Annotated in this window: 94 protein-coding genes (2 of these 94 only partly in view); 53 read left to right on the forward strand and 41 right to left on the reverse strand. The window is 72.2% G+C overall.

The genetic code is table 11. From position 1 onward, the window contains the following. Positions 1-610, forward strand: partial view of a helix-turn-helix domain-containing protein gene (locus CFP65_RS23810; RefSeq protein WP_104818106.1) — the 3' portion only. The gene continues 1,736 nt to the left of window position 1, outside the view; 610 of the gene's 2,346 nt are visible here — the last part of the coding sequence; the start codon falls outside the window, past its left edge; the stop codon is at positions 608-610. Positions 611-667: 57 nt separating this feature from the next. Here CFP65_RS23810 and CFP65_RS23815 read toward each other — a convergent pair whose 3' ends face one another. Further along, the gene (locus tag CFP65_RS23815; protein ID WP_104818107.1) at positions 668-2,278 is read right to left on the reverse strand and encodes a chitinase; all 1,611 of its coding nucleotides are present in this window, start codon (positions 2,276-2,278) and stop codon (positions 668-670) included. 387 nt (positions 2,279-2,665) lie between these two features. On the opposite strand from CFP65_RS23815, the gene CFP65_RS23820 reads away from it, so the two are divergent. The 5 genes from CFP65_RS23820 to CFP65_RS41180 all read left to right on the forward strand — a co-directional run bounded on the left by CFP65_RS23820 (position 2,666) and on the right by CFP65_RS41180 (position 12,412). Continuing rightward, the gene (locus tag CFP65_RS23820) at positions 2,666-3,460 is read left to right on the forward strand and encodes an isoprenyl transferase (protein ID WP_104818108.1); all 795 of its coding nucleotides are present in this window, start codon (positions 2,666-2,668) and stop codon (positions 3,458-3,460) included. Between the two features lie 231 nt (positions 3,461-3,691). Next, complete coding sequence (locus CFP65_RS23825) at positions 3,692-5,026, forward strand: PhoH family protein (RefSeq protein WP_104818109.1); 1,335 nt, start codon at positions 3,692-3,694, stop codon at positions 5,024-5,026. 475 nt (positions 5,027-5,501) lie between these two features. Next, on the forward strand, positions 5,502-6,212 hold the full coding sequence (locus tag CFP65_RS23830; protein ID WP_174805567.1) for a transglycosylase SLT domain-containing protein: 711 nt from the start codon (positions 5,502-5,504) through the stop codon (positions 6,210-6,212). 392 nt (positions 6,213-6,604) lie between these two features. After that, positions 6,605-7,939 (forward strand): AI-2E family transporter, encoded by a 1,335-nt coding sequence (locus CFP65_RS23835; protein ID WP_104818111.1) that lies wholly within the window; start codon positions 6,605-6,607, stop codon positions 7,937-7,939. A gap of 192 nt (positions 7,940-8,131) precedes the next feature. Then, positions 8,132-12,412, forward strand: coding sequence for a hypothetical protein (locus CFP65_RS41180; RefSeq protein WP_104818112.1), 4,281 nt, complete (start codon positions 8,132-8,134; stop codon positions 12,410-12,412). Between the two features lie 82 nt (positions 12,413-12,494). Here the strand turns inward: CFP65_RS41180 and CFP65_RS23845 are convergent, their stop codons facing one another. Together CFP65_RS23845 and CFP65_RS23850 are read right to left on the reverse strand one after the other, a co-directional pair. Further along, entirely contained in the window at positions 12,495-13,025 is a 531-nt protein-coding gene (locus CFP65_RS23845; protein WP_104818113.1) for an alkyl hydroperoxide reductase, read from the reverse strand. Between the two features lie 3 nt (positions 13,026-13,028). Beyond that, on the reverse strand, positions 13,029-13,580 hold the full coding sequence (locus tag CFP65_RS23850) for a peroxiredoxin (RefSeq protein ID WP_104821070.1): 552 nt from the start codon (positions 13,578-13,580) through the stop codon (positions 13,029-13,031). 223 nt (positions 13,581-13,803) lie between these two features. Between CFP65_RS23850 and CFP65_RS23855 the strand changes: the two genes are divergently transcribed. The 3 genes from CFP65_RS23855 to CFP65_RS23865 are packed head-to-tail and all read left to right on the forward strand — an operon-like array spanning position 13,804 to position 16,389. Beyond that, on the forward strand, positions 13,804-14,688 hold the full coding sequence (locus CFP65_RS23855) for a hydrogen peroxide-inducible genes activator (protein WP_254552535.1): 885 nt from the start codon (positions 13,804-13,806) through the stop codon (positions 14,686-14,688). Positions 14,689-14,740: 52 nt separating this feature from the next. After that, the gene (locus CFP65_RS23860; RefSeq protein WP_104818115.1) at positions 14,741-15,685 is read left to right on the forward strand and encodes an AAA family ATPase; all 945 of its coding nucleotides are present in this window, start codon (positions 14,741-14,743) and stop codon (positions 15,683-15,685) included. Positions 15,686-15,717: 32 nt separating this feature from the next. Next, entirely contained in the window at positions 15,718-16,389 is a 672-nt protein-coding gene (locus tag CFP65_RS23865; RefSeq protein WP_217368183.1) for a hypothetical protein, read from the forward strand. A 105-nt stretch (positions 16,390-16,494) separates the two neighbouring features. Here CFP65_RS23865 and CFP65_RS23870 read toward each other — a convergent pair whose 3' ends face one another. The 3 genes from CFP65_RS23870 to CFP65_RS23880 form a co-directional block, all read right to left on the reverse strand. Beyond that, the gene (locus CFP65_RS23870; RefSeq protein ID WP_104821073.1) at positions 16,495-18,369 is read right to left on the reverse strand and encodes an ATP-binding SpoIIE family protein phosphatase; all 1,875 of its coding nucleotides are present in this window, start codon (positions 18,367-18,369) and stop codon (positions 16,495-16,497) included. 47 nt (positions 18,370-18,416) lie between these two features. Then, positions 18,417-19,166: a class I SAM-dependent methyltransferase gene (locus tag CFP65_RS23875; RefSeq protein ID WP_371682449.1), complete on the reverse strand. Its 750-nt coding sequence runs from the start codon at positions 19,164-19,166 to the stop codon at positions 18,417-18,419. Between the two features lie 461 nt (positions 19,167-19,627). After that, the gene (locus tag CFP65_RS23880) at positions 19,628-22,603 is read right to left on the reverse strand and encodes an AfsR/SARP family transcriptional regulator (RefSeq protein ID WP_158702334.1); all 2,976 of its coding nucleotides are present in this window, start codon (positions 22,601-22,603) and stop codon (positions 19,628-19,630) included. A gap of 219 nt (positions 22,604-22,822) precedes the next feature. Here CFP65_RS23880 and CFP65_RS23885 point away from each other — a divergent pair, with 219 nt between their 5' ends. After that, the gene (locus CFP65_RS23885) at positions 22,823-23,062 is read left to right on the forward strand and encodes a hypothetical protein (RefSeq protein ID WP_104818117.1); all 240 of its coding nucleotides are present in this window, start codon (positions 22,823-22,825) and stop codon (positions 23,060-23,062) included. Positions 23,063-23,150: 88 nt separating this feature from the next. Here CFP65_RS23885 and CFP65_RS23890 read toward each other — a convergent pair whose 3' ends face one another. Continuing rightward, complete coding sequence (locus tag CFP65_RS23890; RefSeq protein WP_104818118.1) at positions 23,151-24,821, reverse strand: fumarate hydratase; 1,671 nt, start codon at positions 24,819-24,821, stop codon at positions 23,151-23,153. Between the two features lie 218 nt (positions 24,822-25,039). On the opposite strand from CFP65_RS23890, the gene CFP65_RS23895 reads away from it, so the two are divergent. Both CFP65_RS23895 and CFP65_RS23900 read left to right on the forward strand, forming a co-directional pair. After that, complete coding sequence (locus CFP65_RS23895; RefSeq protein WP_174805568.1) at positions 25,040-25,738, forward strand: DUF1707 domain-containing protein; 699 nt, start codon at positions 25,040-25,042, stop codon at positions 25,736-25,738. A 293-nt stretch (positions 25,739-26,031) separates the two neighbouring features. Next, entirely contained in the window at positions 26,032-26,424 is a 393-nt protein-coding gene (locus CFP65_RS23900; RefSeq protein WP_104818119.1) for a WhiB family transcriptional regulator, read from the forward strand. 101 nt (positions 26,425-26,525) lie between these two features. Here CFP65_RS23900 and glpX read toward each other — a convergent pair whose 3' ends face one another. Continuing rightward, on the reverse strand, positions 26,526-27,566 hold the full coding sequence (glpX, locus tag CFP65_RS23905; protein ID WP_104818120.1) for a class II fructose-bisphosphatase: 1,041 nt from the start codon (positions 27,564-27,566) through the stop codon (positions 26,526-26,528). A gap of 237 nt (positions 27,567-27,803) precedes the next feature. Between glpX and CFP65_RS23910 the strand changes: the two genes are divergently transcribed. Next, positions 27,804-28,310 carry a DUF4245 domain-containing protein gene (locus CFP65_RS23910; protein WP_104818121.1) on the forward strand — a complete coding sequence of 169 codons (507 nt, stop codon included), beginning with the start codon at positions 27,804-27,806 and terminating at the stop codon, positions 28,308-28,310. Between the two features lie 92 nt (positions 28,311-28,402). Here the strand turns inward: CFP65_RS23910 and CFP65_RS23915 are convergent, their stop codons facing one another. Both CFP65_RS23915 and CFP65_RS23920 read right to left on the reverse strand, forming a co-directional pair. Further along, entirely contained in the window at positions 28,403-29,002 is a 600-nt protein-coding gene (locus tag CFP65_RS23915; RefSeq protein WP_104818122.1) for a malonic semialdehyde reductase, read from the reverse strand. Between the two features lie 198 nt (positions 29,003-29,200). Beyond that, positions 29,201-29,458 carry an exodeoxyribonuclease VII small subunit gene (locus CFP65_RS23920; protein WP_104818123.1) on the reverse strand — a complete coding sequence of 86 codons (258 nt, stop codon included), beginning with the start codon at positions 29,456-29,458 and terminating at the stop codon, positions 29,201-29,203. A 108-nt stretch (positions 29,459-29,566) separates the two neighbouring features. On the opposite strand from CFP65_RS23920, the gene CFP65_RS23925 reads away from it, so the two are divergent. Next, positions 29,567-30,064: a GNAT family N-acetyltransferase gene (locus CFP65_RS23925; RefSeq protein ID WP_104818124.1), complete on the forward strand. Its 498-nt coding sequence runs from the start codon at positions 29,567-29,569 to the stop codon at positions 30,062-30,064. Positions 30,065-30,078: 14 nt separating this feature from the next. On the opposite strand, the gene xseA is transcribed toward CFP65_RS23925, so the two are convergent. Both xseA and CFP65_RS23935 read right to left on the reverse strand, forming a co-directional pair. Further along, positions 30,079-31,287 (reverse strand): exodeoxyribonuclease VII large subunit, encoded by a 1,209-nt coding sequence (gene xseA / locus CFP65_RS23930; protein WP_104818125.1) that lies wholly within the window; start codon positions 31,285-31,287, stop codon positions 30,079-30,081. 9 nt (positions 31,288-31,296) lie between these two features. Continuing rightward, entirely contained in the window at positions 31,297-32,709 is a 1,413-nt protein-coding gene (locus CFP65_RS23935) for an APC family permease (protein ID WP_104818126.1), read from the reverse strand. Between the two features lie 131 nt (positions 32,710-32,840). On the opposite strand from CFP65_RS23935, the gene CFP65_RS23940 reads away from it, so the two are divergent. Together CFP65_RS23940 and ppgK are read left to right on the forward strand one after the other, a co-directional pair. Then, positions 32,841-33,824, forward strand: coding sequence for a 4-hydroxy-3-methylbut-2-enyl diphosphate reductase (locus CFP65_RS23940; protein ID WP_104818127.1), 984 nt, complete (start codon positions 32,841-32,843; stop codon positions 33,822-33,824). 149 nt (positions 33,825-33,973) lie between these two features. Beyond that, complete coding sequence (gene ppgK / locus CFP65_RS23945) at positions 33,974-34,759, forward strand: polyphosphate--glucose phosphotransferase (protein WP_104818128.1); 786 nt, start codon at positions 33,974-33,976, stop codon at positions 34,757-34,759. A 133-nt stretch (positions 34,760-34,892) separates the two neighbouring features. On the opposite strand, the gene CFP65_RS23950 is transcribed toward ppgK, so the two are convergent. Further along, entirely contained in the window at positions 34,893-35,564 is a 672-nt protein-coding gene (locus CFP65_RS23950; protein WP_158702335.1) for a DUF6542 domain-containing protein, read from the reverse strand. A gap of 315 nt (positions 35,565-35,879) precedes the next feature. Here CFP65_RS23950 and ychF point away from each other — a divergent pair, with 315 nt between their 5' ends. From ychF to CFP65_RS23965, 4 genes are all read left to right on the forward strand, one after another. Continuing rightward, on the forward strand, positions 35,880-36,953 hold the full coding sequence (gene ychF, locus CFP65_RS23955) for a redox-regulated ATPase YchF (RefSeq protein WP_104818130.1): 1,074 nt from the start codon (positions 35,880-35,882) through the stop codon (positions 36,951-36,953). A gap of 275 nt (positions 36,954-37,228) precedes the next feature. Next, entirely contained in the window at positions 37,229-37,357 is a 129-nt protein-coding gene (locus tag CFP65_RS41850; protein ID WP_256387280.1) for a DUF6408 family protein, read from the forward strand. 164 nt (positions 37,358-37,521) lie between these two features. Next, the gene (locus tag CFP65_RS23960; protein WP_104818131.1) at positions 37,522-39,579 is read left to right on the forward strand and encodes a DUF2075 domain-containing protein; all 2,058 of its coding nucleotides are present in this window, start codon (positions 37,522-37,524) and stop codon (positions 39,577-39,579) included. A gap of 111 nt (positions 39,580-39,690) precedes the next feature. After that, entirely contained in the window at positions 39,691-41,595 is a 1,905-nt protein-coding gene (locus CFP65_RS23965; RefSeq protein WP_104821075.1) for a DUF2075 domain-containing protein, read from the forward strand. A gap of 9 nt (positions 41,596-41,604) precedes the next feature. Here the strand turns inward: CFP65_RS23965 and CFP65_RS39175 are convergent, their stop codons facing one another. After that, positions 41,605-42,330 carry an alpha/beta fold hydrolase gene (locus CFP65_RS39175; protein ID WP_158702336.1) on the reverse strand — a complete coding sequence of 242 codons (726 nt, stop codon included), beginning with the start codon at positions 42,328-42,330 and terminating at the stop codon, positions 41,605-41,607. A 111-nt stretch (positions 42,331-42,441) separates the two neighbouring features. Continuing rightward, a complete protein-coding gene (locus CFP65_RS23970; RefSeq protein ID WP_104818132.1) occupies positions 42,442-43,956 on the reverse strand; it encodes an MFS transporter in 1,515 nt (504 codons plus the stop codon). A gap of 203 nt (positions 43,957-44,159) precedes the next feature. Between CFP65_RS23970 and CFP65_RS23975 the strand changes: the two genes are divergently transcribed. Then, positions 44,160-44,879 carry a TetR/AcrR family transcriptional regulator C-terminal domain-containing protein gene (locus CFP65_RS23975; protein WP_104818133.1) on the forward strand — a complete coding sequence of 240 codons (720 nt, stop codon included), beginning with the start codon at positions 44,160-44,162 and terminating at the stop codon, positions 44,877-44,879. A 118-nt stretch (positions 44,880-44,997) separates the two neighbouring features. Here CFP65_RS23975 and CFP65_RS23980 read toward each other — a convergent pair whose 3' ends face one another. The 4 genes from CFP65_RS23980 to CFP65_RS23995 all read right to left on the reverse strand — a co-directional run bounded on the left by CFP65_RS23980 (position 44,998) and on the right by CFP65_RS23995 (position 47,572). After that, positions 44,998-45,654, reverse strand: a complete 657-nt coding sequence (locus CFP65_RS23980; RefSeq protein WP_104818134.1) for an HAD-IA family hydrolase — start codon at positions 45,652-45,654, stop codon at positions 44,998-45,000. Positions 45,655-45,753: 99 nt separating this feature from the next. Continuing rightward, positions 45,754-46,215, reverse strand: coding sequence for a deaminase (locus tag CFP65_RS42560; RefSeq protein WP_104818135.1), 462 nt, complete (start codon positions 46,213-46,215; stop codon positions 45,754-45,756). Next, entirely contained in the window at positions 46,212-46,898 is a 687-nt protein-coding gene (locus tag CFP65_RS42565; RefSeq protein WP_371682450.1) for a RibD family protein, read from the reverse strand. The genes CFP65_RS42560 and CFP65_RS42565 overlap by 4 nt, the downstream gene beginning before the upstream one ends. A gap of 95 nt (positions 46,899-46,993) precedes the next feature. Then, positions 46,994-47,572 carry a pyridoxamine 5'-phosphate oxidase family protein gene (locus CFP65_RS23995; RefSeq protein WP_104818136.1) on the reverse strand — a complete coding sequence of 193 codons (579 nt, stop codon included), beginning with the start codon at positions 47,570-47,572 and terminating at the stop codon, positions 46,994-46,996. Positions 47,573-47,728: 156 nt separating this feature from the next. Here CFP65_RS23995 and CFP65_RS24000 point away from each other — a divergent pair, with 156 nt between their 5' ends. Further along, positions 47,729-48,565, forward strand: coding sequence for a methyltransferase domain-containing protein (locus CFP65_RS24000; protein ID WP_104818137.1), 837 nt, complete (start codon positions 47,729-47,731; stop codon positions 48,563-48,565). Positions 48,566-48,600: 35 nt separating this feature from the next. Here the strand turns inward: CFP65_RS24000 and CFP65_RS24005 are convergent, their stop codons facing one another. Next, positions 48,601-49,449, reverse strand: a complete 849-nt coding sequence (locus CFP65_RS24005; RefSeq protein WP_254552537.1) for a thioredoxin domain-containing protein — start codon at positions 49,447-49,449, stop codon at positions 48,601-48,603. 263 nt (positions 49,450-49,712) lie between these two features. On the opposite strand from CFP65_RS24005, the gene CFP65_RS42570 reads away from it, so the two are divergent. From CFP65_RS42570 to CFP65_RS24020, 3 genes are all read left to right on the forward strand, one after another. Beyond that, positions 49,713-49,961 carry a hypothetical protein gene (locus CFP65_RS42570; RefSeq protein WP_104818138.1) on the forward strand — a complete coding sequence of 83 codons (249 nt, stop codon included), beginning with the start codon at positions 49,713-49,715 and terminating at the stop codon, positions 49,959-49,961. Continuing rightward, a complete protein-coding gene (locus CFP65_RS24015; protein WP_371682451.1) occupies positions 49,910-50,380 on the forward strand; it encodes a (deoxy)nucleoside triphosphate pyrophosphohydrolase in 471 nt (156 codons plus the stop codon). Before CFP65_RS42570 ends, CFP65_RS24015 begins: the two co-directional genes overlap by 52 nt. A gap of 199 nt (positions 50,381-50,579) precedes the next feature. Further along, a complete protein-coding gene (locus tag CFP65_RS24020) occupies positions 50,580-53,357 on the forward strand; it encodes a SpoIIE family protein phosphatase (RefSeq protein WP_254552538.1) in 2,778 nt (925 codons plus the stop codon). Here the strand turns inward: CFP65_RS24020 and CFP65_RS24025 are convergent. The 3 genes from CFP65_RS24025 to CFP65_RS24035 form a co-directional block, all read right to left on the reverse strand. Further along, positions 53,345-56,071 carry a PKD domain-containing protein gene (locus CFP65_RS24025; protein ID WP_104818139.1) on the reverse strand — a complete coding sequence of 909 codons (2,727 nt, stop codon included), beginning with the start codon at positions 56,069-56,071 and terminating at the stop codon, positions 53,345-53,347. The two genes, CFP65_RS24020 and CFP65_RS24025, sit on opposite strands and share 13 nt — an antisense overlap. A 114-nt stretch (positions 56,072-56,185) precedes the next feature. After that, a complete protein-coding gene (locus CFP65_RS42190; RefSeq protein ID WP_158702337.1) occupies positions 56,186-58,921 on the reverse strand; it encodes a PKD domain-containing protein in 2,736 nt (911 codons plus the stop codon). A gap of 155 nt (positions 58,922-59,076) precedes the next feature. Further along, the gene (locus CFP65_RS24035; protein ID WP_158702338.1) at positions 59,077-61,830 is read right to left on the reverse strand and encodes a PKD domain-containing protein; all 2,754 of its coding nucleotides are present in this window, start codon (positions 61,828-61,830) and stop codon (positions 59,077-59,079) included. A gap of 250 nt (positions 61,831-62,080) precedes the next feature. Here CFP65_RS24035 and CFP65_RS24040 point away from each other — a divergent pair, with 250 nt between their 5' ends. From CFP65_RS24040 to CFP65_RS24100, 13 genes are all read left to right on the forward strand, one after another. Further along, positions 62,081-64,657, forward strand: coding sequence for a SpoIIE family protein phosphatase (locus tag CFP65_RS24040; protein ID WP_371682452.1), 2,577 nt, complete (start codon positions 62,081-62,083; stop codon positions 64,655-64,657). 268 nt (positions 64,658-64,925) lie between these two features. Further along, positions 64,926-66,638, forward strand: coding sequence for an ABC transporter family substrate-binding protein (locus CFP65_RS24045; protein WP_104818143.1), 1,713 nt, complete (start codon positions 64,926-64,928; stop codon positions 66,636-66,638). 230 nt (positions 66,639-66,868) lie between these two features. Further along, on the forward strand, positions 66,869-68,737 hold the full coding sequence (typA, locus tag CFP65_RS24050; RefSeq protein ID WP_104818144.1) for a translational GTPase TypA: 1,869 nt from the start codon (positions 66,869-66,871) through the stop codon (positions 68,735-68,737). A 393-nt stretch (positions 68,738-69,130) separates the two neighbouring features. Then, entirely contained in the window at positions 69,131-70,765 is a 1,635-nt protein-coding gene (locus CFP65_RS24055) for an ABC transporter substrate-binding protein (protein ID WP_104818145.1), read from the forward strand. A gap of 133 nt (positions 70,766-70,898) precedes the next feature. Continuing rightward, a complete protein-coding gene (locus CFP65_RS24060; RefSeq protein WP_104818146.1) occupies positions 70,899-71,825 on the forward strand; it encodes an ABC transporter permease in 927 nt (308 codons plus the stop codon). Then, positions 71,818-72,747, forward strand: a complete 930-nt coding sequence (locus tag CFP65_RS24065; RefSeq protein ID WP_104818147.1) for an ABC transporter permease — start codon at positions 71,818-71,820, stop codon at positions 72,745-72,747. The genes CFP65_RS24060 and CFP65_RS24065 overlap by 8 nt, the downstream gene beginning before the upstream one ends. A gap of 14 nt (positions 72,748-72,761) precedes the next feature. After that, complete coding sequence (locus tag CFP65_RS24070) at positions 72,762-73,811, forward strand: ABC transporter ATP-binding protein (RefSeq protein ID WP_104818148.1); 1,050 nt, start codon at positions 72,762-72,764, stop codon at positions 73,809-73,811. Further along, the gene (locus CFP65_RS24075; RefSeq protein ID WP_104818149.1) at positions 73,804-74,820 is read left to right on the forward strand and encodes an ABC transporter ATP-binding protein; all 1,017 of its coding nucleotides are present in this window, start codon (positions 73,804-73,806) and stop codon (positions 74,818-74,820) included. The genes CFP65_RS24070 and CFP65_RS24075 overlap by 8 nt, the downstream gene beginning before the upstream one ends. Before the next feature lie 198 nt (positions 74,821-75,018). Beyond that, positions 75,019-76,638, forward strand: coding sequence for an ABC transporter substrate-binding protein (locus CFP65_RS24080; RefSeq protein WP_104818150.1), 1,620 nt, complete (start codon positions 75,019-75,021; stop codon positions 76,636-76,638). A gap of 95 nt (positions 76,639-76,733) precedes the next feature. Continuing rightward, positions 76,734-77,660 (forward strand): ABC transporter permease, encoded by a 927-nt coding sequence (locus CFP65_RS24085; protein WP_104818151.1) that lies wholly within the window; start codon positions 76,734-76,736, stop codon positions 77,658-77,660. After that, positions 77,653-78,648, forward strand: a complete 996-nt coding sequence (locus CFP65_RS24090) for an ABC transporter permease (RefSeq protein ID WP_104818152.1) — start codon at positions 77,653-77,655, stop codon at positions 78,646-78,648. Before CFP65_RS24085 ends, CFP65_RS24090 begins: the two co-directional genes overlap by 8 nt. 16 nt (positions 78,649-78,664) lie before the next feature. Beyond that, a complete protein-coding gene (locus CFP65_RS24095) occupies positions 78,665-79,717 on the forward strand; it encodes an ABC transporter ATP-binding protein (RefSeq protein ID WP_104818153.1) in 1,053 nt (350 codons plus the stop codon). After that, positions 79,707-80,783, forward strand: a complete 1,077-nt coding sequence (locus CFP65_RS24100; RefSeq protein WP_104818154.1) for an ABC transporter ATP-binding protein — start codon at positions 79,707-79,709, stop codon at positions 80,781-80,783. The genes CFP65_RS24095 and CFP65_RS24100 overlap by 11 nt, the downstream gene beginning before the upstream one ends. A 105-nt stretch (positions 80,784-80,888) precedes the next feature. On the opposite strand, the gene CFP65_RS24105 is transcribed toward CFP65_RS24100, so the two are convergent. The 10 genes from CFP65_RS24105 to CFP65_RS24155 form a co-directional block, all read right to left on the reverse strand. Further along, positions 80,889-81,953: an ABC transporter ATP-binding protein gene (locus tag CFP65_RS24105; protein ID WP_104818155.1), complete on the reverse strand. Its 1,065-nt coding sequence runs from the start codon at positions 81,951-81,953 to the stop codon at positions 80,889-80,891. A 19-nt stretch (positions 81,954-81,972) separates the two neighbouring features. Continuing rightward, a complete protein-coding gene (locus CFP65_RS24110) occupies positions 81,973-83,040 on the reverse strand; it encodes an ABC transporter ATP-binding protein (RefSeq protein WP_104818156.1) in 1,068 nt (355 codons plus the stop codon). 73 nt (positions 83,041-83,113) lie between these two features. Then, positions 83,114-84,091 (reverse strand): ABC transporter permease, encoded by a 978-nt coding sequence (locus tag CFP65_RS24115; protein WP_104818157.1) that lies wholly within the window; start codon positions 84,089-84,091, stop codon positions 83,114-83,116. 149 nt (positions 84,092-84,240) lie between these two features. Further along, entirely contained in the window at positions 84,241-86,007 is a 1,767-nt protein-coding gene (locus CFP65_RS24120; RefSeq protein WP_104818158.1) for an ABC transporter substrate-binding protein, read from the reverse strand. 112 nt (positions 86,008-86,119) lie between these two features. Next, positions 86,120-87,145 (reverse strand): ABC transporter permease, encoded by a 1,026-nt coding sequence (locus tag CFP65_RS24125; protein ID WP_104818159.1) that lies wholly within the window; start codon positions 87,143-87,145, stop codon positions 86,120-86,122. A 525-nt stretch (positions 87,146-87,670) separates the two neighbouring features. Further along, positions 87,671-89,398 carry an ABC transporter family substrate-binding protein gene (locus CFP65_RS24130; protein WP_158702339.1) on the reverse strand — a complete coding sequence of 576 codons (1,728 nt, stop codon included), beginning with the start codon at positions 89,396-89,398 and terminating at the stop codon, positions 87,671-87,673. Between the two features lie 281 nt (positions 89,399-89,679). Further along, positions 89,680-92,364: a peptidoglycan binding domain-containing protein gene (locus CFP65_RS24135; RefSeq protein WP_174805569.1), complete on the reverse strand. Its 2,685-nt coding sequence runs from the start codon at positions 92,362-92,364 to the stop codon at positions 89,680-89,682. 341 nt (positions 92,365-92,705) lie between these two features. Then, a complete protein-coding gene (locus CFP65_RS24145) occupies positions 92,706-93,134 on the reverse strand; it encodes a DUF6113 family protein (protein ID WP_104818163.1) in 429 nt (142 codons plus the stop codon). Further along, positions 93,131-94,012: an N-acetyl-1-D-myo-inositol-2-amino-2-deoxy-alpha-D-glucopyranoside deacetylase gene (mshB, locus tag CFP65_RS24150; RefSeq protein WP_104818164.1), complete on the reverse strand. Its 882-nt coding sequence runs from the start codon at positions 94,010-94,012 to the stop codon at positions 93,131-93,133. Before mshB ends, CFP65_RS24145 begins: the two co-directional genes overlap by 4 nt. A gap of 39 nt (positions 94,013-94,051) precedes the next feature. Beyond that, on the reverse strand, positions 94,052-94,246 hold the full coding sequence (locus CFP65_RS24155) for a DUF2304 family protein (RefSeq protein WP_104818165.1): 195 nt from the start codon (positions 94,244-94,246) through the stop codon (positions 94,052-94,054). A gap of 235 nt (positions 94,247-94,481) precedes the next feature. On the opposite strand from CFP65_RS24155, the gene CFP65_RS24160 reads away from it, so the two are divergent. From CFP65_RS24160 to CFP65_RS24180, 5 genes are all read left to right on the forward strand, one after another. After that, positions 94,482-96,599, forward strand: a complete 2,118-nt coding sequence (locus tag CFP65_RS24160; protein ID WP_104818166.1) for an alpha/beta fold hydrolase — start codon at positions 94,482-94,484, stop codon at positions 96,597-96,599. Between the two features lie 130 nt (positions 96,600-96,729). Beyond that, entirely contained in the window at positions 96,730-97,677 is a 948-nt protein-coding gene (locus tag CFP65_RS24165) for an ABC transporter ATP-binding protein (protein WP_104818167.1), read from the forward strand. Continuing rightward, a complete protein-coding gene (locus CFP65_RS24170; protein ID WP_104818168.1) occupies positions 97,674-98,396 on the forward strand; it encodes an ABC transporter permease in 723 nt (240 codons plus the stop codon). Before CFP65_RS24165 ends, CFP65_RS24170 begins: the two co-directional genes overlap by 4 nt. Next, positions 98,393-99,637 carry a sensor histidine kinase gene (locus tag CFP65_RS24175; protein ID WP_254552539.1) on the forward strand — a complete coding sequence of 415 codons (1,245 nt, stop codon included), beginning with the start codon at positions 98,393-98,395 and terminating at the stop codon, positions 99,635-99,637. The genes CFP65_RS24170 and CFP65_RS24175 overlap by 4 nt, the downstream gene beginning before the upstream one ends. A gap of 42 nt (positions 99,638-99,679) precedes the next feature. Continuing rightward, positions 99,680-100,285: a response regulator transcription factor gene (locus CFP65_RS24180; protein WP_174805653.1), complete on the forward strand. Its 606-nt coding sequence runs from the start codon at positions 99,680-99,682 to the stop codon at positions 100,283-100,285. A 9-nt stretch (positions 100,286-100,294) separates the two neighbouring features. On the opposite strand, the gene CFP65_RS24185 is transcribed toward CFP65_RS24180, so the two are convergent. Continuing rightward, a complete protein-coding gene (locus tag CFP65_RS24185) occupies positions 100,295-101,158 on the reverse strand; it encodes a transglutaminase-like domain-containing protein (protein WP_254552540.1) in 864 nt (287 codons plus the stop codon). Between the two features lie 46 nt (positions 101,159-101,204). Further along, on the reverse strand, positions 101,205-102,149 hold the full coding sequence (locus CFP65_RS24190; protein ID WP_371682453.1) for a GNAT family N-acetyltransferase: 945 nt from the start codon (positions 102,147-102,149) through the stop codon (positions 101,205-101,207). Positions 102,150-102,346: 197 nt separating this feature from the next. On the opposite strand from CFP65_RS24190, the gene fdxA reads away from it, so the two are divergent. Continuing rightward, on the forward strand, positions 102,347-102,667 hold the full coding sequence (gene fdxA / locus CFP65_RS24195) for a ferredoxin (RefSeq protein ID WP_104818172.1): 321 nt from the start codon (positions 102,347-102,349) through the stop codon (positions 102,665-102,667). A 16-nt stretch (positions 102,668-102,683) separates the two neighbouring features. Continuing rightward, on the forward strand, positions 102,684-103,832 hold the full coding sequence (gene dapC, locus CFP65_RS24200) for a succinyldiaminopimelate transaminase (RefSeq protein WP_104818173.1): 1,149 nt from the start codon (positions 102,684-102,686) through the stop codon (positions 103,830-103,832). A gap of 166 nt (positions 103,833-103,998) precedes the next feature. Here the strand turns inward: dapC and CFP65_RS42575 are convergent, their stop codons facing one another. Both CFP65_RS42575 and CFP65_RS24210 read right to left on the reverse strand, forming a co-directional pair. Beyond that, entirely contained in the window at positions 103,999-104,724 is a 726-nt protein-coding gene (locus tag CFP65_RS42575; protein ID WP_371682454.1) for a hypothetical protein, read from the reverse strand. Positions 104,725-105,092: 368 nt separating this feature from the next. After that, positions 105,093-106,061 (reverse strand): hypothetical protein, encoded by a 969-nt coding sequence (locus CFP65_RS24210; protein ID WP_104818174.1) that lies wholly within the window; start codon positions 106,059-106,061, stop codon positions 105,093-105,095. 143 nt (positions 106,062-106,204) lie between these two features. Here CFP65_RS24210 and dapE point away from each other — a divergent pair, with 143 nt between their 5' ends. Continuing rightward, a complete protein-coding gene (gene dapE, locus CFP65_RS24215; protein WP_104818175.1) occupies positions 106,205-107,278 on the forward strand; it encodes a succinyl-diaminopimelate desuccinylase in 1,074 nt (357 codons plus the stop codon). A gap of 77 nt (positions 107,279-107,355) precedes the next feature. After that, a complete protein-coding gene (locus CFP65_RS24220) occupies positions 107,356-108,237 on the forward strand; it encodes a TIGR00730 family Rossman fold protein (RefSeq protein ID WP_104818176.1) in 882 nt (293 codons plus the stop codon). A 31-nt stretch (positions 108,238-108,268) separates the two neighbouring features. Here CFP65_RS24220 and folP read toward each other — a convergent pair whose 3' ends face one another. After that, positions 108,269-109,081, reverse strand: coding sequence for a dihydropteroate synthase (folP, locus tag CFP65_RS24225; protein WP_104821081.1), 813 nt, complete (start codon positions 109,079-109,081; stop codon positions 108,269-108,271). Between the two features lie 179 nt (positions 109,082-109,260). Here folP and CFP65_RS24230 point away from each other — a divergent pair, with 179 nt between their 5' ends. Further along, entirely contained in the window at positions 109,261-109,707 is a 447-nt protein-coding gene (locus tag CFP65_RS24230) for a DivIVA domain-containing protein (protein ID WP_168219623.1), read from the forward strand. Continuing rightward, entirely contained in the window at positions 109,704-110,273 is a 570-nt protein-coding gene (locus tag CFP65_RS24235; protein WP_104818177.1) for a DNA-3-methyladenine glycosylase I, read from the forward strand. The genes CFP65_RS24230 and CFP65_RS24235 overlap by 4 nt, the downstream gene beginning before the upstream one ends. A 46-nt stretch (positions 110,274-110,319) precedes the next feature. Here the strand turns inward: CFP65_RS24235 and CFP65_RS24240 are convergent, their stop codons facing one another. After that, complete coding sequence (locus tag CFP65_RS24240) at positions 110,320-110,739, reverse strand: VOC family protein (protein ID WP_104818178.1); 420 nt, start codon at positions 110,737-110,739, stop codon at positions 110,320-110,322. 38 nt (positions 110,740-110,777) lie between these two features. Further along, positions 110,778-111,578 (reverse strand): enoyl-CoA hydratase/isomerase family protein, encoded by an 801-nt coding sequence (locus CFP65_RS24245; protein ID WP_104818179.1) that lies wholly within the window; start codon positions 111,576-111,578, stop codon positions 110,778-110,780. A gap of 330 nt (positions 111,579-111,908) precedes the next feature. Between CFP65_RS24245 and CFP65_RS24250 the strand changes: the two genes are divergently transcribed. Next, on the forward strand, positions 111,909-112,076 hold the full coding sequence (locus CFP65_RS24250; protein WP_014137929.1) for a DUF3117 domain-containing protein: 168 nt from the start codon (positions 111,909-111,911) through the stop codon (positions 112,074-112,076). A gap of 98 nt (positions 112,077-112,174) precedes the next feature. Here the strand turns inward: CFP65_RS24250 and CFP65_RS24255 are convergent, their stop codons facing one another. Continuing rightward, entirely contained in the window at positions 112,175-112,834 is a 660-nt protein-coding gene (locus tag CFP65_RS24255; RefSeq protein WP_104821083.1) for an O-methyltransferase, read from the reverse strand. Positions 112,835-113,135: 301 nt separating this feature from the next. Between CFP65_RS24255 and sigE the strand changes: the two genes are divergently transcribed. From sigE to CFP65_RS24270, 3 genes are all read left to right on the forward strand, one after another. Next, positions 113,136-113,822 carry an RNA polymerase sigma factor SigE gene (gene sigE, locus CFP65_RS24260; RefSeq protein WP_371682547.1) on the forward strand — a complete coding sequence of 229 codons (687 nt, stop codon included), beginning with the start codon at positions 113,136-113,138 and terminating at the stop codon, positions 113,820-113,822. Continuing rightward, positions 113,819-115,018 (forward strand): zf-HC2 domain-containing protein, encoded by a 1,200-nt coding sequence (locus tag CFP65_RS42195; protein WP_305778260.1) that lies wholly within the window; start codon positions 113,819-113,821, stop codon positions 115,016-115,018. The genes sigE and CFP65_RS42195 overlap by 4 nt, the downstream gene beginning before the upstream one ends. Before the next feature lie 181 nt (positions 115,019-115,199). Then, positions 115,200-115,343, forward strand: partial view of a sec-independent translocase gene (locus tag CFP65_RS24270; RefSeq protein ID WP_104818182.1) — the start only. It continues 276 nt past the right edge of the window; 144 of the gene's 420 nt are visible here — the first part of the coding sequence; the start codon lies at positions 115,200-115,202; the stop codon falls past the right edge of the window.

Genomic DNA, 115,343 nt, shown 5'->3' on the forward strand with positions numbered 1-115,343 from the left:
GCTCAGTGTGGAGCAGGCCGTGTACGGGTTCGTGAGCCTCACCGACCCGGTGGTGCTGTGGGCCACGCTGATCAACATGCTGCTCTTCGGCCTGATGTTCGGCCTTGTCGCCGGGTTGGGTCTCGGGTGCACCTCCGTGCTCGAGGTGCCGTTGGACGTCACCTCGGCGGCCACTCCGGCCGACCTCCTGGCGGTCAACCGGGCCACCGTCATCCGTCAGTTCCTGGTCCTGGCACCGGCGTCGAGCCTGGGGATCGCCCTGAGTGGCAAGCTGGTGGTCTGGCTGGGCTCCGGACTGCTCGGCCCGCTGTCCTGGCCCCTGGATCAGGGACTGATCACCGGCTCCATCGGCGGGATCGGCGGCTCGCTCGCCTACGCGTTCGCCTTCACCGCCTGGGGCCGCTGGGTGGTGCTGGCCCGGTGCTGGCTCCCGCTGACCCGGCGGCTGCCCTGGCGGACCGTCGAGTTCCTGGACGACGCCTACCGGCGGGGCGTGCTGCGCCGCGCGGGCGCCGTCTACCAGTTCCGCCATCTGCGGCTCCAGCACCACCTCGGAGCCGCGTACCGAGCGGGCCGGTCCCGGTTCAGCTCGGTGCACCTGGACGGATGAGCGAAGAAGGGGGGTGCGGCCCGCGGGCCGCACCCCCCTTCTGCTGAGCGGCTGCCGTTACGGCATCGCGTGGACGTGGGCGCCGACGTTGGTGGAGAAGTCGTTGGCGTTGGCCGCGTCCCAGTTGGTGGACCAGGTCATCGCGCCGCGGATGGTGGGCCACTTGGCCGGCGGGACGAAGGTGCCGCAGTGGGTGCCGGTGGCCAGGCAGTCGAGGGCGTTGTTCACCACGGTCGAGGAGACGTAGCCGCTGCCCGCGCCCTTGGCCGAGGCGGGGACGCCGATGCCGACCTGGTCGGGGCGCAGGCCCCCCTGGATGTGGGTGCAGACCTGGCTGGTGATGAAGTCGACGGTGCCCTGGGAGTAGACGTTGCCGTCGCAGCCGTTCATCGAACCCGAGTTGTAGAACTGGGTGTTGACGACGGTCAGGATGTCCTTGGTGTTGAGCGCCAGCTGGAAGTACGCACCGGAGGTGTTGTACATCCCGATGGTCTCGGGAGCCATGGTCAGGACGAAGCCGGAGCCCACCTTGCCCGCCAGGGTGTGCAGCGACTGCGCCATGTAGGTCGGGTCGACGCCGTTCTCCAGGTCGATGTCGACGCCGTCGAAACCGTACTGCTGGATCAGCGAGTAGGCGGAGTTGGCGAAGTTCGCGGCGGCGGTGGCGTTGCCGACGCTGATCGCGCCGTTCTGCCCGCCGACCGAGAGCACGACCTTCTTGCCCGCCGCGTGCTTGGCCGCGATGTCGGCCTTGAAGTCGGCCGCGGTGTAACCGCCCAGCTCGGAGGCGAGCTTCGGGTCCAGCGTGAAGGTGATGCCGCCCGGGTTGCTGGCGTCGGCGTCGGCGAAGGAGACCGCGATGATGTCGTACGCGCTCTGGACGTCCTTGAGTCGCTGGATCGTCGCGCCGTTGTCGAAGTTCTGCCAGTAGCCGGTCAGCGCGTGCTTGGGCAGGCCGGTGTTCGGGGGCGGCGTGGTCGGCGAGCTGGTGGGGGAGCTCGACGGCGAGGAGGAGGGGGAGGAAGAGGGGGAGGAGGACGGCGAGCTGCTGGGGGAGCTCGACGGCGACGGGGAGGGAGAGGAGGACGGGGAAGACGAGGGAGAGGAGGACGGCGAGGGCGAGGAGGGGGTGCCGCCCGGGCCGGTCAGGGTGATGTCGTCCGCGTTGTAGGTGCTCTGGCCGTACCAGCCGTGCACGTAGAGGGTGACGCTGGTGGTGTTGGCGCCGGTGGTGAAGGTGGAGCCGAGCTGGTTCCAGGCGGTCTGGCTGGACCAGGAGCTCGGGTCGGTGCCGCCCGTCCCGGTGGCACCGAGGTAGACGTACGGGCCGTGGACCCAGCCGCTCAGCGTGTAGCTGGAGTTCGGCAGGACCGAGACGGTCTGGGTGCACTGGGCGGTGTCGGAGCTGCTCGGCGTCGCGCTCAGCGCGGCGGTGCCGGAGTGCGCCGGGGAGCCGGCGCTCGCGGTGCCGGTGCAGACCCAGCCGGAGAGGCCGGACTCGAAGCCGCCGTTGGTCACCAGGTTGCCGACGGCGGCGCTGGCGCCGCCCGCGAAGAGGGCGAGGCCGGTGCCGGCCAGGGCGAGGGCGGTGGTGCCGGCCGCGAGGGCGGCGGGGACACGACGGGTGCGGCGCCGGTGGGACGGCGGCTGCTGCGTGGGACGGGCCATGGTGCGCTCCGAAGGGGTGGAGGAACCGCCGCAGTGGGGGTTGCGGCGGCCCCGCGTGGGGGGAGGGAGAGGACCGCAGAGCAGTGCAGGAGGGAGGGGACCCGGCCGGTGGGGGCGGCCGGTGTGCCCTCGGTCACAAGCTGGACTAGACCAATGGCAACCGTCAAGCATTCAACGGGCTGCTTACGGGATTTTTAAGGAACCGGAGACCGTTCCGTGTCCGGAGCCGAGCCTTGGCCGGACGCACCGGCGGACGCCCCCTCAGGGCCCTTCCCCGAGACCGTGACCCTGTCGAGACCTGCGGCTTTACCCAGCCAGGGCGGGCCGGAGTAGGCTGCGCGGGGGCATTGGGCACGCGGGGGCTGAGCACGGAGGGGCCGTTACGTCATGGGTCTGCGCGATGTTGTGGAGCGCACGCCGGGTCTGCGGACCCTGCTGGAGAACGCGTACCGGGTGTACGGCCGTCGGGTCGAGGTGCACCTGGCCCAGACCCCGCACCACATCGGCGTGATCCTGGACGGCAACCGCCGCTGGGCCAAGGCAGTGGGCGGCACCACCGCGCACGGCCACCAGCGCGGGGCCGACAAGATCAGCGAGTTCCTGGGCTGGTGCGAGGAGACGCACGTCCAGGTGGTCACCCTCTGGATGCTCTCCACTGACAACCTCTCCCGCCCGGCCGAGGAGCTGGTGCCGCTGCTCGGCATCATCGAGGACACCGTCCGGCGCCTCGCCGCCGACGGCCGGTGGAAGGTGCACCCGGTCGGCGCGCTCGATCTGCTGCCGCAGCACACTGCGGACGTGCTCAAGGAGGCCGCCCAGGCGACGGCCGACAACACCGGCGTCACCGTCAACGTGGCGGTCGGCTACGGCGGGCGGCACGAGATCGCCGACGCCGTTCGCTCGCTGCTCCAGGAGCACGCCGGCAAGGGCACCTCGATCGAGGAGCTGGCCGAGGTGCTGGACGTGGAGCACATCGCCGAGCACCTCTACACCAAGGGCCAGCCCGACCCGGACCTGGTGATCCGCACCTCCGGCGAGCAGCGCCTCTCCGGCTTCCTGCTCTGGCAGAGCGCCCACAGCGAGTTCTACTTCTGCGAGGCCTACTGGCCGGCCTTCCGCAAGGTCGACTTCCTCCGGGCCCTGCGCGACTTCCAGGAGCGCAACCGCCGCATGGGCCTCTAGCCCCGGCCGGGCCGCCGAGCGGTCCCGGGCCGGTCCCGAGGAGTCCCGGGCCACACCGGGGCTCCCGTCCCGAGTCCGTGGCGATCAGGTAAACGTTCATCAACAACGGCCACCGGCATGAATGCGAGCCGAACTCCGGGGAATACCCATGGCAGACCGGTACCCCGGCCACCGGGGTCGCGGGGACCGGCATGCCGCGGGTGACGCAGGGTCATCCGCTCTGGAGGCCTAGTGGTCAGTACCAAGAGCCGCCGGACACCAGACCGGCGCACGTACGTTCTCGACACCAGCGTGCTCCTGGCAGACCCGCTCGCGCTGACGCGCTTCGAGGAGCACGAGGTCGTCCTTCCGGTGGTGGTGGTCACCGAGCTGGAGGCCAAGCGCCACCACCCCGAGCTGGGGTACTTCGCCCGCCAGGCGCTCCGCCTGCTGGACGACTACCGCGTCCGCTTCGGGCGCCTCGACGAGCCGATCCCGGTGGGGGAGGTGGGCGGCAGCATCCGGGTGGAGCTCAACCACTCCGACACCTCGGTGCTGCCCGCCGGTTACCGTCTCGGCGGAGGAGAGGCGGACACCCGCATTCTGGCGGTGGCCAGGAACCTCCAGGCCGAGGGGTACGACGTCACGGTCGTCTCCAAGGACCTGCCGATGCGGATCAAGGCCAGTTCGGTGGGCCTGCTCGCGGAGGAGTACCGGGCCGAGCTGGCGATCACCTCGGGCTGGACGGGCATGTCCGAGCTCCACGTGGGCGGCGACCAGGTGGACGCCCTCTTCGGGGGCGGCCACGACGCCGCGGTGGAGATCGACGGCGTCGACGAGCTGCCGGTGCACACCGGTCTGGTGCTCACCTCGGAGCGCGGCCGGGCCCTCGGCCGGGTGACCAGCGACGGGCGGGTGCGGCTGGTGCGCGGCGACCGCGAGGCGTTCGGGCTGCGCGGGCGCAGCGCCGAGCAGCGGGTCGCGCTCGACCTGCTGCTCGATCCGGAGGTCGGCATCGTCTCGATGGGCGGCCGGGCCGGCACCGGCAAGTCCGCCCTGGCGCTCTGCGCGGGGCTGGAGGCGGTGCTGGAGCGTCAGCAGCACCGCAAGGTGATGGTCTTCCGTCCGCTCTACGCGGTCGGCGGGCAGGAGCTCGGCTACCTGCCGGGGTCCGAGTCGGAGAAGATGAGCCCCTGGGCCCAAGCCGTCTTCGACACCCTCTCCGCCGTCACCACGCCGGACGTGATCGAGGAGGTGATCTCCAGGGGGATGCTGGAGGTGCTCCCGCTCACCCACATCCGGGGCCGCTCCCTGCACGACGCCTTCGTGATCGTGGACGAGGCCCAGTCGCTGGAACGGAACGTGCTGCTCACCGTGCTCTCCCGGATCGGCCAGGGCTCCCGGGTGGTGCTGACCCACGACGTCGCGCAGCGTGACAACCTGCGGGTCGGTCGGTACGACGGAGTGGTGGCGGTGGTGGAGAAGTTGAAGGGTCATCCACTCTTCGCACACATCACCCTCACCCGCTCCGAGCGTTCGCCGATCGCCGCCCTGGTCACCGAGATGCTGGAGGACATCCAGCCCTGACCTGGGTGGACGCCGTCGGCTGACGGCACGGCACATGCGGACGAAATGGGGCGAAACACCCGGCCGGAGCGCGCTGTTGGGCAGCGCGCTCCGGCTTTCGCATCACATCGGACTGTCGTTTGTCAGGAGAATCACGAAATTCCCCGGACGCCACCCTTGTGAGATGCGCCACGCAACCGGGAATTGCGTCCGGCCGTCCCCGTGCGGCATGGTGAGGTTTCTGTCAGGCCCCGCGTACGGCGTGACTGGGCCGCCGAGAGGCGGCCGGCCCCACCGAAAGGTGACGGTGTGTACGAAACGCCCGGCAACTCCGGCTGGCGGGCGGACAACTGAAGACCGCTGAGCCGTACGCCGCCCGATCCAACCGCCGAGCCGACGCGAGTCACCCGGCGCCGGGCCAGTGCCTCCCGTGACCAGCGCGGTGTGGAGGCCAGTGCCAAGGGGCATGTTGCGCCCCTACGGTCACGCGTGGGCGATGCTGGAAGGAAACCATGTGACTCGGATCTCGGTCCGGGGAGTTGCTGTGGCCTCCGCCACCGCCGTCACCGCTGTCGGTGCCGTCGTGGGTGTGGCCTCGGGCAGCGAGGGCTCTCAGGCTCAGACGGTGGACGTCGCGGGTGCGACGCTGCTCGCCGACGTGCCGATGGGCGCCCACGCGCAGACCGTCAGCGACAACTTCAGCGCTCAGGCCAACGCTCAGCAGGTCTCGGCAGACGCTGCCGCCAAGAAGGCCGCGGAGGAGGCAGCCCGTCAGAAGGCCGCCGCCGACGCCCAGGCCAAGGCGGACGCGGAGAAGGCGGCCAAGGCCGCCGACGAGAAGCGCAAGGCCGACGAGGAGGCCGCCAACCGCGCCAAGGCGCGTTCGGCCCTGGTCGCCGACACGACCTCGTACAGCCCTGGCTCCGTCCAGGCGCTGGCCGCGGGGATCATCGGCGACGACAGCCAGTTCCAGTGCTTCAGCCAGATCGTGAAGCGCGAGAGCGGCTGGGACTACACCGCGACGAACTCCGGCTCCGGCGCGTACGGCCTGGTCCAGGCCCTGCCCGGCTCCAAGATGAGCTCGGTGGGCTCCGACTGGCGCACCAACCCGGCCACCCAGATCAAGTGGGGGCTCGGGTACATGAACGACCGCTACGGCTCGCCCTGTGGCGCGTGGTCCTTCTGGCAGTCGCACCACTGGTACTAGAGACTGCTCGCACGAGAGGCCCCCGACCGATGGTCGGGGGCCTCTCGGCGTTCGACTGCCGGGGCGGGCCACGCCGCCCGGGCGGGCGCTGACCTGGGCCCGGCGCGGGCGGTGCGGCCCTGGGATGCGGACGCGGGGAGCCGGAGAGGGTCCTGGGTGCTCCGGCCCCGGCCGGTCCGCCGACAGGTGGCCTGCGGGTGTCCTCCCCGCTCCAGCGCGTCCGAAACCACCTGGTGCATACCGATTCGTGCCGATTTCGGCCTGCGACCGGCTCGGGGCCGGTCCGGGGCCGGTCTGGGGTGGCGGGCCGCCCGGCGGGTAGCGTCATCCCCGGACGGCCGTGGTGGGACCCACGGCATCGGTGAGCCGGACGGGGAACGGTGGGTGTCGGGATGCGAGCTCGAGGGGTGGTGTCCTGGGCCGCCGCGTTGGCGAACCGGACGCTGACCGCGGTGGAGCAGCGGCGCCGGGCCGCCGGGCAACGGGAGGACGGACCGGTGGGCGAAGGCGGCAAGACCTCGGCGGCGACGGAGCCGGAGGCACCGCCACCGGTGCCGCCTGAGCCCGGGGCTCGGGAGTCGGTCATGCGGGAGCCGGTGGAGCGGTACGGCCACCGGCCGGGGCGCCCGGCGCACCCGGCCGACGCGGTGCCGTGGAGCCTGCGGGTGGCCGCCGAGTCCACCTGGCGGCTGCTGCTGCTCGCGGCGGCGCTGTACCTGCTCTTCGAAGTGGTCGACATGCTCCGGCTGGTCGCCTTCGCGGTGCTGGCCGGCCTGCTGATCTCGGCCCTGCTGGAGCCGACCGTCTCCTGGCTCAAGCGGCACGGCTGGCCGCGCTGGCTGGCCGCCGCCGGCACCTTCCTGAGCGGGCTCGCGGGCATCGTCGGGGTGGGCTGGTTCGTGGTCTGGCAGGTGACCAGCAACCTCAAGTCGGTCTCCGACCAGGCCCAGGCCGGTGTCAACAAGCTGCGCGAGTGGCTGGTCAGCGGCCCGTTCCACCTGACCCAGCAGCAGATCAACGACTTCGCCAAGCAGATCTCCACCGCGATCGGCACCAACACCCAGCAGATCACCTCGCTGGGCTTCACCGGGGTGACGATCGCGATCGAGGTGCTGACCGGCATCCTGCTGGCCGCCTTCACCACGTACTTCCTGCTCTACGACGGGGCCAGGATCTGGAGCTGGGTGCTGCGGGCGCTGCCCCGGCACTCGCGGTACGCGATGGCGGGGGCCGGGCCCAAGGCCTGGGCCACCCTGACCGCGTACGTCCGGGGCACGGTCTGCGTGGCCTTCATCGACGCGCTCTGCATCGGGATCGGCATCCAGCTGCTCGGGGTCAAGCTGGCCCTGCCGCTGGCCGTGATCATCTTCCTGGGGGCCTTCGTGCCGCTGGTCGGCGCGCTGGTGACCGGCACCATCGCGGTGCTGATCGCGGTGGTCACCCAGGGGCCGTTCACCGCGCTGATGGTGCTGGTGATCCTGATCGCGGTGCAGCAGTTGGAGGGGCACCTGCTCCAGCCGCTGATCCTCGGCCGGGCCGTCCGGGTCCACCCGCTCGGCGTGGTGCTCGGGGTGGCCGCCGGCTCGATCGTCGGCGGCATCGGCGGCGCGATCGTCGCCGTCCCGCTGATCGCCGTCACCAACACCGTGGTCGGCCACCTGCGCCGCCGCAACGCGGCCGGCCAGGAAGTCTTCGACGCCCTGGAGGCCGCCCGCCAAGGCGCCTGACAGCCCGACACCTTCTCCTGATACCCTGCCGCCCCTTCAGGCTTTTTTCACATCAGCCCGGTCGTGAGCGACCGAACTCCCGGGCGGGCAGGCATCATTGGGGGATGGATGCTGAGAAGACCCAGTCGTCGGCGGCCGGCGGGGCGCCCCGCCGGCGGGCCACGGCGGCTGATCGGTAGCGCACTCTGTACCTTGGCCGTCCTCGCGACGGCCCTGGTCCCGGCAGCCGTCCCGGCCGCCGCCGCTGCGGCCACGCCGACCCCGTCGGCCGTGAAGACGCAGCAAGCACCGAAAACGCAGCAAGCGCCGAACACCCGGCAAGCGCCGCAGGCTCCGCGGCCGACGCCCACGCCGACGCCGACGCCGAAGGCGAGCCCGAAGCAGGCTCCCGCCGACGCCGCGCCCTGCACCGGGCCGCTGACCTTCGGCACGCCCTTCGACTGCGCCGGCATCAAGGCGCACCAGAGCCAGACCTACACGGTGACCACCACGGGCGCCGACCGCCTGCTGGTGCGGCTGAGCGGTGAGCTCGCGGTCATCGCCATGGTGGCCACCACCGGCGGCGACCCGGCGGCCGACCCGCTCTGCTCCTTCTCCAGCATGGACGGCCTGGTCTCCTGCGCCGTGCCGGCCGCCGGCAGCTACGACCTGACGGTGGCCAGCCAGTGGTACGACGGCACCTACACGGTCGCGGTCGACTCGACGGCCACCGGTGCCTGCCAGGCGCTCACCGACGCCGACTTCGCCACCACCCGGGCCGAGCTGACCGGCACGCTGGCCGCCGGCTCCACCGGGGACTGCTACCGCTTCACCCAGCCGACGGGCAGCCGGCTGCTGATCTCCACCCGGAACACCAGCTCCGGCGCCCAGGTGCTGGGCTCGCTGGTGGACGCCACGGGCAAGCCCGGCTGCGAGGAAGGCACCGCCACCGGCCCCTGCCGGCTCACCGGTACCGCGCCCTACACCTGGCGCGGGCACGACCAGAGCGCCGCCGCCGGGACGTACGCCTTCCGCCTGACCCGGCTCTCCGACCCGGTCGGCTGCACGCCGCTGGCGGTCGCGCCGTTCGGCGACCCCGGCACGGCCGTGACCAGCGGCACCCTCGCGTGGACCGACCTCACCTGCCGGATCGTGCACACCCAGCCCGGCCTGCACGACATCCGGCTGCGGGGCGGCAACGACCTCTACTGGACGGTCTACGCCCAGGACGGCAGCAAGGTCTGCGACAAGCCCTACCCGGACGGCCCGTGCGCCGTCCCCGCCGCCGGTGACTACACCGTCCTGGTGCACGGCGGCGGCTGGTCCGACGAGTCCTTCGACCTCTCGGTGGTCGATCTCGCCGGTACGGCCGGGTGCGCCCCGGCCGTCGGCACCGGCTTCGCCTCGCCGACGCTCACGGGCGCCTTCGTGAGCCGGCTCGAAGTCGACTGCCACCCCATCGATGCCGTGTCCGGCGAGCGGATCATCACCCCCGCCCTGGGAGCCAGTTCGACCATCGTCGACGCCACGGGTGCGGCGGGCTGTCCGGTCGACTACAGCCAGGACGGCTGCGTGCTGTCCGGCAGCGGCCCTTACCGGGTGCTCTCGACGGCCGGTTACGACTGGGGAGTGCCGACCACCTACCCCTCCGACTGGCGGCTGCAGATCCGCCGGCTCTCCCACCCCGCGGACTGCCCGGCGCTGGCTGCCCAGACCTTCGGCACGGCGGCGGACACCGCCGGCACGCGGTGCCGGACGATGACGGTGGCCACGGCGGGGCCGCTGAAGGTGACGGCCTTCGGCAAGGGTGACCAGGTGCCGGTGGTGTCGCTGCCCGTCGAGCTCTACGACGCGGACGGCAAGCGGGTCTGCGACCAGAACCAGTGCAACCCGGTGCCGGCCGGCAGCTACACGATGCTGCTGGGCACCTACCGGCAGCTGGTCGAAGGGGTTACGCACGCGCAGTACCTGTCCCCGACCGAGACCCGTGGCTGCGTCGCCACCGGCGACACCGGCTTCGCCGACGGTCCGGTGACCGGCGCCATCACCGGGCTCGGCCAGGTCGACTGCCTGGCCCTGCCGACGCCCTCGGGCGCGGCGCTGGGGATCTACCCCTCGCCCGGCGGCGAGCCGCTGCCCTCCGGCACCGTGGTGGACACCACCGGTGCCTACCAGTGCGGCGACCCGTGGTCCGGCATCATGACCGACTGCCTGCTGACCGGGCAGGCGCCCTTCCGGCTGCTGCTCGACCGGGGCATCGCCACCGGCGGGTACGCCGTGACGATCGGGCGGGTCGACACCCCGGCCGGCTGCCAGGCCTTCCCTCAGACGCCGTACTCGGACGCCGCCGGCACCGCGGTCGCGCTGACCAAGGGGCACCCGGTGCGCTGCCTGGCCGTCCCGACCGGACAGCACGCGGCGGCCGAGCAGTTCGACTACGACCTCGCCCCGGCGCCCGCCGGCCCGCTGAAGAGCCTCCCGGCGACCATCAGGGTGTTCGGGCCGGACGGCCGGCTCGCCTGCCAGGGCGGGCCCTTCCTGTCGACGGCGGTCTGCCAGCTCGACCGGGCCAAGTCGTACACCGCGCTGTTGATCGGCGACGGGACGGACCAGGGCTACCGGATCGTCCGCCGCGACCTCACGGCGACCGCGCAGTGCGGCAGCCCCGCCTCCACCACGGTGGGCGGCACGCCCGTCCGGGGGCAGCTGGCCTCGGCGCTGAGCGTGGCCTGCACCCGGGTGGCGACCCAGCCCACCGACCGGATCCGGTTCACTTCGAAGAACAGCGACGGCGCCGTCCTGATGGTGGTGACCGATGCCGACGGCAAGACGCTCTGCTCCTCGGGCCAGTACACCGACTACTGCGACGTGACCGGCTCCACCAGCTACCAGGCGATCGTCTCGCCGCTCAGCTACCAGGGCACCGCGATCACCTACCAGCTCGACAGCTGGAAGACCGGTGGCGCGGGCGGCGTCCCGCCGGAGTGCGGCGTGGTCGCCGCCGACAAGAACGGCTTCGGCCCGCTCACCGGCACGCTCACCCGCGACCACCCCGCCACCTGCGTCACCGTCCCGGTGAAGCAGCCGTACGGCACGATCCGGATCACCGGGGCGTACGCGGGCCAGGGCAACAACGGCGTGCCCCGGGCGCAGCTGATCGGCAACGACGGTACGAACTACTGCTACGACTACGCGGGGACGGACGGCTACGGCACCGAGTGCACCCTGCCGGCCAACCCCGACAAGGCCGATCTCCTGCTGCTCTCGCTGCGCCCGGGCGCGACCAAGACCGACTACGCGGTCTCGGTGGGCTGCCGGCCGGACCGCTCCTGCGGCCTGCCGGACCCGGAGGCGGACCCGGGGACGGCTTTCTCCCCGCTCACCCCGGCCCGGCTGCTCGACACCCGGATCGGCCTGGGCCGGCCCGGTACGGCGCCGGTGCCGGCCGGTGGCACGGTCACCCTCCAGGTGACCGGCCGCGGCGGGGTGCCGGCCACCGGGGTCGGCTCGGTGGTGCTCAACGTGACGGTGGCCGACCCGAAGGCGGCCGGGTACCTGACCGCCTGGCCTTCCGGCACGGCGCGGCCGACGGCCTCCTCGCTCAACTGGACGGCCGGTCAGGTCGTGCCGAACCTGGTCACCGTGCCGGTCGGTGCGGACGGCAAGGTCACGCTCTTCAACGGCAGCCAGGGCACCTCGCAGTTCGTCGCCGACGTGCTCGGCTACTACGGGCAGCTGCTGCCGGGTACCGCTTTCAACCCGCTCACCCCGTCCCGGGTGCTCGACACCCGGATCGGCCTGGGCCGTCCCGGCAACGGGCCGGTCGGGGCCGGGCAGACCGTGGTGCTCAAGGTGGCCGGCCAGGGCGGGGTGCCGGCCACCGGCGCCTCGGCGGTGGCGCTCAACGTCACCGTCACCGACACCAAGGGGCCCGGCTACCTGACGGTCTGGCCCTCCGGCGCCGCCCGACCGGTGGCCTCCAACCTCAACTGGGTGGCGGGGCAGACCGTGCCGAACCTGGTGGTCGTCCCGGTCGGCCCCGACGGCACCGTCAGCCTGTACAACGGTTCGCCGGGCAGCAGCCAGCTGGTCGCCGACGTGGCCGGGTACTACGCGGGCGGCTCGAACGGTTCGCTCTACCGCAGCGCCGGCCCGGTCCGGCTGATGGACACCCGGATCGGCCAGGGCGCCCCGACCGGGGCCGTCCCCTCGCACGGGACGGTGCTGCTGGACGTGTACGGCACGGCCGGCGGCGCCAAGCCCAAGGCTGTGGTGCTCAACGTCACGGTGACCGGGCCGACGGACTGGGGCTACCTGACGGCCTGGCCCTCCGGCGGCGCCCGCCCGACCGCCTCCAACCTCAACTGGGTCAAGGGCCAGACCGTGGCCAACCAGGTGATCGTGCCGGTCGGCGCGGACGGCAAGGTCGCCTTCTACAACGGCGGACCCGGCTCGGTGCAGGTGGTGATCGACCGGACCGGCCTGATCGGCTGAGCCGGCTGAGCCCGTCCGCAAGCACGACGTAGGGCCCGCTCCCCGAGGGGGAGCGGGCCCTACGCTTGCTTCAGCTGCGGCTTCAGCCGATGGCGGCTTCGGCGTCCAGGACGGACGCGACGGCGGCGATCACGGCGGCGATCTTGACCGAGGCCTGGATCACCTCGCGCTCGACCCCACCCTTGCGCAGCACGGCCTCGTGCGAGTCCAGGCACTGGCCGCAGCCGTTGATCGCGGAGACCGCGAAGCACCACAGCTCGAAGTCGAGCTTCTCGACGCCCGGGGTGCCGATGATGTTCATCCGCAGACCGGCCCGCATCGTGCTGTACTCCTTGTCGGAGAGCAGGTGCGTGGTCCGGTAGTAGACGTTGTTCATCCCCATGATCGCGGCGGCGCCCTTGGCGGCGTTGTACGCCTCCGGCTTGAGGTTCGCCTTCGCCTCGGGCTCCAGCTCGCGCAGCACCGAGGGCGACTTGGTCGCCATGGCGCAGGCGAGGACGGTGCCCCAGAGCTGCTGTGCGGGGAGCTCGGAGTTGCCGATGATCGCGCTCAGGTTGAGCTTGAGGTCCTTGGCGTACTCCGGCAGCGCGGCCTTCAGTTCGTCGAGGGCCATGGGTCAGCCGGCCAGCAGGGCCTGGGCGTCGAGGGTGTCCTCGCCCTTGGTCCAGTTGCACGGGCACAGCTCGTCGGTCTGCAGGGCGTCCAGCACCCGCAGGACCTCCTTGGGGTTACGGCCGACGGAGCCGGCGGTCACCATGACGAACTGGATCTCGTTGTTCGGGTCCACGATGAAGACGGCGCGCTGGGCGAGGCCGTCGGCACCCTGGACGCCGCAGGCCTGCATCAGCTCGTGCTTGACGTCGGCCAGCATCGGGAAGGGCAGGTCGCGGAGGTCCTTGTGGTCCTTGCGCCAGGCGTGGTGCACGTACTCGGAGTCGCCGGAGACGCCGAGGATCTGGGCGTCGCGGTCCGCGAACTCCTCGTTCAGCTTGCCGAACGCGGCGATCTCCGTCGGGCAGACGAAGGTGAAGTCCATCGGCCAGAAGAAGACGATCTTCCACTTGCCCTCGTAGGACTTGTGGTTGATCTCGGCGAACGCGCTCGCGGCGTCGAGGTCGACACAGGCGTTGAGTTCGAACTCGGGGAACTTGTCACCGATCGTGAGCACGTTCACGTCTCCTGGGTTGGGAAGATGAGGGAGTATGTCCGTATTGCCTATGGTTCGGCAGGCTTTGGACGTCCTCCACAGTGGCACAGGTCGGACTGATCAGGGAAATAGCTAGACTCGATACATCTGATCGGAGACAGCTATCAGTACCACCGGCACCACCCCCGCAAGGCCCCGCGCCACCCGCACGCCCACCGTCGCCCAGCTGCGCGCCTTCACCGCCGTGGCCGAGACCCGGCACTTCCGCGACGCCGCCGCCGTGATCGGCACCAGCCAGCCCGCGCTCTCCGGGGCGGTCGCCGCCCTGGAGGAGACGCTCGGCGCCCAGCTGGTCGAGCGCACCACCCGCAGGGTCATCATCACCCCGCTGGGCGAGCGTGTCGCCGCCCACGCGCGCCGGGTGCTCAGCTCGCTGCACGAGCTCACCGAGGAGGTCGAGGCGGCCCGCCGGCCGTTCACCGGCCCGCTGCACCTGGGCGTCATCCCGACCGTCGCGCCCTACCTGCTGCCCGCCGTGCTCCGGCTGGTGCGGGCCGGCTACCCCGAGCTCGAACTGCACGTCCACGAGGAGCGCACCCCCTCGCTGCTCGAGGGCCTGGCCGCCGGGCGGCTCGACGTGCTGCTGCTCGCCCTCCCGGCCGGCGGCAGCTCGCCCACCCGGGACATCCCGCTCTTCGACGAGGACTTCGTGCTGGTCACCCCGCCCGAGCACGAGCTGGCCGGGGCCGAGGACCTGCCCCGGGACTCCCTGCTCGACCTCGACGTGCTGCTGCTCGAAGAGGGCCACTGCCTCCGCGACCAGACCCTGGACCTCTGCCGCGAGGTCGGCGCCGACCAGAGCGGCGGCACCACCCGGGCCGCCGGGCTCTCCACCCTGGTGCAGCTGGTGGCCGGCGGCCTCGGCGTCACGCTGCTCCCGGCCACCGCCCTGGAGGTGGAGGCCGGCCGCACCGACCGGTTGGCCGTGGCCCGGTTCGCCGAGCCCACCCCCGGCCGCCGGATCGGCCTGGCCACCCGCCCCGGCTCGGCCCGTGCCGCCGAGTACGACCGCTTCGCCGCCTCGCTCCGGGAGGTGCTGGCCGAACTCCCGGTCCGGATCGTGGAGTGAGCCCCCGCCGGGCGGGCACACTCCAGGCATCCGGCGGCGCAGGGGGTGGGGCGTGTACGTCTCCAGGATCAGGATCGACCGGCACGAGTACTTCCACGGCGGGCGCGCGGTCGACCTCGACCTGACCCGCCCCGACGGCACCCACTCCGGCTGGACGGTGCTCGCCGGGCCGGGCGGCTCCGGCAAGACCACCCTGCTCCAGGCCCTGGCAGGCCGGGCCGGGGCCGAGCTGAGCGACCAGGACGGCCGGCCGCTGCAGCCCGGCGACCACTTCTGCGCCCTCCTCCCGGCCGAGTCCGAGGGCCCGCTGCCCGAGGGCGCGCTCGCCCTGATGGCCGACGGGCTGCTGCCCGCCGGCCGGCGGCTGACCGAGCGGCTCACGGTCGAGGCCGACGGGGTCGAGCTGCCGCTCGAATCGCTCGGCGGCGGCGCCCGGGCCCTGGTCTCGCTGGTGGCCGAGCTGCTCCGGCAGGCCCATCGGTACGAGCCGGAGGAGGAGCTGGTGGTGCCCGGCACCCCGCCCACCGCACCGATCGCCGGGCTGGCCCTGATCGACGACGCCGAGGCCCACCTGCACCCGGCCTGGCAGCAGCGCCTGGGCGAGTGGCTGGTCGCGCACTTCCCCAACCTCCAGTTCGTGGTCGCCACCCACAGCCCGTACCTCTGCCAGGCGGCCGACCCGGGCGGCCTGATCCACCTGCCCGGCCCCGAGCAGCCGCCCGCCCCGCCCCGGGTGCTGGACGAGGACGAGCAGCAGCGGGTGGTCTACGGCAGCGGGGACGACGCCGTGGTCTCCCCCCTGTTCGGGCTGCCCAGCGCGTACTCGCCGCAGGCCGAGGCCGAGCGGGGGCTGCTGGTGGCGCTCGAACGCAAGCTCTACGCGGGCGAGGCCACCGACGCCGAGATCGCCGCCTACCAGGAGCTCGGCGCCAAGCTCAACAGCTCGCTCGCCGCCCAGGCCCTGGACCTGCGGGGGCGTGCCGGCGGCCGGCCGTGATCCCGGTCCAACGGCCGCCACTGCAACCGCAGTTGGCCGCCGAACTGGCCCGCCGCACCGAGGCGATCCGCAACGCCGGGCCCAACACCGCCGCCGGGCGGGCGGCTTGGCGCAGCGCCCGCGAACCCAAGGCCAGGATCCGGCAGTTGCTCGGCCGGATGGCACCGGGCCTGGCCCGCTGCATGTACTGCGGGGACAACCTGGGCACCGACATCGACCACTTCGAGCCGATCGCCCGGGCCCCGCTGCGCACCTTCGACTGGCACAACCACCTGCTGGCCTGCGCCTTCTGCAACAGCAACCGCAAGCGCGACCGCTTCCCCTGCGACGCCGACGGCTCGCCCCTCCTGATCGACCCCGCCCGCGAGGACCCGGCCGACCACCTGCGCCTGCTGCTCGCCTCCGGCGCCTACTCGCCCTTGACCCCCAAGGGCGAGGCCACCATCGAGGTCTTCGGTCTCAACACCCGCCCCGAACTCGTCCGCGCCCGCCGTCTCGCCTTCACGGTGGTCCGCGCCCTGCTCGCCGAATGGCAGACCCGGCAGGAGGCGGGGGATGCCGTGGCCGCCGCCGAGATAGCCGCCGCCCTGACCGATCTCTGGCAGGCCGATGTCCTGCGGGCAGTAAGGAAGTTGGCCGATGCTCCCCAGTTGGCGCCGGTCGTCCTCGGCGACCGTGCCTGGTCAGCCCTGCAACGTTTTTAGGGGCGCGGGGAACTGCGCGGGCATCCCTTGGGGCGTGTACTCGTTAAGGAGAACACGCCCCCTCGCATGCCCTCGCAGTTCCCCGAGCCCCCGGCATAGTGCACGTCACCATTGAGGGAGTCGTTGCTCGAACCAGACCACCTTGCCTGCCCCCAGCCGCGTCGCTCCCCAGCGTTCTGCGCAGCGGGCCACTATCTGCAAGCCCCGCCCCCGCTCGTCCTCCGGCCCGGCCCGCCGTGCGCGTGGCAGCAGGGCGCTGTCGTCGCCGACCTCGCAGCGCAGGACGGAGGTGCGGACCAGCCGCAGCGTCACCGGCCGGGTGGCGTGCTGGATCGCGTTGGTGACCAGCTCGCTCACCATCAACTCGGTGTTCTCGGCCAGTGGTTCGAGCCCCCAGCGGCGCAGCGCGTGCCCGGCCAGCCGGCGGGCCCGGCCGGGGGTCTCGTGCCGGGGCTGGAGGTACCAGTAGGCCACGTCCTCGGCCGGGATGCCGTCGAAGGCGGCGGCCAACAGGGCGATGTCGTCGGCCCGTTCGCCCGGGGGCAGGATCCGCAGGGCCTCCTGGCAGAGGTGTTCGGGGGAGTGCCGGTGCGCGGCGGCGATCCGGCTGCGCAGCAGCTCCAGGCCGGTGGTCAGCGAGCGGCGGCGCGATTCGACCAGGCCGTCGGTGAAGAGCAGCAGGGCCGAGCCGGGCGGGGCGGCCAGCTCCACCGAGTGGAAGTCCACCCCGCCGACCCCGATCGGGGCGCCGGCCGGCAGCTCCAGCAGGTCGGTGCGGCCGTCGGGTTGGATCAGCAGCGGCGGTACGTGGCCCGCGTTGGCGAGCACCACCCGGTTGGCGATCGGGTCGTAGACCGCGTACAGGCAGGTGGCCAAGTGCTGTTCCCGACCCAGGCGTTGGGCCTGCTCGTCGAGGTGGTAGAGCACCTCGTGCGGTGGCAGGTCGAGCGCGGCCAGGGTCTGCGCGCTGGTGCGCAGCTGGCCCATGATCGCGGCCGAGGTGAGCGAGTGGCCCATCACGTCCCCGACGATCAGCGCGACGCGGTTGCCGGGCAGCGGCACCGAGTCGTACCAGTCGCCGCCGACCTGGGCGCCGCTCTCGCTGGGCAGGTAGCGGTGGGCCAGCCGTACGCCGTGGCGCTGCGGCAGGTGGGTGGGCAGCATGCTGCGCTGGAGCTCGTCGGCGATCTCCCACTCGCGGGAGTAGCGCAGCGCGGTGTCCACGGCCAGCCCGGCCTGGGTGGCCAGGTGGGCGGCGGTGGCGCTGTCGGTGGCGTCGAAGGCGCTGGCCGCGTCGAAGGCCGAGGTGAGGTCGAAGGCGGAGGGCCGCTTGGGGGCGGTGGCCCGCCCGAAGGGGCTCGGGCCGCCGATCGGGCCGCCGGTCGCCTGGCCGGTCGCCTCGCCGGCCGTCTTGCCGGGGCGGCGGATCAGCAGCAGCAGGCCGAGCACGGCCTTGCGGCCGCGCAGCGGCAGGGCCAGCAGGGCGGTGCCGGCCGCCAGGCGGCTGAGCGCGCGCGGGCCGTAGAGCTCCTCGAGGAGTGGCCGCAGGCGGGCGGCGGAGGGGGTGTCGAGCACCACCGGGCCGGCCGGCAGCTGGTGGTCCAGGGCCTGGGCCAGCGGGCCGCCGGGGCGGATGGCCCGGGTCTTCAGGCGCTGGCCGAGCCGGGTGCCGTGGGCGTGGTGCAGGCGCAGCGCGGTGGGCCGGCCGGGGTCGCGCTCGATGTTGGGCAGCGGGTCGCGCAGGTGCACCACGGCGGCGTCGGCCAGTGCGGGCACCAGCACCTTGCCTAGGTTGCGCAGGGTGGCGGCGAGGTCGAGCGAGCTGTTGATCCGCCGGGTGGCGCTGTCCAGGTACGCCAGCCGTTCGGCCGTCCGGGGCAGGACGGCGGGGCGCGGCGGCGCGCCCGGCGGTGCGGGCGGTCGGCGCTGGGCCGGTACGACGGGCGGCTGGCCCGCCTGGGGCTTGAGGGGGTCGCGCACGGGCTTCCCGTTCTGGGAGGTCGGGGGTCGGTGGGCCGGGAGGGCGGTCAGCCCGTCCGCCGACAGCACAGGAACAGTTGTTCCTCCGGGGGCAGGGTGGTGCTGGCGGGGGCGTAGGGGTGGCCGGTCTGGGCCTCGACGGTGAACCCGGCTCTGGAGAGCATCTGGTGGAGTTCCTCCCGTAGGTAGCCGCTGATCCTTATCTCGTGGCCGAGGAAGGGCAGCGGCGCGTGGTCGAGGTCGGCCTCGACCACGCCGAGGGCGAGCAGGCCGCCGGGCCGCAGCAGGGTGCGGATCCGACCGAGCACGGTGGGGATCTCCCGCTGGGGCAGCAGGATCAGCGAGAAGAAGGCGGTGGCCGCGTCGAAGCGGCCGGCCGCGGCCGGGCCGAGCTCCGGCAGGCCCCAGGCCCGGTCGGCGCGTGGGGTGGCCAGGTCGTACATGTCGATCCGGTGGTAGGCGGCGGCCTCGGGCGCGGTGCGCCGGGCCAGGCCGAGCATGCCGTCGGAGAGGTCGACCCCGGTCACCCGCAGCCCGCCCGCGGCCAGCTGGCGCACCGTCGGATCACCCGTTCCGCAGCCCACGTCCAGCACCCGGGAACCGGCCGGCAGCGCGCCGAGCAGCCAGCGCCCGCAGGCCAGTTGGCCGGTCTTGTCGGGGAAGGCGGCGCCGTAGGCCGCACCGATGGCGTCGAAGGCGACGGCCTGCAGAGCACGCCCGGCGCGGCGGCCGGCCCGGGGGTCGGAGGCACCGGGCCCGTGGCCCTGAGCGGGATCGGCTATCTGTCCGGTCGTCACGATTGAGAGGCACCTTCCACCCTGGCCGCAGGTTGTCTGCCGCTGTTCTCCCTGCCGTCGCCCCCGCTGTCCCGCCTCCGCTGCGTATCTGCTGCCCAGCCTCCGAGAATAGGCGTGATCACCGGGCGGTGGGGACCCTTTCCGGTCAACTCGTCTCCACCCGGAGGAATGTGGCCGAGAACGCGGGAGCTCGTGCCGGGGGCGCAGGTGGCGCGCCCGGGAGCCCGTGGCCCGCCCGCACGCCGGGGTGGCGCCGAGCCACTCCGGGGTCAACGCCGCTGACCTGCGAAAACCCCGGATCGGTGGACGTTTATCGAACGTCAATCGGCCCCTGTCACAGTTGGTTCAGCGCCGGGGAAGCGTCAAGGACGTTCCCGCAGCCGGGGGGCTGCGGGGGCGTCGACGCCACCCACTGGGGGGACCTGTCGGGGGACGGGTTCAGAGTCTGTCGGGGGACGGACTCACGGCGCGGGGGGTATGAGGGACTCGGTGTGCAGTCGGTCGATGAGGTCCTTCACGGGGGAGGCCTCGGGCACACCGAGTCGGGTGAAGATCGCGTGAGCCTCCTGGAGGCAAGCCAGCCCACGGGCCGGTTGGCCCAACTCCAGGAGGGCCTCACCGAGCGCGGCGTTCGCGAGCCCTTCGCAGTGCGCCGCGTCCAGCTCACGCGCGATCACCAACGCTTCGTCGGCCGCCTCGGCGGCCTCCGCCGACTGGCCGTCACTCATCAGGCAGGCCGCCAGCCGGGCCAGCGTGTACGCCTCCCGGAAGCGGTTCTGCTGCTCCTGGTAGAGGTCGCGGGCCTCCCGCAGATGGGTGGCCGCCTCGGCCGGCGAACCGGTCGAGGAGAGCACGATGCCCAACTGGTAGACGGTGTCCGCCAGGCAGGGGGCGTTGTCCGAGGCACGGGCCGTGGCCACCGCCTGGTGCACGGCCTCCACGGCGGCCTCGGGGTTGCCGAGGATGAGGTGGACCCGGGCGATGTTGCCGAGGATCCGGGCCTCGCCGCTCCGGGAGTTGATCACGATGCAGCTCGCCAGCGCCTCCTCGAAGAAGGGCAGGGCCTCGCTGACCCGGTTCCCGAGGTAGAGCATCATGCCGAGCAGGTTGGTCACCATGCAGCGCAGCAGCCGGTCGGCGTCCGGGTCCTGGTGGTCCAGGCTCTCCCGCAGCGCCACTTCGGCCTGCTGGAAGTCGCTCGCCACGTACCGCAGGAAGCCCAGCGCGTAGTGGACCCGGGCGAGGACCGCGCGATCCTCCCGGGCGCGGGCCTGCGCCTCGGCGAACTGGAGGGTCTGCCGGATGCGTGCGGCGTGAGTCGGGTCCTCGACCATGGCGTTGAGCACGATCAGCAGGTCCACTGCCGGTCGGGCGAGCTCGGTGGGCCCGGCGACGGTGGACTCGACGCTGCTCAGCAGCAGTGCCGTCTCCTGCCGCAGCCAGTCCTGCCCGTTCCGGCTGGAGCCGAATGAGAGCCCGGCCGATCGGAGCGGGTTCAACGGCGCCGGCAGCATCTCCTCGGGCTCGATGGCCTGCGCCGCGTTCGTGGTGCTGGCGAGCAGGAGCTCCAGCAGGCGCAGCCGGGCGGCGTCCTGGGCCGCGGTGTCCTTGAGCTTCTCGTTCCGGTGCTGGGCGTACAGGCGCAGCAGGTCGTGGTACCGGTACCGGCCGGGGGTGAAGCACTCCAGCATGTTGGCCTCGACCAGCGCCTCGGCCAGCTCCTCCGCCCGGTCCTCGCCCACGCCGAGCAGCGCCGTGACGGCGCTGAGCGGGAGGTCGGGGGAGTCGACCAGGGAGAGCAGCCGGAAGGCCCGGGCCTCGTCGGTGCTGAGCTGGCCGTAGCCGAGCCCGATGGTGGTCTCGACGGCGAGGTTGCCCAGCTGCAGCTCGGCCAGCCGGCGCCGCTGGTCCGCTAACCGACGGGCCAGGTCGGAGACGCTCCAGCGCGGCCGGCTGGCCAGCCGGGCGGCGGCGATCCGGACGGCCAGCGGCAGGAAACCACAGGCCGTCACCACGGCCAGCGCGGCCTCCGGTTCGGCGGCCACCCGCTGCTCGCCGACGATCGCGGAGAAGAGCGCGAGCGCCTCCTCGGGGGTCAGCTCCTCCACGTCCACCAGGTGCGCGCCGGGGATGCCGGCCAGCCGGGACCGGCTGGTCACCAGCACCGCGCAGCCCGCGACCCCGGGGATGAGCGGGGTCAGCTGGTTCACGTCCTGGGCGTTGTCCAGCAGGATCAGCATCCGCCGGTTGGCCAGCAGCGATCGGTAGAGCGCGGCGCGCTGGTCGAGCGACTCCGGGGTCTCGGCGGCGCCGAGCGCGTGCAGGAAGTCACCGAGCACCACGGCCGGGTCGGCGGGCGAGGCGCCGGCGCCGCGGAGATCGACGTAGAGCTGCCCGTCGGGGAATTCCGAACGGACGCTGTGCGCGACGTGGACCGCGAGGGTGGTCTTTCCGACCCCCCCGATCCCGGCGAGCGAGGTGACCACCACGGCTTGGCCGGACGCATTCTGCAGCACGCCCTGGAGTTCGCCGACAAGTGCCGCGCGTCCACTGAAATCGGACACGTCGGCGGGGAGCTGTGCGGGTGGGGTGAAGACCGGCCCGCTGTCCCGTTCGGAATTGTCCGCAGCCGCCGTCGGAGCGAGGGTCAGGCTCGGATCGGCGGCCAGAATCCGCGAATGCATGGTGGCCAGCCCGGCCCCGGGCTCCACGCCCAGCTCGTCGATCAGCAGCTTGCGGGTGTCGGCGTACACGCCCAGCGACTCGGCCTGCCGGCCGCAGCGGTAGAGGGCGAGCATCAGCAGCTCGCGCAGGCGCTCGCGCAGCGGGTGCTCGGCGGCCAGGGTGCTGAGCTCGGCGACCACCTCGGCGTGCAGGCCGATGTCGAGGGCGGTGGCGCAGCGCTCCTCCCAGGCGGTGATCTGACGCTCGGCCAGCCGCAGGCGCTGGGCGTCCGCGTAGCCGCCGGGCACGCCGGCCAGCGGGCGGCCGCTCCAGAGCGCGAGCGCCTCGACGAGGAGCCGGTGCGCCTCCGGCGCGTCCCCCGCGCTCCGGGCGGCGGAGGCCTCGGCGACCAGTCCGTCGAAGACGGTGAGATCCACCGCCTCCGGGGCCACCCGCAGCGCGTAGCCGTCGCTGACCGAGACCAGCAGCTCGGCCCGGGCCCGCACTTCGCGGTTTGGCTCGATGACGGCGCGCAGCCGGGAGACGTAGGTGCGCAGGGCCGCAACGGCCTGCGGCGGCGGATTCTCGCCCCAGAGGCCGTCCACCAGGTCCTGCGTGGTCACCGGGCGGCCCTGGTGCAGCAGCAGCGCGGTGAGCACGGCCTGCTGCTGCGGGGAGCCGAGGGCGAGCTGCTGCTCGCCGCGCCAGGCCTGGACGGGACCGAGCACCTGGAAGCGCAGCGCTGTGGAGTGCGGCGTTTCCCGAAGCTCCATGTGATCCCCCGATGGCCTGTGATCTTGTTTGCCGAAGCGCGACATGTACGCGGTCAGCTGCGAGGCGACAGCTTAAAGGGAGGCGCGCAAACGTTGGAGAACAGGGCGAGCGGCCAGGTGTTTATAAGACATTTAACGGCCTCTACGATACTGTCCGGGCGCCCCGACCGGCTCGGTCGGGTTCGAAGATATCTGATGACTCGAAAGGCGGCCCAATCCATGGCCGAGAACCAGATACCGGACGCTTCGGCCGGTCAGCAGCTGGTCGGTACGGACCAGCCGGTGGTGCAGGACCTCAGCACCGGTGACTCGACCCCGCTGCAGAACGTGCTCACCCACCTGGAGAACGAGGCCCCCGCCGCCACGACCCAGGTCCCGCCCGTGGTCTCTCCGGTCGTCGGCGACCCGAAGCCCGGTGACGAGCGCCAGCCCACCGGCGCGATCACCAGCCTCCCGTAACTCCCGCCGTGCGCCGTTGATCGAACCCGCACGCCGCTGCACGCCCCGCACCACCCGCCGGTGGTACGGGGCGTTCGACGTTCCCGGCCTACTTCTCCGCGGAGCGGACGCGGATGCTGGTGATCAGCGGACCGTCCGTGACCTCGGCGAAGAAGTCGTTGCCCTTGTCGTCCACCACGATGAAGGCCGGGAAGTCCTCGACCTCGATCCGCCAGACCGCCTCCATGCCGAGCTCGGGGTACTCCAGCACCTCGACCTTCTTGATGCAGTCCTGCGCGAGCCGCGCGGCCGGGCCGCCGATCGAGCCGAGGTAGAAGCCGCCGTGCTCGCCGCAGGCCTTGGTGACCTGCTTGGAGCGGTTGCCCTTGGCCAGCATGACCATCGAGCCGCCGGCCGCCTGGAACTGGTCGACGTAGGAGTCCATCCGGCCCGCCGTGGTCGGGCCGAAGGAGCCGGAGGCGTAGCCCTCGGGGGTCTTGGCCGGGCCGGCGTAGTAGACCGGGTGGTCCTTCATGTACTGGGGCATGCCCTCGCCCGCGTCCAGGCGCTCCTTGATCTTGGCGTGCGCGATGTCGCGCGCCACGACCAGGGTGCCGCTGAGCGAAAGGCGGGTCTTGACCGGGTACTTGGAGAGCTCGGCGCGGATCTCGCTCATCGGCTGGTTGAGGTCCACCCGCACGACCTCGTCGTCGAGGTGCTCGTCCGTGGTGTCCGGCAGGTACTTCGCCGGGTCGGTCTCGAGCTGCTCGAGGAAGACGCCCTCGGCGGTGATCTTGCCGAGCGCCTGGCGGTCGGCCGAGCAGGAGACGGCCATCGCGACCGGCAGCGAGGCGCCGTGGCGGGGCAGGCGGATCACGCGGACGTCGTGGCAGAAGTACTTGCCGCCGAACTGCGCGCCGATGCCGATCTTCTGGGTCAGCTCGGTGACCTTGGCCTCCAGCTCGAGGTCGCGGAAGCCGTGGCCGGTGGCGGCGTCGCCGCTGGTCGGCAGGTTGTCCAGGTAGTGCGCGGAGGCGTACTTGGCGGTCTTCAGCGCGAACTCGGCGCTGGTGCCGCCGACCACGATCGCCAGGTGGTACGGCGGGCAGGCCGCGGTGCCGAGCGAGCGGATCTTCTGCTCCAGGAAGCTGAGCATCGACGCCTCGTTGAGGATCGCCTTGGTCTCCTGGTACAGGTACGACTTGTTGGCCGAGCCGCCGCCCTTGGCCATGAAGAGGAACTTGTAGGCGTCGCCGTCGGTCGCGTAGAGCTCGATCTGGGCCGGGAGGTTGTTGCCGGTGTTCTTCTCGTCCCACATGGTCACCGGAGCCATCTGCGAGTACCGCAGGTTGAGCTTGGTGTACGCGTCGTAGACGCCCTCCGCGATGGCGGCCTCGTCGCCGCCCTGGGTGAGCACGTTCTGGCCGCGCTTGCCCATCACGATCGCGGTGCCGGTGTCCTGGCACATCGGGAGGATGCCGCCGGCCGAGATGTTGACGTTCTTCAGCAGGTCCAGCGCGACGAAGCGGTCGTTCGGGCTGGCCTCCGGGTCGTCCAGGATCCGGCGCAGCTGGGCCAGGTGGGCCGGGCGCAGGTAGTGCGAGATGTCGTGCATCGCCTCGGCGGTGAGCAGCCGCAGCGCCTCCGGCTCGACCTTCAGGAAGGTCCGGCCGTCGGCCTCGAAGGTGGAGACGCCCTCGGACGTGATCTTCCGGTACGGGGTCGGGTCGGCCCCCAGGGGGAGGAGGTCGGAGTAGGCGAACTCTGGCGTGGGAGCCATGGGGTGGTGTCCTTAACTGATCCGGCTGCGTCGACGAAGCACCCTCAAGGGTAGGCGGCGCCGGGGGCCCCGACGTGGAGGGGGCCGCCTTCGTGACCGGGCTCACGTCGACCTGGTCGGACCGGGCCCTCGCCGAACTCTCGTTCGGACCTGGCCCCGGTGACTACGCTTGGGCCGTGGAGAACACGCCGTCACAGGATGACCAGAGCCCCGTCCCCATGACCAAGGCCGAACCGGCCACCCGGCTCACCAAGGCCGAACCGGTCGCCCAGCCGGAGGCCCGACCGGTCGCCGAGGCCGACCTGCGCGCCTCGGACGCCGACCGCGAGCGGATCGCCGAGCTGCTGCGCGACGCCTACGCCGAGGGCCGCCTCACCGTCGAGGAGCACTCCGAGCGGATCGAGGCCGCCTACGCGGCCCGCACCCTCGGTGAACTCGTCCCGCTCACCAGGGACCTCCCCTCGCACCAGCCCCTCTCGGCGCCCCGGCCCGCCACCACCCGGGCCGCCGCGCCCGCCCCGCTGCCCCCGGCCCGCACCGAGGCCCCCACGGCCGTGGCCGTCTTCGGCGGCGCCAGCCGGAAGGGCCGCTTCCGGGTCGGCTCCCACCTGCGGGCGGTGGCCGTCTTCGGCGGGGTCGAGCTCGACCTCACCGACGCGGTCTTCGAATCGCCCGAGGTGGTCATCGAGGTGATCGCCGTCTTCGGCGGCGTGGACATCCGGGTGCCGGAGAACGTCACCCTGCTGGGCACCGGTGCCGGGGTCTTCGGCGGCTTCGACGTCAAGGAGCAGACCTCGGCCGACCCGTACGCGCCGGTGGTGCGGATCAAGGGCGCGGCGGTGTTCGGCGGGGTGGACGCCAAGCCGCGGCGCGGCAAGAAGCTCAAGGAGTGGGTGCGCAAGCAGCTGGGCGAGTGAGCGGCCGCGCGGCGCGGGTCCGCTCCGGGCTCGGAGCGGGTGCACTCCGGACATAACGTCAACTTCCGGGTGGGCACCCGCTCCTGGGGCGAGTGCACTCCGTAGTCGGTCCCTTGCGGTGTGCATGAATAGGGGTACGGCGGGGTAGTTCCTGTCGCACATCGTTTCTTGTACGGCTGTGACCCCGGAGACAGCCGACGCCCGGCCGGTCGAGGCCGCCGGGGTCGCGGCGGGGGGCACGCGGGGAGCCGGGCAGAGGCGAGCCTTCCCCCGAGTCTCGTCAGGAGTGAGCCGTGCTGCATTCGATCGAGTCCAGCGCCCCTAGCGCCACCGTGGCGCTCCGGCGCAGTCCCGCCCCCCAGGCGGGCACCGGGACCCAGCAGCTCGACCTGGACGACAACCCCTGGCACACCGGCGCGGCCTGCCGGCGCGACGAGGCGGGCCTGTTCTTCGCCCCCTCCAAGGAGCCGACCGCCGCCCGGCTGGCCCGGGAGGAGCAGGCCAAGCAGGTCTGCGCCCGCTGTCCCGTCCTGCTGGAGTGCCGCGAGCACGCCCTCGCCCAACCTGAGCCCTACGGCGTCTGGGGCGGCCTCACCGCGGCCGAACGCCGCGTGGTCCTGGCCCGCCGCCGGCGCCGCGAGTCCGAGATCCGCGTCCCGGCTGCCGCCCGCCGGATAGCCGGATAGGTGAGGCCGGGGGCGCGGGGAACTGCGCGAAGCGGTAGGCCGCAGGCCGGTTGTCTTCCGCTCTCGCGCAGTTCCCCGCGCCCCTCAATGAGATGCCCTGATCAGTTGGCGCGATCGAAGTCGATGGCGCTGTAGGCCCGCAGCTTCGAGAGCTTGTGGGTGGAGTCGATCTGGCGGATCGTCCCGCTCTTGGACCGCATCACCAGCGAGCTGGTGGTCGCGGTCTCCTGGCGGTAGCGGACCCCGCGGAGGAGCTCGCCGTCGGTGATGCCGGTGGCGACGAAGAACACGTTGTCGCCGCTGACGAGGTCATCGGTGAGGAGCACGCGGTCCAGGTCGTGGCCCGCGTCGAGGGCCTTCTGGCGCTCCGCGTCGTCCTTGGGCCACAGGCGGCCCTGGATCACGCCGCCCATGCACTTCATCGCGCAGGCCGCGATGATGCCCTCGGGCGTGCCGCCGATGCCGAGCAGCAGGTCGATGCCGGTGCCCTCGCGGGCGGCCATGATCGCACCGGCCACGTCGCCGTCGGAGATGAACTTGATCCGGGCGCCGGCCTCGCGGACCTCGCGGGCGAGGGCCTCGTGGCGCGGGCGGTCCAGGATCATCACGGTGACGTCCTCGACGGCGCTGCCCTTGGCCTTGGCCACCCGGCGGATGTTGACGGCCGGGGGAGCGGTGATGTCGACGAACTCGGCGGCCTCGGGGCCGCAGACCAGCTTGTCCATGTAGAACACGGCGCTCGGGTCGAACATGGTGCCCCGGTCGGCCACGGCCAGCACGGCGACGGCGTTGGCCATGCCCTTGGCGGTCAGCGTGGTGCCGTCCACCGGGTCCACCGCGACGTCGCACTCGGCGCCGGTGCCGTCGCCGACCCGCTCGCCGTTGTAGAGCATGGGGGCTTCGTCCTTCTCGCCCTCGCCGATGACGACGATGCCGTTCATCGAGACGGTGGAGACGAGGGTGCGCATGGCCTTGACGGCCGCGCCGTCGGCGCCGTTCTTGTCGCCCCGGCCGACCCAGCGGCCGGCCGCCATCGCGGCGGCCTCGGTGACGCGGACGAGCTCGAGGGCCAGGTTGCGGTCGGGCGCCTCGGGGGCGACCTCAAGGGAGCTCGGAAGGTGGTGCGGGAACTGCGTGGTCATCGTCGTCGATACCTCTCTGTACGCGACGGCCAGTGAGCGCCCGACTACTGCCTGGGTCGAACGCCGTGCTGAGGGTCATGCGATCGTATCTGCCCTTCAGATGACTGTCTGTGGCGCATGTCCCCCTCACCTGCGATTGTGTGCCGTTTTGCGGGGTTTCACCCCTCCAAGGGGACCCCGGGTGTCGGTGGGCCGACCGCGATGGGTCACCATGGGTGGGTGGCAGGCAAAAGCAGCATGAGAGGCCGGCAGACGGTACGGGACATGATCCTGTCGATGCTGGCCGTCGGCGCCGTGGGCGCCGGTGCGTACGTGTTCATTCCGCACGACACCAAGGGCGACCGCATCCTCCCGGTCGACTACACCTCCTCGCTGGCCTCGGCCAGGCGGGCCGCGCCGTACCCGCTGCTGGGCCCGGCCGACCTCCCGGCCGGCTGGAAGGCGACCTCGGTCGAGTACAAGAAGGACCCGGCGGGCCACGCCAACTGGCACCTGGGCTTCGAGACCCCGACCCGGCAGTACGCGGCGATCGAGCAGAGCGACGCGGCCCGGGTCGACGTGCTCAAGAACGCCGTCCCCGGCGGCCAGGCCGACGGCGCGGCCAAGCTGGGTGCCCAGGACTGGCAGCGCCTCCAGGGCGACCGCTACCGGGCGCTGACCGTGCAGACCGGTTCGGCGACCACCGTGGTCACCGGTACCGCCACGTACGAGGAGCTGGCCGTGCTGGCCCAGTCGCTCAAGTAGCGCCTTCCCCGCCTCCCCTCGGGTGCTCAGGCATGCGGAAGGGCCCCCACCGTCCGCACGGTGGGGGCCCTTCCGCATGCCTGGGGTCAGACTCAGACGGTGGTGAAGACCTCGTCGAAGGCGAGGCGCTCGCCACGCGGGAAGAAGGCCTGCTCGCCCGGCTTGCCGATGGCGACCACGGCCAGCACCGAGTGGTTGCCGTCGGTGAAGAACTCCTTGGTGATGCCGTCGCCGTCGAAGCCGGTCATCGGGCCCGCGGCCAGGCCGGCGGCGCGGATGCCGAGGAAGAAGTAGCCGGCCTGCAGGGTGCCGTTCAGGCGGGCCGAGCCCTCGCGGGCCGGGCGCTCGGTGAAGAAGTCCTTGGCGTTCGGGTAGGCCGGGAACAGGCGCGGCAGGTGCTCGTGGAACTCGTTGTCCACGGCCAGGATGGCGGTCAGCGGGGCGCCGGCGACCTTGGCCTTGTTGCCGTCGCTCATCAGGCCGACCAGGCGCTCGCGGGCCTCCTCGCTGCGGACCAGCACGACGCGCAGCGGCTGCTGGTTCAGCGAGGTGGGGGCGTACTTGACCAGGTCGTAGATGGCCTGGATCTGCTCGTCGCTGACCGGCTCGTCGGAGAAGGCGTGCGCGGTGTGGGCCTCGCGGAAGAGCAGGTCCTGAGCGGCGGAGTCGAGCGCGAGAAGGTCGTTCGTCATGACAGCTCTACCTCAGTCTGTGAGTCGCGGACGGCGATCGGCGCGCCGTTCTACGAGTCCAACACTAGGTGAAGCTTCAACTATTCCGCAATTCAAGTGATCCGAAGTGATCCGAATCACGTTTTGCTGCCCGCCCGCGGGCACCGCTCGGCACCAACTCCCTTGCACCCGTGCTTTCTTCCCTGCAGGTCAGAGCCGCTACTCGGCCTCCTCGGCGGCCTCCTCGGCGGCCAGCGCCGCGTCCAGCCGGGCCCGGGCGCCGTCCAGCCAGCGCTGGCAGACCTTGGCCAGCTGCTCGCCGCGCTCCCACAGGGCCAGCGACTCCTCCAGCGGCACGCCGCCCGCCTCCAGTCGGCGGACCACCTCCAGCAGGGCGTCCCGGGCCTGCTCGTAGCCGAGGCTGTCGTCGGACTGCCGGTCCTGCTCGGACTGCTCCGTCTGCTGCTGATCCGTCATGCGGCCAGCGTAGGGGCTGCGCCCGACAGACCCGAGTCACGCGGCGGGCCGGCCGCAGGGTGGCCAAAGCGGGTGCGGGGCCGTCGGGGCGGCCACTAGCCTCCGGGCATGATCACTGTGCGCCCCGCCACCCCCGCAGACGCCCCCGAGCTGGTCCGACTCCGTGCGCTGATGTTCGCCGCGATGGCCGTCGCCGACGGACGGGAGCCCGAGGACGAGAGCGGCGGGCCGGCCGCCTGGCGGTCGGTGGCCGAGCGCGAGCTGCGCAGCCGCCTGGGCGGGGCGGAGACCACCATGCCCGCCTTCGTGGTGGACGACCCGGCCCACCCCGGCCGGCTGGCCTCCTGCGCCGTCGGCACCCTGGAGCGCCGCCTGCCGGCGCCCGGCCACCCCGACGGCCTGTTCGGCTTCGTCTTCAACATCAGCACCGACCCGGCCGCCCGCCACCGCGGCTACGCCCGGGCCTGCACCGAGGCCCTGCTCGCCTGGTTCGACGCCCGGGGCGCCACCCGGATCGACCTCCACGCCACCGAGGACGGCCAGCAGCTCTACCGCAGCCTCGGCTTCCACGAGCACTCGGTGGCCCTCTCCCGCAAGCCGGCCTAGCCGCGGGGAACGGGTCACTCCTCCCGGCGGACCTCGAAGCCGCCCTCGGCGACCCGGGCGTGCAGCCGGTCGCCCGGGGCGACCGTCGCGGGGTCGGTCACCACGTGGCCGTCGGCGTTCTGGAGCACGGCGTACCCGCGCTCCAGGGTGGCCAGCGGGGAGAGCGCGACCACCCGGGCCAGGGTGTGGCCGAGGTCGGATTCGGCGGCGTCCAGGCGGTGGCCCAGGCAGCGGCGGGAGCGTTCGAGCAGGCCGTCGATCTCGTCCGCCGGGCCGTCCACCAGCCGGTGCGGGGCGGCCAGCACCGGGCGGCTGCGGACGCTCGCCAGGCCGGCCAGCTCCCGTTCGACCCGGCCGAAGACCTGCCGCCGGGCCCGGTCGCGCAGCTGGCGGACCCGGGCCAGCTCCTCGCCCACGTCCGGGACGACCCGCTTGGCGGCGTCGGTCGGGGTGGAGGCCCGCAGGTCGGCGACGTAGTCGAGCAGCGGCTGGTCGGGCTCGTGCCCGATCGCGCTGACCACCGGGGTGCGGGCCTCGGCCACGGCCCGGACCAGGCCCTCGTCCGAGAAGGGCAGCAGGTCCTCCACGCTGCCGCCGCCCCGGGCCACGATGATCACGTCCACCTCGGGGTGGGCGTCCAGCTCCCGGAGGGCGGCGGCCACCTCGCGGACGGCCGAGACGCCCTGGACGGCCACGTTCCGCACCTCGAACCGGACGGCCGGCCAGCGTCGCCGGGCGTTCTCCAGCACGTCCCGCTCGGCGGCGCTGCCCCGGCCGGTGACCAGGCCCACGCAGTGCGGCAGGAAGGGCAGCGGGCGCTTGCGGGCCTCGGCGAACAGGCCCTCGGCGGCCAGCTGCCGCTTGAGGTGTTCGAGCCGGGCCAGCAGCTCGCCGAGGCCGACCAGCCGGAGCTCGGCGGCGCGCAGCGACAGCGTGCCGCGCGCCGCGTACCACTCGGGCTTGGCCCGGACGAGCACCCGCGCGCCCTCCTGCACCCCCTCGGCGACCCGGTCGTACACGGCACGGAAGCAGGTGACGCTCAGCGAGACGTCCCGGTCCGGGTCGCGCAGGGTCAGGAAGACCATGCCCGCCCCCGGGCGCCGGTTGAGCTGGGTGATCTGCCCCTCGACCCAGATCTCGCCCAGCCGGTCGATCCAGCCGCCGATCAGCGCGGAGACCTTCGCGACCGGGATCGGGGCTTCGGGAGAGCTGCTGTTCGCCATGGCACGAGGCTAGCCCGCACCGCCGACGTGACCGGGCTTCCCGCCGCGGCCGACGTGACCGGGCTTCCCGCCGCGCCCGCGTTGGAGCGCCAGCACCGCCAGGCCGGCCGCCGCCCAGACCGCGCCGACCACCTGGGCGGTGTGCGCGGCCTCGACGATCACCGCCACGATCACGGCGATGCCGAGCACCGGCACCACCAGGTGTGGCAGCCAGGCCCGGGAGCCCTGCCGCACGGCGTACCAGCCGATCACCGAGGCGTGCAGCAGGGCGAAGGCGGCGAGTGCGCCGATGTCGACCACGGAGGTCAGCTGGTCCAGGCCGTCCTCGCGGCGGGCGGCCCAGAGCGCGGCCGCCAGGGTGACGGCGGCGGCGGTGAGCAGGGCGAGCCGCGGCACGCCCGAGCGCCGGTCGACCGTGCCGAGGCGGCGGGGCAGCCGGCCCTCCCGGCCCATCGCGAACAGCAGCCGACCGGCCGCCGCCTGCCCGGCCAGGGCGGCGAAGGCGGCGCCGATCGCCTTGCCGGCGGCGACCAGGGTGTGCAGCCAGTGCCCGATCCCGGTGTCCACGGCCTGGTAGAAGGCCGAGCCCTGGGCGGCCGGGTCGGCGGCCAGCTGCTGCGGGTCGAGCGGGTCGAGCAGCGCGGCCAGGTAGGTCTGGGCGACGAAGAGCAGCCCGGCCAGCGCCAGGCACCGGAGCACGGCGCGGGCCACCGCGGTCGAGGCGCCGACGGCCTCCTCGACGAAGGAGGCGATCGCGTCGAAGCCCAGGTAGGAGAGCACGGCGACCGAGACGGCCGAGAGCACGGCGCCGGCCGAGAAGGCGCCCACCCCGGTCAGCGGCGTCCACCACCCGCGCACCGCACCGTCCCGGGCCAGCACCACCACGGCGGCCACTACGAAGACCGCGAGCACCGCCAGCTCCATCGCCAACACCGCGAAGCCCACGGCGGCGGCCGTCCGCACCCCGGCCAGGTTGAGCGCGGTGGTCACCAGCACGGCCAGCGCCGTCCAGACCCAGCGCGACACGCCCGGCACCAGGGAGTTCAGCGCGATGCCGGCGAACAGGTACGCCACCGCCGGGATCAGCAGGTAGTCGAGCATCGCCAGCCACCCGGCCAGGAAGCCCGGGCCCTCGCCGAGCCCGGCCCGGGCGTAGGCGAAGACCGAACCGGTGCGCGGTACGGCCCGCACCATCTGGGCGTACGACAGCGCGGTGAACCCCATCGCCACGGTGGCCACCAGGTACACCGTGGCCACCGCGCCGTGGCTCTTGGCGGCCAGCACGCCGTACACCCCGACCGGGGCCATCGGGGCGATGAAGAGCAACCCGTAGACCATGAGGTCGCGCACCCCGAGCGTGCGGCGCAGCCCGCCCTGCTCGCCCGTCGCTCCGGCGGTGGCCCGACCCTGCTCGCTGCTCATGGGCCAAGTCTGGTCACTTCCGCCCGTTCCGGCCGTCCCGCCTCGCGGGGCCCGTCCGTTTCGGTCGTCCTGGCGCGCCCGGCGCGTGCGTTTCGGCCGCCCGGTCCTGGGGGCCCGGGACTGTCCGTACCATGGGAGCCATGTCCACCACCGCTCAGCGCCGCGTCCTGCTCGCCGCCCCCCGGGGCTACTGCGCCGGGGTCGACCGCGCCGTCATCGCCGTGGAGAAGGCCCTGGAGCAGTACGGGGCCCCGATCTACGTCCGCAAGGAGATCGTCCACAACAAGTACGTCGTGCAGACCCTGGAGAAGCAGGGCGCGATCTTCGTCGACGAGACGGAGGAGGTGCCCGAGGGCTCGATCGTGGTCTTCTCGGCGCACGGCGTCGCCCCCGCCGTCCACGACGAGGCGAAGGCCGGCAAGCTCGCCACCATCGACGCGACCTGCCCCCTGGTCACCAAGGTGCACAAGGAAGCGGTCCGCTTCGCCGACGAGGACTTCGACATCCTGCTGGTGGGCCACGAGGGCCACGAGGAGGTCATCGGCACCATGGGCGAGGCGCCGGACCGGATCCACCTGGTGGACGGGCCCGAGGACGTCGCCAACGTGCAGGTCCGCGACGAGAGCAAGGTCGTCTGGCTCTCCCAGACCACCCTCTCGGTGGACGAGACGATGGCCACCGTCGGCGAGCTCAAGAAGCGCTTCCCGCTGCTCACCAGCCCGCCGAGCGACGACATCTGCTACGCGACCCAGAACCGCCAGGTGGTGGTCAAGCAGATCGCCCCGCAGACCGACCTGCTGATCGTGGTCGGCTCCAAGAACTCCTCCAACTCCGTCCGCCTGGTCGAGGTCGGCCTGGAGTACGGCGCCAAGGCGGCCCACCTGGTCGACTTCGCCGACGAGATCGAGGAGAGCTGGCTGGAGGGCGTCACCACGGTCGGGCTGACCAGCGGCGCCTCGGTGCCGGAGATCCTGGTCCAGGGCGTGCTCGCCTTCCTCGCGGAGCGCGGCTTCGCCGACGTGGAGACGGTCAAGACCGCCGAGGAGCACCTGATCTTCTCGCTGCCCAAGGAGCTGCGCCGCGACCTCCGCGCGGAGGCGGCCGGCAAGGTCTGACCCGTCCGCACCCGGGATCCGACGGCGCGAGGGGCCCACCCGGGCCCCTCGCGCTTTCTCGTGTTCGGGGAGCGGCGGCTCCCGTCGGCTCGTACCTTTGTGCACAGGCTGTGGACAGCCGACGGGCCGTCGGACGGCCGGTGCGGTGGATGACGGACGACGGAGGGCGGCAGGGCGTGGGCGAGGCGACGGCAGTCTTCGGCGTGGACATCGGCGGCTCGGGCATCAAGGGCGCGCCGGTCGACGTGGAGCGCGGGGCGCTGGCCGAGGAGCGGTACAAGGTGCTGACCCCGCAGCCGGCCTCCCCGGAGTCGGTGGTGGACGCCGTCCGGGAGGTGGTCCGCCACTTCGACCACCGGGGGCCGGTCGGGCTCACCTTCCCCGGCGTGGTGGTCGGCGGCCACACCCGGACCGCCGCCAACGTGGACAAGGGCTGGATCGGCCAGGACGCGGCCGGGCTCTTCCAGGACGCGCTGGGGCTGCCGGCGGTCGTGCTCAACGACGCGGACGCGGCGGGGATCGCGGAGATGGCGCACGGCGCGGGCAAGGGACGCTCGGGCGTGGTCCTCGTCCTCACCTTCGGCACCGGCATCGGCAGCGCGCTCTTCACCGACGGCGCCCTCGTCCCCAACACCGAGCTGGGCCACCTCGAACTCCGGGGGAAGGACGCCGAACGCCGGGCCTCCTCGGCCGCGCGCGAACGCCACGACCTGACCTGGCCCGAGTGGGCCGTCCGGGTGGACGAGTACCTCGACCTGGTGGACCGGCTGTTCTCGCCGCAGCTGATCGTGATCGGGGGCGGGGTGAGCCGCAAGCACGACAAGTTCCTGCCGCTGCTGAAGGAGCGGGAGGCGGAGGTGGTGCCGGCGATGCTGCGGAACGACGCGGGGATCGTGGGGGCGGCGATGGCCGCGGGGGCCGCCGCCGTCAGGTGACGGATGGCCGACTGGTATCCAGTATCGCGCTGACAGTTTTCGTCATCTGTCATCCGTTAGGTGACGATGGTCAGCGGTCAGCGCGCATCGCTCGTCTGTCGTCGCTCGTCCGTCCTCTGCCGTCCCGCGACTGTCAGCTGATCTGCCGGCCCCGGCGGAAGCGGCGCTGGGCGACGAAACGGGCCGCCACGATCGCGGCGGCCAGCGCCGTGCCCGTGAACAGCCAGCCGGCGCGCAGGGCGAGACCGCTCGCCAGGGCCACCACCTGGGCCGTGATCCCGGAGGCCGAGACCGGCCCGAGCAGCAGCAGGGCCAGTGCGAAGGCGATCGGGCCGCTGATCGGCGCGGCCGGCAGATCGGCCGGCCGGACGCGGACGGCCACCTGGAAGCAGACCACCACGTACCCGAGCCCGAACAGCACCCCGAGCCCGTCGAAGAGCAGCCGGTCCACCGCCGCGACCGCGAGCGTGCCGCCCACCGCGAGCACCCCGGTGCCGACGGCCGTCAGCCGGGCCGGCCGCCCGCTGCCGCCGCGCCGCTGCTCCCGCGCGGCGGGCCCGAACGGCAGCCGCAGCCGCAGCCGCAGCGGCGCCGTCGGCCCGCCGACCCGCTCGCGATCCCGGTCCCGCTCGCCGGCACGTTCACCGGTGCGTTCGTTGGGGCGCACACTCCGGCGTTCCCCGGTGCCCGCCGACGGGCCGCCGGGTTCGGCGGGCGCGGCGGGGCTCGGTACGGCGGCCTCGGCCGCGCCTGCTGGCTTGCGGCGTCTGGGCCCGGGCGGCTGGGTACGGATGCTCTGCTCCACCTGCCCAACGTACGGTCCGATCATCGCCACACTGTGTAATGGCCGCATTCGGCCGCACCCGTGTCTCCGAACGGAGCAACACTCCACCCGTCCGGCGTAGCCCCGGGGTCCCGCACGGCCCGAGCAGACCGAAGAACCGATCATCCGTCGCATCACTCCCACGGGGTCCCCAGGTCCGGTCGGGGTGCACCTGGGCGTGGCTCCGGAGTTCACCGCTTCGGCCTGACGGCTCCCCCGTACGGGCGGGCCGTAGACTGGGGTCTCGGCCCGTACGGGGCCGCTTCGACCCCCTCCAAGCCCACGGGACTGCGCTTCATGTCGCTCACGATCGGAATCGTCGGCCTGCCGAACGTCGGCAAGTCGACCCTTTTCAACGCCCTGACCAAGAACGACGTGCTGGCGGCCAACTACCCGTTCGCCACCATCGAGCCGAACGTCGGCGTGGTCGGCGTGCCGGACGCGCGCCTCGGCAAGCTGGCCGAGATCTTCGGTTCGCAGCGCATCCTCCCGGCCACCGTCGACTTCGTCGACATCGCGGGCATCGTCCGCGGCGCCAGCGTGGGTGAGGGCCTGGGCAACAAGTTCCTCGCCAACATCCGTGAGTCGGACGCGATCTGCCAGGTCATCCGGGCCTTCGTCGACCCGGACGTGGTGCACGTGGACGGCAAGGTCTCGCCCAAGGATGACATCGAGACCATCAACACCGAGCTGATCCTCGCCGACCTCCAGTCGATCGAGAAGGTCCTCCCGCGCCTGCAGAAGGAGGCCCGCCTCAAGAAGGAGTCGGCAGCCACCCTGGCCGCCGCCGAGGCCGCCCAGAAGGTCCTGGAGAGCGGCAAGACCCTCTTCGAGGTCGGCTTCGACGCCGCCTCCGTCCGTGAGCTGCACCTGCTCACCACCAAGCCCTTCCTCTACGTCTTCAACGTGGACGAGGACGAGCTGGTCGACGAGGCCTTCAAGGAGGAGCAGCGCGCCCTGGTCGCCCCGGCCGAGGCCATCTTCCTCAACGCCAAGATCGAGTCTGAGCTGATCGGCATGGAGGAGGACGAGGCCCTCGAACTCCTCCAGTCCATGGGTCAGGAGGAGACCGGCATGGCCACCCTCGGCCGCGTCGGCTACGAGACCCTCGGCCTCCAGAGCTACCTGACCGCCGGCCCCAAGGAGACCCGGGCCTGGACGATCAAGAAGGGCGCCACCGCCCCCGAGGCCGCCGGAGTCATCCACACCGACTTCCAGAAGGGCTTCATCAAGGCCGAGGTCATCTCCTTCGACGACCTCGTCGAGTGCGGCTCCATCGCCGAGGCCCGCTCGAAGGGCAAGGCCCGCATCGAGGGCAAGGAGTACGTCATGCAGGACGGCGACGTGGTGGAGTTCCGCTTCAACGTCTGACCGACTGCCGGAAAAGGCCGCCCGCTCCCGCGAAAGCTCGGAGGCGGACGGCCTTTCCGTTTCCACAGGCCCGGAAGGGTGCTGCGAGCGCTAACTCCATACCTGGCACGGCTGTTCATGAGCTAGCGTTGTCCCGCACCGCGTCTGTCCTCCAGCAGGACATGCGCGACGCGCCTGCGCGGGCTCTTCGGGGTCGGTGACGAAGCCTTGCGGTGTGTTCCCGGTGGGAGCCATCCGGCCTCGCCATCGGTTCAACCCGAAGAGGACGTGCTCAAATGGCTTCCGTCGAGCATAAGACCAAGCGCCACAGTTGGGTTAGCGATGTCCTGGTGGGCATTGCGGCGAGTTTCGGCTCGAACCTGCTGTGGACGCTGGCGCAGATCGTGGTGCACCGTCTCGGCTGAGCCGAGCGGCGGGGCGGGCCTCCAGGGGCCCGCCCTTCACCGTGCCAGGTCCGGGTAATCTACGGGTTGTCATTGCGGTCCGCCGGGCTTCCTCTCTGCATCGACAGAGTCATGAGGGACATGCCCCCACCCGCACGAGTCATTCGTGCCCCGGGGGTCCCCTCTTGCTACTCCAACTGTCCGCAGCCGAACTCGGTCCCCTCGTCACCGCGCGGTCCGGGGCGGTGAATTCCCCGCTCACCGAGCGGCTGGTCAGCGAGCACTCCAGGATCAAGGACAGAGAAGCCCAGGCCAGTGACATCAGAGCCTGGAACAACAGTATTCCGGTGGTGGTCAGGGCCCTGCTGGAGTGCGGCCTTGGCGAGGTCGAGGTCCAGGTCGAGGTCGACCTGCCCCACACCAGCTCCGCAGTCGATCTGGTGCTCTGCGGTCAGCATCCTGGAACGGGCGAGGACTCCTACCTCGCGGTCGAGTTGAAGCAGGTGCGGCACGCGACGGTAGACCCGCGTTGTCCGATCGCTTTCGACCTCGGTTTCGGCGGCCCCAGGAACAGCTTGCACCCGGTACGGCAGATCCAGCGCTACTGCGAGTACATGATGCGCTATCTGCCTCATCTCCGAGAGAGCGAAGACCGGTTGATGGGGGTTGCGCTGCTCCACAACGCGCGGGACGAGGATGTGGCAGAGCTGTTCGACCTACCCGAGACCGACCACGGGTTCCTCTACACACTCGACGACATCGACCGATTCCGGCGTGTCCTCACGTCGAGATTCACCGCTGCCTCCGGTAAGCGGGCCGCGCACGCCTTGGAGAATGCTCGCCGCGAGCCGCTGCGCAAGGTCACCGACGTGGCGCGGCACCGGTCCGTCACCGGCGGTGGGCTCGTTCTGCTCGATGAGCAGTACGTTGCGGCCGATCGGATCATCCGCTACCTGCAGCGGGCCGCACTGCCCGCCAACTTCGACGCCGAGTTGTTCCACGACAACCGTACGGTCCATGATCCTGTCCCCGAGACCGAGGGCAAACGGGTCTTCATCCTGCGCGGCGGTCCCGGCAGCGGGAAGAGTGCCGTGGCATTGGAACTGCAGCGAGTGCTGGGACTCAAAGGCCAGGAGGCTGTGCTGGCCAGTGGATCCCACGCGTACACGGAGACCCTGCGCGACATTATGATCGGTACGGCGCGGCGGGGGCAGGTTGCGGGGAAGACCAGGACGGCAAAGAGGCTGTACCGCTACTTCAACAGCTTCACCAAGACTGCACCGAACAGTGTCGGGGTCCTGATCTGCGACGAGGCACATCGCATGCGGCGCAACTCGACGGACCGGTACACCCCGAAAGAGCTCCGTGACGACGACCGGCCACAGGCGATCGAGTTGATCAGAGCGGCGAAGGTCCCGGTGTTCCTGCTCGACGACCACCAGTCCATCCGGCCCGACGAGGTGGGGACCGCCGACTATCTCAAGGAGCTCGCCGAGGACAACGGTTGCGTAGTCGAAGTGACCGAGCTGGAGGGGACCTTCAGGGCCGGCGGGAGCAGGCGGTACCAGCAGTGGGTCCAGCGGTTGTTGGGTCTGACGGTCTCCGACCCGGTGCCCTGGCGACCGGACGGGCGGATGGAGCTGCTAGTTGCGGACAGCCCGGATCACCTGGAGGAGTTCATTCGGATTCGTCACCACGAGGGGGCATCGGCTCGAATCACCGCAGGGTTCTGCTGGCCGTGGAGCAAGCCGGTCGACGGTCAACTCGTCGACGACGTGGACATCGAGGGCTGGCGTCAGCCGTGGAACGTGAAGCCGACGTACAGCGTGTCGCACGCGCCGAAGTCGGACTTGTGGGCTACCGATGACCGCGGTATCGGACAGATCGGCTGCGTCTACACGGCACAGACCTTCGAGTACGACTGGAACGGCGTCATCATCGGACCGGACCTCCTGTTTCGGGACGGGAAGTTCAAGGTGAACCGCATGGCGTCCTGTGACCCGGCTTTCGGCCCCAAGGTCGACGACGACGTTGTCGACAGATGTATTCGCAACGCCTACCACGTGCTCCTCACCCGGGGTGTCCACGGCACGGTGGTCCACGCCGTGGACCAGGCCACCCAGAACGAGCTGCGCCGGTTGATCCCAGGGACCATCAGTATGCAGAACTCCAAAGGCGGCCCGTCGAAACTCACTGCGGAAGGATCAGCGGTGCCCCCTGCCTACCGACGGCACGGCGGGTAGCCTTGACGGCGTCGTCGCTGCGGCCCGCCGGGCTTCCGCTCCACCCGTCGGAGCACTCACGGACATGCCTCCACCCGCACGAGTACCTTCGTGCTGTCCTGGGGGCATTCCTTGCTGTTCCGCGACTCCGCCGCGGCGGTCGCCGCTGAGTGCCTCTCAGGTGCTCTTTTCTTCCGCCTGACGGAACAGTTCGTCCGGGTCCACGGGCACCGGCCGAGCCCGTCGGAGGTCCGTTCCTGGGAACGGAGCATCCCGGTGCTCGCGGGTGCGTTGAACGATGCGGGGCTCGGGCAAGTGGAGATGCTCCTGGAGTACGGGCTGCCGTTGAACAGCAAGCGCGCCGACGCCGTGCTGGCAGGGGTCCACCCCACGACCGGCCTGCCGTCCTACGTCGTGGTGGAGCTGAAGCAGTGGAGCAGTGCGGAACCGGACGACGACGATCCGTCGCTCTGCCGCATCGACGCCTACGGCCGGGCCGTATTGAACCCCGTGGACCAGGTGCGTGGCTACTGCCAGTACCTCGTCTCCTTCAACGGGGTACTGGCGGAGCACCCGGAGCGGGTCAGTGGCGCCGCGTACCTCCACAACGCCACGGAGTTCGGTGTCAGTGGACTGTTCGGGGCCGAGCAGGACGAGCAAGGGCAGCTCTTCATCGGGGCGAGGCGCGGAGAGTTCCTCGACTTCCTGCGCGGAAGGCTGGGGACCAGTCCTGGTGCGTCGGCCGCAGACGAGCTTGTGGACGGGAAGATCGGGCCGTCAAAGCAGCTGATGGCAGTGGCTGCCCGAGAAGTACGTGAGCGTGAGCAGTTCGTCCTGCTCGACGAGCAGCGGATCGCCTACCGGACGGTCCTCAACGCCGTCCGCCGGGCCAACCGGTCTGACCACAAGGAGGTCGTGATCGTCACGGGTGGGCCCGGCACCGGGAAGAGCGTTATCGCGCTGTCGCTGCTCGGCGAGCTCTATCGGCAAGGCGCGACCGCATTGCATGCTACGGGCTCGAGCTCCTTCACAACGACGATGCGGAAAGTGGCCGGTGCTCGCAAGCGTGAGGTGCAGGACCTCTTCAAGTACTTCAACGGGTTCATGACGGCCGAGCGCAACGGACTCGATGTCCTGATCTGCGACGAGGCCCACCGCATGCGAGAGACCTCTGCCAACCGTTACACGTCAGCGGCGAACCGCACCGGGAAGCCGCAGATCGAAGAACTCATCGACGCCGCGAGGGTGCCGGTCTTCCTGCTCGACGAGCACCAGGTCGTGCGCCCCGGTGAGATGGGCACGGTGGCGGAGATCGAGGCCATGGCCGAGAAGAAGGGCCTCCGCTGTCGGGTGGTACCACTGGACAGCCAGTTCCGCTGCGGGGGCAGTGATGCGTACCTGCGCTGGGTGGTGAGGTTGTTGGGTCTTGAGCCGGGCGGTCCCGAGGTATGGGAGCCCGACGGCAGGATGCAGCTCACCACCGTGGACAGCCCGCTGGAGATGGAAGCCTTCCTAGACGATCGCCGTTCGCAGGAGTACAGCGCACGCATCAGCGCGGGTTACTGCTGGAAATGGACGAAGAAGGTACCTCCCGGTCAGGCGCTTCCGACGGACGTCGCCATCGGAGACTGGCACCGGCCCTGGAATGTCTTCGGCGATCGTGCCGTCGGCGGTGCGCCGCCGGCCGCACTGTGGGCGACGGATCCGGCCGGATTCGGTCAGGTGGGCTGCGTCTACACGGCGCAGGGATTCGAATACGACTGGAGCGGCGTCATCATCGGGCCCGATCTGTTGTGGCGTGGAGACCGGTGGGTCGTCGACCGCACGGCGTCGAAGGACCCGGTCTTCAAGAAGTCGACTTCGGATGCGGACGTGGACCGCCTCATTCGCAACACGTACAAAGTGCTGCTGACGAGGGGAATGGTCGGCACAGTGGTGTATTCGACCGATGCCGAGACTCAGGCGAAGCTTCGCGTGCTGGCTGGTGCGGTAGCGCAGCACCAGCCGGCAAGGGCGGACGCACTCGTGCGCGGTTAGGAAACCAGGTCAGTCGTGGAGGTGGGCGCCGGCGCCGGTGGCGGCCTGGGTGAGGGTGTCGGCGAGGAGGGTGGGGGTGGTGAGCATGGGGAAGTGGCCGGTGGGGAGTTCGAAGTAGGTGGTGGTGGGGTGGGCGAGCTTGGCGAAGCGGGGGGCTCCGGTGGCGTGGAGGGAGCGGGCGGCGGCGATGCTGAGGCCGTTCTCCAGGCAGAAGACGCCGGTGGTGGGGATGGTGGACCAGGCGCCGGTGAGGGGGACGGGATCGGTGGTGGTGTGGGCCGGGTGGGGGCGGGCGTGGCGGTGGTAGTGGGGGAGGAGCTCGGCGGGGACGCCGGTGAGTTCGGTGGGGACGGGGAGCAGGCCCGCCGCTGAGGCCGGCGGGAGGAGGGCGCCGGCGAAGCCGGTGGCCAGGGACTCGCCGTCCTCGGGGGTGCCGGTGTCGACCAGGACGAGGCGTTCGACCTGCTCTGGCTGGAGGTCGGCCGCGCCGATCGCCGGGAAGATCCCGTAGCTGTGGGCCACCAGCACCACCGGCCCCTCGCGGTTGAGGTGGGTGGCCACGGCTGCGGTGTGATCCGCGAGCCGGACCCGGCCGGCCTCGGGGCCGGCCTCGGGCTCCAGGCCGGGCAGGGTGAGCGGGATCGCCCGGTGGCCGCGTGCCGTCAGCTCCTCGGCCACCGCCTCCCAGGCCCAGCCCCCCATCCAGAGCCCGGGCACCAGCAGGAACGTCGTCATGGCAGACCTCTTCTCGGAACTTCGGAAGGCGAGCGCCGTTGCGCCGCTGCCCCGGACGGTAGGACCTCCCGTAGGGGGAGAATCCAGCCGGCCGGGGCGGGAGGGGACGGATCAGGCGGCGAGGTCGTGCTCGGCGGGCTGGGCGGCGGGCTTGCCGCCCCGCATGACCAGGCCGGCGAGCAGGGCCGCGGCCAGGACGCCGATCGCGCTGATGGTGAAGGTGGTGGTCATCGAGGCGGTGAAGGCGGTGCGGGCCGCGTGGACCAGGGCGGGATCGCCGTGGGCGGCGGCGAGGGCGTCGCCGATCGAGCGCCTGGCCTGGGCGGAGGAGCCGGCGGGCAGCTCGTGGGCGAAGCGGCTGGAGAGCAGCGAGCCGAGGATGGCGATGCCGAGTGCGGTGCCGGCCTGCTGGATGGTGTCGTTGAGAGCGGACCCGACGCCTGCCCGCTCGGCCGGGATGGTGCTCATCAGGGCGCCGACGGCGGCCGGCATGGCCAGCCCGGCGCCGAGGCCGAGCAGGCCGAGAGCCACGGCCGGGACGGTGAAGCCGCCCTCGGCGGAGACCGTGGTGAGCAGGCCGAAGGAGGCGGCCATCACGACCAGGCCGGTCAGTACGAGGGTGCGGTGGCCGAGCCGGGCGGCGAGGCCGGCCCCGGCGCTGTTGCCGATCAGGGCGGCGAGGGCCAGCGGGACGAAGGCCAGGCCGGCCTTGACCGGCGAGTAGCCGAGCACCGACTGGAGGTACTGGGTGAGCACCAGCAGCAGGCCGCCGTTGCCGATCTGAACGAGGGTCAGCGAGAGCGAGCCACCGGTGAAGTTGCGGTGGCGGAACAGCGCGAGCGGGACCATCGGCGCGTCGGTGACGTTCTCCCAGACCACGAAGGAGCCGAGGGCGAGCACCGCCACGGCCAGGGTGAGGGCGGCGTGGCCGCCGAAGGCGCCGTGCTGCGGCAGCTCGATGATCCACCAGATCAGCGCCGTCATCCCGGCGGCGGAGAGCAGGGCGCCCAGCGGGTCGGCCTTCTGCTTCGGGCCCTTGGACTCGGGCATCAGGGTGAGGCCGGCCAGCACGGCGAGGGCGACGATCGGCACGTTGACGAAGAAGATCGCGTGCCAGGAGAGGTGGGCGATCAGCGCCCCGCCGAGGACCGGGCTGCCGACCAGGCCGAGCATCGAGACCGCGCCCCAGGCCGCCATCGCCTTGCCGCGCTCGTCCTCCTCGAAGACGGTGATCAGGATCGACAGCGTCGAGGGCATGATCAGCGCCCCACCGACCCCCATCGCGACCCGGGCCGCGATCACCTCGCCGGGTGAGGCCGCGAAGCTCGCGGCGAGCGAGGCCGCGCCGAACAGCAGCAGTCCGACGATCATCACCTTCCGGCGGCCGAACCGGTCGCCGAGGCTGCCCGAGGTGAGCAGCAGCCCGGCGAAGACCAGCACGTAGGAGTCGAGGATCCACTGGGTGTCCTGGCTGGTGGCGCCCAGGTCGGCGGTCATCGACGGCACGGCCACGGTGAGGGCCATGCTGTCGACCACCAGCACCAGGGTGCTGAGGCAGAGCACCAGCAGGATCCACCAGCGGCGGGGGTTCCGGGCGGTGGGGCGGACGTCCGAGCGGGGTTCCATCTGTTTCCCTCCGAGCTGCGTACAGTGTTCGCGGCGATGAGAACACTGTACGCAGCTGCGCACAGTGTTCGCAAGGCTGTAGCGGTGTACGCTCGATGCGAACGCCGTGCGCAGCAGTCGGCGGAGGCGTGGACCAGGACCAGGACCGGGACCAACGCCAGCACCAAGACCAGGACCCACGACCAGGGCTAGGGAGAATGACGATGGCCGGCGAGAACCCCCCGATCCCCTCCGTCTGGGCCCGGCAGCAGCGGGAGGCCGAGCAGCCCGCGCTCAGCCGGGCGGCAATCGTCCGCGAGGCGGTGGCCATGCTGGACGCCGACGGTGTCGAGGCGTTGAGCATGCGCAAGCTCGGCGCCCGGCTCAACGCCGGGGCCACCTCGCTCTACCGGCACATCGCGACCAAGGACGAGCTGATGGAGCTCGCGGTGGACGAGGTGGTCGCGGAGATCACCGTCCCGCCGGTGGCGGAGGGTGACTGGCGGGCGGCCGTGACCGGGGCGGCCGGCTCCTTCCGGGCCGCCGCGCTGCGGCACCCATGGCTCTCGGGTGTGCTCGGGCAGGCCGGGTTGGCCTACCTCGGGCCCAATCTGATGGCCTTCTCCGAGCGGCTGGCGGTGCTGTTCGTCGAGGTGGGCTTCCCCGAGCCGAGCCGGGCGATCGACGCGGTGCTCGCGTACGTGCTCGGGATGAGCGTCACCGAGGCGGCCTGGCTGAGCACGGTCGCCCGGGCGGGCGAGACGGAGGCCGAGTTCGTGGCCCGCCTGATGCCCGCCGCCCGGCAGGCCGTGGCCGGCCACGAGCACCTGGCCGAGGCGTACGCCGCCCAGCAGGCGCCGGACCCGGCCGAGATCCGGGAGGCCAAGTTCGCGTACGGGCTCGAGGTCGTCCTGGACGGGTTGGCGCTGCGCCTCCCCAGGTGACCCGCCGAGCCGCCCGGCCGCCGGACCCGGCCGGGACCGTCAGGCGACGGACCGTCAGGCCACGGAGCGTCAGGCGACGGACCGTCGGGCGGCGGTGACGGTCAGGCTACCGTGATCGTCAGGCGACGGTGACGGTCAGGCGGCCGTCCGGGCCGGGGGTGACGGTCACCTCGGCGAGGGTGGGGGCGTGGGCCTCGCAGGGGTGGGCGGCGGCGCGGGGGCCGATGCCGACCACCGGGATGCCGGCGGCGCGGGCGGCGGCGAGGCCGGCCTCGGAGTCCTCGAAGGCGAGGCAGTCGGCGGGGGCGAAGCCGAGCTCGGCGGCGCCCTTGAGGAAGCCCTCGGGGTCGGGCTTGCTCGCGCTGACGGATTCGGCGGTGACGGCCACCGCGGGGTACGGGAGGCCGGCGGCGGCCATCCGGGTGCGGGCGAGGCGGTCGTCGGCGGAGGTGACCAGGGCGTGCGGCAGGCCGGTGAGGGCGGCCAGGAAGGCGGGGGCGCCCAGGACGGGGACCAGGCCCTCGGTGTCGGCGGTCTCCTCGGCGAGCATCAGCCGGTTCTCGGCGAGGTGCTCGGCCATCGGGCGGTCCGGGAGCAGCTCGGCCATGGTCAGGTGGCCCTGGCGCCCGTGGGCGACCCGGAGCACGGCGGCCGGGTCGAGCCCGTGCCGCTCGGCCCAGCGGCGCCAGCAGCGTTCGACCACCGCGTCGGAGTTCACCAGGGTGCCGTCCATGTCGAGCAGCAGGGCGCGGGGCGTGAAGGTGGTCGCGGGCATGCGGGCTCCCTGGGGTGAGGGCACGGTGGCGCTGGCGTTTGTTCCCCTACCATACAAAAAGCGCGGGCCAAGAGGTGGCGCCGGGACGCGACCGGCTGCTCAGGAGCTCAGCAGGTGCACGTTGACGCTGCGCGCGGCCTCGGCCAGCTCGGGGAGCTCGATCACCTCGACGCCGGCGGCGGCGAGCAGGGCGGTGCCCTGGCAGGCCGTGACGAAGAGATCCGGCTCGCGCCAGGCGACCACCACCCGGGGCAGGCCGGCCGCGATGATCAGTTCGGCGCAGGTGCGGGGGCGGGAGGCCCGTTGGCCGCACGGCTCGAGGGAGCTGTAGACCGTCGCGGTGCGCAGTCGGGGGTCCTCGGCGGGGAGCTTGCCGAGGGCGGCCTCCTCGGCGTGGTTGTGGGCGTCCACCTCGCGGCTGTAGCCCTCGGCGAGCACCGTGCCGTCGGCCCCGACGATCACCGCGCCGACCGAGAACGCCGTCTCGGAGGGCGGGCAGCGCCGGGACAGCTCGACGGCCCGGGTGAGCCAGCGCAGATCGGTGCTCGCGTCGGTGGTCACGGGGTGGACTCCTTGGGGGCGTACCGCAGCAGGACGACGTCACCCACAGTACGTGCCCCGAGCAGCCGCATCCGGCGCCCGGGCCCGCCGGGGAAGTCGGCCGGGCCGAGGAACCGGGGCGCCGCCGGCCGGCCGACCAGCAGGGGGGCGACGGCCAGGTGGAGCTCGTCGGCCAGCCCCTCGGCGAGGAACTGGGTATGCACCCCGCCGCCGCCCTCCACCATCAGCCGCTCGACGCCGCGCCGGCCCAGCTCGTCCAGCACCGCCGGCAGGGCGACCCGCTCGCCGGGGGCCGCGACCTCGGCCAGCCCGGCCAGCCGCTGCCGCAGGCCGGGGGCGGCGGCCGTGGTGGTGAAGACCAGCTTGGCGCCCCCGGTGTGCCAGAACCGCAGCGCCGGGTCGAGCGCGCCGCTCGCGCTCAGGGTGACCTTGAGCGGGTACTCCGGGCGGCCCGCCGCGACCCGGGCGGCCCGCCGCTCGGCGGAGTTGACCAGCAGCCGGGGGTTGTCCACCCGCAGGGTGTTGCCGCCGACCAGCAGCGCGTCGCAGGAGGCCCGCACCTCGTCCACCCGGTCGAAGTCCTCGGGGTTGGAGAGCAGCAGCCGTTCGGGGGAGGCGTCGTCCAGGTAGCCGTCCACCGACACGGCGGCGCTGAGCAGGACGTACGGTCGGCGGATCGCCACGGCGCGGGGTCCGTTCTCTCGACAGGTGGGCCGCTGGCCACCGTACGTGGTCGGCGGCCTCGTCCCGTCACACCCGGCGCACCCGTCGGCCGTGGTCAGCGGGGTGGCAGCGGCAGCGGCAGGGCCGGCAGCCCGTCGATGCTGGTGCCCACGTGGTCCTTGGACGCGCAGTAGGCGGAGAAGTTCTCCTCGCCCTTGCGGTCGAAGAACTCGGCGTGCATCGCGCGGTCCTCGCGGTAGTCCATGAACGGCACGGCGAACCCGCAGGAGTCGCTGACCCGTTCGGCCCGGACCAGGATCACCGCGCGCAGGCCGGTGCCGTCGGCGGCCGGGTCGAAGTGGGCCATCAGCTCGCCGAAGCGCGGGTCGTCGCGGAAGACGGCCTCGCCGGTGCCGTGCACCCGTACGACGGTGGGCGGGCCGGTGAAGGCGCACCACATCAGGGTGATCCGGCCGTTCTCCCGCAGGTGGGCGATGGTCTCGGCGGTGCTGCCGCCGAAGTCCAGGTAGGCGAGGGTGAGTTCGTCGATGACCACCAGGGTGCCGGAGCGGCCCTTGGGGGAGAGGTTGACGTGTCCGTCGCTCGCCAGCGGCGCGGTGGCGGCGAAGAAGACGGGCTGGGCCTCGATGAACTCCCGCAGCCGTCCGTCGATGTACTCGTGAATCTTTCCCATGGCCCAAGTGTCCTGCGGGCGACCGTGTTTCGGGAGGAGAAAGCGAGGGTGTCTTGTGATGTGAGACGAGATTTCTTGGGGAGTGAGACGGCGTTACGCTCCTCGCAGTGGCCGCCGCCGCAGTGGCGGGGCGGATGGAGCTGAGGGGGACGTGTGATGACGGAGCGTCAGCAGTCGCAGGTCGAGCGCGGCGGGATCGTGTACACCCATGGGCACCAGGAGCCGGTGCTGCGATCGCACCGCTCGCGGACGGCGGCCAACTCGGCGGCCTATCTGCTGCCCGAACTGCGCCCGGGGCAGGCCCTGTTGGACGTGGGCTGCGGGCCGGGCACGATCACCGCCGACCTGGCCGAGGCGGTCGGCCCTACCGGGCGGGTGGTCGCGGTGGACACCTCGGCCGAGGTGCTGGCGGCGGCCGCCGAGTACGTGGCCGGGCGGGGGCTGGCGAACGTGGTGTTCGAGGTCGCCGACGTACATGAACTGCCTTACCGGGAGGGCGAGTTCGACGTGGTGCACGCGCACCAGGTGGTGCAGCACGTGGCTGATCCGGACCGGGCGCTGCGCGAGATGTGCCGGGTCGCGGCGCCCGGGGGCGTGGTCGGGGTGCGGGACGCGGACTACGCCGCGATGACCTGGTACCCCGAACTGCCCGAGCTGGACGCCTGGCTGGCGCTGTACCGGCGGATCGCCCGGCACCACGGCGCCGAGCCCGACGCCGGGCGGCGGCTGGCGGCCTGGGCCCGGGCGGCGGGCTGCACCGAGGTGACGGCGATGTCGAGCACCTGGACCTTCGCCACCCCCGAGCAGCGCGACTGGTGGGCCGGCCTGTGGGCCGACCGCACGGTGGGCACGGCGACCGCCCGCACGGCCGTCGCCGAGGGCTTCGCGACCGAGCAGGAGCTGGCCGGCCTGGCCGAGGGCTGGCGGCGCTGGGCCGCCGACCCGGACGGCTGGTTCGCCGTGCTGCACGGCGAGGTGCTGCTGCGCCCCTGAGGCAGCCGACCGGAGCCGGACGGGCCCGGGTGGGCTCAGGCGGCGATCCCGGCCGCCTCCAGCACCTTGGCGAAGGCCGCCCGGTCGTACCGGGAGCCGTCGGTGATCTGCTCGCCGTCCACCAGGACCGTCGGGGTGGAGCGGACGCCGGACTGCTCGAAGGCCTGCTCGGCGGCGGTCACCCAGGCCCGGTGGGTCATGCCCTCCACGGCCTGGTCGAAGGTGTCACTGCGCAGGCCGGGCACGCCGGAGGCGATCCGGAGCAGGAAGGCGTCGGTGAAGGCGTCGGTGGATTCCTCCCCGGGCTGATTGGCGAACAGCGCGGCGTGGAACTCGGGGAAGCGGCCCGCGTCCAGCGCGGCCCGGGCGGCGTTGACCGCCTTGGCCGAGCCGGCGCCGCCGAGCTTGCCGTCGAGGAAGGAGGCCAGCGTGTACTCCAGCTTGACCTCGCCCTTGGCGGCGGCCTCGGCCAGCAGCTCGCCGGTGGCCGTCTCGAACTTCTCGCAGTACGGGCAGCGGAAGTCGGCGTAGATCCGCACGGTGTGCTTGGCGTCGGGGTCGCCGACCACGATCGTGGTGCCGTCGGCCGCGAGCTTGGCGGGCAGCTGGGAGAGGGTGGTCGCCTCGGCGGCGGGCAGCGGCCGCACCTGCTGGGCGGCGTGGCCGGCCTCGCCGCGCTGCTCCGGCTCGGCGGTGGCGGCCCCGCCGCAGCCGGCCAGGGTGACCGCGAGCAGCCCGGCCGCGAACGAGCCCGCCAGCACCTGTCGGCGGCGGGGCACGCGGGCGGCCCGGCGGCCCGGGGCTTTGCCCGTGGCGCGGCTCGCGGCGCGGCTCGCGGCGCGGCTCGTGGTGCGGTCGGCTCGGTCGGTCCGGGTGGCGGGCATGACGGTCTCCTCGGCGCTCGGGCTCCCCGAGGTCCGTCCCGAGGGGGCTCCCGCCTCCGAAGCTAGCCAGCCGCCACCGCGCTGGGCAGGGCCGCAGGGCCCGGGGCCGGCCGGACCTTCGTCACCCCCGGGCCGCCGCGCCCGCGGGCTGACCCCGCGTTAACAACACCTCTACCCATCAGTAACAACCGACCGGTAAGGTCTCACCGCATCGGGCCCGGCCTGCCCCCCACCGGGCCGGGTCCGCCGCCTATCGTCAAGGCATGACCACCACGTACCGGGTGATGCGGCAGGACGACAACGGCAACCGCTTCCTGCTCGCCAAGGGCCTCACCCGGCCCGCCGCCGAGGCGCTCGCCGCCGAGTACGAGGCCCGTGGCCACAAGCAGCTCTACTGGGTCGAGAGCGAGAGCGCCCCGCCGCGTCCTGAGCCACCTCGCCGCGTCCTAGGCTCTCGCGCATGGATGACGGCATGGATGACGGCATGGACGACGGCATGGACGACGGCGTGAACGAGAACGGGACCGCGAGCGAGGGTGCCGGGGCCCGGCTGGTGATCGGGGGTGCCCTGATCCACCGGGGGCGGGTGCTGGCGGCCCGCCGCAGTGCGCCGCCCGCCGTGGCGGGGTTCTGGGAGTTCCCCGGGGGCAAGGCCGAGCCGGGGGAGACGCCCGAGCAGGCCCTGGAGCGCGAGTTGCACGAGGAGCTGGGGGTGCGGGCCCGGGCGCTCGGGCCGCTGCCGGGCCGTTGGGCGGTGCGGCCGGGGTTGGAGCTGCGGATCTGGGCGGCCGAGCTGGTCTCGGGCGAGCCCGAGCCGCTGGAGGACCACTCGGAGCTGCGCTGGCTCGGGCCCGAGCAGCTGGGCGAGGTGGAGTGGCTGGACCACGACCGCGAGGTGCTGCCGCACGTCGCCGCACTGCTGCGCGGCTGACTGCCCGGTCGTTCGCCGACCGACCGTCTACGCGAGGCGGACAGCACCCGCCGACCGACCTTCGAGTAGGGCGGAGAACCGCTTAGCCCAGGTAGGTCAATCGGAAAAGATGACCCGAATTGCCGGGATATCCGGCCATTCCCCGGGGTATGTCACTGTTCGACAGTATTCGTCACCATAGGTGAGGGAGGCCCCGTCGGTGTCGAGTACGGGTAGCAACAAGGGCAGCGCCGCCGCCCGGGCCCGCCTGCGGCGTCGAGGCCCCCAGGCCGCCCCCGAAGCCGCCGGTGCGCGCGCTGCCACCCCGCCGATGCTGCGCCGCCGCCGCGAGGCGGCCCCCGCCGGTGGGGCGCCCGCCGGGCCGTCGGCCGCCGTTCCGGGGCGGGCCCGGCTCGCGTACGAGACCCCCGGCGTCCGGGGCGCCCCCGCCGAGCCCTTCCCGGTCGGCCCGGGCCGACCGGGGCCGGCCTTCGGGCCGCGTCCGACGGAGCGCGGCAGCCTGCTCGACGTGGTGAAGGTGGCCATCGCGATCCTCGACACCGCCGGCCGGGTGGTGCTCTGGAGCCCGGCGGCCGAGCGGCTGCTCGGCTGGCCCAGCGAGCTGCTGGTGGGCCGCCGGATCGAGGAGCTGATGATCGACGAGGAGCTGATCGCGCAGACCCGCGCCGCGATCGAGGAGACGCTGCGACGGGGCGACTGGCTCGGCCTCACCGCGCTGCGCCACCGGGACGGCCCCCGGGTGCCGGTCGAGACCCGGATCTCGCTGCTGGTGGACGGCGACGGCACCCCCTTCCTCCAGGTCGCGCTGGCCGAGGCGGCCGCCCTGCAGGCCGTGGAGCGCGACCTCGCGGTGCGCGACGCGCTGTTCGAGCAGTCCCCGCTCGGCATCGCGATCCTCGACACCGACCTGCGCTACACCGCCGTCAACCAGACCCTGGCCGAGATGAACGGCCTCTCGGCCGAGGACCACGTCGGCCGCACCACCGGGGAGACGCTGCCCGAGCGCTCCGCCGACGAGATCACCGCGATCCAGCGCCAGGTCCTGGCCACCGGCGAGCCGGTCATCGACGTCACGCTGGCCGCCCCCTCCACCGCCCGCTCCGGCTTCCGCTCCATCTCGTACAGCCGGATGACCGACCGGGCCGGCAAGGTGCTCGGCATCTCCGGCACCGTGATGGACGTGACCGACCGGTACCGGGCGGTGGCCAAGGTCGAGCACGCCCGCCGGCGGCTCTCGCTGCTCAACGAGTTCGGCTCCCGGGTCGGCGACCTGCTCGACGCCTCCCGGATCGCCCAGGAGCTGGCCGGGGCCGTGGTGCCCCGGCTGGCCGACTTCGCCGCCGTGATCCTGCTGCAGGCGGTGGCGCACGGCGACGACCTGCCCCGGCACGGGCACGACCGCCGCACCTCCCTGCTCCAGCTCGGCGTGGCCTCGGTGCAGGACGGCGCCGAGGTCGAGGTGATGCTGCGCCGGGGCGCCCGGATCACCTTCGCCGAGGACTCCGCCTTCGGCCGGGTGCTGCGCACCGGCGTGCCCGAGCTGCTCACCTCCCCGGCCGAGCTGAGCGACCTCAGCTACCCCGGCGATCCGAAGGTGCAGGCCGCCCACGACCTCGGGGTGCACTCGCGGCTGGTGGTGCCGCTGCGGGCCCGGGGCATCGTGATCGGCCTGCTGGTGGTCAGCCGCTCCGGCTACCGGGAGGGCTTCGACCGGGACGACCTGGCCTTCACCGTGGAGCTGGCCGACCGGGCCGGCTCCTCGCTGGACAACGCCCGGCTCTACGCCCGCGAGCGCACCGCCGCCCTCACCCTCCAGCGCACCCTGCTGCCGCAGCAGGTGCCGCAGCCCACCGGGGTGGAGGTGGCCTACCGGTACGTGCCGGGCAGCAGCGGCACCGAGGTGGGCGGCGACTGGTTCGACGTGATCCCGCTGCCCGGCGACCGCACCGCGCTGGTGGTCGGCGACGTGATGGGCCACGGCCTGCGGGCCGCCGCCACGATGGGGCGGCTGCGCACCGCGGTGCGCACCCTGGCCGGGCTCGACCTGCCGCCGGACGTGCTGCTGCGGCACGTCCACGAGCTGGCCGACGACCTGGCCCAGGGCCCGGACGAGGCGCTGCTCGCCACCTGCGTGTACGTGGTCTTCGACCCGGCCACCCGGAAGCTGACGGCCACCAAGGCGGGCCACATCCCGCCGGTGCTGATCGTGCCCGCGGAGCCGGCCCAGGAGGCCACCCGGATCGGCTCGGCGCTGACCGGCGGGGTCGGCCGGGTGCTCGACCTCCCCTCGGGCGCGCCGCTGGGCGTGGGCGGGGTGCCGTTCGAGTCGATCGAGCTGGAGATCCCGGAGGGCAGCCTGCTGGCGCTCTGCACGGACGGGCTGGTCGAATCCCGGGACAAGGACCTGGATGTGGGGCTCGGCCGGCTGCTGGCCGTCCTGGAGCAGCCGTACGCCTCGATCCAGCAGGCCTGCGAGGCGGTGCTGGAGACGATGGAGCAGGGGCGCGAGCCGGACGACGTGGCGCTGCTGCTGGCCCGGCTGAGCCGGGGCCAGGCGGGCACGCCGACGGCCGGCTGGACGCTGCCGGCCGAGCCGACGGCCGTCTCCCGGGCCCGCCGCCTGGTGCGCGGCACGCTCACCGAGTGGGGCGTGGAGCGGCTGACCGACACGGCCGAGCTGCTGGTCAGCGAGCTGGTCACCAACTCCGTCCGGTACGCGAGCGCGCCGATCGGGGTGCGGCTCACCCTCGGCGACACCCTGCTGGTGGAGATCTCCGACCCGCTGCCCGACCCCCCGCGCGAGCGCCACGCGGCCGAGGCCGACGAGGGCGGCCGGGGCCTGGAGCTGGTCCGCCGGCTGGCCCTGCGCTGGGGCACCCGCGCGGAGGGGATGGGCAAGGTGGTCTGGTTCGAGCTCGCCGTGGACGGCGGCGAGCCCGAGCCGGACGCGACGCTGGAGCCCGCCTACATCGTGTAGCCCTGCACGTCCACCACCACGTCGGTGTCGCCGGTGAAGTTGTAGAGGTCGAAGGCGTCGTTCAGCAGCCGCACCCAGACCAGGTTGGCCACCGTCTGCCCCTTGGCGAAGTTCAGCGCCGAGGAGGTCCCGGCGATGAGGTCGCCCGCGCCGAGGTAGCCGGCCGCGGTCGGGTTCACGGCCGTCAGGTTGACCAGCACGGCCTTCGCCCCGGCCGGCACGCCCGCCTGGCCGCCGATCCGGTACTGCCGCAACTCCCCGGCGTGGAAGGTGCTGCGGTCGGTGCGGGTGTCCAGGTACCGGGTCGGGGTGGCCGGCACGTACAGGCTCCCCGTCGGGCCGTAGCTGCCCTGGACGTCCGCGACGAGGTTCACCTGGCCGTTGTGGTTGAACAGGGTGACGGTGCCGTCCGGCGCGATCGGCAGGGTCACCTGGTTGGCGACGGTCTGCCCGGCCGCGAAGTTGAGGTTGGACGTGCCCGGCTGGCCGCTCACGTACCCGGGCTCGGTCGCCCCGGTGGCCGTCAGGTTGAGCACCACCGAAGTGGCGTCCTCCGGCACGTAGTCGTGGCCCACCCCGCCGCGCAGCGGGATGGTCACCGTGCCGCCGGGGCCGAGCTTGCCGGTGGGCCAGTTCCCGCGGGTGTCCGCCACCCGCTGGGCGTCGAGCGCCGCGAACCGGGCGCCGGGCTCGGCGGTCGTGTAGTAGCCGTTCAGGTCGGCGATCAGCTGGGTGGTGCCGCTGTGGTTGTAGAGGGTGATGGTGCCGTCGGGGCCGACCGGGACGACGGCGGCGTTGGCCACGGTCTGCCCGGCGGTGAAGTTGAGGCTGGAGACGGTCGGCCGGGGGCTGCCGCTCGGGAAGGCGGTGACGAAGCCGGCAGCCGTCGGCTGGGTGGCCGTCAGGTTGAGCAGTACGGCGCTGGGTGTGGTCTTCACCCCGGCGGCGTGGGCCACGTCGATCTTCACGCTCTGGCCCGGGCCGACCGGGGTGCCCCCGCCGGTGCGGGTGTCGAGCACCCGGGCGGGCGTGAGCCGGACGAAGCCGTCGCCGACGATCGCGTGGGCGGTGGTCGTCCCGACCTGGCCCTTGCCGTCGGTCACGGTGACGGTCACCGGGTAGTCGCCCGGCTTGGCGTAGGCGTGGGTCACCTCGCGGGTGGCGTCCCCGGGCAGCTTCGTGCCGTCGCCGAAGTCGACGGTGTTGTTCACCACCGGCCAGCTGTTCGTCAGGTGCTCGGTGATCCAGACCTGGTGCGGCCCGGTCTGCCCGGTGGGGGCCCACGGGGTGACGTCCACGGTGACCTTCGGCGGGGCCGGCTCCTGCACCTGGAAGGTCTGGGGGAAGGTGACGGTGCCCGCGACGTCGGTCACGGTCAGCTTCACGGCGTACGGGCCGGCCTTGGGGTAGACGTGCTTGAGGTCCGCGCCGGTGAACGGGACCGGGTCGCTGCCGTCCCCGAAGTCCAGCGAGGCGGTGGCGGGCCCCCAGGGCGAGACGAACGGCCCGCTGAAGGTGACCTCGTACGGGTCCGTCCCGGTGAACCGCTGCTCCGGGGTGGCGTGGATCGACATCGGGTCGCCGTACTCGGTCGCGCCCCGGTCGTAGTAGCCGCCCCCGGTACCGGTGTTCGCCACCTGCGGGTCGTCCACCCGGCGGTGGCCCCAGCTGTCGGTGTCCAGCTCGCCGGGGGCGTACTGGTCGGCCGAGTCGATCAGTGCGGGCTGGGTCAGCGTGCTGTCGGTGAGGCCGGCCAGGTCGTGCCCGCCCTGGCCGGTGGCGGCGTGCAGGGCGGCCGCGTCGGCGTAGGGCTGACCGGCCCAGGAGTACATGGCGTGGTCGCCGGTGTGGTGGAAGGCGTTGTAGTCCGCCTTGGTGCCGGCGGCACCGGCCGCGACGGTGAGGTCGGCCCGGTCGGGTGCGCAGGGCTGCGGCGGGTTGGATGTGTCGCCGCGCCCGATCAGCACGTTGTTCTCGGCCGTGGTGCCGGTGGCGGCCGCGCCGAGGGCGATCCCCGGGCCGCACGCGGTCTCGACGGTGTTGCTGGTCACCGCGGCGCCGGTCGCGTCGAGGACGCGGACGCCGGCGCCGGCACCCCAGGTGTCGATGTTGTCGGTGGTGACCACGGCCCCCTGCACGCCCTGGTCGACCAGGACGGCGTCGCCGGTGGCCGAGATCCAGCTGCGGCTCACCGTCACGTCGCTGCTCTGCCCCGTGAGGTGCACGGTCGGGGTGGTGTGCGCCTGGTAGGCGTTGAGAGTCATCCGGTCCAGTGTGATCCGGCTGGAGCCGGTCACGGTGACGTCCGCCGTGCCGTCGGCCACCTGGATCAGGCGGAGCACCAGGTCGTGGGCGCCGTCCACCGTCAGCGCGCCGATCCTGCTCTGCGCGCCCTCGTGGCGGGCGGACGGAATGAGCGTCCCGAGGAAGGTGATCGGCGCGCCGGCCCTCCCGGAGCGGGTCAGGTGCAGGCCGGTCCGGAAGTCGGTGGCGGAGAGGTGCACCGTCTGGCCCGGCTGCGCGGCGTCGGCGGCGGCCTGCGCGGAGCAGTACGGGTCCTGCTCGGTGCCCGCGTCGGGCGCCGTGTCGGAGCAGGACCGCCCGTTGTCCACGTAGAGGTCGGCCGCGGCGGCCTGCGCCGGCGCCGCCGGCGGCAGCCCGCCGGTGGCGGAGAGCACGAGGGCGGCCAGTGCGGTGGTGCGTAGGTGACGCAAGAGTTGTCCCCCTGAAGATGATGCCGGGGTATTCCGCCCGGCCCGGTGGGCCAACTACGCGTCGGCCCACCGGAGTTGATCAGCTCCAGATGACGGGGGGTTGTACGGTGGTGATCAGCTGACGTAGCCCTGGATGTCGATCACCACGTCGGTGCGGCCGCGGAAGTTGTAGACCTCGATCGAGCCGTCGGCCGAGAGCGGCACCATGGCCAGGTTGGGCACGGTCTGTCCGGCGGTGAAGTTGAGGTTCGAGGTGGTCGGGCGGGCGGCGCCCGCCGCGTAGGCGGTCAGGTAGCCCGCGGTGGTCGGGTTGGTGGCGGTCAGGTTCACCAGCACGGACTTCGCGCCCGTCGGCACCCCGGCGGAGCCGGCCACCCTGATGCTCAGCGCGCCGCCCTGGCCGAGGGTGTTGTGGGTGGCCCGGGTGTCGAGCAGCCGGGTCGGGGCGACCGGCACGTACGGGGCGCCGCCCGACTGGTACTCGCTGTAGCCCTGGACGTCGGCGATCAGGTGCACCTGGCCGTTGTGGTTGAACAGGTGCACGGAGCCGTCGGCCTCGAGCGGCAGGGTCACCTGGTTGGCCACCGTCTGCCCGGCCGCGAAGTTCAGGTTCGAGGTGCCCGGCCGGGCGCTGATGTAGCTGCTCTCCGTCCCGCCGGTGGCGGTCAGGTTGAGCGTCACCGAGGTGGCGTTTGCCGGCACGCCCGCCTTGGCCACCTTGACGGCCAGCGTCTCGTCGGCGCCCAACCTGGTCAGCGGGGGGCCGAACACCGTGGTGCGGCTGTCGCCGAGCCCGGTGCGGGTGTCGAGGACGCGGGTCGGCTCGACGCGGAACAGCTCGGCCGCCTGCCGCTCGGTCGTGTAGTAGCCGTTCAGGTCGGCGATCAGCTGGGTGGTGCCGCTGTGGTTGTAGAGGGTGATGGTGCCGTCGGGGCCGACGGGGACGACGGCGGCGTTGGCCACGGTCTGCCCGGCGGTGAAGTTGAGGCTGGAGACGGTCGGCCGGGTGCCACCACTCGGGTAGGCGGAGACGTAGCCGGCGGCGGTCGGCTGGGTGGCCGTCAGGTTGAGCTGCACGGCGGTGGGGAAGCCCTGGACGCCGGGGGCGTGGGAGACGTCGATTTTCACGCTCTGGCCGGGGCCGACCGCGCGGCTGGTCCGGGTGTCGAGCAGCCGGGTCGGCTTGGTCGCCACGTACTCGGCGCCGACGGTGATCTGCTGGGAGGAGGAGCCGGAGCTGCCGTGGTCGTCGGTGGCGGTCAGCGTGATCCGGTACGCGCCCGGCTTGGCGTAGGTGTGTTCGAGTTCGGTGGTCGCGGGGGTGCCGTCGCCGTAGTCGTAGGACGCGCCGACGATCGGCCGACTGTGCTGGGCGGTATATGCGGTGCGCACCCGCAGCGGCAGGCCGTCGACGGCTCGGCCTTGGGGGTCGGTCCGCCAGACCTGGAGCTGGGGGACGACCGGGGCGTCCTTGACGCTGATGGCGACGGTGTCGGTGGCGCTCGCGCCGAGGGCGTCGGTCACCGTGACGGACCCGTAGTAGAGGCCGGGCTTGGCGTAGGTGTGCTTTGCCCGAGGAAGGCCAGGGTAGGTGACGGGGGCGCTGCCGTCGCCGAAGTCCAGGGTGGTCCGGGCCATGGTCGACCAGGCGGAGCCCCCCGTGACGGTCATCGTCACCTCGTAGGGGTTGTCCCCGTCGAACATCTGCTGCGGCGAGGCTGACCCCCACACGCTGTCGGTCCGCTCCTTCGCGCCGCGGTCGTAGTAGCCCTTGCCCGTACCGGTGTCGGGGACCAGCGGGTCGTCGACCCGGGGGTTGCCGTCGATGTCGGTGTCCAACTCGCCGGGGGCGTTCTGGTCAGCCGAGTCGACCATCTCGCTTCCGGTCCTGTCGGAGTGGTCGATCAGGTCGTGCGCGCCCTGGCCGGTTGCGGCGTGGAAGGCTGCGGGGTCGGCATGGCTCTCCCCGGCCCACTCGTAGGACGGCTGGGGCGACGAGGGGACCACGTTGTAGTCGGCCGTGGTGCCGGAGGCCGAGGCGGCCGAGACAGAGATCTCGCCGATCATGGTGTTCCCGGGCGGGCAGGTCAGCGGGCCGTACGGGCCGATGATGACGTTGTTCTCGATGGAGGCGCCGGAGGAGGCTCCGGCGAGGACGATGCCGGTGGCGCACTCGGTGCTCAGGGAGTTGCCGGTGACGATCGTGCCCGGGGCGTCGGTCACCCGGATGCCGTTGCCGGCCGACAGGTAGGCGAGGTTGGTCGTGATCACGGCGTGGGTGACCCCCGGGTCGACGACGATGCCGTCGCCCGTCCACGTCACGGTGTTCCGGCTCACCGTCACGTCGCTGCTGTGCCCGGTGACGCGGATGCCGGTGGTCGGCGAGCGGTGGGGCAGGGCCTGATCGTGGTCCAGGACGACGTGGCTGGAGTCGGAGACCAGGAAGTCGGTCCCCGCGCTCTGCGCGTCCAACCCGCGCACCACCACGTCGTGCACACCCTCCAGGGACACCCCGTCGGTCGTGGGCCGGTAGGGGGTGGCCAGCCTGGTCGAGCCGATGAAAGTGATGGGCGCCCCGGGCGCCCCGGAGCGGGTGATGTGCACCTCCTCCCCGTACTCGCCCGCGCTGATGTGCACTGTCTGCCCGGGCTTCGCGGTCGAGGCGGCGGCCGAGATGGTGCAGTAGGGCGTGGTCTCGCTGCCCGCGTCAGGGGAGGTGTCGGTGCAGGACTTGGCGCCCTTGTCGACGTACCGGTCGAGGCTGGCGGCGTGGGCGGCGCCGGTCAGCGGGAGACCGGCCGTGGCAGAGAGGACGAGGGCCGCGACGGCGGCGGTGCGGTGGCGACGCAAGGTGGTTCCCCCGGAGGTGAGCTGCAGCACGGCAGATGCGGACGTGCCGGGAGGGATGACCGGCAAGAACGGCGAAAGGTTGTACGAGGACTTCGGCGATCGTTCGAGTAGGCAGGGCTCGGTGGGCCGACGGTGCGTCGGCCCACCGGGCGGGGTCAGTTCTCGTAGCCCTGGATGTCCACCAGCACGTCGGTGGTGCCGCTGTGGTTGTAGATCTCGATGGAGCCGTCGGCGGAGACTGGGACGAACGCGAGGTTCGGGACGGTCTGGCCGGCGGTGAAGTTCAGGATCGAGGTGTTCGGGCGGGTGGTGCCGGCCGGGTAGGCGGCGAGGAAGCCAGCGGCCGTGGTGTTGGTGGCCGTCAGGTTGACCAGGACACCGGTGGCGTCGTTCGGGACACCGGCCACGCCGCGGACCTTGAGGCGGGTGGTGCCGCCCGGGCCGAGGGTGGTGCGGGTGGTGCGGGTGTCCAGGAGGCGGGTCGGGGCGACGGTGCGCAGCGGGTCGACGCCCGAGGTGGGGGCGGCGTAGTACGCCTGGATGTCGGCGATGAGGTGGACGCTGCCGTTGTGGTTGTAGAGGGTGACGGTGCCGTCGGAGTCGATGGGCACGGTGACCTGGTTGGCGATGGTCTGGCCGGCGGCGAAGTTGAGGCTGGAGCTGGTGGGCGGGGTGCCGTCGGGGTCGGCGGTGACGTAGCCGTTCTGGGTGGGCTGGGTAGCGGTGAGGTTGAGGACGACGGCGCGGGCGGTGCCGGGGAGCAGGCCGGTGCCACGGACCTTGACCTTGACGGTGCCGTTCGCGCCCAGCGGGCTGTGGTTCACCCGAGTGTCCAGGGCGCGGGTGGGGGTGAAGGAGCCGATGAAGTTGCCGGCGCCGGCGGTGGGCAGTTGGGTGGCGTAGTAGCCCTGGATGTCGGCGACGAGGTGGACCTTGCCGGTGTGGTTGTAGAGGGTGATGGTGCCGTCGGGGCCGACGGGGACGACAGCGGCGTTGGCGACGGTCTGTCCGGTGGTGAAGTTGAGGCTGGAGACGGTGGGGCGGGTGCCGCCGGTGGGGTAGGCGGTGACGTAGCTCGGCGCGGTGGGCTGGGTGGCCGTCAGGTTGACCAGGACGGCGGTGAGTCGACCTGCTGCGGGGAGGTCGGCGACGCCGGCGACCTTGAGCTTGTAGGAGCCGTCGGGGCCGACGGGGGTGCCGGTGGTGCGGGTGTCGAGTACGCGGGTGGGCTTGGTCGGCACGAACTCCGGCGCGATGGTCACCGTCGAGGTCGCGGTGCCGGTGCGGCCCTGGGTGTCCGTCATGGTGGTGGTGACGGTGTAGGTGCCGGGCCCGGTGTAGCTGTGCACCGTCTGGGCGGTGACCGGGGTGTGGTCGCCGTAGTCGAAGGTGGTGCTCGCGATCGGCCAGGGGCTGATCGCGGCGGTGGCGACGGCGTGCACCGAGAGCAGGTCGGCGTCCTGGACGACGGACAGCAGGGCCGTGATCGGTGCCGGGCCCTTGATCTCGACCGGCAGGGTACGGGTGGTGCTCTGGCCGAGGCTGTCGGTCGAGACGGCCTTGACCTGGTAGCTGCCGGTCTTGGGGAAGGTGTGGGTGAGCGGCGAGGCCGCCGCGTCCACCACCGGAGTGCCGTCGCCGAAGTCGATCGAGGTCGTGGTGCCGGTGGCCCAGGGCGAGGTGGCCTTGAAGTCGACGGTGGCGTCCAGCGGGTGGGCGGTGCTCGGCTGCGGGGTGACGGTGATGCTCAGGACGACGGGCGGTCGCTGGAACTCGAAGGCACCCCGGTCGTGGTACCCGCCCCCGGAGTTCGGCACCAGCGGGTCGTCGACCCGGGGCAGGCCGAACACGTCGGTGGCCTGCTCCTCGAGGGCGGCCGGATCGGCCGAGTCGATCAGCACCGAGCCCTCCTGACTGCCGTCCAGGGTGCCGTACGGCCCGGTGAGGTCGTGGGTGCCCTGACCGCTCGCCTGCCGGAACGCCGCGAGGTCCTCGTAGGGCTGCCCGCCCCAGTCGTACTTGTGCTCGGCCTCGGTGCTGATCACGTTGTAGTCGGCCTTGGCGCCCTCGAGCGAGTCGGCCGACACCGAGAGGCGGGCCGGCGCGCCGCCGGGGAGGGCGGATTCGAGGAAGACGTTGTTCTCGACCTTCGTGCCGGTCGCGCCGTGGCTCAGGGCCAGGCCGATCCCGGCGGTGTCCCGGACGGTGTTGCCGGTGATCACGGTGCCGGTGGCGCCGGAGACGGCCAGGCCCTGCCCGGCGCTGCTCTCGACGTCGTCGGCGGCGAGCACCGTCCCGGTCGCGCCGCCGTCGACCAGGATCGCCTGCTGCTCGGCGCCACCGATCTGACTGTGCGTCACCCGCACGCCCGAGCTCGCTCCGGTGACGTGCACGCTCGGGTAGGTGGTGCCCTTCTGGTCGCCCCCGCCCGAGCTGTACACCGTGACGTCGTCCAGGGTCACGTCGGTGGAGCCGGTCACCAGGACGGCGTCCTGCGTGCCCCGGGTCACGAGGTGCTTGATCGCCACGTCGTGCACGCCGTCCACCAGGAAGCCGTGGGTGCCGCCGAACTCGCCGACCGAGGCGTAGGGCTTCACGTAGTCCGGCCGCTGGTCCGGGCCCTCGAAGGTGATCGGGGCGCCGGGCTTCCCGGAGCGGGTCAGGTGGACGTCGCCGGGGTAGTAGCCCTGGGCGATGTGCACGGTCTGCCCGGCCTGGGCCGCCGCCGCGGCGGCCGGGAGGGTGCAGTACGGGGTGGCCTGGCTGCCCGCGCCGGTGTCGGTGCAGGCCTCGGCGTTCTTGTCCACGTACAGGTCGAGGGTGTCGGCGTGGGCGACACCGGCCAGTGGGAGGCCGGCGGTGATCGACAGGACGAGGGCCGCGAGGGCGGCGGTGCGGTGGCGACGCATGGTTGTCCCCTGGAGAAGTGACCGGTGGTAGCGCCGGTACGGGCGGTACCGAAGGGGCAAGACTGCCGAGGGGACCGGAAGGTTGTACGAAATTCTCGCGGAGATTCGGCGAGGGCGGGCCGGGTAAGGGCCTGAGCGGCGAGAGCCTGATTCGATGTTGTGATGTAACGGACGTGTGCGCCCGCACTCCGATGATGAATACTCGGTCTTCTCGACATCCGGATGGGCGCGGGTTGGAGGGGTCGGTCCGTTGAACAGCATCCCGGCGTGGAGCGCGCCGAGTGGCAGCGACCATGCCGCCGTACCCGGACAGGCCGTGCCCGGGCACCCGGCGCCGCACCGCGAGGCACCCCTGGTGCCCGGCCAGGCCGGGCCGGAGCTGCCCGGGGGCTGGGGGTACGGCCAGCCCGGGTCGATCTACGACTACATCCGGGTCGCCACCTTCGCGATCGGCCCGGACGGGCTGATCAGCCAGTGGAGCAGCCGGGCCGCTGAGTTCTTCGGGGTGCCCGCCGCCGAGGCGGTCGGGGCCGACCCGGTCACCGCGTTCGTGCCGCGCGAGCTCTGGCAGCGCGGCCGGGCCCGGCTGGAGCGGATCCTGGCCGGCGAGGAGTGGATCGGCACCGCCCCCTACCGGGACGCGGCCGGGGCCGAGAGCCTGGCCGAGCTGTACGTGATGCCGGACTGCGCGAGCGGCGGCACCGCCGGCGCGACCTGCCTGGCCGTGGACCTCGGCCGGCTGCGCCGGATCGAGACCGACCTGGCCGCCTCCGAGGCCGTCTTCGGGCAGACCCCGACCGGCTTCTTCCTCTTCGGCCTCGACCTGCGCCTGCAGCGGGTGAACGACGCCTTCGCCGCCGGGCTGGGCCTGCCCCGGGCCGAGTTCGAGGGCCTCACCGCGTACGACCTCTTCCTGCCCGGCGAGGCCGAGCGGCTCACCCTGGCCATGCGCAAGGTGCTGACCGACGGCGATCCGGTGCTCGACCTGCGCTTCACCGCCGCCGCCCCGCGCCCCACCGCCCCCCGGGCCACCGGCCGCACCGAGGGCGTGCGCCGCTGGGCGATCTCGCTCTACCGGCTGAACAGCTCCGCCGGGCACCCGATGGGCGTGGCCGGCCAGGTGCTGGACGTGACGAGCCGTCACGTCGCCGAGCGGGAGGCGGCCGGCGTGCGGCGCAGCCTCGCGCTGCTCAACGAGGCCAGCAGCCACATCGGCTCCACCCTCGACCTGGAGACCACCGCCAAGGAGCTGCTGGACGTGATCGTCCCGCAGTTCTGCGACCTGGCCAGCGTCGATCTCTACACCGCGCTGCTCAGCGGCGACTCCGGCCCGATCTCCACCGGCCCCGGCCAGGCCGACGGCTGCGGGGAGCTGCGCCGGGTGGCCGTCTCCAGCGTGGTCGGTGGCGCCTCCAGCGTGCTCGGCGCCGAGGGCACGGTCACGGTGGCCGAGGCGGGCGGCACGCTCTGTTACCCGCGCCGCTCCCCGCACGCCCGCGCGCTGCGCACCGGCCGCAGCGTGGTGCCCCAGCCCGGCCCGGACCCGCTGCTGCGCTCCACCCTGGTGGTGCCGCTGGTCGCCCGCGACCAGGTGCTCGGCCTGGTCCAGCTGGCCCGCGCGATCGGCAGCGAGCCCTTCGACGCCCGGGACGTGGCCATCGCCGAGGAGCTGGTCGCCCGGGCCGCCGTCTGCGTGGACAACGCCCGGCTCTACCGGCGCGAGCACGAGCGCGCGCTGATCCTGCAGCGCAGCCTGCTGCCCCCGGGCAACCCGGCCGCCACCGGCCTGGAGATCGCCCGCCGCTACCTGCCCAGCAACAACAACACCGAGGTCGGCGGCGACTGGTTCGACGTCATCCCGCTGCCCGGCAGCCGCACCGCGCTGGTGATCGGCGACGTGATGGGCCGCGGCCTGCGGGCCGCCGTCGCGATGGGCCAGCTGCGCACCGCGGTGCGCACCCTGGCCATGCTCGACCTCGACCCGGCCGAGGTGCTCACCGCCTTGGACGAGATCGCCCGCGGCCTCGGCGGCGACACCTCCTCGCCCGGCGAGGACCCGGAGCTCTACCTCGCCACCTGCGTCTACGCCGTCTACGACGCCGTCACCCAGCGCTGCGTCTTCGCCAACGCCGGCCACCTGCCGCCCGTGCTGCTCGCCTCGGGCGAGCCGGCCCGGATGCTGGACGTGCCGCCCGGCCTGCCGCTCGGCGTGGGCGGCGAGCCCTTCGAGGAGGTCGAGGTGCCCCTCCCGGACGGCGCCGTGCTCGGCCTCTACACCGACGGCCTGGTGGAATCCCGCAAGCACCAGCTGGACGAGGGCCTGCGGGCCTTCCGCACCGCCCTGAACGGCGGCTCCCGGCAGATCGAGCTGCTCTGCGACGAGGTGCTCGACGAACTCATCCCGCACCACGGCGAGGACGACATCGCCCTCCTGATGGCCAAGGTCCAGGCCCTGCCCGAGGACGCGGTGGGGGACTGGCGGCTCCCCTCCGAGCCGGCCTCGGTCGGCAAGGCCCGCGAGCTCGCCTGTGGCTGGCTCCTGGTCCGCGGCATGGAGGACCTGGTCGACACCACCGAACTCCTGGTCAGCGAGCTGGTCACCAACGCCCTCAAGCACGGCCGCGGCGAGATCCGGCTGCGCCTGCTGCGCGACCGCACCATGGTCTGCGAGGTCTGGGACGACGGCTACGCCCAGCCCCGCCAGCGCCGCGCCCAGGAGACCGACGAGGGCGGCCGCGGCCTCCAGCTGGTCAGCCTGCTCGCCGAACGCTGGGGCAGCCGCCGGACGCCCTCCGGCAAGATCGTCTGGTTCGAACTGACAAGGTAAAACCAGGGGTGCGAGGAACCGCGCGGCCAGCCAGGTACGCGCCGCACTTTTACGCAGTGACCCGGTTGCACTATCCGTTCAGGGTGCAACCGGATCCCTGCGGTAGTCGATCAGACCGTTCCTTCCGACTTCGCGCACGCAGTTGATCAAGCGGGGCCCCGCGCCCCCAAACGGGTGGCCCGCTCCCGCAGAAGCCCGTGTCCTCCGTAAGCCCTGCGCATAGCCACGCTCTGATTGTCAGGTCAACTGACCTACCGTCGGAGGAGCCATGCGCCGCCTCGCCGTAGCCGCCGCCGTCCTGCTGCTTGCCGCCTGCTCCTCGGAACGGACCGGCTCGCAGCCGGCGGCGGCCGACCTCGCCGCCGCGCCCCGGAGCGAACTGCGCGACGGCGGCACGGTGCGCTGGGCGCTGGACGCGCTGCCGGCCACGCTCAACGTGTACCAGCCGACCGCCACCGCCGAGTCCCAGCTGCTGGCCCAGGCGCTGCTGCCCACCCTCTTCCGGCTGGACGAGCACGCCCACCCGACCCCCGACGGCGACTACCTGGCCGGCGCCGAGGCCGCCCCGGACGGGAAGACCGTCACCTACCGGCTCAACCCGGCGGCGGTCTGGAGCGACGGCAAGCCCGTCACGGCCGCCGACTTCGCGGCCCAGTGGCACGCCCTCTCCGGCGCCGACCCGGCCTACCAGGGCGAGCACCCGGCCGGGTACGCCGCGATCGCCGCCGTGGCCCAGGGGGCCGACCCGCACCAGGTGAAGGTCAGCTTCAAGCAGCCGTACGCGGGCTGGCGCGAGCTGTTCACCCCGCTCTACCCGGCCGCCGTGACGAGCACCCCGGCCGCCTTCAACCAGCCCCTCACCGCCCCCGGGGCGGTGGCCGGCCCGTTCGCCCTGGTCGGGTACGACACCACCAGCGGGCGGCTGCGGCTGGCCCGCAACCCCAAGTGGTGGGGCGACCGGGCCAAGGCCGAGGCGATCGACTTCACCGCCACCCCGCCCGCCGCCCGGCTCGACGCCCTGGAGGCCGGCAAGCTCGACGTGGCCGCGCTGACCACCACCGTCGACCGGGCCGTCCCCACCCCCGCCGCCGGCGCCGCCGCACCTCCGGACGCCGCCGCCCTCGCCCAGGCCAGCGCCCAGGCGCTCAAGCGGGCCGAGGCCCTGCCGGGCCTCACCCTGCACCGCGCCCCCGGCACGGCGCTCACCCAGCTGACCCTCAACGCCGCCCGGGGCCCGCTCACCGACCTCACGGTGCGCCGCGCGCTGGCCAAGGCCGTCGACCGGGGCCACGCCGCCACCGCCGCCCTCGGCCCGCTCGGCCTGCCGGCCACCGCCCTCGGCAGCCACCTGCTGCTCGCCGGGCAGGAGGGCTACCGGGACAACAGCGCCAGCGCCGGCGAGGAGTCGGCGGCCGAGCTGCTCGACCGGGCCGGCTGGAAGACCCAGGGGCAGACCCGCCGCAAGGACGGCAAGGAGCTGGCCCTGGGCCTGCTGCTGCCGGACGGCTCGGTGACCGCCCGCCGCACCGCCGAGGCGATCGCCGCCGACCTGGCCGCCGCCGGGGTCGCCGTCCACCTCCAGCCGGCGCCCTTCGACGCCTTCGTCAAGGACCACCTGGCCACCGGCGACTACGACCTCGCGCTCTTCTCCTGGCCCGGCGCCGCCGACCCGGCCGCGGCCGAGCGGGCCCGGTACGCCAAGCCGCAGCCCGGCCCGGACGGCCTCCCGGTGGTGGGCCGCAACTACGCCCGCACCGGCACCGAGGAGATCGACCAGCTCTTCGACCGGGCCGCCGCCACCCTCGACCCGGCCGCCGGGCTCGACCTGCTCCAGCAGGCCGACGCCCGGATCTGGCAGCTGGCCCACTCGGTGCCGCTCTACCAGCGCCCCGACCTGGTCGCCGTCCGCGGCACCCTCGCGGGCGTCGGCGCCTTCGGCTTCACCACCCCGCGTTTCCAGGACATCGGCTTCCGGGCCTGATCCCGCGTGCCTGGTCAGCCGGCCGGTCGCGCCTGACCAGCGCCGGAATCGGGCCCCGCGTGTTGTGATCTTGAGCGCACAGCGCCCGTCCGGACCTGCCCGTTTCCGCGCCGTTGGGATGTTCCCCGTACGATAGGAGGAAGCCGTGGCATGTCGTGCCCGGCGGGTGCCGGTAGTAGCAGGTGGTAAGCCGGGCGCCTAACCCACGATTCCGGGAGAATCCGCTCAGCATGCCCACGCGCAATGACATCCGCAACGTTGCCATCGTCGCCCACGTCGACCACGGCAAGACCACCCTGGTCGACGCCATGCTGAAGCAGGCCGGCGCCTTCGCTGCCCACCAGCACCTCGACGACCGGATGATGGACTCGAACGACCTCGAGCGCGAGAAGGGCATCACCATTCTCGCGAAGAACACCGCGGTCAAGTACCACCCCAAGGAGGGTGGCGCGCCGATCACGATCAACATCATCGACACCCCGGGCCACGCCGACTTCGGTGGCGAGGTCGAGCGCGGCCTGTCGATGGTCGACGCGGTCGTCCTCCTGGTCGACGCCTCCGAGGGTCCGCTGCCGCAGACCCGCTTCGTGCTCCGCAAGGCCCTGACCGCCAAGCTGCCGGTCATCCTCTGCATCAACAAGACCGACCGTCCGGACTCCCGGATCGACGAGGTCATCAACGAGACCTACGACCTCTTCCTGGACCTGGACGCCACCGAGGACCAGATCGAGTTCCCGATCGTCTACGCCTGTGCGCGTGACGGCGTCGCCTCGATGACCAAGCCGGAGAACGGCACCGTCCCGGCCGACAGCACCTCGCTGGAGCCGTTCTTCTCCACGATCCTCGAGCACGTCCCGGCCCCGACCTACGACGAGGACGCCCCGCTCCAGGCCCACGTCACCAACCTGGACGCCGACAACTTCCTCGGCCGCATCGCGCTCTGCCGCATCGAGCAGGGCGAGCTGCGCAAGGGCCAGCAGGTCGCGTGGATGAAGCGCGACGGCTCGGTCCAGCAGGTCAAGATCACCGAGCTGCTGATGACCGAGGCGCTCACCCGCAAGCCGGCCGAGGTGGCGGGCCCCGGTGACATCTGCGCCGTCGCCGGCATCCCCGAGATCATGATCGGTGAGACCCTCGCCGACCTGGAGAACCCCGTCGCGCTGCCGCTGATCACGGTGGACGAGCCGGCCATCTCCATGGTCATCGGCACCAACACCTCGCCGCTGGTCGGCAAGGGCGGCAAGGGCCACAAGGTCACCGCCCGCATGGTGAAGGACCGCCTGGACCGCGAGCTGATCGGTAACGTCTCGCTCCGCGTGCTGCCGACCGAGCGTCCGGACGCCTGGGAGGTCCAGGGCCGTGGTGAGCTCGCGCTGGCCATCCTGGTCGAGACCATGCGCCGGGAGCTCTTCGAGCTGACCGTCGGCAAGCCGCAGGTCGTCACCAAGGTCATCAACGGCAAGGTCCACGAGCCGGTCGAGCGGATGACCATCGACAGCCCCGAGGAGTACCTCGGCGCCATCACCCAGCTGATGGCGACCCGCAAGGGCCGCATGGAGACCATGACGAACCACGGCTCCGGCTGGGTCCGCATGGAGTTCATCGTCCCCTCGCGCGGCCTGATCGGCTTCCGCACCCAGTTCCTCACCGACACCCGCGGCACGGGCATCGCGCACTCCATCTTCGAGGGCCACGAGCCGTGGTTCGGCGAGCTCCGGATGCGCAACAACGGTTCGCTGGTGGCCGACCGCGCGGGCGTCGTGACGCCGTTCGCGATGATGGGCATCCAGGAGCGCGGCACGCTCTTCGTCGAGCCCACCACCGAGGTGTACGAGGGCATGATCGTCGGCGAGAACTCGCGCCAGGACGACATGGACATCAACATCACCAAGGAGAAGAAGCTCACCAACATGCGTGCGGCTTCCTCCGACACCACCGAGAACCTGGTGCCGCCGCGCAAGCTCTCGCTGGAGCAGAGCCTCGAGTTCTGCCGCGAGGACGAGTGCATCGAGGTGACCCCGGAGACCGTGCGCATCCGCAAGGTCGTCCTGGACCAGAAGGAGCGCGGCCGCACGGCCTCGCGCGCCAAGAAGAACTAAGCACCACCCCGGGCGCCGCCCGGCACGCTCCTTCGGGAGGGTGCCGGGCGGCGCCTTTTCCGTATGCGATCTGCGTCACTCTCCGCTGTCGGCGGGTGTAACGGGCACAGGCCCGGAGTGTCCGTTAATCGGACGTGACCACCCGTCATCCATGACAACTGTCCGTTTCATGCCTGTCTGCGTATGTCTGATATGTCCGAATCTTGACATCAATCCGTCTTTCATGTGACCGAATTGAGATCCGTATTGGTCAAGTTGGTGGCCGAGAGTGACAGATAGTGGGGGTGTCGAGCTCGGGTCAAGGGTCACGCGCAGGGGTGCGCGCCGCGGCCCCGAGCGAGGCGGTGCCGCGTGCGCCGCCACGTTTGCAACACGGATTCAGGAGGCACACCCATGCGCGGTGCCAGCCAGGCCAAGTGGGTCGTCGCAGCTGTCGCGGTCGCCCTCGCCGCCACTGCTTGCGGTAGCGGGTCGTCCAGCAGCGGTGGTTCGAGCAGCGGCGCGGTCAACGCGCAGGGCGTGTTCAGCTACCAGAGCGGTGAGCCGCAGCGCCCGCTCCAGCCGGCCAACGCCATGGAGGTCCTCGGCGGCCGCGTGATCAAGCAGCTCTTCAAGGGCCTGGTCGACTACGACCCCGCGACCGGCAAGCTGCGCAACCAGGTCGCCGACAAGATCGAGACCACCGACGCCCAGCACTACACCGTCACCCTGAAGCAGGGCTGGACCTTCCACGACGGCACCCCGGTGACCGCCAAGTCCTTCGTCGACGCGTGGAACTGGTCGGCGAACGTCAAGAACGACCAGATCAACTCGGACTGGTTCTCCGACATCGCCGGCTACGACGCCGTCCACCCGGACAAGGGCGAGCCGACCGCCACCACCATGTCCGGCCTGAAGGTCGTCGACGACACCCACTTCACCATCGCGCTGACCGGCCCGGTCTCGTACTTCCAGTACAAGCTCGGCTACACGGCCTTCGCGCCGCTGCCCGAGGGCTTCTTCAAGGACCCGGTGAAGTACGGCAACAACCCGATCGGGAACGGCCCGTACAAGTTCGTCTCCTGGGAGCACAACAAGGCGATCACCGTCGCCGCCTACGACAAGTACGCGGGCGTCGACAAGCCGAAGAACGGCGGCATCGTCTTCAAGAACTACGCCCAGGCCGAGGGTGCCTACAAGGACCTGGTCTCGGACAACCTGGACGTGCTGGACCAGGTCGACCCGAGCGACCTCGCCTCGTACAAGAGCGACCTGGGCGACCGCGCCGTCGACCAGCCGCAGGGCTCCATCCAGAGCATCTCGATCGCCATGTACCAGCCGGACTGGCAGGGCGTGGACAAGGCGAAGGTCCGTCAGGGCCTGTCGATGGCCATCGACCGCGACACCATCACCAAGACCGTGCTCCAGGGTTCGCGCCAGCCGGCCAACTCCTGGGTCGCCCCGGGTGCGATGGGCTACAAGGACAACGCCTGCGGCGAGGCCTGCAGCTTCAACCCGACCAAGGCCAAGCAGCTGGTCACCGAGGGCGGCGGCGTCCCGAACAACAAGCTGACCATCGTCTACAACTCGGACGGCGGGCACAAGGAGTGGGTGGACGCGGTCTGCAACTCCATCCGCCAGGCCACCGGCGTGGACTGCGTCGGCGACCCGAAGCCGGACATGAAGACGGCCCGCGACATCATCAAGAAGAAGCAGGTCAGCAGCGCGATGCGGACCGGCTGGCAGCAGGACTACCCGCTGAACGCCAACTTCCTGCGGGACGTCTACGGCACCGGCGCCGCCGCCAACGACTCGGGCTACTCCAGCCCGGAGTTCGACAAGCTGGCCGCCGCGGCCGACAAGGCCACCACGGTCGAGCAGACCGCCGACCTGTACCAGCAGGCCGAGGCCCAGCTGGCCAAGGACATGCCGGCGATCCCGCTCTGGTACTACAAGACCACCGCCGGCTACTCGAACAACGTGCAGAACGTGAAGTACGACTCCTTCGGCGACCCGGTCTTCACCCAGGTCGAGGTCAAGCAGAAGTAACCAGCCCGGCACCGCACGGCTGAACCGATACGGCCGGTGCCCGCGCCCGCCCCCGAGGGCGGGTCAGGCACCGGCCGTTGTCACGCCCTCTGACGCCGGACCACGGTCGGTCAGAGCTTTGGATGGAGGCACGATGGGGCGCTTTGTCGCGAGGCGACTGCTCCAAATGATCCCGGTCTTCCTGGGAACGATCACCCTGATCTTCTTCATGGTGCACGTCCTGCCCGGAGACCCGGTCGCCGCGATGTGGGGCGACAAGGCGGCCGACCCGGCCCAGATGGCGGCGCTCAAGCACAAGCTCGGGCTCGACCAGTCGCTGACCCAGCAGTACTTCACGTACCTGGGCCACCTGTTCACCGGTGACTTCGGCACCTCGCTGGACGGCCGCAAGGTGATCGACAAGATCAGTGCCGCCTTCCCGGTGACGCTGCGGCTGGCGCTGATGGCCTTCGCCATCGAGCTGGTGCTCGGCGTGACGATCGGTCTGTTCGCCGGCCTGCGCCGGGGCAAGGCCTTCGACAAGTCCACCCTGGTGCTGACCCTGCTGCTGATCTCCGTCCCGGTGCCGGTGCTCGGCTTCATCTTCCAGAACGTCTTCGCCATCCAGCTCAAGTGGGTCACCCCCACCGTGCAGGACTCGATGGACCTCGGCCAGCTGGTGCTGCCGGCCTTCGTGCTCGGCTCGCTCTCGCTCGCCTACGTGGCCCGGCTCACCCGGACCTCGATCGCCGAGAACATCAAGGCCGACTACATGCGCACCGCGGTGGCCAAGGGCCTGCCGCGCCGCAAGGTGATCGGCACCCACCTGCTGCGCAACTCGATGATCCCGGTGGTCACCTTCCTCGGCACCGACCTGGGCGCCCTGATGGGCGGCGCGATCGTCACCGAGGGCATCTTCAACGTCAAGGGCATCGGCAACGAGCTGTACCACGCCATCAACCTGAAGGAAGGCGCCACCGTCTCCGGCATCGTCGTCGTGCTGGTGCTCGTCTACCTCGCCGCCAGCCTGCTCGTCGACCTGCTCTACGCGGTCCTGGACCCGAGGATTCGGTATGCCTGACGTGCTCGAGAAGACCAACGAGGCCGTGGCCGCCCCGGCCGCCGCGCCCAAGCCGGAGAAGGCCCGCAGCCTGGGCTCGGACGCCTGGCAGGACCTGCGCAAGCGCCCGATCTTCATCCTCTCCGCGCTGATCATCCTGCTGCTGATCGCCTTCGCGATCGCCCCCAGTCTGTTCACCTCGGTGGACCCGCGGGCCGGCGACCTCCAGCACCACTACCTGACCAAGCCGAACTACACCCACTTCTTCCAGGCGGACTGGTTCGGCTACGACGGCCAGGGCCGGTCGATCTACGCCCGCCTGATCTACGGCGCCCGCGCCTCGGTCGTGGTCGGCATCTGCGTCACCGCCGGCGTCACCCTGCTGGGCGGCATCGCCGGCATGGTGGCCGGCTACTACGGCGGCTGGGTCGACACGGTCATCTCCCGGGTCACTGACATCTTCTTCGGCATCCCGCTGCTGCTCGGCGCCCTGGTGGTGCTCAACGCCTTCTCCACCCGCACCATCTGGTCGGTGGTCTTCGCGCTGGTGGTGCTCGGCTGGACCCAGATGACCCGCGTGATGCGCGGCTCGGTGATCACCGTCAAGCAGGCCGACTACGTCACCGCCGCCAAGGCGCTGGGTGCCGGCACCGGCCGGATCATGCTCAAGCACATCCTGCCGAACGCGATCGCCCCGGTGATCGTGGTCGCCACCATCGCGCTCGGCGGCTACATCGCCACCGAGGCGACGCTGAGCTTCCTCGGCATCGGCCTCCAGGACCCGACCATCTCCTGGGGCATCGACATCAACTCCGCCCAGAAGGTCATCCGGACGGCGCCGTTCGTGCTGTTCTTCCCCGCCGGTGCGCTCTCGCTCACGGTGCTGGCCTTCATCATGCTCGGCGACGCGGTGCGCGACGCCCTCGACCCGAAGCTGCGCTGAGAGGGGCACGCACCATGACCACTGTGATCGAGAAGCCCGCCGGGGCCGACCGCCCCGCCCCGGGCACCCCGCTGCTCGAAGTCCGCGACCTGCACGTGGAGTTCAAGACCCGCGACGGCGTGGCCAAGGCCGTCAACGGCGTCAACTACTCGGTGAGCGCCGGTGAGACGCTCGCGGTGCTCGGCGAATCCGGCTCCGGCAAGTCCGTCACCGCGCAGACCATCATGGGCATCCTCGACATGCCCCCCGGCCGGATCACCTCGGGCGAGATCCTCTACCGCGGCCAGGACATGCTCAAGATGAGCAACGAGGAGCGCCGGAAGATCCGCGGCCGGAAGATCGCGATGATCTTCCAGGACGCGCTCTCCTCGCTCAACCCGGTGCTCAGCGTGGGCTACCAGCTCGGCGAGATGTTCCGGGTGCACCAGGGTGCCTCCAAGAAGGAGGCCAAGGCCAAGGCCATCGAGCTGATGGACCGGGTGCGCATCCCGGCCGCCGCCCAGCGGGTGGGGGACTACCCGCACCAGTTCTCCGGCGGCATGCGCCAGCGCATCATGATCGCCATGGCGCTGGCCCTGGAGCCGGACCTGATCATCGCCGACGAGCCCACCACGGCGCTCGACGTGACCGTGCAGGCCCAGGTGATGGACCTGCTGGCGGAGCTGCAGGCCGAGTACCACATGGGCCTGATCCTGATCACCCACGACCTCGGCGTGGTGGCCGACGTGGCCGACAAGATCGCGGTGATGTACGCCGGCCGGATCGTCGAGACCGCCCCCGTGCACGAGCTGTACGCCAACCCGGCGCACCCGTACACCGAGGGCCTGCTGCGCTCGATCCCGCGCCTGGACCAGAAGGGCCAGGAGCTCTACGCGATCAAGGGCCTGCCGCCGAACCTCTACAAGGTGCCGGCCGGCTGCGCCTTCAACCCGCGCTGCGAGGTGGCCACCGACCGCTGCCGCACCGAGATCCCCGCCCTGCACCAGGTGACCGACCGCGAGGGCGCCGAGCTGGCCGGCCGCCGCAGCGCGTGCCACCTCTGGAAGGAGACCCTCCATGGCTGAGCAGCCCATCCTCGAGGTCAAGGACCTGGTCAAGCACTACCCGCTGAGCCAGGGCGTGCTGGTCAAGAAGCAGGTCGGCGCGGTCAAGGCCGTGGACGGCATCAGCTTCGAGCTGATGCGCGGCGAGACGCTCGGCATCGTCGGCGAATCCGGCTGCGGCAAGTCCACGCTGGCCAAGGTGCTGATGAACCTGGAGCGGGCCACCGCCGGGCAGGTGCTCTACAAGGGCGAGGACATCTCCAAGCTCTCCGGCGCCGCCCTCAAGGCCGTGCGCCGCAACATCCAGATGGTCTTCCAGGACCCGTACACCTCGCTCAACCCCCGCATGACGGTGGGCGACATCATCGGCGAGCCCTACGAGATCCACCCCGAGGTGGCCCCCAAGGGCGACCGCCGCAAGGCCGTGCAGGACCTGCTGGACGTGGTCGGGCTCAACCCCGAGTACATCAACCGGTACCCGCACCAGTTCTCCGGCGGCCAGCGCCAGCGCATCGGCATCGCCCGAGGCCTCGCGCTCAAGCCCGAGGTCATCATCTGCGACGAGCCGGTCTCCGCGCTGGACGTCTCGGTGCAGGCCCAGGTGATCAACCTGCTGGAGCAGCTCCAGAAGGACTTCGAGCTCTCGTACATGTTCATCGCCCACGACCTCTCGATCGTGCGCCACATCTCCGACCGGGTCGGGGTCATGTACCTCGGCAAGATGGTCGAGATCGGCACCGACGAGGAGATCTACGAGCACGCCACCCACCCGTACACCCAGGCGCTGCTCTCCGCCGTGCCGGTGCCGGACCCGACGGCCCGCGAGACCCGCGACCGGATCGTGCTCCAGGGCGACATCCCCTCCCCGGCCAACCCGCCCTCCGGCTGCCGCTTCCGCACCCGCTGCTGGAAGGCGGAGGCGCGCTGTTCGGAGGAGCTGCCGCTGCTCGCCGTCCCGAAGCTGGACGGCCCGGCCGCCCACGAATCGGCCTGCCATTTCGCGGCGGAGCGCGTGCTCGCTGGGGCGTGATCTTTCGGGGGCGCGGGGAACTGCGCGACCAGCCCTCTACGTACGTGGACGGTTGAGCGCGCAGTTCCCCGCGCCCTTGGTGTGGTTGCTCTGAGTGGTCATCGGAAAACCCATCCGGCCGTACATCGGTCGCGCCGCCGCCGAGAGGCGCTTCTTATGGGGTGTGATGCGACACACACCCCTGAGGAGGGACTCTTCATGCCCGCAGTCACCCGCGTTCGCTGGGCCGTGATCGGTGCGACTTCCGTGGCCCTGGTGGCCACGGGTTGCAGCAGTAGCGGCAGCAGCAGCTCGTCCTCCGACACGAGCAAGACCTTCAGTTACCAGAGCAGCGAGCCGCAGAACCCGCTGCAGCCGGCGAACGCGAACGAGGTCGGCGGCGGTCGCATCATCCAGAACCTCTTCCGCGGGCTGGTCGACTACGACCCGGCCAACGGGAAGCTGCGCAACCAGGTGGCCGACAAGATCGACACCACCGACTCGCAGACCTTCAACGTCACGCTGAAGTCGGGCTGGACCTTCCACGACGGCACGCCGGTCAAGGCGAAGAGCTTCGTTGACGCCTGGAACTGGGCCGCGACGGTCAGCAACAACCAGATCAACAGCTCCTGGTTCTCCGACATCGAGGGCTACGCCGACGTCCACCCCAAGAGCGGGTCGCCCGCCAAGACCACCATGTCGGGCCTGACGGTGGTGGACGACACCCACTTCACCATCAAGCTGGTCAACAAGGTCTCGTACTTCCCGTACAAGCTCGGCTACCCGGCCTTCTCGCCGCTGCCCGAGGGCTTCTTCAAGGACCCGGCGGGCTTCGGCCAGAAGCCGGTCGGCAACGGGCCGTACCAGTTCGTCAGCTGGGAGCACAACACCGCCGTCACCACCAAGGCCTTCCCGAACTACCAGGGCGTGGACAAGGCGAAGAACGGCGGCATCGTCTTCAAGATGTACACCACCGCCGAGGCGGCCTACGCGGACCTGCAGTCCAACAACCTCGACGTGATGGACCAGGTGCCGCCCTCCGCGCTGGCGAACTACAAGAACGACCTGGGCGACCGGGCGATCGACTCCCCGCAGGGCGCCATCCAGAACATCGGCTTCACGCTCTACCAGCCGGACTGGGCCGGGGCGAACATGGCCAAGGTCCGGCAGGGCCTGTCGATGGCGATCGACCGCGACACCATCACCAAGACGGTGCTGCAGAGCTCCCGCAAGCCCGCCACCGCCTGGGTCGCCGAGGGGGTCGAGGGCTACAAGGCCGGCACCTGCGGTGACTTCTGCACCTTCAACGCGACCAAGGCCAAGCAGCTGGTCACCGAGGGCGGCGGCGTCCCCGGCAACTCGCTGAAGATCACCTACAACGCGGACGGCGGCCACAAGGAGTGGGTGGACGCGGTCTGCAACTCCATCCGGCAGTCCACCGGGGTCAACTGCGTCGGTGACCCGAAGACGGACTTCAAGACCGCCCGCGCGGCGATCACCGGGCACACCATCGACGGTGCCTTCCGCACCGGCTGGGTCCAGGACTACCCGCTGAACGCCAACTTCCTCCACGACGTCTACGTCACCGGCGCCGCCTCCAACGACTTCGGCTACAGCAGCGCGGCCTTCGACGCCGCCGCGAAGAAGGCCGACGAGGCCGCCAGTGTCGAGGCCTCGGAGACCGGCTACCAGGAGGCCGAGGCCCAGCTCGCGCAGGACTTCCCGGCCATCCCGCTCTGGTACTACCGGACCAACTCGGGCTACTCGACCAAGGTCCAGAACGTGAAGTTCGACTCCTTCGGCAACCCCGCTTGGACCAACGTCCAGGTCAAGGGCTGACCACCCCCCTCGCCGGCCCCGCCCTCCCCGCACGGGGGGCGGGGCCCAGGCACTAGAGACCCGTTAGCCCCGCTGCACGCGGAAGGAGGCACGAGATGGGCAGCTACGTCCTACGGCGAGTGCTCCAGATGATCCCGGTGTTCTTCGGCGCCACACTCCTCATCTTCCTGATGGTCTACACCCTGCCGGGCGACCCGATCGCGGCGCTGTTCGGCGACAAGGCCGCCGACCCCGCCCAGGTGGCCAGCCTGAAGCACCAGTACTACCTCGACCAGCCGCTCTGGAAGCAGTACCTGCACTACATGGGCAACGTCTTCCAGCTGGACTTCGGCCAGAGCTTCACCGGCCGCCCGGTCTCCAGCATCATGGCGGACGCCTTCCCGATCACCATCCGGCTGGCCCTGGTGGCCTTCGTCTTCGAGATCGTCGTCGGCCTCGCCCTCGGCCTGGTGGCCGGCCTGTACCGGGGCAGCTTCGCGGACACCCTGGTGCTGGTGCTCACCCTGATCGTGATCTCGATCCCGGTCTTCGTGCTCGGCTACATCGCGCAGAACATCTTCGCGATCAAGCTCGGCTGGGTCACCGCGACCGTCCAGAACTCCACGGACATCAGCGAACTGCTGCTACCCGGCGCCGTGCTGGCCTCGCTCTCGCTCGCGTACGTGGCCCGGCTCACCCGGACCTCGATCGGCGAGAACCTGCGGGCCGACTACATGCGCACCGCCGTCGCCAAGGGCCTGCCCCGACGGACCATCATCGGCCGCCACCTGCTGCGCAACTCGCTCATCCCGGTGGTCACCTTCCTCGGCACCGACCTGGGCGCCCTGATGGGCGGCGCGATCGTCACCGAGGGCATCTTCAACATCCAGGGCGTCGGCAACGTGCTCTACAAGGCGATCCGGACCAAGGAGGGGCCGACGGTGGTCGGCATCGTCACCGTCCTGGTGCTGGTCTACCTGGTCGCCAGCCTGGTGGTGGACCTGCTCTACGCCGTCCTGGACCCGAGGATCCGCTATGCCTGACGACTTGAACGACCCGAAGCGCCCCACGCCGCCCCTCGGCAACGCCCACCTGGACTACGTCGGCAACCAGGGCCTGGCGGTCGAGCAGGACACCCTCACCGAGCCGGACCCGGCCAAGCGCGAGGAGGCCCGCAGCCTCTGGGGCGACGCCTGGCGCGACCTGCGGCGGCGGCCGATCTTCATCATCTCGGCCCTGCTGATCGTGCTGCTGGTGATCATCGCGATCTTCCCCGGCCTCTTCACCGACGCCGACCCGCGCAAGGCCGACCTGGTCAACAACTACCTGAAGAAGCCCGACTGGTCGGACGTGTTCGGGGCCGGCTGGTTCGGCTACGACGGCCAGGGCCGGTCGATCTACGCCCGGGTGCTCTACGGCGCCCGCGCCTCGATCACCGTCGGCATCTGCGTCACCGCCGGCGTGACCCTGCTCGGCGGGCTCACCGGCATGGTGGCGGGCTACTTCGGCGGCTGGGTGGATTCGGTGATCTCCCGGATCATCGACATCTTCTTCGGCATCCCGCTGCTGCTCGGCGCCCTGGTGCTGCTCAACGCCTTCACCACCCGCAACGTCTGGAGCGTGGTCATCGCGCTGGCCGTGCTCGGCTGGACCCAGCTGGCCCGCGTCATGCGCGGTGCGGTGATCACCGTCAAGCAGGCCGACTACGTGGTGGCCGGCAAGGCGCTGGGCGCGGGCACCAACCGCCTGATGTTCCGGCACATCCTGCCGAACGCGGTGGCCCCGGTGATCGTGGTCGCCACCATCGCGCTCGGCGGCTACATCGCGGCCGAGGCGACGCTGAGCTTCCTCGGCATCGGCCTCCAGGACCCGACCATCTCCTGGGGCGTGGACATCTCCTCGGCCCAGAAGGTGATCCGCACGGCTCCGTTCGCGCTGTTCTTCCCGGCCGCCGCACTGTCCGTGACGGTGCTGGCCTTCATCATGCTGGGCGACGCCGTGCGCGACGCCCTCGACCCGAAGCTGCGCTGAGAGGGGCCCGGCAACCATGACCACAGCGGTCGAGACCGGCAAGCCCGCCCGGGAGGCGCCCTACCAGGGGCCGCTGCTCGACGTGCGGGACCTGCACGTGGAGTTCAAGACCCGGGACGGCGTGGCCCGGGCCGTCAACGGCGTCAACTACTCGGTGAGCGCGGGCGAGACGCTCGCGGTGCTCGGCGAATCCGGCTCCGGCAAGTCCGTCACCGCGCAGGCGATCATGGGCATCCTGGACATGCCCCCGGCCCGGATCCCCAAGGGGGAGATCCTCTACCGGGGCCAGGACATGCTCAAGCTGTCCAAGGAGGAGCGCCGGCAGATCCGCGGCCAGAAGATCGCGATGATCTTCCAGGACGCGCTCTCCTCGCTCAACCCCGTCCTGAGCGTCGGCTTCCAACTGGGCGAGATGTTCCGCGCCCACCGGGGTGTCTCCCGCAAGGAGGCCAAGGCCAAGGCGATCGAGCTGATGGACCGGGTCCGCATCCCCGCCGCCGCCCAGCGGGTGGGGGACTACCCGCACCAGTTCTCCGGCGGTATGCGCCAGCGCATCATGATCGCCATGGCGCTGGCCCTGGAGCCGGACCTGATCATCGCCGACGAGCCCACCACGGCCCTGGACGTCACCGTCCAGGCGCAGGTGATGGACCTGCTGGCGGAGCTGCAGGCCGAGTACCACATGGGCCTGATCCTGATCACCCACGACCTCGGCGTGGTCGCCGACGTGGCCGACAAGATCGCGGTGATGTACGCCGGCCGGATCGTCGAGACCGCCCCCGTGCACGAGCTCTACGCCAACCCGGCGCACCCGTACACCCGAGGGCTGCTCGACTCCATCCCGCGCCTGGACCAGAAGGGCCAGGAGCTCTTCGCGATCAAGGGCCTGCCGCCGAACCTGCTCCGGGTGCCGCCGGGCTGCGCGTTCAACCCGCGCTGCCCCCGGGCCCAGGACATCTGCCGGCAGGAGATCCCGATGCTCTTCCCCGTGACGGAGGAGGACGGCGCCGAGCTGCCCGGCCGCGCCAGCGCCTGCTTCTTCTGGAAGGAGACCCTCCATGACGCTTAACGGAGCCAGTGCGCTGGGCGCGGCCGTGCCGGAGGAGGCGGCCTTCGGCCAGCGGATCCCCAGTGGCGAGCCGATCCTGGAGGTCCGCGACCTGGTCAAGCACTTCCCGCTGACCAAGGGCATCCTCTTCAAGAAGCAGGTCGGCGCGGTCAAGGCCGTGGACGGGGTCAGCTTCGACCTGGTGCAGGGCGAGACGCTCGGCATCGTCGGCGAATCCGGCTGCGGCAAGTCCACCCTGGCCAAGGTGCTGATGAACCTGGAGCCGGCCACCAGCGGGTCGGTCCGGTACAAGGGCGAGGAGATCTCCCGGCTGTCCGGCGCCGCGCTCAAGGCCGTGCGCCGCAACATCCAGATGGTCTTCCAGGACCCGTACACCTCGCTCAACCCCCGGATGACGGTGGGCGACATCATCGGCGAGCCCTACGAGATCCACCCCGAGGTGGCCCCCAAGGGCGACCGCCGCAAGGCCGTGCAGGACCTCCTCGACGTGGTCGGGCTCAACCCCGAGTACATCAACCGGTACCCGCACCAGTTCTCCGGCGGCCAGCGCCAGCGGATCGGCATCGCCCGAGGCCTCGCGCTCAAGCCGGAGGTGATCATCTGCGACGAGCCGGTCTCCGCGCTGGACGTCTCGGTGCAGGCCCAGGTGATCAACCTGCTGGAGCAGCTCCAGGGCGAGTTCAACCTGTCGTACATGTTCATCGCCCACGACCTCTCGATCGTGCGGCACATCTCCGACCGGGTCGGGGTGATGTACCTCGGCAAGATGGTCGAGATCGGCACCGACCTGGAGATCTACGACCACGCCACCCACCCGTACACCCAGGCGCTGCTCTCGGCCGTGCCGGTGCCGGACCCGGCGGCGCGGGAGAGCCGGGACCGGATCGTGCTGGAGGGTGACGTCCCGTCGCCGGCCAACCCGCCCTCGGGGTGCCGGTTCCGGACGCGGTGCTGGCTCGCGCAGGAGAAGTGCGCGATCGAGGTGCCGCCGCTGATGGCCCGGTCGAACCTGCAGGGGTTGGCGGCGCACGACTCGGCGTGTCACTTCGCGCAGGAGCGGCAGTAACGCAAGGGGCGCGGGGAACTGCGCGAGTGCGGAAGGTGCGGACCTGTACTCTTCCGGTTTCGCGCAGTTCCCCGCGCCCCTGGTGGTGCAACCTCAGATGGTGCGTTACTTCGCGTCCCGCGGAGCGGGCACGGCCGCCTGGCCGTCCTCGGGGAAGTGGCAGGCCGTCAGGTGGCCCTCGGCGTTGCCGGAGAGCTGGACCAGCGGGGGCTCCTCCGTGGCGCACTTGTCCTGGGCCTTCCAGCAGCGGGTGCGGAAGCGGCAGCCGGACGGCGGGTTGATCGGGGACGGGACGTCGCCGATCAGGCGGATCTGCTCGCGGTGGTCGTCCGGGTCGGCCTCGGGGACGGCGGAGAGCAGGGCGTGGGTGTACGGGTGGCGCGGGGTCTCGTACAGCGACTTGCGGTCGGCGATCTCGACGATCTTGCCGAGGTACATGACCGCGACGCGCTGCGAGAAGTGCCGGACGACCGCGAGGTCGTGGGCGATGAAGAGGAAGGCGATGCCGAGGTCCTTCTGCAGCTCCTGCAGGAGGTTGACGACCTGGGCCTGGATCGAGACGTCGAGCGCGGAGACCGGCTCGTCGGCCACGATCAGCTTCGGGTTGAGCGAGAGCGCGCGGGCCACGCCGATGCGCTGGCGCTGACCGCCGGAGAACTCGTGCGGGAAGCGGTTGTAGTGCTCGGGGTTGAGACCGACGGTCTCAAGGAGCTCCTGGACGCGGCGCTGGATGCCCTGCGGCGGGTTGATGCCGTTGATCTCCATCGGCGCGCCGATGATCGAACCGACGGTCTGCCGCGGGTTGAGCGAGGAGTACGGGTCCTGGAAGATCATCTGGATCTCGGACCGGATCGGAGCGAGCTCCTTGCGGTTCGCGTGCGAGATGTCCTTGCCCTGGTACTTGATGGTGCCGGCCGTGGGCTCGTAGAGCCGGGTGACCAGGCGGCCCAGGGTCGACTTGCCGCAGCCGGACTCGCCGACCAGGCCCACCGACTCGTTGGCGGCGACCGTCAGGTCCACGCCGTCGACGGCGTGCACGGCGCCGACCTGGCGCTTGAAGAGGAAGCCGTCCATCACGGGGAAGTGCTTCTGGAGCCCGGAGAGCTCCAGCAGGGTCTCACCGGCAGGGGTCTTGGCGCCGGCCTTCTCGAGGGTCAGTTCGTTGCTCATGGTGGTTAACCGGTCCCTCTCAGCCGAGCCGCGGCTGGATCTGGTCGATGAAGATGTCCTGCTTCTGCCCGGCGGACAGGTGGCAGGCGGTCGCGTGACCGCTCTGCGGGGCGAGCGGCGGGCGCTCGGAGGTGCACTTGCCGCCGACCACCTTCTCCATGTGGTCGCAGCGCGGGTTGAACGGGCAGCCCGTCGGCAGGTTGATCAGCGACGGCGGGGTGCCGCGGACCGGGGTGAGCGGCACGTCGACCGGGCCGGAGAGGCTCGGCATCGAGGAGAGCAGGCCCCAGGTGTACGGGTGCTGCGGGGTCTTGAGCACCTCGCGGACGGTGCCGCGCTCCACGGCGCGACCCGCGTACATCACCATGACGTTCTGCGCGGTGCGGGCCACCACGCCGAGGTCGTGGGTGATCAGGATGATCGCGGTGCCCATCTCCTGCTGCAGGTCCTTGAGCAGGTCGAGGATCTGCGCCTGGACGGTCACGTCGAGCGCGGTGGTCGGCTCGTCGGCGATGACCAGGGCCGGGTTGCAGACCAGCGACATGGCGATCATGGCGCGCTGGCGCATGCCACCGGAGAACTGGTGCGGGTAGTTGTCCACCCGGGTCTTCGGCTGCGGGATGCCGACCTTGGTCAGCATCTCGATCGCGCGGTCGCGGGCCTCGGACTTGCTGGCGCCGGTGTGCTTCTGGAAGGTCTCGCCGATCTGCTTGCCGATGGTGTGGAACGGCGAGAGCGCGGTCAGCGGGTCCTGGAAGATCATCGACATGGTGTGCCCCCGGAGCTTCTCCAGCTCCTTGTTGGGGGCGCCGACCAGCTCCTGGCCCTGCAGCTTGATCGAGCCGCCGATCTCGGTGTTGACCGGGTTGTGCAGGCCCAGGATGGCGAGGTTGGTCACCGACTTGCCGGAACCGGACTCACCGACGATGCCGAGGGTGGTGCCCGCCTCGACCTCGAAGGAGAGGTTGTCCACGGCCCGGACCACGCCGTCCTCGGTGCTGAAACGGACCGAGAGGTCGCGGACGGAGAGGAAGGACGAGCTGCCGCCGGAGGCGGTCGTCCCCTCGGACTTGGCCAGGGTGGTCATGGACAGGGCTCCTCGGTGTGGTACGTGAGGTCGGGACTGCGGGTCGGCCGGGGGTGTCGGCCGGGCCAGGGGGTCAGGCGAGGCGGATGCGCGGGTCGATCATCGCGTACGCGGCGTCGACGACGATGTTGAACACCACGATCAGGAAGGAGGCCACCATGGTGACACCGACCAGCATCGAGAGGTCGGACTGGCTGTACGAGTCGATCGCCAGCCGGCCGAGGCCGTGCAGGTTGAAGGTGACCTCGGTGATGATCGCGCCGCCGAGCAGCACACCGAGGTCGATGCCGAAGACGGTGACGATGGTGCCCATCGCGCCGCGCCAGGCGAAGCGCAGGAAGACCGAGCGGCCCGACATGCCCTTGGCGCGCGCCGTCCGGACGTAGTCCTCGGTCAGCTGCTCGACCATCGAGGAGCGGGTCATACGGGTGTAGTTGGCGGTCCAGATCAGCGACAGGACGATCCACGGCACGAGCAGGCCGCCGGCCCAGCCCAGCGGGTCCTTGGTGAACGGGACGTAGTTCGGCAGGGACAGCCAGTCGGTGGAGTAGCACAGGGCCCAGAGGGCGAGCGGGCCGGCCACGTAGATCTGCATCGAGGAGGCGAGCAGCGAGGCGGAGCTGGCGATCTTGTCAATGGCCTTGCCCTGCTTGAGGGCGGCGAGCATGCCGGTGCCGACACCGAAGATGATGAAGATGATCGCGGAGCCGATGGTCAGCGACAGCGTGGTGGGGAATCGGTCGAGCAGGGTGCCGGTGATCATCTCCTGCTTGTCGAAGGAGTACCCGAAGCACGGGGCGCTGCAGTGGCCGGCCGCGTAGTCACGCCCGACGAAGATGCTGGTCAGCCAGTCCCAGTACTGCTCCGGTACCGGCTTGTCGAGGTTCATGCTGTGCCGGATCAGGGCCAGGTTCTCGGGGGTGCAGACCTTGCCGCAGGAGAGACGCGCCGGGTCCGCCGGGATGGCGAAGAAGAGCGCGAAGGTGACCATGCTGATGATCAGCAGGATGACGATGGCACCGAGTGAACGGCGGACGAGGAAACGGAGCATGGGTCGGGCTCTCCTGATCGGGGCGCCGGCTGCGAGTGCGGTGGGCGGAGCAGGGCGGGGTGGGGCTTGATGGGCCGGTGGCCGGGGCCCGGCGCGCCAGGGGTGTGGCGCGCCGGGCCCCCGCCGGGGTTACCGCTAGGTGCTGAGCGTCAGCCCTTGATGTAGATGTTCAGCGGGTACTGGAGGCCCTGCTGGGTGTCGAAGCTGACGCCACCGAGGCCCGAGCCGTACAGGCTCAGCGAGCGCTGGTAGACGTCCGGGATGGAGACGGCCTTCTTCTGCAGCTGCTGGTCGATCGCGGCCCAGGCCTTGCCCTGCGCGGCCGGGTCCTGGATCTTCAGGGCGTCGTCGATCGCCTTGTTGATCTCCGGGTCGTTCAGGTGCGCGTAGTTCGAGGCACCGTCAGCGATCGCGCGGCCGTCCCAGACCGGCTGCAGCGAGGTGTAGCCGGTCGGCCAGTCGGCGCCCCAGCCACCCCAGTAGAGGTCGTACTCGTTCTTCACGATGCCGATGGCGTCGTAGTAGGTCTTCGCCGGGAGCGGCTTCGGGACGAACTTGAAGCCGGCCGCCTCGAGGGCGATGCGGATCGCCTCGGTGACCTTCTGCTGGGCCGGGGTGTCGTTGTAGGCGTAGACGATCGTCTGGCCCAGCTTGCCCGCGTCCGTGAGGATCTTCTTGGCGGCCTCCGGGTCACCCTGCGGCTTCTTCAGGGTGTCGAACACGTCGCTCGCCTCGAAGCCGAGGACGGTCGGGCTCATGTAGGTGGTGGCGTAGTCGCCGTAGCTCGGGCCGCCCTGGACCTGACGGGTCTGCTGGTGCGGGAAGGCCCGGATGAGCGCCTCGCGGACCTTCTGGTCCGTGATGCGGGTGTTGTTGATGAAGTAGTAGTCCACGTACGGCGTGAGGCCGTTGAGGGTACGGTCCTTCAGCTTCTCGTCGCCCTTGACCTTGCTGACGTACTCGGCCGGGACCGTGTCGTGGAACGAGAAGGCGTTCTTGTCCGTGCCGTTGTCGGCCATGAAGCGCTCGGTGGCGTCCTTGGGCTGGACACCGAACTCCATGTGCCACTTGTCCGGGTACGCGTTGCGGATCGGGTCCGTCTTCGGGTCCCAGTTGGGGTTGCGCTCGAGGTCCAGCGACTTGTCGGTGACGTGCTCGACGATCTGGTACGGGCCAGAGGAGAACGGCTTCTTGTCGTACGCCTCCTTGGTGTCGTGCGCCTTCGGGACGATGCCGTAGCCGGCCATCGCGAAGGTGAAGTTCGCGTCGGCGTGGGCGTCCTTGAAGGTGTAGACGATCGTCTTGGCGTCCGGGGTGGCGACACCCGGCAGGTCGCCGGCGGCGGGGCCGGCGTACGCCTTGCGGTAGTCGTCACCGGCGAGCCAGGCCTGCAGGTAGGACGGGCCCGACTTGATGAACGGCTGGAAGGTGCGCTCGATCGAGTACTTGACGTCGTCCGAGGTGATCGGCGAGCCGTCCTGCCACTTCACGCCGTCCTTCAGCGTGAACTTCCAGGTCTTGCCACCGTCGGTGGTGGTGCCGGTGTCGGTGGCGAGGTCACCGACCAGCTTCTGGGAGCCGTCGGCGGCGACCTTGTAACCGGTCAGGCCACGGGTGAAGAGGAGCGAGACCTCAGCGTTGGTGTTGAGGTAGATCTGGCCCGGGTCCAGGTGGTTGAAGTCGTCACGGTCGATCATGTTGACCGTGCCGCCCGGCTTGGCGCCGGGCTGCGGGACGGCCGGACCGGTCGAGTCGGCCGCGGTGCCGACGGCGACGGTGGCGACCTTGGCGGTCGCGGGGGCGGCCGGCTTCGCGGAACCGCCGTCGGACTTGCTGCTGGAGCAAGCGGCCGTTGCGGTGAGAGCCCCGACAACCATGACGGCGGCTGCGAGCCTCGCCGACTTACGTGCGTTCATTGTTCATCCTGCCTGTTATGGAAGATGCCTGGTGATTCGGTGGGTTGCCCGGGGCGGGCGTGCCGATCCCCCCGGAGACTTTGGGTGGTGAAAGCCGCGACGGGCGGACCGTCTAGCGCTTGGTCTTCGGGTCGAAGGCGTCTCGCACCGAGTCGCCCAGGAGGTTGAAGGCCAGCACGAAGATGATCATCGCGATGCCGGGGACGAGGAGGAACGTGAGGTCCGTCTGGAGGTAGTCCGCCGCCTCGGCGAGCATCCGGCCCCAGTCCGGGGTCGGCTCGCCGATACCGACGCCGATGTAGGACAGACCGGCCTCGGCGGTCACGAAGGCCGGGAGGGCCAGGGTGGACTGCACCAGGATCGGCGTCCACAGGTTGGGCAGCAGCTCCTTGAAGATGATCCGCATCGGCGAGGCGCCGGTGACCTTGGCCGCCTCGACGAACTCGCGCTCGCGCAGGGACAGCACGGTGGCGCGCAGGATGCGGGCCAGCGACATCCAGCCGAGGCCGGAGAGCACGATCGTCACGACGACGAAGGGCAGCCAGGTGGGGATCGCCTCGTCCTTGGCGACGAACAGGCCGAGGACGACCGGCGTGGACGCGACCAGGAAGATCTGCGAGGGGAACGACATCAGGATGTCGATCAGCCGACCGATGAAGTAGTCGGTCTTGCCGCCGATGTAACCCGCCACCAGACCGAAGAAGATGCCCAGCGCGGTGGTGATCAGCGTGGTGGCGAAGGCGACGATCAGCGAGGTGCGGATGCCGTAGACCAGCTGCATGAAGAGGTCGCGGCCGAGCGGGGGCTCCAGACCGAGCCAGTGGTCGCCGCTGATGCCGCCGGTGCCCAGCGGCAGACCGGACTCGTCCAGCAGGCTCGGGTCGTTCTGGCCGTACGGGGTGTTCGCGTCCTTGCCGTAGAGCATCGAGATCAGCGGAGCCGCGATCGCGATCAGGATGAACAGCAACACGATGACGGCGCTGATGACGCCCGTGCGGTCGCGCTTGAAGCGGCGCCACATGAGCTGGCCAGGGGACAGCCCCCGGAAGACCGCGCCGTTGGTGGCGTCGGTCTGGCTGGGGGTGTCGGCCGTCCCGAGGGTGTCGGCCTCGGTCGGGGCCTGTGTGGGGTTAGTCATGGTGCTGGAGCTCCCGCCCGGGGTGTAGCGGCTGCAAAAAAGGTGATCGCACGGACTCTCGCAAGTCGTTTATCGAACGTCAAGAGTTCCCCAGTTGCTGGCCGCGCATTTCCTGCATTGTGCTGGAATGTCAACCACTTCGTAGTTCCAGACATCTTGACAAGCCTCGACTGAGACGGACGAAACCGGACATACCGGCGCATCTCGCGTTCACGCGTCCGTAACCCGACTCGGTCAACTCCGTTATCAGGACGCGGCCGTCGCGCTCCGGCCTACTTGACGCGCGTAGATCAAGTGTCCGTTCTGTCCGCTCTGCTGCCGTTTGTTCATGACATTGGGGTGTCCGATAATCGGACACTACGGTTTTTGGGTGCATCAAGGGAAATTCCGGCCCCGCAGGGGTGGTGTGGACCATAATCAACCGGCTGCACTTCGCGCGGCCGAGTTGGCAATTTCACGCCACTGGCGAGTATTCGCCGCTTATTCCCGTGCTGAGCGAGCCCCCCTCCTCCGACTGTTCCACCGTTACCGCTGGAAGCCGATGTTCTCGTAGACGACGTCGGACAGCCCGGGAGCCCCCAGGTTCGCCACGGTCTTGCGCACCCCGTAGACGGCCGGCCGCTGGTACAGCGGCACCATGCCGGCCACCTGCCAGGCCTCGGCGTCCGCCCGGTTCAGGGCGGCCGCCTCGGTCTCGGGGCTGTCGGCGGCGGCGGCGGCGGCCATCGCGCGGTCGAGCGCGTCGCTGCCGGTCTGGGCGTAGTTGGAGCCGGAGCCCTGCTGGAAGGTCGAAGTCCCGTTGGTGGCGGGGAAAGGCGTGCCGAGCAGGGCGAATGCGGTCAGGTCGAAATCGTGCGGGTAGACGTACTTGGCGAAGAAATCGCCCGCCACCACCGGGGTGACGTCGATCTGCACGCCCACCTTGGCCAGCATCTGCGTGATCAGCTTGCCCTCGCTCGCGGCCAGCGGGTTGGCGGCCGGGATGACCAGGTGCAGCTCCAGCGGCTTGCCGTCCTTGGTGCGCACCGAGGAGCCCGCGCCGAGCCGCCAGCCGGCGTCCTGAAGGGCGGCGGAGGCGGCGCTGGGGTCGTAGCGGCTCAGGCCGTCGGAGTTGTCCTGGTAGCCGTTCTGGCCGGGCACCAGGAAGTGGTTGTTCATCGGGGTGTACGGCCAGTCCAGGCCCGCCAGGTCGGTGCGGGTGATCGCCTCGCGATCCACCGCCTGGAAGATCGCCCGGCGCACCGCGGCGTCGTCCAGCGGCGGGCGTTTGGCGTTGAGCACCATCATCCGCAGGTTCGGCCCGCCGGCCCGGCGGGCCTCGCCGTCCGGGGTGGCCAGGATCTGCTTGTAGCCCTCGGCGCTGGGGCCGTTGTTGAAGAAGTCCACCTGGCCCTCGGCGAAGGCCTTCGGCATCGCGCCGGTGTCCACCGCCTTGAAGACGATCCGGTCGAGCAGCGGCTTGTCGCCCCACCAGGCGGGGTCGGCGACCACGGTGACGGTCTTGGCCGAGCGGTCCAGGGTCTGCAGCTTGAAGGGCCCGCCGGAGACCGGGATCTGCGAGACGAAGGAGGTGTTGAACAGCTCCGGGGTGCTCGCGTAAGCGGCGGGCAGCAGCGGCGAGTTGGCCGCGTTGTTGTACATCGACTGCCACTCGGAGAACGGCGTCTTGAAGGTCATCACGGCCTGGAAGTCGTCCTTGCCGCGCTCCACGCGCTCCACCTGGTCGAAGCCGGTGGTGGAGCCCGCCTGGTACGCCTTGTCCCGCCCGCTCTGGGCCCGCCAGGTGGCCTGCAGGTCGAGCCAGGTGATCGGCTTGCCGTCGGACCAGTGGGCGGCCGGGTTGAGCGTCCAGGTGACGGTCTGCTTGCCGTCCGCCGCGCCGAGCTCTGCCGAGCGCAGGTAGGCCTTGTTCGGGGTCTGGGTGCCGCCGGCGTCCGAGCGCCAGAGGGTGGGCAGCAGCGCCTTCATGACGTCGTTGGTGGAGGACTCCGAGCCGTCCGTGTGCAGCGGGTTCCACTGGGTGGAGAACTGGTCGATCGCCCAGACCAGGGTGCCGCCCTGGCGCAGCGCCGTCCGCGGCTGGGGATTGGTGTCCGTCATGGTCATCCCGGGGGCGTCGTCACCCCGGGAGATGGCCGTGCCGCGGCCGGTCGGTCCGGTGCCGCCCTCGCTCGCGCAGGAACAGAGCGTGAGGCCGAGCGCCAGCGCCGAGGCGGCGGCGATCAGGGCGTGCGGGAGCCGAGGCTTGGACAACGAGGGTTCTCCCTGCGGAGCGGGCGGGCCGGCCACACTGGCGTGGCTGACGGTGGCACATCCTGCTGAGGGAGGGGACAGGATGTCGACCAGGCGGGGATCAAGTCTTGGTAACGCGGCCCGGGGTGCCCCCGATGTCCGGTTATGCCCCGCCATTGGCGAGGATTGGCCAAGGGGCCCGACCGGTGGATCACCACCGATCGAGCCCCTTGGCTTGATGAATACCTGTCAGAAACGCCCCGCAGGCTTCGATTCCCCGGGCCCGGGCGGGCCGGGGCGGGTCAGGCGGGGAAGCGGAAGGTCCGGTCCTTCGCCGTGGTCTTGTCGAGCACCGAGGCGATGCCGTCCGCCACGTCCTGCGGGGTGATCGGCGCGAGGGCGCCGTTCTTCTTCGTCTTCGACTTGTCGAAGACGCCCTTGAGTGCGTCGTTCAGCTTGTCCAGGTCCCACTTGAGGGCCAGCTTGCCGGTCGCGTCCGGTGCGATGGTCAGCGCGTTGGCCGCCGTGGTCTTGCCGAACTCGAACTTCCTGGTGCCCGCCATGACCGTCACCGGCCCGGCCAGCACCTGCTTGCCGAGGCCGTCGGCGGCGGCCTGCAGCGCGTCCTGGCCGATCTTCGGCTGAGCCGCCGTCACCGGCACGGTCAGCACGGTGTCGTCCTGGCCGGCCGCGCGGTTGCGGTAGGCCTGTTCGACCTGGTCCATCGCCGCGGCGCCGTTCACGGTCTGCCCGGCCTTGCCCGGCACCACCTCGGTCTGCCCGTCCGGGGTGAAGCGGACGAAGCCCTCCTGGAGGCCCTGCCCGGCCGAGCCTCCCAGCGCGTCCAGGGCGGCCTTGAGCTTGGCGCGGTCGACCTTGACCTCCGGGGCGACGTCCTTGCTGCCGCCCGCGATCGAGCTGATCACGTCCACCGGGTTGTAGCTGTGCGCCGTCAGGGCGTCCACCGTGGCGGTGGTGTCGAAGCTCAGCCCGGCGGTGGCCGGGTCGAGGTTGACCGTCTGGGCGCCGACCTTCAGCTTGAGCGGCCGCTGGCCGATCTTGCCGACGCTGCCGTCCAGCGCGCTGAGCGCCTGGTCGCGGGCGTCGCCGCCGATGTCGGTGCCGAGCACGGTGGTGCCCTTGGGGATGTCCGCCTGGTTGAGCATCAGGCCGGTGCCGTACGCCGCGGCGCCGGCGAACAGGATGCCGCCGACCGCGTAGACGGCCAGCTTCGGCGCCTTGCTCGGCCGCTTCGGCTTGACGGCCGGCTCGTCGTCCCGGTCCGGGTCGGGCTCCGGGACCACCTCGATCGGCGGCGGGAGCTGGTGCTGGCCGGTGCTGCTGCCGAGGGTGCCGGGGAAGGGCGGCGCGGGCTCGAAGGAGTTCTCCGCGAAGCGGCCGCCACCGGCGGCCTTGGGCCCACCGGGCCCACCGGGCGCACCGGGCCCACCGGGCGCACCCGGCGTCTTGGGCGCGGCGGTGCCGAAGGGGTCGGCGCTCTGCGGGCCGCCGTGGGCGGCGGTGCCGAAGGGGTCGGCCGGGGCCTGCGGGCCGCCGGGCCCGGCGCGGTGGCCGGCGCCGAACCGGTCGGCCGTGGGCAGGCCGGGTATGGCGGCGGTGGCCGGGCCGTCTTGGATCGGGTCGAAGCCGCCGATCTGGGTGTCCTCGGGCTCGCCGGCGGGCCCGCCCGGCGGGATCCGCAGCGCGCGGGTGGTCTCGGCCCCGGGCCGGCCGGGCTGCCCCGTGAACGGGTCGCCGCCGCCCTGCGGCGGCCGCTGGCCGTTCGGGGGCATCCGGAGCTCACGGGTGGCCTGCGCACCGGCGGCGCCCGGCGCGGCGAACGGGTCGCCGCCCGGCCCGCCGCCCTGCGGGCCGCGCGGGCCCTGGCCGGCGAACGAGTCGCCCTGGGGGCTGCGGCCGTCGGGGCCGGCGTACTGGTCGCCCTGCCCCTGCGGCGGGCGCCGGCCCTGGAACGGGCCGCCGCCCTGGCCCTGCGGGCCGCGGTGGCCGTTGACGCGCAGCGCCTGGGTGCCCTCGGGGCCGCCCTGGGCCGCGAACGGGTCGCCGCTGCCCTGCGGCGGCCGCTGGCCGTTCTGGCCGGCGAACGGGTCGGCGCCGTTCCGGGCCGCGCCCTGGGGCGCGAACGGGTTGTCCTGGCCCGGTCGGCCGCGGTGGCCGTTGGTGCGCAGCGCCTGGGTGCCCTCGGGACCGCGCTGCGGCGCGAACGGGTCGGTGCCCTGGCCCTGCGGGCCGCGCCCGCCCTGGGACGCGAAGGGGTCGGCGCCGTTGCGGCCCGGCTGCGGGAGCGGGATGCCCTGGGTGGACTCGGGGCCCGGCTCGGCGCCGTTTGCGCCGTTCGGGAAGGGGGTGCCGTTCGGCGGGGTGGACTGCCGGGGCTGGGTGGCGAACGGGTCGTTGCCGTACGGGTTGGTGGGGGGCGGCGTGGGCAGCGGGGTGGAGCCGGTGTCGCTGTTGCCGAAGGGGGTCGCGGGGGCGCCGGTGGGGCGCGGGGCGGCCGGGGGGCTCTGAGTCTTCTGGCGCGGGCGGAACCACTCGCCGGTCGACTCCGAGGAGGAGGCCGCGGCGGCGGGCTGCTGCCACTCCTCCGGGAGCTCGGGCGCGGCGGCGGCCGGGCCCGGGTCGACCACGCCGAGCACCGGCGAGGCGCCGGCGGCCGAGCGGTGCCGGGGCGCGCCGGCCTCCGCCGGGGCGGCCTCCTCGGGCTTGACCGTGGACCGCACCACGACCGGCGGGATCGGCCGCGAACCGGGGATGTTGATCCGCACCCGGGTGGTCAGCGTGGTCTCGGTCTTCGGCAGGTCCTCGCCAGCGGGCTCGCCGGCCTGCGGGCCGCTCTCGGCGCGGGCGCCCGGCAGCCCGGTGCCGTACGGGGGAGTGCCGGAGGGGTACGCCTCCGGGCCGCCCTCGGGCCTGCGGCCACCCTGGCGGGGCGGCGGGTACGCGCTGTCAGATTCGCGGCTGCTCAATGCTGCTCTGCTCCGGGTTCGCGGCCGCGCCGTGGGGGCGACCGCGGGTTGTGGGGCGCCAGACCTCTTCGGTGGCGGCTGCCACCGTGCGACGGAACCTGACGGGCCCCTCCGACACCAGCTGTCCTACGTGTGGGCTTGCGGCTGGCCGCCCGCCTCGCGATTGGGGTGAAGGTACCTGCTCTGCCTTCCTCCGCGCCCGCCGGGGCCGACCTGTCGCGCCACCACCTTACTGGGAAGACCAGGACGGCGGCCCGGATCGGACAGATCCCGATACGTCCGGTCCGTCCGGTATGGCCCGTGCTGGAAGGCCCCTGACGGCGCGTCGCCCCGAGGGCCCCTCAGCGCCCCGGGCCCGGGACGCCGAAGGCGTAGCCGGTGCGGGTCGGAAGAGTGGCGCAGATCACGCCGCCGACGGCCCCGAGGAAGAGGTAGCCGTACGAGGTGAGCCCGGCGGCGAGCACGAAATCTCCCTCGGGCCTCGGCGACATCAGCACCAGCAGCACGGCGAACCAGCCGGCCAGCGGCGCCCCGGCGCCCAGCTTGGTGCCGGTGGCGCGCAGCCCGCCGTAGAAGACGGCCCAGGTGCCGGCCAGCGCCAGCAGCAGCCCGCCGGGCGTCCAGAGCGACTGGACGAAGCAGCCGGCCAGCGAGGCCGCCGCGCCGAGCAGGAAGAACAGCGTGTACAGCGCGATCCGGGCGCCGCGCGAGGGCTGGGCCTCGGCCAGCCGGGCGGAGCGGGTGCCGAGCAGGGCCGTCCAGGGGCTCATGCCGCCACCCCCGCGAAGAGGTCCGTCTCCGGCCGCCCGGGGCCCGGGGTGCCGCGCACCAACTGGTAGTACTCGGTGGCGAGCAGCGGCTGGCCGAGGTCGTTGCTGAGCGCGAAGACCTCACCGGAGACGGCGATCTGGGTGGCGTGCGCGGCCATCGCGGCGGACTTCGCGCCCGCGTACGCGGCGCCGTCCACCACGGTGGTGATCACCTCCGGCTCGACCACGCCGGGCAGGTCGCCGAGGGCTGCCACGCCGGGGAAGACGCCCTTCGCGGCGGCCAGGCCCTCCTCGACCACCGGGCGGGGCAGCCGGTTGTAGTAGACCTTGGCGATCCGCCAGGAGGCGCCCAGCTCGGGGCGGAAGGCCGGATCGGCGGCCAGCTCCCAGGCGCGCAGGGCGACCCGGTGGGCCTGGATGTGGTCCGGGTGGCCGTAGCCGCCGCGCTCGTCGTAGGTGACCAGCACCTGCGGCCGCACCTCGCGGACCACCTCGACCAGATGGCCGGCGGCCTCGTCCACGTCGGCCTGCCAGAAGCAGCCGGGCACCTTGTTCTCCGCGACGCCCATCATCCCGGAGTCGCGGTAGCGCCCGCGGCCGCCGAGGAAGCGGTGGTCGGTGACGCCGAGCTCGCGCATCGCGGCCGTCAGTTCGCCGACCCGGTACGGCCCGAGGGTGTCGTCGCGGTCCGCGGTCAGGTGGGCCAGCTCGGGCGGGATCACCTCGCCGCCCTCGCCGAGCGTGCACGTCACCAGGGTGACCCGGGCGCCTTCGGCGGCGTACCGGGCCATGGTGGCGCCGTTGTTGATCGACTCGTCGTCGGGGTGGGCGTGCACCAGGAGCAGGCGGCGGTGCGGCTGGTCGGTCGCAGCGGTCATGGGCAAGAGCCTAGGGCCTCTCTTGCGACCGACCTCCGCTCAGAGCTTCAGGCCATTGATCATCCCTGCCACGTTGCTGGTCACCTGCTGGATCGACGGCGCGATCGAGCTCGAGGCGAGGTAGAAGCCCAGCAGTGCGCAGACGATCGCGTGCGAGAGCTTCAGGCCGGAGCGCCGGATCATCACCACCACGATGACGAGCATCAGCATGGCTGCGGAGATGGACAAGGCCATGACGGCTCACACTCCTTCGAACGGGACGTTCCGGATCCGGATCGTCGAGACAACCAATACCCGATCGGTGAGGGTTGCATTACTTTCCGTGAGGCGGCGTGGTCGGGAGCACGGGAGCGTCCGGGGGCGCACGGCCCGGTCGCAGGGCCGTTCGGGGGTCCGTGGGGCCTCTTCTGACGACTGCTCCGAACGAGTGAGCGGGTTCCGGGTCACTCGCTGACTAAGGTCAGGGGGCATGAGCTCCGATACCTCCGCTGCCACCACCTTCCCCCGGCAGAGCGCCCGCACCCTGCGCTACACCGTGGGCGCCCCCCGGTCGTTCTCCGTCGCACCCGACGGGGCCCGGATCGCCTTCCTCCGCTCCCGGTCCGGCACCGACCGGGCCAACCTGCTCTGGACCCTGGACCCCGCCACCGGCGAGGAGAAGGTGGCCGCCGACCCGGTCGCCCTGCTCGGCGGCGGCGAGGAGGACCTCTCGCCGGCCGAGAAGGCCCGCCGCGAGCGCAGCCGCGAGGGCTCGGCCGGCATCGTCGGCTACGCCCTGGACGCGGCCGGCGGCCTGGCCGTGTTCGCCCTCTCCGGGCGGCTGTTCGCCACCGACCTGGCCTCCGGCGCCGCCCGCGAGCTGCCCGCCGCAGGCCCGCTGGTCGACCCGCGCCCGGCGCCCGACGGCACCGTGGTCGCGTACGCCAACACCGCCGGCGAGCTGCGGCTCAGCCACACCGACGGCAGCGGCGACCGCGCCCTGGTGACGCCCGAGCGGGCCGGGGTGACCTGGGGTCAGGCCGAGTTCATCGCCCAGGAGGAGATGAGCCGCGACCGCGGCTACTGGTGGTCGCCCGCGAGCGACCGGCTGCTGGTGGCCCGGGCCGACGACGCGCCGGTGCAGCGCTGGTGGATCGCCGACCCGGCCAACCCGGGCGTCACCCCGGCCGAGGTGGCCTACCCGGCGGCCGGCACCGCCAACGCCGAGGTCTCGCTCTGGCTGGTCGACCTGGACGGCGCCAAGACCGAGGTGGTCTGGGACAGCGCCGCCTTCCCGTACCTGGCCCGGGTGCACTGGTCCGCGAACGGCGCCCCGCTGCTGCTGGTCCAGGCCCGCGACCAGCGCTCCCAGCAGCTGCTCACCGTCGACCCGGCCACCGGCGCCACCGCGCTGCTGCTGGCCGAGCAGGACGAGACCTGGCTGGACCTGTTCAGCGGCGTCCCGGCCTGGACGCCCAACGGCGAGCTGGCCCGGATCAGCGACGAGGGCGGCGTGCGCCACCTGGTGATCGGCGACCGCGAGGTCACCGACGAGAAGCTGCACCTGCGCTCGGTGCTCGCCCTCACCGAGGAGGCCGCCTACTTCACCGCCTCGGCCGGCCCGGCCGACACCGAGCTGCCCCCGGGCTGGGTCGGCGTCTTCCGCGCCGACGCCGCGGGCGTCGCCCCGTACGGCCCCGAGGGCGCGGCCACCGCCGTGTTCGGCGGCCCGGTGGCCGTGGTCTCCAGCGTCTCGGTCGAGCGCCCCGGCGCGGTGGCCCACGTGCTGCGCGAGGGCGCCGAGACCGCCGTGATCACCAGCCACGCGGACACCCCGCTGCTCACCGCCCGCCCCGAGTTCCGCTTCGCGGGCGAGCGCCGGATCCCCTCCGCCGTCTTCCTGCCCACCGGCTACGACCGCGACCGGGACGGCCTGCTGCCGGTCCTGATGGACCCGTACGGCGGCCCGCACGGCCAGCGCGTGGTGCAGTCGCACAACCCGCACCTGACCTCGCAGTGGTTCGCCGACCAGGGCTTCGCGGTGATCGTGGCCGACGGCCGCGGCACCCCCGGGCGCAGCCCGGAGTGGGAGAAGTCGATCGCCTTCGACTTCGCCGGGGCCACTCTGGACGACCAGGTCGAGGCGCTGCAGGCGCTGGCCGAGGAGTACCCGCTCGACCTCGGCCGGGTCGGCATCCGCGGCTGGTCCTACGGCGGCTACCTGGCGGCGCTGGCCGTGCTGCGCCGCCCGGACGTGTTCCACGCCGCCGTCTCCGGCGCGCCGGTCACCGACTTCGCGCTGTACGACACCCACTACACCGAGCGCTACCTCGGCCACCCGGCCGAGCGCCCCGAGGTGTACGAGGCCAACTCGCTCATCCCGCTGGCCCCCGGCCTGGAACGCCCGCTGATGATCGTGCACGGCCTGGCCGACGACAACGTGGTGGCCGCCCACACCCTGCGGCTCTCCTCCGCCCTGCTCGCGGCCGGCCGCGCACACACCGTGCTGCCGCTCTCCGGCGTCACGCACATGACCCCGCAGGAGCAGGTGGCCGAGAACCTGCTGCTGCTCCAGGTCGCCTTCCTGAAGGAGAACCTGGGCAAGTGAGGTGATCGGCGTCGTGTCCCCGATCTGACATTCGTCATACCGAGGACACGACGCCGCGCACTGACGCCGCCCACCCCCCGGGCGGGACTCTGGAGAGGTCGAGGAGACCACGAGAGAGAGGACCCGGGGGATGAGTACGGCAGAAGTCGCCGCCTTCCGGCAGGTGAGCAAGAGCTACGGACAGGTCAAGGCGGTGAACGGCCTCGACCTGGTGCTGCGCCCGGGCGAGACGGTCGCCCTGCTCGGCCCCAACGGCGCCGGCAAGTCCAGCAGCCTCGACCTGCTGCTCGGCCTGCGCGAGCCCGACCAGGGCAGCGTCTCGCTGTTCGGCGGCACCCCGCGGGCCGCGATCGAGGCCGGCCGGGTCGGCGCGATGCTGCAGAGCGGCGGCCTGATGACGGACGTCAAGGTCCGCGAGCTGGTCGCGCTGGCCTGCGCGGTGCACCCGCGCGGCCACGGCGTCGCCGAGGTGCTGCGCAGCGCGGGCATCGAGGAGCTGGCGGAGCGCCGGGTGGACAAGCTCTCCGGCGGCCAGGAGCAGCGGGTCCGGTTCGCCCTGGCGGTGGCCGGGGCCAACGACCTGATCGTGCTGGACGAGCCGACCACCGGCATGGACGTCTCCGTCCGCCAGCAGTTCTGGGCCACCATGCGGGCCCAGGCCGAGGCCGGCCGCACCGTGCTGTTCGCCACCCACTACCTGGAGGAGGCGGACTCCATCGCCGACCGGGTGCTGGTGCTGCACCGCGGCCGGCTGATCGCCGACGGCACCTCGGCCGAGATCAAGGCCAAGGCCGGCGCCCGCCGGATCACCTTCGAGCTGCACGCCGGCGACGGCGTCCTCGACGAGACGGCGCTGCGCGCCCTGCCCGGCACGGTCAGCCTGGACGTCACCGGCCAGAGCGACGGGGTGCGCACCGTGCGGATCCGCTCCACCGACGCCGACGCCGGCGTCGCGGGCCTCTACCGGGCGGGGTTCTACCCGCGCGGCCTGGAGGTCACCAGCCTGGGCCTGGAGCAGGCCTTCCTGACCATCACCGGCGAGGCCGACGAGACCGCGGATTCGGAGCGTGCGCTGTGACCACCCTGATCAAGCTGGAGATCCTGCGCACCCTGCGCAACAAGCGGTACGTGCTCTTCACCGTGCTCTACCCGGCGCTGCTGTACGTCTTCTTCATCAGCGCCTACAACGGCGGCACGGTCGCCGGGGGCGTGAGCGCCAAGTCGTACTTCATGGTCTCGATGGCCACCTTCGGCGCGGTCGGCGCGGTGCTCACCGGCAGCGCGCAGCGGATCTCGCTGGAGCGCAAGAGCGGCTGGGTGCGGCAGCTGCGGCTCACCGCGCTGCCGGGGCGGGCGTACACCGTGGCCAAGATCGCGGCCTGCGCGGTGACCACCCTGCCCGCGATCCTGGTGGTCTTCGCGATCGGCGCGATCGAGGGCGTCTCCCTGGGCGCCGGCCAGTGGCTGGGCCTCGGGCTCGCGCTCTGGCTGGGCAGCTTCGTCTTCGCGGCGCTCGGCGTGGCCCTCGGGTACGCGGCCCAGCCGGACGCGGTGCAGCCGATCGTGATGATCGTCTACATGCTGATGGCGCTGTTCGGCGGCACCTGGTTCCCGGTCGGCGACTCGCTGAAGAAGTTCGCCCAGTTCAACCCGGTCTACCTCTACAACCAGCTGGCCACCTTCGTCCGCCCCGGCCAGTCGCTCGACCTCGCCGCGGTGGCCGGCCTGGGCGGCTTCCTGGTGGTCTTCGTCGGCGCCGCGGCCTACCTGTACCGCAAGGACACCAGGCAGGCATGATGATCGACATGTCCTCGCCGCAGCCCTCGCCCCCCAGTACCGCCGCCACCGGGCCGGAGGGGCGACGCGGGTTCCTGACCTCGCCCGGCCAGCCGGTGGAGAACCGGCGCCAGCTGGTGGTGAAGCTGGCGTGGATGTCGATCTGGATGCTCTACCTGCTCTACCCGCTCGCCGACCTGACGAGCGGTGAGCACTCCACCGGGGCCGTGGTGGCCGGGTCGATCGCACTGGGCGGCTTCCTGCTGACCTACCTCGCGCTGATCGCCTTCCGCTCCGTCAAGCCCGCCGACTGGCCCGGCGGTTACCTGATCGTGGGCTTCCTGCTCGCGGTGGCGCTGGGCACCGCCTTCGGGCTCGGGCAGGCCTGGCTGACGCTCTTCACCTACTGCTCGGTCTGCGCCGGCGTGGTGCTGCCAGCCCGGTACGGGATGCCCGGGGTGCTCGCGGTGACGGCGCTGGCCGCCGCCACCGGCTTCCTGATCCGGGCCGACGGCGTCACCATGGTCTCGATCGTGCTGCCCTGCTTCCTCGGCGGCCTCGCGATGACCGGGCTCCAGCGGCTCATCGTGACCATGAAGGAGCTGCGCGAGGCCCGGGCCGCCGTGGCCCACCTGGCCGCCGCCGAGGAGCGGCTGCGCCTGGCCCGCGACCTGCACGACCTGCTGGGGCACTCGCTCTCGCTGATCACGCTGAAGAGCGAGCTGGCCGGGCGGCTGATGGACCAGAGCCAGGACGAGGCCGCCCGGGCCCAGGTGGCCGACATCGAGAAGGTCGCCCGGCAGTCCCTGGTCGACGTTCGCGAGGCCGTCGGCGGCTACCGCCGTCCCACCCTGCCGGTCGAACTCGCCGCTGCCCGCACCGCCCTGAGCGCCGCCCAGGTCACCCTGGACGCCGACCCCGCGGTGGCCGACGGCCGCCCCGGCCTCGGCGGCGAGGAGACCGGAGCGCTCGCCTGGGCGCTGCGCGAGGCCGTCACCAACATCGTCCGGCACGGCGAGGGCGCCACCGTCTGCCACGTCCACCTCGACGAGACCTGGGAGGGCGACGGCGAGCGCTACGCCGTCCTGGAGGTCTCCGACAACGGCCGCGGCCCCGGCAAGTCCGGCCCCGGCAACGGCCTCTCCGGCCTGGGCGAGCGCCTCGCCCTGGTCGGCGGCCGCCTGGAGACCGGCCCGGGCCCGCGCGGCAAGGGCTTCAAGCTCCGCGCGCTCGTCCCGCTGCGGACGGTCAGCGGGGCTTGATCCGTTGACTACGGTGGGGCCATGACTGACGAGAAGCCAGGGATGGTGCGGGTCCTCCTCGCCGAGGACCAGGGGATGGTGCGGGAGGCGCTGGCCGCGCTGCTCGGGCTCGAGGGGGACATCGCGGTGGTCGCGCAGGTCTCCCGGGGGGACGAGGTGGTGGACGCGGTGCTCGCGCACGACGTGCAGGTCGCGGTGCTGGACATCGAGATGCCCGGGATGACCGGGATCGACGCCGCCGCCGAGGTGCGCCGCCGCAGCCCCGCCACCAAGGTGGTCATCGCCACCACCTTCGGCCGCCCCGGCTACCTGCGCCGCGCCATGGAGGCCGGCGCCGACGGCTTCCTGGTCAAGGACGCCCCGGCCGCCGAACTCGCCCAGGCCATCCGCCGGGTGCTGCGCGGCGAGCGGGTCATCGACCCCACCCTGGCCGCCGCCGCCCTCGCCGAGGGCGCCAACCCGCTCACCACCCGCGAACGCGACGTGCTCGCCGCGGCGGCCGACGGCGCGGTCAACGCCGACATCGCCCGCCTCCTCCACCTCTCCGAGGGCACCGTCCGCAACTACCTCTCGATGGCCATCCAGAAGACGGCCGCCCGCAACCGCACCGAGGCGGTGCGGATCGCCCGCGAAAAGGGCTGGCTGTAACGGTGGTGCCTAGTTGAGGCGGTGCCTGGCGGCGCGCGCCTCGCGGCGGACCTTGGTGGCGCTGTCCGGGTCGAAGGCGTCGAGGATCTCCGCGTAGGCGTCCATCTCGGCCGCGCCGGCCAGGAAGTCGCCGGTGCGGACGAGGAGTTCGGCGCGCTCCAGGCGGAGCTGGGCCGGGTGGCGGGGGAGCAGCAGGGAGAGCTCGGTGGCCCAGAGCTGGGTGCGGGCCTGCTCGGGGCGGTCGGTGGCCCAGCTGCGGATGTTGCCGAGGACGCGCAGGACGAGGTCCAGCGGCTGGGCCGGGGTGAGCATGTCGGGCGTGAAGTGGTGGCCGGTGCGCAGCACCAGCTCGGCCACGTCGTCCAGGTCGAGCAGCCGGCCGCCGTGGTACGGGTCGGCCAGGACGTACTCGTTGCCCGCCTCCGGGCCGCCCACCGCGACGATGAAGTGGCCCGGCAGGGCCACCCCGTGCACGGTGAGCCCGGCCCGCGCGGCCACCGCCGTCCAGACCAGCGAGAGCATGATCGGCAGCCCGCGCCGGCGCCGCAGCACCTCCGGCAGCAGCGAGGACTCCAGCCGCCGGTAGTCGGCCGGCCGGCCGTGGAACCGCTCCCGCCCGCCCAGCACGGCGGCCAGCAGCGCGGCCGTCTCCTCCGGGGTGGCCGGGGCCCGCTCGGCCACGGCCAGCCGGACGGCCGCCGCGTGCCGGTCGAGGGCGGCCTGACAGGCCGCCAGCAGCTCCTCCAGGGTCGGCGGCGGCTCGGCGCCGGGGGCCAGGGTGTGCTCGGCCGCGGCCAGCAGGCAGAGCAGCACCGCGTCCGGGTGCTCGGCCCTGGCCTCGGTACGGAAACGCGCTCTGCTCTGCTCGGTCACGGCAGCCTTCGTCGGTGTCCGGTGGTTCGCTACTACAGCACTACCGCTACCGCTGGGGAAGACGGGCGTAGTGGTAAGTGTGACTGGTCGTGAAGCCGAGCCTGTCATAGAGCGTGCGGGCGGCGGTGTTGTCGGCCTCGACCTGGAGGAAGGCGCCGGTGGCGCCCTCCTCGGCGGCGCGGGCGGCCAGTACGGACATCACGGCGGTCGCCAGGCCCTGGCGGCGGGCCTCGGGGGCGGTCTCCACGGCGTTGAACAGCACCCAGGGCCCGTCCACCACGCAGCGCCCGATCGCGAGCGGCGCGCCGCCGCCGGGGGCCGGCACGGCGGCGAACCAGACCGAGGGCCCGCCGAGCAGCAGCGCCCGGGCGGCCTCGGCCGTGGCCGGGTCGGCCCCGCCGTGGTACCGCTCGAACCAGCCCTCGTCCGGCGCCCGGTGGAGCCGCACCCGCTCGGTCCCGGCGCCCGCGCGGATCACCGGCGCCAGCGGGGCGGTGCGCACCTCGGTCGGGGCGATGCGCTCGCCGAGCGCGTCCAGCTCCGCGACGAGCGCCGGATCGGTGCCGGGGGTGCTCACCTCGAACAGGGCGGGCAGCCCGCGCTCCGCGTACCAACGGCCGACCGCGGCGGTCGCCTCCGCGAGCGGCAGCCCGGGATCGCCCAGTGCCTGGCAGGAATTGGCGCGCTTGGTGTGGCCGCCGCTCGCCCGCAGCAGCCAGTCACCGAGTCTCTGCTGGTCAGCGGCGGCCCAGCCGCGCGAGGCGAGTGCCTGAAGGGCCGTCGGCTCGGTTTCCGGAAGCGCTGTCCGGCGGGCCGGGAAGAGAGGTACGGTCTTGGCGGCGATCATCAGCTCAGCGGGGAAGGAGACCGGTTCACCGGCACGGGGGACCACGGTGACCTGACACGCGTCGTCCCAGGATACGAGCACCCCGACCACATCGCGGTACACCGGGCGGCCCTCGACGACCTCCGAAAGGCGTCGGACGGACACCCGTCGTCCCACGTCAGAGCGGTCTATCCGGATCTCCGGACGGCTGCCACCCGGGGCTTCGCCGATCATCTGGGGCACCTCCTGTGCATTCGCGGTCTCTGACCCGCGATACTAGGGGCGGGCATCGACGACGCCGCGCGCACCCGCGCACGCATCAAACAGTTTGGGCACCAGCCCTTCCGAGGAGGAACGACAGCGTGACCTACGTCATCGCGCAGCCTTGTGTCGACGTCAAGGACAAGGCCTGCATCGAAGAGTGCCCGGTCGACTGCATCTACGAGGGGCAGCGCTCCCTCTACATCCACCCGGATGAGTGTGTCGACTGCGGCGCGTGTGAGCCGGTCTGCCCGGTCGAGGCCATCTTCTACGAGGACGACACCCCGGAGGAGTGGAAGGACTTCTACAAGGCGAACGTCGAGTTCTTCGACGACCTCGGTTCGCCCGGTGGCGCCTCCAAGCTCGGCGTGATCGAGAAGGACCACCCGGTCGTCGCGGCGCTCCCGCCGCAGGGCGAGTGACGGCGGACCCTCAGCCGTGAGCACCAACGAAGCTCAGCACGCGCCGCTCCCGGGCCACCCGGGGGCGGCGCGCCGCGTATCGGACCTGCTGCCCGTCTTCCCCTGGGACAAGCTGGAGCCGTACAAGGCCACCGCCCTCGCCCACCCGGGCGGGCTCTGCGACTTCTCGGTCGGCACCCCCGTCGACCCCGTCCCGGAGCTGATCCAGAAGGCGCTGGCCGCCAGCACCGACACCCCCGGCTACCCGACCGTCTGGGGCCCGCTCGAACTGCGCCGGGCCATCGCCGGCTGGCTGCACCACCGCCTGGGCGCCGAGATCGGCCCCGAGGCCGTGCTGCCCACCGTCGGCTCCAAGGAGCTGGTCGCCTGGCTCCCCACCCAGCTCGGCCTCGGCCCCGGCGACCAGGTCGCCTACCCGCGCCTCGCCTACCCGACCTACGAGGTCGGCGCCCGCCTCTGCGGCGCCGAACCGGTGGAGTACGAGGACGTCGCCGACCTGGACCCGTCCCGGGTCCGGCTGCTCTGGCTCAACTCCCCCTCCAACCCGACCGGCCGCGTGCTCACGCCCGCCGAGCTGCGGCGGGCGGTCGAGTGGGCCCGGGAGCACCGCGTCCTGCTGGTCAGCGACGAGTGCTACCTCGAACTGGGCTGGGAGGCCGACCCGGTCTCCGTGCTGCACCCCTCGGTCTGCGGCGGCTCCCACGAGGGCCTGCTGGTCGTGCACTCGCTCTCCAAGCGCTCCAACCTGGCGGGTTACCGCGCCTCCTTCGTGGCCGGCGACGCGATCGTCGTCCGCGAGCTCCTGGAGATCCGCAAGCACGGCGGCATGATCGTCCCCGCCCCGGTCCAGGCCGCCACCATCGCCGCCCTCGGCGACGACGCCCACGTGGCTGAGCAGCGCTCGCGCTATGCCCGGCGCCGGGCGGCGCTGCGGTCCGCCCTGGAAGCCCACGGCTTCCGGATCGAGCACTCCGAAGCCAGCCTCTACCTCTGGGCCACTCAGGGCCGCCCCTGCTGGGACACCGTCGCCCACCTGGCCGACCTCGGCATCCTGGTCGCCCCGGGCGACTTCTACGGCCCGGCCGGAGCCCAGCACGTCCGCGTGGCGTTCACGGCGACGGACGAACGGATCGCCGCCGCAGTCGAGCGACTGCGCCAGGCATAGTCAGGGGCGCGGGGAACTGCGCGGCCAACCATCTGCATGGTGACGGCTGCGCAGCTCCCTCGCGCCCCTGATCTGCTCGTTCTGCTGCCAGGGGCGCGAGCTGCGCTGCTGCGGGCCGGATTCCTCCCGCAGTCGCGCAGTTCCCCGCGCCCCCAAACAACAACCGTCAGCCGCCGACGCCGGGCAGGTGGGGGAGGCCGGCCGCGCCGACGCCGCCCAGCAGGTGGGTGACCGAGTCGAGCGGGCTGCCGCCGCCGAGGGCCGGGAGGCCGCCGAGGCGGTGCTCGTCGGAGTGGGCGCCGGTCAGGGAGCCGAGGGCGTCACCGCCGGGGAGCGACTTGGTGGGGAGGCCGCTGGCGAGGGGGCCGGTGGGCAGGCTCTGGGTCAGGCCGGCCGTGGGGAGGGCGCCGGTCAGGCCGCCCAGCGGGTTGTTGGTGGTGGCCGAGCGCTGCTGCCCGGCGACCGGGGCCAGCTTGGAGGTGAGGGCCGGGCCGGCCCGGTCGACCACCCGGGGGGCGACGGTGGTCGCGATGTTGGCCAGCATGCCGGTGGTCGCGGCGGTCTTCGCGGCGGGCGCGGTGACCCCGCCCAGCGTCTTGTCGACGCTGGGCAGTGCGGCGGCCACGGTGTGCCCGGTGGCGTCGGCGGTGGCCGGCACGCCCGTGGCGACGGTGGACGCGGCGGTGGCACCGGTCGACTGGCCGAGCTCGTGCGCCGTGCCCTGCACCGTGGCCGCCGGGTCCGGCGCATCGGCCTGGGTGATGCCGGACGCCAGATCACCCTGAGGCACCAGGTCCATGGCGGAGGCGGAGCCGGCCGCGAGCAGCGGAGAGGCTCCGGCCGCGACGAGCAGCGCCGCCTGGGCGATCCGGCGCGAGAGGGGGAGGGACATGGTGCTCCTATAAGGGTGAGGTTGCCCCGTCCGGGCATGCACGGGGGTCGTCCGCACGGGCGGACCACCTGTTTACCGCTGGAGCGCGCAGAAGGTTTCGGGCGCGAAAGGTAAAGTGCGCCTAAAGATCAGACGATCTTTTTTCCGGCATCGCGGACATTTCCCCCGCTCGGCGGAGCCCTGCCGAAACGTCACTTCCCAAGGGGTGTCAGGGGCGGCCCGTCACCCGTACCGGATCATGGACGCCCGCCCCGGCGGCACCCCGGCTGTCCACCTGCGTTGACAGGAATCACCCGCCGGGCGGTAACTCGCTCACCAGTCCGTCAACCCGGACTATGCCACCGGCGGGTCACCATGCGGACGGAGCGTCAGGAAGCGGTCGGCGCGCCCAGCGTGACCCGCACCTGGTCGCTCCCGGCCGCCGGGCCGGGCCGCCAGCCGTCCCCGGGTTTGTCGAAGCGCCAGGCCTTGCCGTCGTACGCGACCACGCCGACGCCCAGCTCCTGGGCGTGCGCGACGGCCCACTGGGCGACGGCCCAGCCGCTCTGCCGCTTGGCGTCCGCCCCGCCGTCGCTGCCGGTGGCCGGCTGGGCGGTGAGGGCCAGCACCCGGCGCGGGTCGTGCTCGCCCTTGGCGGCCGGCGCGACCGCCACCGAGCGGCCGAACTCCCGCTGCACCCGGGCCGTCAGGTCGGGGGAGGTGGCCGGGGTGGCGGCGGCGGTGTCGCCGGGGGCGGCCGGCGGCGGGGTGTAGAACTCGTGCACCACGCAGTCCAGGGCGCCGCCCTCGCGGCCGCTGAAGACCGAGGCGAGCAGGGTCGCGTTGGTCTCGTGCTTGGCGTACGCCTGCGGGTAGCCGCTCTTCTGCACGGCCTGCGCCGCGTCGGTGAGCGGCAGCCGGGCATAGCCGGGCACCTTCACCAGGCTGTCCAGGAACTTGTTGGTCGCGTAGACCGGGTCCGCGATCTGCTGGGCGGTGCCCCAGCCCTGCGAGGGGCGCTGCTGGAAGAGGCCGACCGAGTCGCGGTCGCCGCCGGCCAGGTTGCGCAGCTTGGACTCCTGCATGGCGGTGGCCAGCGCGATGGTGGCGGCCCGCTCGGGCAGGCCGCGGGAGAGGGTGACGGCGGTGATGGTGGCGGCGTTGGAGGCCTGGGCGAGGTCGAGGGTGCCCTGGCCGGCGGCGGTGGTGACCTTGCAGCCCTCGGGCGGGGTGGTGAAGGTGTCGCGGTTCAGCCAGTACACCGTGCCGCCGGCCGCCAGGCCGAGCACGACCAGGCCGATCAGCACCTTGCGCAGCGGCCGCCGCCGGCCCCTCGCGTCCTCCACCGGTTCGCTCACCGCACTCCCTCTCCTGCCGCACCCCGACGTTCGCCCGGACACCGTACCTACTCGGACGGTTGTGCGGTGACCACGGTTGCGGCCGTCCGACGTGGCAAGACCCACGCGGGCGGCACCGGGGTGCACCGATAGGCTGGGCCACCATGAGCAGCCTCGACACGCCCCTTGACCTGACCATCGACGGCGGCGCGCTGACCGCGCGGCTCGTCGACTTCCCCTCCGTCAGCGGTGACGAGCAGGCCCTCGCGGACGCGGTGGAGACCGCGCTGCGGGCCTACCCGCACCTGCGGGTGGACCGCCACGGCAACAACGTGGTGGCCCGCACCGAGCTGGGCCGGGCCGAGCGGGTGCTCATCGCGGGCCACCTGGACACCGTGCCGATCGCCGACAACCTGCCCAGCCGGGTCGAGGGCGACCTGCTCTACGGCTGCGGCACCTCGGACATGAAGTCCGGCGTGGCGGTGGCGCTGCGGCTCGCGGCCGACCTGACCGAGCCGAACCACGACATCACCTACGTGTTCTACGACTGCGAGGAGATCGAGGCCAGCCGCAACGGCCTCGGCCACCTCGCGGCCGCCCACCCGAGCTGGCTGGCCGCCGACTTCGCGATCCTGATGGAGCCGAGCGGCGCCGTGGTCGAGGGCGGTTGCCAGGGCACCATGCGGGCCCAGATCACCCTCACTGGCACCCGCGCCCACGCGGCCCGCAGCTGGCTGGGCGACAACGCGATCCACCACGCCGCCGAGGTGCTCGGCCGGCTCGCGGCGTACCGGCCGCGGGTGGTGGAGATCGACGGGCTGGAGTACCGCGAGGGCCTCAACGCGGTGCGGATCGACGGCGGGGTGGCCGGCAACGTCATCCCGGACGAGTGCGTGGTGACGGTGAACTTCCGCTTCGCGCCGGACCGCAGCGTGGCCGACGCCGAGGCGCACCTGTGCGAGGTCTTCGAGGGCTTCAAGCTGGTCGTCACCGACTCCGCCCCGGGCGCCCTGCCGGGCCTCGGCCAGCCGGCCGCCCAGGCCTTCCTGGCCGCCACCGGCGGCCAGGCCCGGGCCAAGTTCGGCTGGACGGACGTGGCCCGGTTCTCCGCCCTCGGGGTGCCGGCCGTCAACTACGGCCCGGGCGACCCGAACCTGGCGCACAAGCGCGAGGAGCACTGCTCGCTGAGCGCGATCGCCGAGGTGGAGGAGCGGCTGCGGGCCTGGCTCAGCAGCTGAGCCGTTCCCGAACCGGCCGCCTCGCGTTCGCCGCGATATTGCCGGGAATAGGCCGGTCCCAGGCGTAGGGTTCCGTCATGACAGGCACTGGAGACGAAAAGCGCAACGACCGTGCCCGGCAGGGCTACCAGGCCGAGGGGGCCGAAGGATTCCCGGTCGAGGGCTTCCCGGCCGGGGGGCTCCCGGTCGAGGGCTTCCCGGAGTCGGGCGAGCGCAAGCGGGCCTGGCCGGAGAAGCAGAAGGGGCCCGTGCTGCTCCGCCGCGACCAGGTCGGCACCAGCACCACCGACCAGCGGCTGCTGGACACCACGGGCCCGACCGACTGGCTGCACACCGACCCGTGGCGGGTCTGGCGGATCACCTCGGAGTTCGTCGAGGGCTTCGGCGCCCTCGCCGAACTCCCCACCGCCATCAGCGTGTTCGGCTCGGCCCGGACGCCGGTGGACTCCACCGAGTACGCGGCCGGGGTGGCCATCGGCCGGGCGCTGGCCCAGGCCGGGTACGCGGTGATCACCGGGGGCGGCCCCGGCGCGATGGAGGCGGCCAACCGGGGTGCCTCGGACGCCGGCGGCCTCTCGGTCGGCCTCGGCATCGAGCTGCCCTTCGAGCAGGGGCTGAACGAGTTCGTCGACCTCGGGCTCAACTTCCGGTACTTCTTCGTCCGCAAGACGATGTTCGTGAAGTACTCGCAGGGCTTCGTGGTGCTGCCCGGCGGCCTGGGCACCCTGGACGAGCTGTTCGAGGCGCTCACCCTGGTGCAGACGAAGAAGGTCACCCGCTTCCCGGTGATCCTCTTCGGCACCGCGTACTGGGGCGGGCTGGTCGACTGGATCAAGAACACCCTGGTCGCCCAGGGCAAGGCCTCCCCGGCGGACCTCGACCTGTTCCACGTCACCGACGAGGTGGACGAGGTGCTCCGGATCCTCGAGGAGAGCCGCCGCCCGGCCGCCGGGGTGTGACCGCTGCCGCCCCCGGCCCGGCCGGGACCGGTCAGGCCAGCCCCCGGCGGGCCACCGCCGGGGGCCGGGTGCCCCGGATCGAGGCCACCATGTCGAGCACCTGCCGGGTCTCGGCCACCTGGTGCACCCGGTAGACCTGCGCGCCGAGCCAGGCCGAGACGGCCGTGGTGGCCAGGGTGCCCAGCAGCCGCTCGTTCACCGGCCGGTCGAGGGTCTCGCCGACGAAGTCCTTGTTGGAGAGCGAGACCAGCACCGGGAAGCCGGTGGCGGTCATCTCCGGCAGCCGCCGGGTGGCCTCCAGCGAGTGCCGGGTGTTCTTGCCGAAGTCGTGGCCCGGGTCGATGATCAGCGCGTCCCGGCGCACCCCGAGCGCGGCGGCCCGCTCAGCCAGCCCGACGGTCACCTCCAGGATGTCGGCCATCACGTCCGGGTAGCTCACCCGGTGCGGCCTGGTCCGGGGCTCGGCCCCGCCCGCGTGGGTGCAGACCAGCCCCACGTCGTACCGGGCGGCCACCTCGGCCAGCTTCGGGTCCACCCCGCCCCAGGCGTCGTTCAGCAGGTCGGCGCCAGCCTCGCAGACGGCCTCGCCGACCTCGTGCCGCCAGGTGTCCACGCTGATCACCACGCCCGGGTGGCGCTTGCGGAGCTCGGCCACGAAGGGCACCGTGCGGCGCAGCTCCTCCTCGGTGGTGACCTCCTCGCCCGGCCCGGCCTTGACCCCGCCGATGTCCAGGATCGCGGCCCCCTCCGCCACCGCCCGGTCGGCCGCGGCGAAGGCCGCCTCGTCCGCGAAGGTCGCCCCCTGGTCGAAGAACGAGTCGGGGGTGCGGTTGACGATGGCCATGATCACCAGCTCGTCGTCACCGAACTCCAGCGGGCCCAGGCGCAGTGCCACCGGTCTACTCCTCCACAGCTCCACCGGGTGCAATGATGGGCCCCGGCCGTATGCAGGGACCATGCTCGCATCATCCGGCCCGGGCGGTCGGCGCCGGGCCGGGGAGGCAGCCAGCGGAAGGACAGCACGTGTTCTGGGTGATCGTGGCGGCGATGGCGGTGGTGGTCGGGGGCACCGCACTGGTGGCCCTCGGCGGCGGGGGCGTGCTGCCGGAGGCGGAGCACGACCGGATCGCCGCCCGGCTCCCGCAGGACCGCGCGCTGGGCCGCACCGACGTGGACGAGCTGCGGCTGCCGATGGCGCTGCGCGGCTACCGGATGGACGAGGTGGACGACGTGCTCGACCGGCTCGGCGTCGAGCTGGCCCGCCGCGACGAGCGGATCGCCGAGCTGGAGGCGGCGGTGGCCGTCCGGGGCGCGGTCGAGGCCGGCGGCCCGGCCGGTGCCGCCGGTTCGCAGCCGCTGCCCGGCCTGGAGGACTTCGCCCGGGTGGTCAGCGTCGAGAAGGCCCCGCTGCCGGGCGCCCCGGCCGACCGCAGCGAGCCGCAGGCCGGCCGGACGGAGCCGCAGGCATGAGCGGGTCGGACCTGGGGACGGACGGGGTGCTCCGCTGCGGCTGGGGCAACTCCGCGGAGGACTACCGCGAGTACCACGACACCGAGTGGGGCCGGCCGGTCCACGGCGACCGGGAGCTGTTCGAACGGATCTCGCTGGAGGCCTTCCAGTCCGGCCTCTCCTGGATCACCATCCTGCGCCGCCGGGAGGGCTTCCGGGCGGCCTTCGCGGGCTTCGACATCCCGACCGTGGCCGCCTTCGGCCCGGCCGACGAGGAGCGGCTGCTCCAGGACACCGGGATCATCCGCAACCGCGCCAAGATCACGGCCACCATCGCCAACGCCCGGGCCGCCCAGGCCCTGGCCCCCGGCGAGCTCGACGCCCTGATCTGGCGCCACGCCCCCGACCCGGCCGGCCCGGCCCCCCGCACCCTCGGCGAGGTCCCGGCGGTCACTGCCGAGTCCACCGCCCTGGCCAAGGCCCTCAAGCAGCACGGCTTCCGCTTCGTCGGCCCCACCACGGCCTACGCCCTGATGCAGGCCTGCGGCCTGGTCAACGACCACCTGGCCGACTGCGTGGCCCGCTGACGGCCTCCTCGGCCCTGCCGCGCCGGCCGGGCCTGGCAGGCCCGCGCTAGCCCTGCCAGGCCCTCTCGCAGAGCACCAGCCGGTACCCGTCCGGATCGGCCACCGTGACCCCGTACGCGTCCCAGTACGGGTTGTGCGCCGCGACCCGGGTGCCGCCGGCCGCGACGAGGCGCGCCACCAGCGCCTCGTCCACCGGCCGCCCGAGGTAGACCACGAACAGGTCGTCCACCGTCGGCGTGGGCGCCAGCGGGCGCTCCGGGTCGTGCGTCAGCTCGAAGTGCCAGGCCCCGCCCGGCACCCCGACCATCACCAGATCGTGCTCCCCGGACACCCGCTCGGCCGTCCGCCACAGCACGGCGAGGCCCAGCCCGCCCACGTAGAACCGCTCGGCCGCCGCGAGGTCCCGCGAGGGCCGGGCGATCCGCACGTGCGTGCCGGCGCCGAGCACCGGGTCGTGATCAGTCATGATCACGACCCTAGGGCCTCGCCAGGCCCGGCGGTGCGTCAGCGGCCCAGGTACTCGGGCTTCTCCTTGGCGATGAAGGCCTGGACGGCGATCCGGTGGTCCTCGCTGTCGCCGGCCAGGGTCTGGAGCTCGTCCTCCTTGTCGAGGAGTTCGCTCAGTGAGTGGGAGGCGGCGTAGGAGAGGGACTCCTTGATCGCGCCGTAGGCGACGGTCGGGCCGGCGGCCAGCTCCAGGGCGAACTCGCGGGCGGTGGCGGTGAGTTCGGCGGCCGGGACGACCCGGGTGGCGAGGCCGAGGGTGAGTGCCTCGGGGGCCTTGACGGTGCGGGGGAGCATCAGGAGTTCGGTGGCCTTGGCGTGGCCGACCAGGCGGGGGAGGGTCCAGGAGGCGCCGGAGTCGGCGGTCAGGGCGATGCCCGCGAAGGCGGTGTTGAAGCCGGCCGTGTCGGCCACGATCCGGAAGTCGCAGGCGAAGGCCAGCGAGGCCCCGGCGCCCGCCGCGACGCCGCCGACGGCCGCCACGGTGGGCTTGCGCATGCCGGCCAGTGCCCGCACCAGCGGGTTGTAGTGCTCGGCCACCGTCCGCAGCGCGCCCTCACCGGTCTGCGCGGCCCGCTCCAGGTTGCCCAGGTGCTCCTTGAGGTCCTGCCCGACGCAGAACGCCTTCTCCCCGGCGGAGGCGAGCAGCACGGCCCGGACGGCCGGGTCCCCGGCCGCCGCGATCACGGCGTCCCGCAGCGCGACCTTGGTCGCGGTGTCGAGCGCGTTCATCGCCTCGGGCCGGTTGATGGTGATGACGGCGAGGCCGCCGTCGAGCTCGTACAGCACGGAGTCGGACATCGGCGAGGGCTCCCGGAGGGTGGGTGCGGGCAGGTCAGCCTCAGCATGCCCGAGTACGGAGCGTGCTGGGGAGTGTGAGGTGCGGCACCTTCCGCGGGGTGCCCGCGGGCCGGGTGGGGCGGGGCGAGAAGCCCGGTGCGAGTGGGGCTTCCGGTGGGTATGAGGCTCCCCGGAGGCCACCCGCCGGGGCGTTCCGTACGGTGACCGAGAGAGTGACGTTGGTCATCGGGCCACCGCATGCGGGATAATGGCTTCCGATCAATGCGTTCGATACCGGCGGTGGACGGACTGCCGGTACGTAGCTTTGCGGTTGCAGGAAGGGGAACGAGCATGGCGGCCATGAAGCCGCGGACGGGTGACGGCCCGCTCGAGGTCACCAAAGAGGGGCGGGGCATCATCATGCGAGTTCCGCTCGAAGGCGGCGGGCGTCTCGTTGTGGAGCTCACGCCGGACGAGGCGGATGCCCTCGGCGAGGCCCTGAAGAAGGCCTGCGGCTGACGACAGTCGGCAGCTCTCCCAGAATCCTGGAGACGCGCGCGAGCCCGGGTACCGGTCACCGACCGGACCCGGGCTCTGTCGTTCTCCCGGGGCGTCCCTCAGCGCTTGACGGCGCAGAGCAGCCCGTCCGAGACCGGCAGCAGCGCGGGCAGCAGCGCGTCGCTCTCCCGCACCTCCTGCACCAGCTCGCGCAGCGCGTGGGTGCCCGGGTCCCGGTGGTTCGGTTCGGCCAGACGGCCCTGGTGGAACACCCCTTCGAAGCAGACCATGCCGCCGGGTCTCAGCAGGCGCAACGATTCTGCAAGGTACGAGGAGGATTCGGCCGGGTCCCCGTCGCAGAGCACCAGGTCGTACTGACCGTCGGCCAGCCGGGGCAGCACGTCCAGCGCCTGGCCGGGGATGACCCGGGAGCGGTTCGCCGCGAAGCCGGCCGCCTGGTAGGCCGCGCGGGCGTACTGCTGGTGCACCGGCTCGGAGTCCACCGTGGTGAGCACGCCGTCCGGCCGCATCCCGCGCAGCAGGTAGACCCCGGAGACCCCGGTGCCGGTGCCGATCTCCGCCACCGCCTTGGCGTCCAGGGCCGCCGCGAGCAGCCGCAGGCAGGCCCCGCCGCTCGGCCCGATCGGCCGCACCCCGACCCGCGCGGCCAGCGCCCGGGCGTAGGTCAGCACCGCGTCCTCCCCGACGTAGGTGTCGGCGAGCGCGACCTGGGCCGACCCGAACTCGGTGATGGCAGCCTCTCCAGTTGTCGACCGGATGTCGATATTTCCAGCCACAGATTACTGGCCGGGCGGGAACCGCGTCCGTTGACCGGCCGTTGACGCTCCAGGAAGGGTTGATCGGCCTACGGACGGCTGCCGTGCGGCAGCCCCGTCGGGGTCGGTCGAGCACTTTTATCCGGATCCGACGGGTGAGGTCGATATGGTGGTGGCCCTGCTGGGCAGAAGAGCCGACCGAGGAGGTGTGGCCGAGGGCGACGTCCCTGTGTCGCGGTCCGTCCGCGTCCTCTCGTCGGCCCGTAAGCCGAAGCCCGTGATGAACAAGTCCGCGCAGATTCCGATGGACGAGCCCGCCGCGACCGAGGGCCCGGAGGCCGCTGCCCCCGCCCCGCGTGCCGCCTTCGACGCCGATGCGCAGACCTGGACGCCGCCCAGCTGGGAGGAGATCGTCGAGGCGCACAGCGCCCGCGTCTACCGCCTCGCCTACCGCCTGACGGGCAATCAGCACGACGCGGAGGACCTGACGCAGGAGGTCTTCGTCCGCGTCTTCCGCTCGCTCTCGACCTACACCCCGGGCACCTTCGAGGGCTGGCTGCACCGCATCACCACCAACCTGTTCCTGGACATGGTCCGCCGCCGCCAGCGGATCCGCTTCGACGCCCTCGCGGACGACGCGGCCGAGCGCCTGGCCAGCCGCGAGCCGAGCCCGGCCCAGCACTTCAGCGACACCCACTTCGACGCCGACGTGCAGCAGGCGCTCGACACCCTCGCGCCCGAGTTCCGCGCCGCCGTGGTGCTCTGCGACATCGAGGGCCTCTCCTACGAGGAGATCGCCGCCACCCTCGGGGTGAAGCTGGGCACCGTGCGCAGCCGTATCCACCGTGGCCGTTCGCACCTGCGGGCCGCCCTCAAGCACCGGGCGCCCGGCACCGCCCCCGGCCGCGTCCGGCGCGGCGGGCAGGGCGAGCCGGTCGCGGTCGGCGCGGAGGCGGGCCCCTCCGGCGGTGGTGAGCGGGGGCGCTCATGAGTGCCGCCAGTCCCTCCAGCCCATCCGGCCCGACCGGGTCCGAGCCGTCCGCCCGCTCCCGCCGCACTCCCGGCTGGGCCCAGCGCGGCCGCCGCGCCGAGCCGGCCGAGCCCTCGCCCGGCCTTCAGCCGGGGGCGCCCCCGGCCGCCACGCTGCGGGCCATCCCGGTGCACCTGGCCGAGCCCGCGTCCGAGGAGCACCACCTGGGCGACCGGCTCTCCTCCTTCGTCGACGGCGAGCTGGGCCACGACTCGCGCGAGCGCGTCCAGGCCCACCTGGCCACCTGCCCCGAGTGCCTCGCCGAGGCCGACGAGGGCCGCGCGGTCAAGCACCTGCTGACGCACAGCGGCACCCCCGGTCCGTCCGCGACGCTGATGTCCCGGCTGCTCGCGGTGGCCGCCCTGCCCGACGACGAGCAGCCCGGCGACGGCGCGGGCGGCCCCGGTGGGCCCGGCTCGCTGGCGGGCCCGGCCGGCCCGATCGCCGCGCCCGGCACGCTCGGCGGCAGTCGGCTGAACGGCGGCTCCTTCGGCCGCGGCGCCGGTGCCTCCTTCGGCGCGGGCGCCCTCGGCGCGCACGCCCCGCTCCCGGGCGTGGACCCGCGGGCGGCGCGGCCGCGCCGTTCCGCGCACCACCCCGAGCCGCTCGCGGCCCGGCCGGCCGAGCACGCCCTGACCGACCTGCTGCTCCCCGGTGCGGCGCGCCCGGAGTACGTGCTCGCCGCTGCGGCCGATCCGGCCACCGCCACCGCGGTGGCCCTCCCGGCCCGCTCCGGTGTCGAGGCCGCCGGCCCCGGCCCGGTCGAGCGCGAGCCCGCCCCGCACCGGCCCGCCCGTCGCCGCACCGCCTCGCCGTTCGCCGCGCTGCTGCCCGCTCCGCTCCCGGTGGCGCGGCCGTCCGCCGCGCGCGGGCGCCGGTTCGTCTTCGCGGCGGCCGGGGCCTTCTCGGTCGCGGCGGTCACCCTCGGCGGGGTCACCACCGTCTCCGGCCTGGCCGGCGACGGTCAGCGCCACGGCGCCACCGTCACCCCCGTCCGGGGCGGCACCGGCCCGGTGGTGCCCATCTCGGGCGAGGTGCCGGTCGACTTCCCGGTCTACCCCGTCCGGGCCTCGCACGGGGCCGGTGCGGTGCCGCAGGCGCCGTACTCCGCCCAGCCCGAGGCCGACGACCTCCTCCCGCACCACCTGCTGCGCTGACGCCCGGCTGAGCCCCGCCGCTCCGGCGGGCCACCACGGCGCCGTGGCCATCGGTTGAACTTTGCCCGTGCTTCATCAACTCGGGGGCCAAAGCGCGGCCGGTGGCCATTACGCTGTAGTGGACCGTGGACCGCTGAACTGCAAGCTCATCGGGTTCGTCCATCAGGAGCTGGGAGCTTAGGTGTTTGCCGACATAGGCCCTCTTGAGGTCGTGACGCTCGTGATCATGGCCGTCGTCATCTTCGGGCCGGACAAGCTCCCGAAGCTGATCCAGGACACCATGGGCTTCATCCGGAAGATCCGCTCCTTCGCCGACAGCGCCAAG

This window comes from Kitasatospora sp. MMS16-BH015 (genome assembly GCF_002943525.1).
Taxonomy (GTDB): domain Bacteria; phylum Actinomycetota; class Actinomycetes; order Streptomycetales; family Streptomycetaceae; genus Kitasatospora.

Excerpts from the sequence above, each read along its gene's own strand:
- CFP65_RS23815 (WP_104818107.1), bottom strand. The coding sequence starts at position 2,278 with ATGGCCCGTCCCACGCAGCAGCCGCCGTCCCACCGGCGCCGCACCCGT.
- CFP65_RS23820 (WP_104818108.1), top strand. The coding sequence starts at position 2,666 with ATGGGTCTGCGCGATGTTGTGGAGCGCACGCCGGGTCTGCGGACCCTG.
- CFP65_RS23830 (WP_174805567.1), top strand. The coding sequence starts at position 5,502 with ATGCTGGAAGGAAACCATGTGACTCGGATCTCGGTCCGGGGAGTTGCT.
- CFP65_RS23835 (WP_104818111.1), top strand. The coding sequence starts at position 6,605 with ATGCGAGCTCGAGGGGTGGTGTCCTGGGCCGCCGCGTTGGCGAACCGG.
- CFP65_RS23845 (WP_104818113.1), bottom strand. The coding sequence starts at position 13,025 with ATGGCCCTCGACGAACTGAAGGCCGCGCTGCCGGAGTACGCCAAGGAC.
- CFP65_RS23880 (WP_158702334.1), bottom strand. The coding sequence starts at position 22,603 with ATGGAGCTTCGGGAAACGCCGCACTCCACAGCGCTGCGCTTCCAGGTG.
- CFP65_RS23885 (WP_104818117.1), top strand. The coding sequence starts at position 22,823 with ATGGCCGAGAACCAGATACCGGACGCTTCGGCCGGTCAGCAGCTGGTC.
- CFP65_RS23890 (WP_104818118.1), bottom strand. The coding sequence starts at position 24,821 with ATGGCTCCCACGCCAGAGTTCGCCTACTCCGACCTCCTCCCCCTGGGG.
- CFP65_RS23895 (WP_174805568.1), top strand. The coding sequence starts at position 25,040 with ATGACCAAGGCCGAACCGGCCACCCGGCTCACCAAGGCCGAACCGGTC.
- glpX (WP_104818120.1), bottom strand. The coding sequence starts at position 27,566 with ATGACCACGCAGTTCCCGCACCACCTTCCGAGCTCCCTTGAGGTCGCC.
- CFP65_RS23910 (WP_104818121.1), top strand. The coding sequence starts at position 27,804 with ATGAGAGGCCGGCAGACGGTACGGGACATGATCCTGTCGATGCTGGCC.
- CFP65_RS23915 (WP_104818122.1), bottom strand. The coding sequence starts at position 29,002 with ATGACGAACGACCTTCTCGCGCTCGACTCCGCCGCTCAGGACCTGCTC.
- CFP65_RS23920 (WP_104818123.1), bottom strand. The coding sequence starts at position 29,458 with ATGACGGATCAGCAGCAGACGGAGCAGTCCGAGCAGGACCGGCAGTCC.
- CFP65_RS23925 (WP_104818124.1), top strand. The coding sequence starts at position 29,567 with ATGATCACTGTGCGCCCCGCCACCCCCGCAGACGCCCCCGAGCTGGTC.
- xseA (WP_104818125.1), bottom strand. The coding sequence starts at position 31,287 with ATGGCGAACAGCAGCTCTCCCGAAGCCCCGATCCCGGTCGCGAAGGTC.
- CFP65_RS23935 (WP_104818126.1), bottom strand. The coding sequence starts at position 32,709 with ATGAGCAGCGAGCAGGGTCGGGCCACCGCCGGAGCGACGGGCGAGCAG.
- CFP65_RS23940 (WP_104818127.1), top strand. The coding sequence starts at position 32,841 with ATGGGAGCCATGTCCACCACCGCTCAGCGCCGCGTCCTGCTCGCCGCC.
- ppgK (WP_104818128.1), top strand. The coding sequence starts at position 33,974 with ATGACGGACGACGGAGGGCGGCAGGGCGTGGGCGAGGCGACGGCAGTC.
- ychF (WP_104818130.1), top strand. The coding sequence starts at position 35,880 with ATGTCGCTCACGATCGGAATCGTCGGCCTGCCGAACGTCGGCAAGTCG.
- CFP65_RS41850 (WP_256387280.1), top strand. The coding sequence starts at position 37,229 with ATGGCTTCCGTCGAGCATAAGACCAAGCGCCACAGTTGGGTTAGCGAT.
- CFP65_RS39175 (WP_158702336.1), bottom strand. The coding sequence starts at position 42,330 with ATGACGACGTTCCTGCTGGTGCCCGGGCTCTGGATGGGGGGCTGGGCC.
- CFP65_RS23970 (WP_104818132.1), bottom strand. The coding sequence starts at position 43,956 with ATGGAACCCCGCTCGGACGTCCGCCCCACCGCCCGGAACCCCCGCCGC.
- CFP65_RS23975 (WP_104818133.1), top strand. The coding sequence starts at position 44,160 with ATGGCCGGCGAGAACCCCCCGATCCCCTCCGTCTGGGCCCGGCAGCAG.
- CFP65_RS23980 (WP_104818134.1), bottom strand. The coding sequence starts at position 45,654 with ATGCCCGCGACCACCTTCACGCCCCGCGCCCTGCTGCTCGACATGGAC.
- CFP65_RS23995 (WP_104818136.1), bottom strand. The coding sequence starts at position 47,572 with ATGGGAAAGATTCACGAGTACATCGACGGACGGCTGCGGGAGTTCATC.
- CFP65_RS24000 (WP_104818137.1), top strand. The coding sequence starts at position 47,729 with ATGACGGAGCGTCAGCAGTCGCAGGTCGAGCGCGGCGGGATCGTGTAC.
- CFP65_RS24005 (WP_254552537.1), bottom strand. The coding sequence starts at position 49,449 with ATGCCCGCCACCCGGACCGACCGAGCCGACCGCACCACGAGCCGCGCC.
- CFP65_RS42570 (WP_104818138.1), top strand. The coding sequence starts at position 49,713 with ATGACCACCACGTACCGGGTGATGCGGCAGGACGACAACGGCAACCGC.
- CFP65_RS24015 (WP_371682451.1), top strand. The coding sequence starts at position 49,910 with ATGGATGACGGCATGGATGACGGCATGGACGACGGCATGGACGACGGC.
- CFP65_RS24035 (WP_158702338.1), bottom strand. The coding sequence starts at position 61,830 with ATGCGTCGCCACCGCACCGCCGCCCTCGCGGCCCTCGTCCTGTCGATC.
- CFP65_RS24045 (WP_104818143.1), top strand. The coding sequence starts at position 64,926 with ATGCGCCGCCTCGCCGTAGCCGCCGCCGTCCTGCTGCTTGCCGCCTGC.
- typA (WP_104818144.1), top strand. The coding sequence starts at position 66,869 with ATGCCCACGCGCAATGACATCCGCAACGTTGCCATCGTCGCCCACGTC.
- CFP65_RS24055 (WP_104818145.1), top strand. The coding sequence starts at position 69,131 with ATGCGCGGTGCCAGCCAGGCCAAGTGGGTCGTCGCAGCTGTCGCGGTC.
- CFP65_RS24060 (WP_104818146.1), top strand. The coding sequence starts at position 70,899 with ATGGGGCGCTTTGTCGCGAGGCGACTGCTCCAAATGATCCCGGTCTTC.
- CFP65_RS24065 (WP_104818147.1), top strand. The coding sequence starts at position 71,818 with ATGCCTGACGTGCTCGAGAAGACCAACGAGGCCGTGGCCGCCCCGGCC.
- CFP65_RS24070 (WP_104818148.1), top strand. The coding sequence starts at position 72,762 with ATGACCACTGTGATCGAGAAGCCCGCCGGGGCCGACCGCCCCGCCCCG.
- CFP65_RS24075 (WP_104818149.1), top strand. The coding sequence starts at position 73,804 with ATGGCTGAGCAGCCCATCCTCGAGGTCAAGGACCTGGTCAAGCACTAC.
- CFP65_RS24080 (WP_104818150.1), top strand. The coding sequence starts at position 75,019 with ATGCCCGCAGTCACCCGCGTTCGCTGGGCCGTGATCGGTGCGACTTCC.
- CFP65_RS24085 (WP_104818151.1), top strand. The coding sequence starts at position 76,734 with ATGGGCAGCTACGTCCTACGGCGAGTGCTCCAGATGATCCCGGTGTTC.
- CFP65_RS24090 (WP_104818152.1), top strand. The coding sequence starts at position 77,653 with ATGCCTGACGACTTGAACGACCCGAAGCGCCCCACGCCGCCCCTCGGC.
- CFP65_RS24095 (WP_104818153.1), top strand. The coding sequence starts at position 78,665 with ATGACCACAGCGGTCGAGACCGGCAAGCCCGCCCGGGAGGCGCCCTAC.
- CFP65_RS24100 (WP_104818154.1), top strand. The coding sequence starts at position 79,707 with ATGACGCTTAACGGAGCCAGTGCGCTGGGCGCGGCCGTGCCGGAGGAG.
- CFP65_RS24105 (WP_104818155.1), bottom strand. The coding sequence starts at position 81,953 with ATGAGCAACGAACTGACCCTCGAGAAGGCCGGCGCCAAGACCCCTGCC.
- CFP65_RS24110 (WP_104818156.1), bottom strand. The coding sequence starts at position 83,040 with ATGACCACCCTGGCCAAGTCCGAGGGGACGACCGCCTCCGGCGGCAGC.
- CFP65_RS24115 (WP_104818157.1), bottom strand. The coding sequence starts at position 84,091 with ATGCTCCGTTTCCTCGTCCGCCGTTCACTCGGTGCCATCGTCATCCTG.
- CFP65_RS24120 (WP_104818158.1), bottom strand. The coding sequence starts at position 86,007 with ATGAACGCACGTAAGTCGGCGAGGCTCGCAGCCGCCGTCATGGTTGTC.
- CFP65_RS24125 (WP_104818159.1), bottom strand. The coding sequence starts at position 87,145 with ATGACTAACCCCACACAGGCCCCGACCGAGGCCGACACCCTCGGGACG.
- CFP65_RS24145 (WP_104818163.1), bottom strand. The coding sequence starts at position 93,134 with ATGAGCCCCTGGACGGCCCTGCTCGGCACCCGCTCCGCCCGGCTGGCC.
- mshB (WP_104818164.1), bottom strand. The coding sequence starts at position 94,012 with ATGACCGCTGCGACCGACCAGCCGCACCGCCGCCTGCTCCTGGTGCAC.
- CFP65_RS24155 (WP_104818165.1), bottom strand. The coding sequence starts at position 94,246 with ATGGCCTTGTCCATCTCCGCAGCCATGCTGATGCTCGTCATCGTGGTG.
- CFP65_RS24160 (WP_104818166.1), top strand. The coding sequence starts at position 94,482 with ATGAGCTCCGATACCTCCGCTGCCACCACCTTCCCCCGGCAGAGCGCC.
- CFP65_RS24165 (WP_104818167.1), top strand. The coding sequence starts at position 96,730 with ATGAGTACGGCAGAAGTCGCCGCCTTCCGGCAGGTGAGCAAGAGCTAC.
- CFP65_RS24175 (WP_254552539.1), top strand. The coding sequence starts at position 98,393 with ATGATGATCGACATGTCCTCGCCGCAGCCCTCGCCCCCCAGTACCGCC.
- CFP65_RS24180 (WP_174805653.1), top strand. The coding sequence starts at position 99,680 with ATGGTGCGGGTCCTCCTCGCCGAGGACCAGGGGATGGTGCGGGAGGCG.
- CFP65_RS42575 (WP_371682454.1), bottom strand. The coding sequence starts at position 104,724 with ATGTCCCTCCCCCTCTCGCGCCGGATCGCCCAGGCGGCGCTGCTCGTC.
- dapE (WP_104818175.1), top strand. The coding sequence starts at position 106,205 with ATGAGCAGCCTCGACACGCCCCTTGACCTGACCATCGACGGCGGCGCG.
- CFP65_RS24220 (WP_104818176.1), top strand. The coding sequence starts at position 107,356 with ATGACAGGCACTGGAGACGAAAAGCGCAACGACCGTGCCCGGCAGGGC.
- folP (WP_104821081.1), bottom strand. The coding sequence starts at position 109,081 with ATGGCCATCGTCAACCGCACCCCCGACTCGTTCTTCGACCAGGGGGCG.
- CFP65_RS24235 (WP_104818177.1), top strand. The coding sequence starts at position 109,704 with ATGAGCGGGTCGGACCTGGGGACGGACGGGGTGCTCCGCTGCGGCTGG.
- CFP65_RS24240 (WP_104818178.1), bottom strand. The coding sequence starts at position 110,739 with ATGACTGATCACGACCCGGTGCTCGGCGCCGGCACGCACGTGCGGATC.
- CFP65_RS24245 (WP_104818179.1), bottom strand. The coding sequence starts at position 111,578 with ATGTCCGACTCCGTGCTGTACGAGCTCGACGGCGGCCTCGCCGTCATC.
- CFP65_RS24250 (WP_014137929.1), top strand. The coding sequence starts at position 111,909 with ATGGCGGCCATGAAGCCGCGGACGGGTGACGGCCCGCTCGAGGTCACC.
- sigE (WP_371682547.1), top strand. The coding sequence starts at position 113,136 with ATGGACGAGCCCGCCGCGACCGAGGGCCCGGAGGCCGCTGCCCCCGCC.
- CFP65_RS42195 (WP_305778260.1), top strand. The coding sequence starts at position 113,819 with ATGAGTGCCGCCAGTCCCTCCAGCCCATCCGGCCCGACCGGGTCCGAG.